The sequence below is a fragment of the Lactobacillus sp. ESL0785 genome (assembly GCF_029395455.1).
In the GTDB taxonomy this organism is placed as follows: domain Bacteria; phylum Bacillota; class Bacilli; order Lactobacillales; family Lactobacillaceae; genus Lactobacillus.
In genome coordinates this window covers 1,268,771-1,383,804 of sequence record NZ_CP113916.1, presented here as the reverse complement: position 1 = coordinate 1,383,804, position 115,034 = coordinate 1,268,771, and the positions used below count along the sequence as shown (strand labels likewise).

The 115,034-nt window shown below is 38.2% G+C and carries 128 protein-coding genes, 2 tRNA genes, 1 other RNA gene, 3 pseudogenes and 1 other annotated feature (2 of these 135 running past the window's edge); of the genes and pseudogenes, 121 read left to right on the top strand and 13 right to left on the bottom strand.

The window, feature by feature from the left end; translation table 11 throughout:
* Together OZY43_RS06655 and OZY43_RS06650 are read left to right on the top strand one after the other, a co-directional pair.
* Positions 1-459: pseudogene (locus OZY43_RS06655) on the top strand (site-specific DNA-methyltransferase) (it extends 1,329 nt beyond the left edge of the window).
* Positions 459-3,107: a DEAD/DEAH box helicase family protein gene (locus tag OZY43_RS06650; RefSeq protein ID WP_277164274.1), complete on the top strand. Its 2,649-nt coding sequence runs from the start codon at positions 459-461 to the stop codon at positions 3,105-3,107. Before OZY43_RS06655 ends, OZY43_RS06650 begins: the two are co-directional and overlap by 1 nt.
* A 447-nt stretch (positions 3,108-3,554) precedes the next feature.
* On the opposite strand, the gene OZY43_RS06645 is transcribed toward OZY43_RS06650, so the two are convergent.
* A complete protein-coding gene (locus OZY43_RS06645; protein ID WP_277164272.1) occupies positions 3,555-4,862 on the bottom strand; it encodes an amino acid permease in 1,308 nt (435 codons plus the stop codon).
* Positions 4,863-5,051: 189 nt separating this feature from the next.
* Here OZY43_RS06645 and rbsK point away from each other — a divergent pair, with 189 nt between their 5' ends.
* From rbsK to alr, 10 genes are all read left to right on the top strand, one after another.
* Positions 5,052-5,966, top strand: a complete 915-nt coding sequence (gene rbsK / locus OZY43_RS06640) for a ribokinase (RefSeq protein WP_277164270.1) — start codon at positions 5,052-5,054, stop codon at positions 5,964-5,966.
* Between the two features lie 590 nt (positions 5,967-6,556).
* The gene (locus tag OZY43_RS06635; protein WP_277164268.1) at positions 6,557-7,216 is read left to right on the top strand and encodes an amino acid ABC transporter permease; all 660 of its coding nucleotides are present in this window, start codon (positions 6,557-6,559) and stop codon (positions 7,214-7,216) included.
* Positions 7,197-7,868: an amino acid ABC transporter permease gene (locus OZY43_RS06630; protein WP_277164265.1), complete on the top strand. Its 672-nt coding sequence runs from the start codon at positions 7,197-7,199 to the stop codon at positions 7,866-7,868. The genes OZY43_RS06635 and OZY43_RS06630 overlap by 20 nt, the downstream gene beginning before the upstream one ends.
* A 9-nt stretch (positions 7,869-7,877) precedes the next feature.
* On the top strand, positions 7,878-8,618 hold the full coding sequence (locus OZY43_RS06625; protein ID WP_277164263.1) for an amino acid ABC transporter ATP-binding protein: 741 nt from the start codon (positions 7,878-7,880) through the stop codon (positions 8,616-8,618).
* A 9-nt stretch (positions 8,619-8,627) separates the two neighbouring features.
* Positions 8,628-9,473 carry a transporter substrate-binding domain-containing protein gene (locus tag OZY43_RS06620; protein WP_277164260.1) on the top strand — a complete coding sequence of 282 codons (846 nt, stop codon included), beginning with the start codon at positions 8,628-8,630 and terminating at the stop codon, positions 9,471-9,473.
* A gap of 115 nt (positions 9,474-9,588) precedes the next feature.
* Positions 9,589-9,837: a type B 50S ribosomal protein L31 gene (locus OZY43_RS06615; RefSeq protein WP_277152563.1), complete on the top strand. Its 249-nt coding sequence runs from the start codon at positions 9,589-9,591 to the stop codon at positions 9,835-9,837.
* A gap of 126 nt (positions 9,838-9,963) precedes the next feature.
* On the top strand, positions 9,964-11,331 hold the full coding sequence (gene murF / locus OZY43_RS06610) for a UDP-N-acetylmuramoyl-tripeptide--D-alanyl-D-alanine ligase (RefSeq protein WP_277164258.1): 1,368 nt from the start codon (positions 9,964-9,966) through the stop codon (positions 11,329-11,331).
* A 10-nt stretch (positions 11,332-11,341) separates the two neighbouring features.
* Positions 11,342-12,847, top strand: a complete 1,506-nt coding sequence (locus tag OZY43_RS06605) for a DEAD/DEAH box helicase (RefSeq protein WP_277164257.1) — start codon at positions 11,342-11,344, stop codon at positions 12,845-12,847.
* 77 nt (positions 12,848-12,924) lie between these two features.
* Positions 12,925-13,278: a holo-ACP synthase gene (gene acpS, locus OZY43_RS06600; protein WP_277164256.1), complete on the top strand. Its 354-nt coding sequence runs from the start codon at positions 12,925-12,927 to the stop codon at positions 13,276-13,278.
* Position 13,279: 1 nt separating this feature from the next.
* The gene (gene alr / locus OZY43_RS06595; protein WP_277164255.1) at positions 13,280-14,407 is read left to right on the top strand and encodes an alanine racemase; all 1,128 of its coding nucleotides are present in this window, start codon (positions 13,280-13,282) and stop codon (positions 14,405-14,407) included.
* Positions 14,408-14,463: 56 nt separating this feature from the next.
* Here the strand turns inward: alr and cbpA are convergent, their stop codons facing one another.
* The gene (gene cbpA, locus OZY43_RS06590; protein ID WP_277164254.1) at positions 14,464-15,177 is read right to left on the bottom strand and encodes a cyclic di-AMP binding protein CbpA; all 714 of its coding nucleotides are present in this window, start codon (positions 15,175-15,177) and stop codon (positions 14,464-14,466) included.
* 216 nt (positions 15,178-15,393) lie between these two features.
* Between cbpA and pth the strand changes: the two genes are divergently transcribed.
* The 8 genes from pth to hslO all read left to right on the top strand — a co-directional run bounded on the left by pth (position 15,394) and on the right by hslO (position 24,990).
* A complete protein-coding gene (gene pth, locus OZY43_RS06585) occupies positions 15,394-15,960 on the top strand; it encodes an aminoacyl-tRNA hydrolase (RefSeq protein WP_277166381.1) in 567 nt (188 codons plus the stop codon).
* Between the two features lies 1 nt (position 15,961).
* Positions 15,962-19,453, top strand: a complete 3,492-nt coding sequence (mfd, locus tag OZY43_RS06580; RefSeq protein ID WP_277164253.1) for a transcription-repair coupling factor — start codon at positions 15,962-15,964, stop codon at positions 19,451-19,453.
* A gap of 12 nt (positions 19,454-19,465) precedes the next feature.
* Positions 19,466-19,708, top strand: a complete 243-nt coding sequence (locus OZY43_RS06575) for an RNA-binding S4 domain-containing protein (RefSeq protein ID WP_277164252.1) — start codon at positions 19,466-19,468, stop codon at positions 19,706-19,708.
* 79 nt (positions 19,709-19,787) lie between these two features.
* Positions 19,788-20,162 (top strand): septum formation initiator family protein, encoded by a 375-nt coding sequence (locus OZY43_RS06570; protein ID WP_277164251.1) that lies wholly within the window; start codon positions 19,788-19,790, stop codon positions 20,160-20,162.
* Entirely contained in the window at positions 20,162-20,527 is a 366-nt protein-coding gene (locus tag OZY43_RS06565; protein WP_277164250.1) for a S1 RNA-binding domain-containing protein, read from the top strand. Before OZY43_RS06570 ends, OZY43_RS06565 begins: the two co-directional genes overlap by 1 nt.
* A 22-nt stretch (positions 20,528-20,549) precedes the next feature.
* On the top strand, positions 20,550-21,788 hold the full coding sequence (tilS, locus tag OZY43_RS06560) for a tRNA lysidine(34) synthetase TilS (RefSeq protein ID WP_277164249.1): 1,239 nt from the start codon (positions 20,550-20,552) through the stop codon (positions 21,786-21,788).
* Positions 21,789-21,861: 73 nt separating this feature from the next.
* Positions 21,862-24,051, top strand: coding sequence for an ATP-dependent zinc metalloprotease FtsH (gene ftsH, locus OZY43_RS06555; protein ID WP_277164248.1), 2,190 nt, complete (start codon positions 21,862-21,864; stop codon positions 24,049-24,051).
* 48 nt (positions 24,052-24,099) lie between these two features.
* Entirely contained in the window at positions 24,100-24,990 is an 891-nt protein-coding gene (gene hslO / locus OZY43_RS06550; protein ID WP_277164247.1) for an Hsp33 family molecular chaperone HslO, read from the top strand.
* 18 nt (positions 24,991-25,008) lie between these two features.
* On the opposite strand, the gene OZY43_RS06545 is transcribed toward hslO, so the two are convergent.
* Complete coding sequence (locus OZY43_RS06545; protein WP_277164246.1) at positions 25,009-25,350, bottom strand: DUF2568 domain-containing protein; 342 nt, start codon at positions 25,348-25,350, stop codon at positions 25,009-25,011.
* A gap of 114 nt (positions 25,351-25,464) precedes the next feature.
* On the opposite strand from OZY43_RS06545, the gene OZY43_RS06540 reads away from it, so the two are divergent.
* The 8 genes from OZY43_RS06540 (at position 25,465) to rpoC (ending at position 39,302) form a co-directional block, all read left to right on the top strand.
* A complete protein-coding gene (locus OZY43_RS06540; protein WP_277164245.1) occupies positions 25,465-26,091 on the top strand; it encodes a histidine phosphatase family protein in 627 nt (208 codons plus the stop codon).
* 95 nt (positions 26,092-26,186) lie between these two features.
* Positions 26,187-27,209, top strand: coding sequence for a tRNA dihydrouridine synthase DusB (gene dusB, locus OZY43_RS06535; protein ID WP_277164244.1), 1,023 nt, complete (start codon positions 26,187-26,189; stop codon positions 27,207-27,209).
* Positions 27,210-27,226: 17 nt separating this feature from the next.
* On the top strand, positions 27,227-28,771 hold the full coding sequence (lysS, locus tag OZY43_RS06530; protein ID WP_277164243.1) for a lysine--tRNA ligase: 1,545 nt from the start codon (positions 27,227-27,229) through the stop codon (positions 28,769-28,771).
* 126 nt (positions 28,772-28,897) lie between these two features.
* Positions 28,898-28,969, top strand: a tRNA-Gly gene (locus tag OZY43_RS06525).
* Positions 28,970-29,012: 43 nt separating this feature from the next.
* Positions 29,013-29,086 (top strand) — tRNA-Pro (locus tag OZY43_RS06520).
* A gap of 196 nt (positions 29,087-29,282) precedes the next feature.
* A complete protein-coding gene (locus tag OZY43_RS06515; RefSeq protein ID WP_277166379.1) occupies positions 29,283-31,763 on the top strand; it encodes an ATP-dependent Clp protease ATP-binding subunit in 2,481 nt (826 codons plus the stop codon).
* A gap of 211 nt (positions 31,764-31,974) precedes the next feature.
* Positions 31,975-35,619: a DNA-directed RNA polymerase subunit beta gene (locus tag OZY43_RS06510; RefSeq protein ID WP_277164242.1), complete on the top strand. Its 3,645-nt coding sequence runs from the start codon at positions 31,975-31,977 to the stop codon at positions 35,617-35,619.
* A 17-nt stretch (positions 35,620-35,636) separates the two neighbouring features.
* Positions 35,637-39,302, top strand: coding sequence for a DNA-directed RNA polymerase subunit beta' (rpoC, locus tag OZY43_RS06505; RefSeq protein ID WP_277164241.1), 3,666 nt, complete (start codon positions 35,637-35,639; stop codon positions 39,300-39,302).
* A 41-nt stretch (positions 39,303-39,343) separates the two neighbouring features.
* On the opposite strand, the gene OZY43_RS06500 is transcribed toward rpoC, so the two are convergent.
* A complete protein-coding gene (locus tag OZY43_RS06500; protein WP_277164240.1) occupies positions 39,344-40,036 on the bottom strand; it encodes an A24 family peptidase in 693 nt (230 codons plus the stop codon).
* A gap of 184 nt (positions 40,037-40,220) precedes the next feature.
* Between OZY43_RS06500 and rpsL the strand changes: the two genes are divergently transcribed.
* The 39 genes from rpsL (at position 40,221) to OZY43_RS06305 (ending at position 63,660) form a co-directional block, all read left to right on the top strand.
* Entirely contained in the window at positions 40,221-40,628 is a 408-nt protein-coding gene (gene rpsL / locus OZY43_RS06495; protein ID WP_277149688.1) for a 30S ribosomal protein S12, read from the top strand.
* A 14-nt stretch (positions 40,629-40,642) separates the two neighbouring features.
* On the top strand, positions 40,643-41,113 hold the full coding sequence (rpsG, locus tag OZY43_RS06490; protein WP_277164239.1) for a 30S ribosomal protein S7: 471 nt from the start codon (positions 40,643-40,645) through the stop codon (positions 41,111-41,113).
* A gap of 35 nt (positions 41,114-41,148) precedes the next feature.
* Positions 41,149-43,242, top strand: coding sequence for an elongation factor G (fusA, locus tag OZY43_RS06485; protein ID WP_277164238.1), 2,094 nt, complete (start codon positions 41,149-41,151; stop codon positions 43,240-43,242).
* 343 nt (positions 43,243-43,585) lie between these two features.
* Positions 43,586-43,894: a 30S ribosomal protein S10 gene (gene rpsJ, locus OZY43_RS06480; RefSeq protein WP_046327486.1), complete on the top strand. Its 309-nt coding sequence runs from the start codon at positions 43,586-43,588 to the stop codon at positions 43,892-43,894.
* Positions 43,895-43,919: 25 nt separating this feature from the next.
* Positions 43,920-44,549 (top strand): 50S ribosomal protein L3, encoded by a 630-nt coding sequence (rplC, locus tag OZY43_RS06475; RefSeq protein WP_277164237.1) that lies wholly within the window; start codon positions 43,920-43,922, stop codon positions 44,547-44,549.
* Between the two features lie 14 nt (positions 44,550-44,563).
* Positions 44,564-45,196 carry a 50S ribosomal protein L4 gene (gene rplD / locus OZY43_RS06470; protein ID WP_277164236.1) on the top strand — a complete coding sequence of 211 codons (633 nt, stop codon included), beginning with the start codon at positions 44,564-44,566 and terminating at the stop codon, positions 45,194-45,196.
* Positions 45,193-45,498 carry a 50S ribosomal protein L23 gene (gene rplW / locus OZY43_RS06465; protein WP_277164235.1) on the top strand — a complete coding sequence of 102 codons (306 nt, stop codon included), beginning with the start codon at positions 45,193-45,195 and terminating at the stop codon, positions 45,496-45,498. Before rplD ends, rplW begins: the two co-directional genes overlap by 4 nt.
* Positions 45,499-45,513: 15 nt before the next feature.
* Positions 45,514-46,350 (top strand): 50S ribosomal protein L2, encoded by an 837-nt coding sequence (rplB, locus tag OZY43_RS06460; protein WP_277164234.1) that lies wholly within the window; start codon positions 45,514-45,516, stop codon positions 46,348-46,350.
* Positions 46,351-46,368: 18 nt separating this feature from the next.
* Positions 46,369-46,653: a 30S ribosomal protein S19 gene (rpsS, locus tag OZY43_RS06455; protein ID WP_277164233.1), complete on the top strand. Its 285-nt coding sequence runs from the start codon at positions 46,369-46,371 to the stop codon at positions 46,651-46,653.
* A gap of 19 nt (positions 46,654-46,672) precedes the next feature.
* Positions 46,673-47,026 carry a 50S ribosomal protein L22 gene (gene rplV / locus OZY43_RS06450; RefSeq protein ID WP_277164232.1) on the top strand — a complete coding sequence of 118 codons (354 nt, stop codon included), beginning with the start codon at positions 46,673-46,675 and terminating at the stop codon, positions 47,024-47,026.
* A 13-nt stretch (positions 47,027-47,039) separates the two neighbouring features.
* Positions 47,040-47,711: a 30S ribosomal protein S3 gene (rpsC, locus tag OZY43_RS06445; RefSeq protein WP_277164231.1), complete on the top strand. Its 672-nt coding sequence runs from the start codon at positions 47,040-47,042 to the stop codon at positions 47,709-47,711.
* Complete coding sequence (gene rplP / locus OZY43_RS06440) at positions 47,711-48,151, top strand: 50S ribosomal protein L16 (protein WP_277164230.1); 441 nt, start codon at positions 47,711-47,713, stop codon at positions 48,149-48,151. Before rpsC ends, rplP begins: the two co-directional genes overlap by 1 nt.
* Complete coding sequence (rpmC, locus tag OZY43_RS06435) at positions 48,141-48,338, top strand: 50S ribosomal protein L29 (protein ID WP_277130580.1); 198 nt, start codon at positions 48,141-48,143, stop codon at positions 48,336-48,338. The genes rplP and rpmC overlap by 11 nt, the downstream gene beginning before the upstream one ends.
* Before the next feature lie 18 nt (positions 48,339-48,356).
* Positions 48,357-48,623 (top strand): 30S ribosomal protein S17, encoded by a 267-nt coding sequence (gene rpsQ / locus OZY43_RS06430; RefSeq protein WP_277130581.1) that lies wholly within the window; start codon positions 48,357-48,359, stop codon positions 48,621-48,623.
* Positions 48,624-48,655: 32 nt separating this feature from the next.
* Positions 48,656-49,024 carry a 50S ribosomal protein L14 gene (rplN, locus tag OZY43_RS06425; RefSeq protein WP_277130582.1) on the top strand — a complete coding sequence of 123 codons (369 nt, stop codon included), beginning with the start codon at positions 48,656-48,658 and terminating at the stop codon, positions 49,022-49,024.
* 17 nt (positions 49,025-49,041) lie between these two features.
* On the top strand, positions 49,042-49,293 hold the full coding sequence (gene rplX, locus OZY43_RS06420) for a 50S ribosomal protein L24 (protein ID WP_277164229.1): 252 nt from the start codon (positions 49,042-49,044) through the stop codon (positions 49,291-49,293).
* A 14-nt stretch (positions 49,294-49,307) separates the two neighbouring features.
* On the top strand, positions 49,308-49,850 hold the full coding sequence (gene rplE / locus OZY43_RS06415; protein WP_277164228.1) for a 50S ribosomal protein L5: 543 nt from the start codon (positions 49,308-49,310) through the stop codon (positions 49,848-49,850).
* A 12-nt stretch (positions 49,851-49,862) separates the two neighbouring features.
* Positions 49,863-50,048 (top strand): type Z 30S ribosomal protein S14, encoded by a 186-nt coding sequence (locus OZY43_RS06410; RefSeq protein WP_046307561.1) that lies wholly within the window; start codon positions 49,863-49,865, stop codon positions 50,046-50,048.
* 22 nt (positions 50,049-50,070) lie between these two features.
* Positions 50,071-50,469 (top strand): 30S ribosomal protein S8, encoded by a 399-nt coding sequence (rpsH, locus tag OZY43_RS06405; RefSeq protein ID WP_277164227.1) that lies wholly within the window; start codon positions 50,071-50,073, stop codon positions 50,467-50,469.
* A 24-nt stretch (positions 50,470-50,493) separates the two neighbouring features.
* Positions 50,494-51,024 (top strand): 50S ribosomal protein L6, encoded by a 531-nt coding sequence (rplF, locus tag OZY43_RS06400; RefSeq protein WP_277164226.1) that lies wholly within the window; start codon positions 50,494-50,496, stop codon positions 51,022-51,024.
* A gap of 25 nt (positions 51,025-51,049) precedes the next feature.
* On the top strand, positions 51,050-51,406 hold the full coding sequence (gene rplR, locus OZY43_RS06395) for a 50S ribosomal protein L18 (RefSeq protein ID WP_277164225.1): 357 nt from the start codon (positions 51,050-51,052) through the stop codon (positions 51,404-51,406).
* A 16-nt stretch (positions 51,407-51,422) separates the two neighbouring features.
* Entirely contained in the window at positions 51,423-51,929 is a 507-nt protein-coding gene (gene rpsE / locus OZY43_RS06390; protein ID WP_277130588.1) for a 30S ribosomal protein S5, read from the top strand.
* Positions 51,930-51,940: 11 nt separating this feature from the next.
* Positions 51,941-52,126, top strand: a complete 186-nt coding sequence (gene rpmD / locus OZY43_RS06385; protein ID WP_277164224.1) for a 50S ribosomal protein L30 — start codon at positions 51,941-51,943, stop codon at positions 52,124-52,126.
* 22 nt (positions 52,127-52,148) lie between these two features.
* The gene (gene rplO, locus OZY43_RS06380; RefSeq protein WP_277164223.1) at positions 52,149-52,589 is read left to right on the top strand and encodes a 50S ribosomal protein L15; all 441 of its coding nucleotides are present in this window, start codon (positions 52,149-52,151) and stop codon (positions 52,587-52,589) included.
* Positions 52,589-53,884, top strand: a complete 1,296-nt coding sequence (secY, locus tag OZY43_RS06375) for a preprotein translocase subunit SecY (RefSeq protein WP_277164222.1) — start codon at positions 52,589-52,591, stop codon at positions 53,882-53,884. The genes rplO and secY overlap by 1 nt, the downstream gene beginning before the upstream one ends.
* An 11-nt stretch (positions 53,885-53,895) precedes the next feature.
* Entirely contained in the window at positions 53,896-54,552 is a 657-nt protein-coding gene (locus tag OZY43_RS06370) for an adenylate kinase (protein WP_277164221.1), read from the top strand.
* 65 nt (positions 54,553-54,617) lie between these two features.
* The gene (gene infA / locus OZY43_RS06365) at positions 54,618-54,839 is read left to right on the top strand and encodes a translation initiation factor IF-1 (protein ID WP_034980408.1); all 222 of its coding nucleotides are present in this window, start codon (positions 54,618-54,620) and stop codon (positions 54,837-54,839) included.
* 14 nt (positions 54,840-54,853) lie between these two features.
* Entirely contained in the window at positions 54,854-54,970 is a 117-nt protein-coding gene (gene rpmJ / locus OZY43_RS06360) for a 50S ribosomal protein L36 (RefSeq protein ID WP_003647815.1), read from the top strand.
* Between the two features lie 23 nt (positions 54,971-54,993).
* A complete protein-coding gene (gene rpsM, locus OZY43_RS06355; RefSeq protein WP_277130593.1) occupies positions 54,994-55,344 on the top strand; it encodes a 30S ribosomal protein S13 in 351 nt (116 codons plus the stop codon).
* 19 nt (positions 55,345-55,363) lie between these two features.
* Complete coding sequence (rpsK, locus tag OZY43_RS06350) at positions 55,364-55,747, top strand: 30S ribosomal protein S11 (protein WP_277130594.1); 384 nt, start codon at positions 55,364-55,366, stop codon at positions 55,745-55,747.
* Positions 55,748-55,792: 45 nt separating this feature from the next.
* On the top strand, positions 55,793-56,731 hold the full coding sequence (locus OZY43_RS06345) for a DNA-directed RNA polymerase subunit alpha (protein WP_277164220.1): 939 nt from the start codon (positions 55,793-55,795) through the stop codon (positions 56,729-56,731).
* Positions 56,732-56,755: 24 nt separating this feature from the next.
* The gene (gene rplQ / locus OZY43_RS06340; protein WP_277164219.1) at positions 56,756-57,139 is read left to right on the top strand and encodes a 50S ribosomal protein L17; all 384 of its coding nucleotides are present in this window, start codon (positions 56,756-56,758) and stop codon (positions 57,137-57,139) included.
* A 178-nt stretch (positions 57,140-57,317) separates the two neighbouring features.
* On the top strand, positions 57,318-58,169 hold the full coding sequence (locus tag OZY43_RS06335; protein ID WP_277164218.1) for an energy-coupling factor ABC transporter ATP-binding protein: 852 nt from the start codon (positions 57,318-57,320) through the stop codon (positions 58,167-58,169).
* Entirely contained in the window at positions 58,145-58,999 is an 855-nt protein-coding gene (locus OZY43_RS06330) for an energy-coupling factor transporter ATPase (RefSeq protein WP_277164217.1), read from the top strand. The genes OZY43_RS06335 and OZY43_RS06330 overlap by 25 nt, the downstream gene beginning before the upstream one ends.
* Positions 58,996-59,793 (top strand): energy-coupling factor transporter transmembrane component T, encoded by a 798-nt coding sequence (locus OZY43_RS06325; RefSeq protein WP_277164216.1) that lies wholly within the window; start codon positions 58,996-58,998, stop codon positions 59,791-59,793. The genes OZY43_RS06330 and OZY43_RS06325 overlap by 4 nt, the downstream gene beginning before the upstream one ends.
* The gene (truA, locus tag OZY43_RS06320) at positions 59,793-60,578 is read left to right on the top strand and encodes a tRNA pseudouridine(38-40) synthase TruA (RefSeq protein WP_277164215.1); all 786 of its coding nucleotides are present in this window, start codon (positions 59,793-59,795) and stop codon (positions 60,576-60,578) included. The genes OZY43_RS06325 and truA overlap by 1 nt, the downstream gene beginning before the upstream one ends.
* 106 nt (positions 60,579-60,684) lie before the next feature.
* Positions 60,685-61,128 carry a 50S ribosomal protein L13 gene (gene rplM / locus OZY43_RS06315; protein WP_277164214.1) on the top strand — a complete coding sequence of 148 codons (444 nt, stop codon included), beginning with the start codon at positions 60,685-60,687 and terminating at the stop codon, positions 61,126-61,128.
* 11 nt (positions 61,129-61,139) lie between these two features.
* Positions 61,140-61,535, top strand: coding sequence for a 30S ribosomal protein S9 (rpsI, locus tag OZY43_RS06310; RefSeq protein WP_277164213.1), 396 nt, complete (start codon positions 61,140-61,142; stop codon positions 61,533-61,535).
* A 154-nt stretch (positions 61,536-61,689) separates the two neighbouring features.
* Positions 61,690-63,660 (top strand): GTP-binding protein, encoded by a 1,971-nt coding sequence (locus tag OZY43_RS06305; protein WP_277164212.1) that lies wholly within the window; start codon positions 61,690-61,692, stop codon positions 63,658-63,660.
* A gap of 69 nt (positions 63,661-63,729) precedes the next feature.
* On the opposite strand, the gene OZY43_RS06300 is transcribed toward OZY43_RS06305, so the two are convergent.
* Positions 63,730-64,614 carry a LysR family transcriptional regulator gene (locus tag OZY43_RS06300; RefSeq protein ID WP_277164211.1) on the bottom strand — a complete coding sequence of 295 codons (885 nt, stop codon included), beginning with the start codon at positions 64,612-64,614 and terminating at the stop codon, positions 63,730-63,732.
* A gap of 138 nt (positions 64,615-64,752) precedes the next feature.
* Here OZY43_RS06300 and OZY43_RS06295 point away from each other — a divergent pair.
* Positions 64,753-65,759 (top strand): annotated as a pseudogene (locus tag OZY43_RS06295) (aldo/keto reductase).
* Entirely contained in the window at positions 65,756-66,343 is a 588-nt protein-coding gene (locus OZY43_RS06290) for a histidine phosphatase family protein (RefSeq protein WP_277164210.1), read from the top strand. Before OZY43_RS06295 ends, OZY43_RS06290 begins: the two are co-directional and overlap by 4 nt.
* Positions 66,344-66,555: 212 nt before the next feature.
* Here the strand turns inward: OZY43_RS06290 and OZY43_RS06285 are convergent, their stop codons facing one another.
* Positions 66,556-67,140, bottom strand: a complete 585-nt coding sequence (locus tag OZY43_RS06285; RefSeq protein ID WP_277164209.1) for a DJ-1 family glyoxalase III — start codon at positions 67,138-67,140, stop codon at positions 66,556-66,558.
* Positions 67,141-67,174: 34 nt separating this feature from the next.
* Entirely contained in the window at positions 67,175-67,834 is a 660-nt protein-coding gene (locus OZY43_RS06280; protein WP_277164208.1) for an HAD hydrolase-like protein, read from the bottom strand.
* Positions 67,835-67,907: 73 nt separating this feature from the next.
* Here OZY43_RS06280 and OZY43_RS06275 point away from each other — a divergent pair, with 73 nt between their 5' ends.
* The 11 genes and pseudogenes from OZY43_RS06275 (at position 67,908) to OZY43_RS06225 (ending at position 76,869) form a co-directional block, all read left to right on the top strand.
* Positions 67,908-68,669 carry a sulfite exporter TauE/SafE family protein gene (locus OZY43_RS06275; RefSeq protein WP_277164207.1) on the top strand — a complete coding sequence of 254 codons (762 nt, stop codon included), beginning with the start codon at positions 67,908-67,910 and terminating at the stop codon, positions 68,667-68,669.
* Between the two features lie 36 nt (positions 68,670-68,705).
* Complete coding sequence (locus OZY43_RS06270; protein WP_277164206.1) at positions 68,706-69,386, top strand: histidine phosphatase family protein; 681 nt, start codon at positions 68,706-68,708, stop codon at positions 69,384-69,386.
* Between the two features lie 59 nt (positions 69,387-69,445).
* Positions 69,446-70,336: a cation diffusion facilitator family transporter gene (locus tag OZY43_RS06265; protein ID WP_277164205.1), complete on the top strand. Its 891-nt coding sequence runs from the start codon at positions 69,446-69,448 to the stop codon at positions 70,334-70,336.
* Between the two features lie 11 nt (positions 70,337-70,347).
* Positions 70,348-70,524, top strand: coding sequence for a hypothetical protein (locus OZY43_RS06260; protein WP_277164204.1), 177 nt, complete (start codon positions 70,348-70,350; stop codon positions 70,522-70,524).
* A gap of 2 nt (positions 70,525-70,526) precedes the next feature.
* Positions 70,527-71,201 carry a 2,3-diphosphoglycerate-dependent phosphoglycerate mutase gene (locus OZY43_RS06255; RefSeq protein WP_277164203.1) on the top strand — a complete coding sequence of 225 codons (675 nt, stop codon included), beginning with the start codon at positions 70,527-70,529 and terminating at the stop codon, positions 71,199-71,201.
* 104 nt (positions 71,202-71,305) lie between these two features.
* Positions 71,306-72,241, top strand: a complete 936-nt coding sequence (locus tag OZY43_RS06250) for an AAA family ATPase (protein WP_277164202.1) — start codon at positions 71,306-71,308, stop codon at positions 72,239-72,241.
* A gap of 131 nt (positions 72,242-72,372) precedes the next feature.
* Entirely contained in the window at positions 72,373-73,203 is an 831-nt protein-coding gene (locus OZY43_RS06245) for a DUF4097 family beta strand repeat-containing protein (RefSeq protein WP_277164201.1), read from the top strand.
* A 112-nt stretch (positions 73,204-73,315) separates the two neighbouring features.
* Positions 73,316-74,482 carry a galactokinase gene (locus OZY43_RS06240; protein ID WP_277164200.1) on the top strand — a complete coding sequence of 389 codons (1,167 nt, stop codon included), beginning with the start codon at positions 73,316-73,318 and terminating at the stop codon, positions 74,480-74,482.
* Positions 74,483-74,503: 21 nt separating this feature from the next.
* The gene (gene galT, locus OZY43_RS06235; RefSeq protein WP_277164199.1) at positions 74,504-75,982 is read left to right on the top strand and encodes a UDP-glucose--hexose-1-phosphate uridylyltransferase; all 1,479 of its coding nucleotides are present in this window, start codon (positions 74,504-74,506) and stop codon (positions 75,980-75,982) included.
* 69 nt (positions 75,983-76,051) lie between these two features.
* A pseudogene (locus tag OZY43_RS06230) lies at positions 76,052-76,228 on the top strand (ABC transporter ATP-binding protein); the annotation flags it as partial.
* 20 nt (positions 76,229-76,248) lie between these two features.
* Positions 76,249-76,869 (top strand): Type 1 glutamine amidotransferase-like domain-containing protein, encoded by a 621-nt coding sequence (locus OZY43_RS06225; RefSeq protein ID WP_277164198.1) that lies wholly within the window; start codon positions 76,249-76,251, stop codon positions 76,867-76,869.
* Positions 76,870-76,910: 41 nt separating this feature from the next.
* On the opposite strand, the gene pepC is transcribed toward OZY43_RS06225, so the two are convergent.
* Together pepC and OZY43_RS06215 are read right to left on the bottom strand one after the other, a co-directional pair.
* Positions 76,911-78,257 (bottom strand): aminopeptidase C, encoded by a 1,347-nt coding sequence (gene pepC, locus OZY43_RS06220; protein WP_277164197.1) that lies wholly within the window; start codon positions 78,255-78,257, stop codon positions 76,911-76,913.
* A 62-nt stretch (positions 78,258-78,319) separates the two neighbouring features.
* Positions 78,320-78,622, bottom strand: a complete 303-nt coding sequence (locus tag OZY43_RS06215; RefSeq protein ID WP_277164196.1) for a hypothetical protein — start codon at positions 78,620-78,622, stop codon at positions 78,320-78,322.
* A 113-nt stretch (positions 78,623-78,735) separates the two neighbouring features.
* Here OZY43_RS06215 and OZY43_RS06210 point away from each other — a divergent pair, with 113 nt between their 5' ends.
* From OZY43_RS06210 to OZY43_RS06190, 5 genes are all read left to right on the top strand, one after another.
* Positions 78,736-79,287, top strand: coding sequence for a dUTP diphosphatase (locus OZY43_RS06210; protein ID WP_277164195.1), 552 nt, complete (start codon positions 78,736-78,738; stop codon positions 79,285-79,287).
* Positions 79,288-80,664 carry a DNA repair protein RadA gene (radA, locus tag OZY43_RS06205; RefSeq protein WP_277164194.1) on the top strand — a complete coding sequence of 459 codons (1,377 nt, stop codon included), beginning with the start codon at positions 79,288-79,290 and terminating at the stop codon, positions 80,662-80,664.
* A 75-nt stretch (positions 80,665-80,739) separates the two neighbouring features.
* Positions 80,740-82,239, top strand: a complete 1,500-nt coding sequence (gene gltX / locus OZY43_RS06200) for a glutamate--tRNA ligase (protein ID WP_277164193.1) — start codon at positions 80,740-80,742, stop codon at positions 82,237-82,239.
* A 159-nt stretch (positions 82,240-82,398) separates the two neighbouring features.
* Positions 82,399-83,802, top strand: a complete 1,404-nt coding sequence (locus OZY43_RS06195) for an APC family permease (protein WP_277164192.1) — start codon at positions 82,399-82,401, stop codon at positions 83,800-83,802.
* 341 nt (positions 83,803-84,143) lie between these two features.
* Positions 84,144-84,752 carry a helix-turn-helix transcriptional regulator gene (locus OZY43_RS06190; RefSeq protein ID WP_277164191.1) on the top strand — a complete coding sequence of 203 codons (609 nt, stop codon included), beginning with the start codon at positions 84,144-84,146 and terminating at the stop codon, positions 84,750-84,752.
* A 99-nt stretch (positions 84,753-84,851) separates the two neighbouring features.
* Here the strand turns inward: OZY43_RS06190 and OZY43_RS06185 are convergent, their stop codons facing one another.
* Entirely contained in the window at positions 84,852-85,226 is a 375-nt protein-coding gene (locus OZY43_RS06185; protein WP_277164190.1) for a hypothetical protein, read from the bottom strand.
* 314 nt (positions 85,227-85,540) lie between these two features.
* Here OZY43_RS06185 and cysS point away from each other — a divergent pair, with 314 nt between their 5' ends.
* From cysS to OZY43_RS06160, 5 genes are all read left to right on the top strand, one after another.
* Positions 85,541-86,968 carry a cysteine--tRNA ligase gene (gene cysS, locus OZY43_RS06180; RefSeq protein WP_277164189.1) on the top strand — a complete coding sequence of 476 codons (1,428 nt, stop codon included), beginning with the start codon at positions 85,541-85,543 and terminating at the stop codon, positions 86,966-86,968.
* Positions 86,961-87,404: a Mini-ribonuclease 3 gene (locus OZY43_RS06175; protein ID WP_277164188.1), complete on the top strand. Its 444-nt coding sequence runs from the start codon at positions 86,961-86,963 to the stop codon at positions 87,402-87,404. Before cysS ends, OZY43_RS06175 begins: the two co-directional genes overlap by 8 nt.
* On the top strand, positions 87,391-88,146 hold the full coding sequence (gene rlmB / locus OZY43_RS06170) for a 23S rRNA (guanosine(2251)-2'-O)-methyltransferase RlmB (protein WP_277164187.1): 756 nt from the start codon (positions 87,391-87,393) through the stop codon (positions 88,144-88,146). Before OZY43_RS06175 ends, rlmB begins: the two co-directional genes overlap by 14 nt.
* Positions 88,147-88,368: 222 nt before the next feature.
* A complete protein-coding gene (locus OZY43_RS06165) occupies positions 88,369-88,932 on the top strand; it encodes a sigma-70 family RNA polymerase sigma factor (RefSeq protein WP_277164186.1) in 564 nt (187 codons plus the stop codon).
* Positions 88,933-89,011: 79 nt separating this feature from the next.
* Complete coding sequence (locus OZY43_RS06160) at positions 89,012-89,227, top strand: hypothetical protein (protein WP_277164185.1); 216 nt, start codon at positions 89,012-89,014, stop codon at positions 89,225-89,227.
* A gap of 101 nt (positions 89,228-89,328) precedes the next feature.
* On the opposite strand, the gene OZY43_RS06155 is transcribed toward OZY43_RS06160, so the two are convergent.
* Positions 89,329-91,065 (bottom strand): 1-deoxy-D-xylulose-5-phosphate synthase, encoded by a 1,737-nt coding sequence (locus OZY43_RS06155; RefSeq protein ID WP_277164184.1) that lies wholly within the window; start codon positions 91,063-91,065, stop codon positions 89,329-89,331.
* Positions 91,066-91,249: 184 nt separating this feature from the next.
* On the opposite strand from OZY43_RS06155, the gene rpmG reads away from it, so the two are divergent.
* The 15 genes from rpmG (at position 91,250) to OZY43_RS06080 (ending at position 102,186) form a co-directional block, all read left to right on the top strand.
* Entirely contained in the window at positions 91,250-91,399 is a 150-nt protein-coding gene (gene rpmG / locus OZY43_RS06150; RefSeq protein ID WP_277130642.1) for a 50S ribosomal protein L33, read from the top strand.
* 7 nt (positions 91,400-91,406) lie between these two features.
* Positions 91,407-91,577, top strand: a complete 171-nt coding sequence (gene secE, locus OZY43_RS06145) for a preprotein translocase subunit SecE (RefSeq protein WP_277164183.1) — start codon at positions 91,407-91,409, stop codon at positions 91,575-91,577.
* 99 nt (positions 91,578-91,676) lie between these two features.
* Complete coding sequence (gene nusG / locus OZY43_RS06140; RefSeq protein WP_277166378.1) at positions 91,677-92,225, top strand: transcription termination/antitermination protein NusG; 549 nt, start codon at positions 91,677-91,679, stop codon at positions 92,223-92,225.
* 125 nt (positions 92,226-92,350) lie between these two features.
* The gene (rplK, locus tag OZY43_RS06135) at positions 92,351-92,776 is read left to right on the top strand and encodes a 50S ribosomal protein L11 (RefSeq protein WP_046307440.1); all 426 of its coding nucleotides are present in this window, start codon (positions 92,351-92,353) and stop codon (positions 92,774-92,776) included.
* Between the two features lie 74 nt (positions 92,777-92,850).
* On the top strand, positions 92,851-93,543 hold the full coding sequence (rplA, locus tag OZY43_RS06130; protein ID WP_277164182.1) for a 50S ribosomal protein L1: 693 nt from the start codon (positions 92,851-92,853) through the stop codon (positions 93,541-93,543).
* Positions 93,544-93,684: 141 nt separating this feature from the next.
* Complete coding sequence (locus OZY43_RS06125) at positions 93,685-94,560, top strand: phosphate ABC transporter substrate-binding protein (protein WP_277164181.1); 876 nt, start codon at positions 93,685-93,687, stop codon at positions 94,558-94,560.
* Positions 94,553-95,545 carry a phosphate ABC transporter permease subunit PstC gene (pstC, locus tag OZY43_RS06120; RefSeq protein ID WP_277164180.1) on the top strand — a complete coding sequence of 331 codons (993 nt, stop codon included), beginning with the start codon at positions 94,553-94,555 and terminating at the stop codon, positions 95,543-95,545. The genes OZY43_RS06125 and pstC overlap by 8 nt, the downstream gene beginning before the upstream one ends.
* Before the next feature lie 3 nt (positions 95,546-95,548).
* Positions 95,549-96,442, top strand: coding sequence for a phosphate ABC transporter permease PstA (gene pstA / locus OZY43_RS06115; RefSeq protein ID WP_277164179.1), 894 nt, complete (start codon positions 95,549-95,551; stop codon positions 96,440-96,442).
* 9 nt (positions 96,443-96,451) lie between these two features.
* The gene (gene pstB, locus OZY43_RS06110; protein WP_277164178.1) at positions 96,452-97,252 is read left to right on the top strand and encodes a phosphate ABC transporter ATP-binding protein PstB; all 801 of its coding nucleotides are present in this window, start codon (positions 96,452-96,454) and stop codon (positions 97,250-97,252) included.
* A gap of 12 nt (positions 97,253-97,264) precedes the next feature.
* Entirely contained in the window at positions 97,265-98,020 is a 756-nt protein-coding gene (gene pstB / locus OZY43_RS06105) for a phosphate ABC transporter ATP-binding protein PstB (RefSeq protein WP_277164177.1), read from the top strand.
* Between the two features lie 13 nt (positions 98,021-98,033).
* A complete protein-coding gene (phoU, locus tag OZY43_RS06100) occupies positions 98,034-98,702 on the top strand; it encodes a phosphate signaling complex protein PhoU (RefSeq protein WP_277164176.1) in 669 nt (222 codons plus the stop codon).
* Positions 98,703-98,734: 32 nt separating this feature from the next.
* Positions 98,735-98,861, top strand: a sequence feature (ribosomal protein L10 leader region).
* 35 nt (positions 98,862-98,896) lie between these two features.
* On the top strand, positions 98,897-99,406 hold the full coding sequence (gene rplJ / locus OZY43_RS06095; RefSeq protein ID WP_277164175.1) for a 50S ribosomal protein L10: 510 nt from the start codon (positions 98,897-98,899) through the stop codon (positions 99,404-99,406).
* A gap of 45 nt (positions 99,407-99,451) precedes the next feature.
* Complete coding sequence (gene rplL / locus OZY43_RS06090; protein ID WP_277164174.1) at positions 99,452-99,814, top strand: 50S ribosomal protein L7/L12; 363 nt, start codon at positions 99,452-99,454, stop codon at positions 99,812-99,814.
* A gap of 277 nt (positions 99,815-100,091) precedes the next feature.
* Positions 100,092-101,072: a C39 family peptidase gene (locus tag OZY43_RS06085; protein WP_277164173.1), complete on the top strand. Its 981-nt coding sequence runs from the start codon at positions 100,092-100,094 to the stop codon at positions 101,070-101,072.
* 46 nt (positions 101,073-101,118) lie between these two features.
* A complete protein-coding gene (locus OZY43_RS06080; protein ID WP_277164172.1) occupies positions 101,119-102,186 on the top strand; it encodes an NlpC/P60 family protein in 1,068 nt (355 codons plus the stop codon).
* Between the two features lie 39 nt (positions 102,187-102,225).
* On the opposite strand, the gene OZY43_RS06075 is transcribed toward OZY43_RS06080, so the two are convergent.
* Entirely contained in the window at positions 102,226-103,260 is a 1,035-nt protein-coding gene (locus OZY43_RS06075) for a C40 family peptidase (protein WP_277164171.1), read from the bottom strand.
* A 118-nt stretch (positions 103,261-103,378) separates the two neighbouring features.
* Between OZY43_RS06075 and OZY43_RS06070 the strand changes: the two genes are divergently transcribed.
* Entirely contained in the window at positions 103,379-104,377 is a 999-nt protein-coding gene (locus tag OZY43_RS06070) for a serine hydrolase (protein WP_277164170.1), read from the top strand.
* A gap of 6 nt (positions 104,378-104,383) precedes the next feature.
* Positions 104,384-104,941: a L,D-transpeptidase gene (locus tag OZY43_RS06065; protein ID WP_277164169.1), complete on the top strand. Its 558-nt coding sequence runs from the start codon at positions 104,384-104,386 to the stop codon at positions 104,939-104,941.
* Between the two features lie 146 nt (positions 104,942-105,087).
* On the opposite strand, the gene OZY43_RS06060 is transcribed toward OZY43_RS06065, so the two are convergent.
* Entirely contained in the window at positions 105,088-105,627 is a 540-nt protein-coding gene (locus tag OZY43_RS06060) for a hypothetical protein (protein WP_277164168.1), read from the bottom strand.
* Between the two features lie 289 nt (positions 105,628-105,916).
* Between OZY43_RS06060 and OZY43_RS06055 the strand changes: the two genes are divergently transcribed.
* The 14 genes from OZY43_RS06055 to OZY43_RS05990 all read left to right on the top strand — a co-directional run.
* A complete protein-coding gene (locus tag OZY43_RS06055) occupies positions 105,917-106,981 on the top strand; it encodes a serine hydrolase domain-containing protein (protein ID WP_277164167.1) in 1,065 nt (354 codons plus the stop codon).
* 38 nt (positions 106,982-107,019) lie between these two features.
* Positions 107,020-107,640 carry a class I SAM-dependent methyltransferase gene (locus OZY43_RS06050; protein WP_277164166.1) on the top strand — a complete coding sequence of 207 codons (621 nt, stop codon included), beginning with the start codon at positions 107,020-107,022 and terminating at the stop codon, positions 107,638-107,640.
* A complete protein-coding gene (gene tadA, locus OZY43_RS06045; protein WP_277164165.1) occupies positions 107,640-108,137 on the top strand; it encodes a tRNA adenosine(34) deaminase TadA in 498 nt (165 codons plus the stop codon). Before OZY43_RS06050 ends, tadA begins: the two co-directional genes overlap by 1 nt.
* Positions 108,138-108,162: 25 nt before the next feature.
* Positions 108,163-108,262: signal recognition particle sRNA small type (gene ffs / locus OZY43_RS06040), an RNA gene on the top strand.
* A 52-nt stretch (positions 108,263-108,314) separates the two neighbouring features.
* A complete protein-coding gene (gene dnaX, locus OZY43_RS06035) occupies positions 108,315-110,111 on the top strand; it encodes a DNA polymerase III subunit gamma/tau (RefSeq protein WP_277164164.1) in 1,797 nt (598 codons plus the stop codon).
* Positions 110,112-110,122: 11 nt separating this feature from the next.
* The gene (locus OZY43_RS06030) at positions 110,123-110,461 is read left to right on the top strand and encodes a YbaB/EbfC family nucleoid-associated protein (protein ID WP_277164163.1); all 339 of its coding nucleotides are present in this window, start codon (positions 110,123-110,125) and stop codon (positions 110,459-110,461) included.
* Positions 110,462-111,061 carry a recombination mediator RecR gene (recR, locus tag OZY43_RS06025; RefSeq protein ID WP_277164162.1) on the top strand — a complete coding sequence of 200 codons (600 nt, stop codon included), beginning with the start codon at positions 110,462-110,464 and terminating at the stop codon, positions 111,059-111,061.
* Complete coding sequence (locus tag OZY43_RS06020) at positions 111,061-111,291, top strand: YaaL family protein (protein WP_277164161.1); 231 nt, start codon at positions 111,061-111,063, stop codon at positions 111,289-111,291. Before recR ends, OZY43_RS06020 begins: the two co-directional genes overlap by 1 nt.
* A gap of 103 nt (positions 111,292-111,394) precedes the next feature.
* Positions 111,395-112,042, top strand: a complete 648-nt coding sequence (gene tmk / locus OZY43_RS06015) for a dTMP kinase (protein ID WP_277164160.1) — start codon at positions 111,395-111,397, stop codon at positions 112,040-112,042.
* Positions 112,043-112,047: 5 nt separating this feature from the next.
* Complete coding sequence (locus OZY43_RS06010; RefSeq protein ID WP_277164159.1) at positions 112,048-112,371, top strand: cyclic-di-AMP receptor; 324 nt, start codon at positions 112,048-112,050, stop codon at positions 112,369-112,371.
* The gene (locus OZY43_RS06005) at positions 112,371-113,231 is read left to right on the top strand and encodes a DNA polymerase III subunit delta (protein ID WP_277164158.1); all 861 of its coding nucleotides are present in this window, start codon (positions 112,371-112,373) and stop codon (positions 113,229-113,231) included. The genes OZY43_RS06010 and OZY43_RS06005 overlap by 1 nt, the downstream gene beginning before the upstream one ends.
* An 11-nt stretch (positions 113,232-113,242) precedes the next feature.
* Entirely contained in the window at positions 113,243-113,584 is a 342-nt protein-coding gene (gene yabA, locus OZY43_RS06000; protein ID WP_277166376.1) for a DNA replication initiation control protein YabA, read from the top strand.
* Positions 113,585-113,596: 12 nt separating this feature from the next.
* Complete coding sequence (gene rsmI, locus OZY43_RS05995; protein ID WP_277164157.1) at positions 113,597-114,451, top strand: 16S rRNA (cytidine(1402)-2'-O)-methyltransferase; 855 nt, start codon at positions 113,597-113,599, stop codon at positions 114,449-114,451.
* A gap of 11 nt (positions 114,452-114,462) precedes the next feature.
* A protein-coding gene (locus tag OZY43_RS05990; protein WP_277164156.1) for an acyl-ACP thioesterase domain-containing protein crosses the window boundary here: on the top strand, positions 114,463-115,034 show its 5' portion. It continues 166 nt past the right edge of the window; only the first 572 of its 738 coding nucleotides appear in the window; its start codon is at positions 114,463-114,465; the stop codon falls past the right edge of the window.

Here is a 115,034-nt window from a genome sequence, read left to right as displayed (position 1 = left end):
CGCCGATTTATAGGAATAGAGCAAATAGTCAAGCAAACGGATATTGAAAAAAATAGGCTCATTGATGCAATAAATGGTAAACAAAGTGGTATTTCTAAGGATGTTAATTGGCAAGGTGGAGGATCATTTGTTTATGCTGAATTAATGGAAAAGAATGGTGGTTACGTTAGAGATGTTAAAGCTTCTAAGACAATTGAAGAAGCTTTAAATGTATTTAAGAGAATGAAGGAAACCACTGATTTTGATTTTCGCGTTGATTTAGATAAATTCGAACAAGAGATTCATAATTTTATTTCTTTGGAAGATGTGAAAAAAGAATTACTACATATTTTAGACAAAAATCAGCTTTACTATAATTATGCTAATATTGATGATTCTGATGTTAGGGACTTAATTAGCGATTCAGATTATCAATTTAATAAGAGTTTTTATTCTTCAAATGAAAGTGGTGAAGAATAATGGCTTCAAAAAAAGATAAAAAAGTTAAGGCACTTCCCTTACTTGAAAAAGCTAAAAACTCAATTAATGGATTAATGTTTGACTTACCAGACTTTGGTTATCTGCAAGATAATCTTAAACATGATTTACGTGGTTATCAAAGGAATGCATTACTGCATTTATACTGGTCACAGGCACAGGAAAATACCAATGATCCTTATAATCAATTAATGTTTAATATGGCTACTGGTTCTGGTAAAACAGACGTAATGGCAGCGGCTATTTTATATCTATTTCATGAACATGGTTTTCAAAATTTTATTTTTGTGTCTAATACTACTGCGGTTGTAAATAAAACTAGAGATAATTTTTTAAATTCAGCTTCTTCTAAGTATTTATTTTCTTCACCTATAATTATTGATGGCGAACATGTAGATATTAAGGATGTCGAATCTTTTCCTGTAGAACAAGAAAGCAATACTATTTATTTAAAGCTTACTACTATTCAAACTTTATCTAATGAATTAAATGATCCTGAAGAAAATGGCTTAACTTATGAAAATTTAGCTAATTTTAAAATAGTTATCCTTGCTGATGAAGCGCATCATTTTAATGTGAATACTAAAAATACTAGCAAAGAAGCAAAAATTGAACGTTCTTGGGAATCTGTATTAGATAAAATTAGAAATTCTAATAAAGCTAATATACAGTTGGAATTCACAGCAACTATTGATATTGATAAACCAGAAGTTTATGAAAAATATAAAAATAAGATTATTTTTAAATATGACCTAGACCAGTTTATGGAAGAAGGCTATTCTAAAAAAGTTTTTAGGCTGCAAGCTAATACTGAAAACAATTCTAAGTTACTTAATGCGGTTTTGTTAAACGAATATCGCAAAAGGATTGCAATCAAATTAGGCATAGCTGATTTTAAACCAGTTATGCTTGTGAAATCGAATCGAATAAGTACTTCCAAGCAAGTGGAAAGAGATTTCTTAAATATGATGGAGGAGTTATCGTCTGAATATTTAAAAAACTTTATTGACGAAAATAAGAAACTTAATTCTAGTAGTGTAGCACTGAGGAATACGTATAATTATTGGTTAACACAGGATTTAACTAAAGCTGTAGCAGAATTTCAACAAGATTTTAATTTACAAACTACAATTAATGTCAATGAAGGTGGACAAAAAGGTCTTCTTTCAGATGAAAGAGATTTTAAAAACCTTAATAGTCTAGAAGATATTAATAACCCATTTAGAATAATTTTTGCAGTTGCTAAATTAACCGAGGGTTGGGATGTTTTAAATTTATATGACATTGTTAGAGTGTCTGAAGCAAAAGAATCTTTGACGATGAATTCCACTAATGCAGAAGCGCAGTTAGTTGGACGAGGAGCAAGATACTACCCATTTATTTATCAGAATAAAAAATCATATACTAGAAGATTTGATAGTGATTCTTTTGAACGACAACTTTTAGAAACTTTGTATTACCATACGATCAATAATTCTAAGTATATAGATAACCTTAATAAATCGTTTGACAAGATGGATTTGATTGTTAATAAGGACAGTGATTACAATATTTATTCGGCGAAAGTTAAAAAGTCATTTGTAAGAACGGATTTTTATCAACAAGGCAATTTATACTACAATCAAGTTAAAAAAGTGCCAGATAGTGATTATAAAACCATTGGTGATTACGGTATTAAGAAATCAACTCTAGATATAGACTATAATTTATCAACTACAGAAAGTAATTTGCATGATAAATTTTATAGTGGGGTTAGTGAGTCAAACATTAGATATGATCTAGTTGCTGATTTTTCGAATTTTAAAGACTATAGGTTGATAAAACGAGCAATGTCTAGAAATAAGTTTTATCGCTTTTCGGTAATGAAAAAATATTTACCAATGATAAAATCAATTAGAGAATTTATGACTTCAAGTAATTGGTTAGGTAACTTAAGAGTACAGGCTAAGGTACCAGATGAATACGATAAAGATTTAACGCAAATAGATAAATTACATGTTCTTGATAAGGCTTTGCAAATTATCCAAAGAAATATCGCTAGAAATTATCAGAAAGAGCGAGGCACTAATAAATTTGTTCCAATAGCTGTTAAAGATGTTGTAAAGGATTACAATAAAGCAATACCTAATTATTCAAATAAGGTAGTATCTGAAATCATAAAACCTAAGAACATGCTTAAAAGAGAATGGTTTCCGTACGATCATGCTATAGCAGATAAACTCGAATTATCGCTTATTAATAGAGTTGGAAGTTGGATAGATGAATTAAAGCAAAAACATAAAAATGTTTATTTCATTAGAAATGAAGAGACCATTGCTAAATGGTCATTACATGAATTTGAAGATAGAGATATAAAGCATTATGAAGGATATATGCCTGACTTCATTCTTGTATTAGACGATGGCAATGTAATGTATCAAGTATATATGGAACCTAAGGGAGATCAATTGTTAGAACGAGATGCTTGGAAGCAAGATCTTCTTGAGAGTATAAAACCAGAAAATATAGAAATTATTGGTGAAACTCGAGATGTACGCTTGTATGGTGTTAAATTTTATACAAAATTTTATACAACTGATGATGGTCGCAATGTATATGAAGAATTGAAACAGAAAAATCTTATTAATTAATTTGGTTTATTAAGGCAAAGAGTTGAGTTAGAAAAAATATAAAAATATATAGATTTTATTTTTATGATATTATATTTTTAATATCTTATTTATATAATTTATGTGACTTGAGTTTAAGTAATATTTTTCTTAAGTTAACTGGCGAAGGAAGGCTTAAACAAATTTAATTAAAAGCCAGAAGGCCCGCTACGAGGAGATCCGGAAAAGTAGTTATGTGGGCAACCGCCGATGAAGAATTTTTTTGAGTTTTATTTGTTGTACGATGTTTTGCATAACAATAATTATATTTTAGTATTAAAGGTTTTTATGAAGTGTTCACGTTGTTGTGTGCGCTTTTTTAGCATATATAAGTAAATTAGGTTGATCAACAAAAGAGAATCACTTTTGTTGTATTTAGCATCATTATTATGATCCTCTTTTTTGCTCGTTTATTTTTATTAAAATATACTACTTTTTAAGTGTGCTTTTCTCTACCCACAGATACACTGGCCAACCAGTTAAAGTTAACAAAATCCCAATAACTGCCAAAACAGGCTGAGTTAGCGTTGTGTTAATCACAATAAACAAGGCGCCGATAATGGCAAGGATTGGCGGCCACGGGAATAGGGGAATCTTGTATGGTCTCATTAATCCTGGCTGCTTTTGGCGCAGAATAAAGACACCAATAAATAATAGAATTGAAAAAATCCACGAAACATAAACTAGCATGTCGGTTAGGCTGTCAAAAGTGCCGGAAAAAATCATAATGGCCGCAATTGCACATTCAAATAGCATGCTGTTAGTCGGAACAATGGTTTTACGATTTAATTTAGCAAAAAAGTTCGCTGCTGGCAATTTATTTTGTTTGCCCAAGATGTAAGGCATTCTGGAACCAACCATGAGGTGACCGTTAATTGAACCAAAGACGGATACTAAAATGCCGATACTGATAATTAATCCACCTAAATTGCCAAATAATCGTTGGGCAGTTAGGAGTGCTGCTCCTTGGTTGCCCACGATTTTAGACCACGGAGTAATTCTGAGGTAGCTCCAATTGAGTAAGGTATAAATGATGGTGACACCAAACACGCCCCAAGTAATCGCCCGGGATAAAGTCTTTGCTGGATTCTTAATTTCTCCAGCTAAATTACCAATACTGAGCCAGCCGTCGTAGGCAAAAAGGACAGCCAGCAGAGCTTGACCAAAGGCGGTGCTGCTAGCGGAGTTAAGGTAAGGCAGTGATGTACCAGTTAATTGGTTATGGCTGCTGCTAAAAATGGCAAAGATAATGATTGCGGCAATTGGCAGTAACTTGATAATTAACGCTAGCTTTTGAACTTCACTACTTAGTTTGGAGCCCAGCCAATTAACCAGCAAGACAACTGCCATAAGGGCAAGTGCCACACCAGTAGTAGAAAAATTGCTAAAACTGGGAATTTGCTTTAATTGTGTTGCGAAGACAATTGCGAGTGCTGCGATATTAGCAGGATAATAAATGATAATTAGTGACCAACCAAAGAGAAAGGCGATTTTCGGTCCGTAGATTTCTTGTAAGTATTTGACCGGTCCACCGTCTTCTGGGAAAATAGCGGCGAGTTCAGCGACACTTAGACCCGCCATTAGGGTAATAAAACCAGCTAGCGGCCAAACAATAATACTCAGCCATGCATTGTGGGTTACTGCCGAAACGCTAGCAATTTTGAAAAAGGCACCGCCACCAATCATGGTTCCCATGACGGTAGCTAATGCTGCGAATAATGTGAGTTGTCTTTTCATAATCAAATCCCTACTAAATTTAAAATAACTTCAACATTATAGGTTAAATTAATGCAAAAAACTAAGATTGTGGTTCATGAATATGGTTACAAATTTATTTAGTACATTTGAAAGCAATTACAAGTATGCTATTATTTTGGTGGAGGCTAATTAGCCAAAAGACTTTGGCAGTTTGTAGAGGAGAGAAAGATGAATAAGGTTACAGTTATCGGCAGTATTAACCTTGATACCAACTTGCGAGTTGCGCGAATGGTTAAGCCAGGGGAAACAATCCATGCAAAAGAACACTATTCTGCTGCTGGCGGTAAGGGTGCTAATCAGGCGGTTGCGGCAGCGCGGTCTGGTTGCACGACCCGCTTTATTGGGGCTGTTGGTGATGATGCACCAGGAACAGAAATGCTGGACCTTCTTAAAGAAGAAGGCATTGATGTTTCAGGAATTGCGACAATTAAGAATGAATCAACAGGTCAAGCTTTTATTTCGGTTGATGATGAAGGACAGAACTCAATTACGATTTATGCTGGTGCTAATTATGCTTTTGGTGCTGATGAAATTATGCAAAAGAGTGCATTGATTACAAACAGTGATTTTGTAATTGCCCAATTTGAAACACCAATTGCGGCAACCATTAAGGGCTTTGAGATTGCTCGTGCGCGTGGAATTAAAACTATTTTGAATCCAGCCCCTGCAATGACTGAAATACCGAATGAGTTGCTCCAATTGACTGATATGATTGCACCAAATGAAACTGAAGCTGAAACAATTACTGGGGTGCACGTTGTTGATGAAGCTAGTGCCAAGCAAGCTGCTGCCAAATTACATGATCTTGGCGTAGCCGCGGTAATTATTACGATTGGTTCCAAGGGTGCCTTTTATGACTTTAATGGTCAAAGCGAGTTAGTGCCTGCCTTTAAGGTTAAGGCCGTTGATACGACCGCTGCCGGTGATACCTTCATCGGTGCGATGTCGAGTTTGTTAAAGCCAGACTTTTCTAATCTGCATGAGGCAATTAAGTTTGCTAACAAGGCGTCATCATTAACGGTGCAGCGTTATGGTGCCCAACCATCAATTCCGTACAAGAAGGAAATCGACCAGGTTAAGTAACTCTTATATAGTAGAAAGTAGATTGAAATAAAAAATACGAAATTAATTTAGATCTATCACGAGTTTATTAGTTAGCCTTGGTCTATTTCTTGGCTGGGAGTTCCCAGCCAAGCGCATCTAAAATCGGTTGATCAAGTGCCCAGATTGTGGTCTTCATGTCCTTGGGCTCAGTCGACTCTTCACGGGTGGTGCCGATTACGACTGCCTTCCAATTTAACTAATTAAATTTATATTTGTTAAAATTAAAGCCATAACTCTTAGAGAGCTGTGGCTTTTTTTGTTCTGGCACAAGGATATACGATTAAGTAAAACTAAACAATTGACAAAAAGTAAGTAAAAGTTTAGCATATAAGATACTTACAGATAATAAGTAAGAAAGGAATTAACATCATGCAAAAATTACAAAACTGTCTCACTGAATGTTCAACTAAAATTAATGGTCACAGTCTGTTTTTGCAGTTAATTTCGCTTTAATAATCGTTAATAGTTGGAAAGCTGCGAATTTAAATGTATTCGCAGTTTTTTAATGAGGACCTGTTAATTTGCGTAATTGACAGGTCCTTTTTTGTTAGGAAGTGAGGGGGAAAGAAATGAGCTGGCAGATTATCTCTCAGAGTTTACCGGTTTTTGGCAAAGCCTTTGGGTTGACTCTTTGGCTATCACTAGTCGGGATTGTGGGCTCAATTATTGTCGGGATTATTAGTAGTTTAGTGCAATACTTTAAGGTGCCGGTGCTATGTCAAATTTTTACAACTTATGTCGAATTAGCACGTAACACGCCGCTGTTAATTCAATTATTTTTCTTATATTATGCGTTTCCCGTTTTAGGTTTGAAAATGTCAGCAGAAACATGTGGCATTATCGGTCTGATTTTTTTAGGTGGGGCTTATATGGCAGAAGGCTTTACCGGTGGGTTTACTGGAGTCAGTACCAGTCAAGTTGATAATGGTAAGGCACTAGGAATGAGTAAGTTGCAGTTAGCCCGCTATGTTGTTTTCCCGCAAGGATTTGCACTCAGTATGCCGGCTTTGACTGCCAACATTATCTTTTTAATTAAGGAAACGTCGATCTTCTCGGTAATTGCAATTCCAGAACTGACTAATACAGCACTAGATTTAATCGGAATGTATTACCGTTCTAACGAATACTTGTTGGTACTAGTTATCGCTTATGCAATTATCTTGATTCCGATTATCTTGTTCCTAAATTATTTGGAAAGGAGAGTTCGTTATGGCACATTCGGCAATTAATGTTTTCTTAGCTGGGGACAATTTTGCTCGGATCTTGCAAGGCTTGTGGACTTCGGTCTGGATTGCAGCAGTTAGCTTAGTACTGGGTTTAATCTTAGGAACTATTTTTGGTGTTTTAAGGACACTACCTAATAAAATTGTCCGCTTTGTTTTACGACTCTACCTTGAATTCTTCCGGATTATGCCAACAATAGTCTTACTATATCTAGTCTACTATATCCTGCCGCGGCAGCTCCATATCAATTGGTCCGCTAGTTGGATGGCTGTTTTGGCATTTGCCTTATGGGTCGCCGCGGAATTTAGTGATATTGTGCGCGGGGCAATTGAATCGGTGCCATTATCGCAGAAGGAATCAGGTTTGGCATTAGGCTTAAGCCGCCTGCAATTATTCCGCTATGTCTTGTTGCCGCAGGCAGTCAAACTGGAATTGCCGGCAACGATTAATTTGGCAACGCGGGTCATCAAGACGACCTCGTTATTGATGACAATTAGTATCATTGACGTGATTGCCGTTGGTCAGCAGATTATTGAGGCTAATAATCAGCAGTATCCTAATGCTGTCTTTTGGATTTATGGCTTGATCTTCATTTTATATTTTGTAATTGATTATCCATTATCAGCTTGGGCCAAGCGTTTGGCTGCAAAAAAGTAGGTGAATTAAATGACAAAAGAAATTTTACGAGTTGAACATTTAAACAAGTTTTACGGTGATCGCCAAGTATTGCATGACATCAACTTTAAGCTAGAAGAAGGTGAGGTTTTGACCTTGCTTGGGCCATCAGGATCAGGTAAAAGCACCTTGCTCAGATGTCTTAATGGACTTGAGCAATTCAATAAAGGTGCGCTTTATTTTAAGGAGCAAAAAATCACCCCAACTGATCAGAATTGGCAAGATTTACGGCAAAAAATCGGGATGGTCTTTCAGAGTTATGACCTGTTCCCTAATTTAACAGTAATGGAAAATATTTTATTGGCGCCAACCAAGGTGCAAAAGCGCCCAGCAGCAGAAGTTAAGGATGAGGCACTGAAGTTGCTAGATCGTGTTGGCTTAGTTAAGTATGTTGATGCTTATCCGCGTGAATTGTCCGGGGGACAAAAGCAGCGGATTGCAATTGTCCGGGCTTTGGCAATGCACCCAGAAGTGATGCTCTTTGATGAAGTTACAGCTTCACTTGATCCAGAAATGGTGCGTGGTATTTTACAAATCATGACAACTTTGGCCAAAAAGGACCACATGACCATGATTATTGTAACGCATGAAATGAACTTTGCAGCTCAAATTGCAGATCAAGTCTTGTTTTTAGAAGACGGTAAGATTATTGAAAATACGCCGGGGGAGCAGTTTTTTACCAAACCACAAACTGACCGGGCGCAAGAATTTTTAACAAGTATGGATTTTTAAGGAGAAACAATGAAGAAGAATAGAACAAGAAATACAATTATTGGTGTAATAGTTGTTGTAATTATTGCAATTGCAGCTTTCTTTGGAATTAAATCATCAAGTAATCATTCGGCAAGTAATAATGATAGCAGTGTAACTGCCATTAAGAAGCGCGGTGTATTGCGTGTGGCAGTTTTTGGCGATTTACCACCATATGGTTGGGTTAATGCTAGTGGTAAGCGCGTTGGTTATGATGTGCGGCTGGCTCGCCAAATGGCCAAAGACATGGGCGTGAAGATTAGATTCATCCAAGTCAATGCTAACAATCGTGTAGACACCTTAAATTCTAATAAAGCTGATCTAGTTTTGGCTAATTTCACGGTTACACCGGAACGTAAACAGGTTGTTGATTATGCCAAACCTTACATGAAGGTTTCTGTTGGGGTAATTTCACCTAAGAATGCACCAATTACTAAGGCTAGTGAGTTGAATGGCAAGAGTTTAATTGTTACTAAGGGAACTACCGCTGAAAACTACTTTACTAAGAAGAGCGGCATTAATTTATTGAAGTTTGACTCTAAGACCCAGCAATTTAATGCAATTAAGAACAAGCGGGCAGCAGCCTTAGCTGATGATAATTCATACCTTTATGCTTGGGTTAAGAAGAACCCAAGCTATACTGTTGGTATTAAAAACATTGGGCCTAATCAATTTATTTCTCCAGCCGTTAAGAAGGGCAATAAATCCTTATTAACTTGGACTAATAAGGAAATTACCAAGTTAAATAGTCAAAAGTTCTTTGTGAATGATTATAATCAAGAATTAAAACCATACTTTGGCAGTGAAGTTAAGCCAAGTGATATTGTTTTAAACTAACCTAAACGCAAAAAAGATTAAGACTTGAATTTTACTCTAAAAAATGTTAAGGTAATTAACGTTAATCGATTAATCTATGGCTTGAAATAAGGTCATGGCAAAAGGAGTAATAAATATGAAACAAGGCATTCATCCAGATTACCAAGAAGTTGTCTTCATGGACTCAGCTACAGGTGCTAAGTTCGTTGCAGGTTCAACTTTGAAGCCAACGGAAACAGTAGAATACGAAGGTAAAACTTATCCATTAATTCGCGTTGAAATCACTTCAGATTCTCACCCATTCTACACAGGCAAGCAAAAGTTTGCTCAAGCAGATGGTCGGATCGAAAAGTTCAACAAGAAGTATGGTATGAACAAGAAGTAATACCTTTGATCTGGTGGAAGCAGTCCCATTGGGGCTGTTTTTTTATGTGAAGCTAAATTGTTATACCAAAAAGAGATTAAGTGTAATAATTGCTGTATGGACTTTCTTTTTTAGGAGCAAAAATAGATGAAAATGCAACTGGCAGAAATTGCCAAAGCAATCAATTCAACTTGTGAGGGCGACGAGCAAACGATTATTACTTCGGTTGCCTTTGACTCAAGGAAAATTACAGCTGGCGGATTATTTGTCCCACTGGCTGGGGAGCGCGACGGACACGATTTCGTGGATAGTGCAATTGCCAATGGTGCTTGTGCAACATTATGGCAAAAGGGTCATGCTAATAAGCCGACTGCGATTGCTGTCTTGGAAGTTGATGATCCACTTTTAAGTATGCAAAAACTAGCTCAATATTACCTTAGGAAGGTTAACCCAACTGTTGTTGGGATTACTGGTTCTAATGGAAAAACAACCACTAAGGATATGACTGCTGCGGTTTTGGCTAAGAGATTTAACGTACACAAGACAGATGCTAATTTTAATAATGAAATTGGTGTGCCAATGACGATCTTGGAAATGAAGCCGAACACTGAAATCTTGGTTTTGGAAATGGGCATGGATCATGCAGGGCAATTGCATCATTTAAGTGAATTAACGCATCCTGATGTAACTGTAATTACGATGATTGGTGAAGCTCACATTGAATTTTTAGGTTCGCGTGAAGGTATTGCTGATGCAAAAATGGAAATTACTGACTTTTTGCGTGAGGACGGGGAGCTTATTTACAACGGTGATGAACCGCTTTTACGTGAGCGCAGTGCCAAAATTAAGCAAGCAAAAGTTACCTTTGGTTTTGCAAAAGATGATACAGTTTATGCGACAGGCTTTAGAAGTTATAAGCACCATGCGACTTTCACAATTAATAGTTCAGACAAGCAATTTTCAATTCCCATGATTGGTAAGCATAATGTTTCTAATGCGATGTCAGCTCTGTGTGTGGGGCAGCATTTTGGCGAAAGTGATGAGGAAATTGCTGCTGCTTTGGCTAACTTTACTCCGACTGCCAACAGAATGGAATGGGAAAAAGGCGATGTTGGCGAAGACATCATGAGCGATGTCTATAATTCAAATCCAACTGCTGTGCGGGCAGTATTGACTAGCTTTGGGCAAATTCAGGTGCCTGAGGGTAGCCGCCGCATTGCAGTTTTAGGTGACATGCTTGAATTGGGCAAGCGGTCTGCTGCTTTACATGCGGGTTTGGCTGATAGTCTTGATCCCCAGGTAATTAACGAAGTGTATTTATTTGGTGCTGAAATGAACAACTTAGCTGCTGCTTTAAAGAGCAAATATGCGCCAGAGAATTTACATTATTATAAAGAAGATCAGATGCCGCAAATGATTGCAGCATTGAAGAATGATATTAAGCCGCACGACATTGTCGTCTTAAAGGGCTCCCACGGGATGCACCTTGAAAAAGTAGTAGAGCGGCTTAGATAAGGAGAATTTAGTGAAATTTTCGGAATTAGGATTAAATGATGAGCTTCTAAAAGCGATTAAGCGTTCAGGATTTGAGGAAGCAACACCAATCCAGGAACAAACAATTCCACTTGCCTTAGCAGGTAAAGATGTAATCGGACAAGCGCAAACTGGTACTGGTAAGACAGCTGCTTTTGCATTGCCGATTTTACAAAATTTAGAAAAGCAACATAAAGCTATTCAAGCGTTAATTATTGAACCAACACGTGAACTTGCTATTCAAACGCAAGAAGAACTTTTCCGTTTAGGTCGTGATGAAAAGGCACGTGTGCAAGTCGTTTATGGCGGGGCTGATATCGGTCGGCAAATTCGTTCAATCAAAAAGCAAGTACCAGCAATTTTGGTTGGAACACCAGGTCGTTTGCTCGATCACTTAAAGCGTAAGACAATCAACTTAGAAGATGTTAAAACCATTGTCCTTGATGAAGCTGATGAAATGCTTGATATGGGCTTTATTCAAGATATTGAGAGTATCTTGAGCTACGTTAAAAATCGCAAGCAAACTTTGCTGTTTAGTGCGACCATGCCGAAGCCAATTTTACGCATTAGCGAAAAGTTCATGAACAATCCAGAGATTGTTCGTATTAAGGCTAAAGAATTAACAGCTGACTTGATTGACCAATATTTTGTCCGTTCAAAAGACTCAGAAAAATTTGACATTATGTGTCGGTTGATTGATGTTGAAAGTCCAGATTTAGCCGTAATCTTCGTTCGAACTAAGCGCCGTGTTGATGAAGTTAATCGGGGTTTGCAAGCACGGGGTTACAATGCTGCTGGGATCCATGGCGACTTATCACAAGCACGGCGAATGAGTGTTTTGAAGCGCTTCCGTGCTGGTAAGTTAGATATTTTGGTAGCAACTGATGTTGCTGCTCGTGGACTTGATATTTCAGGTGTTACGCACGTTTATAACTATGATATTCCCCAAGATCCAGACTCATACGTTCACCGTATTGGCCGTACTGGTCGCGCCGGTCAAAATGGTGTGTCAGTTACTTTTGTTACGCCAAACGAAATTGGCTACATGAGGACAATTGAACAATTAACCAAGAAGAAGATGGAACCACTTCGTCCACCATCAGATGATCAGGCTTTACGCGGTCAATTGAAGATTGCTAAGTCAAAGATTGAAGATTTGATGAAGGAAGATTTAACTAAATATACTCAAGACGCAAATGAATTATTGGAAAATTATTCAGCCTTGGACTTAGTTTCTGCCTTTTTGAAGAACCTCTCAAAAGATTCTTCAAGTGTTGAAGTTAATATTAGTTCAGAAAAGCCATTACCTTACAAGGGTGGTGGACGTCGCAGCAACGGTCGTGGTCGTGGACACTATGGCCACGGTGGTGGCAGTTATCGCGGTGGTCATGGTCGTGGCGGCAATCGTGGTGGTTACCGCGGTCATGGTGATCGTAATCGCGGCGGCCACTCACACCGCAGCGGTCATAACTTTGTAATTAAGAATAAAAAAGATTAATGATTTATTTAAAAATGAGTTGTTCTGTTGGACAACTCATTTTTTGTATTATAATTTTTGAATAAGGGGTACAAAGAATGATTTTTGGTGTAGGAATTGATGCTGTTGAGGTTGAACGGGTAGCCAAGATTGTTGCGAAAGGTGATAATTTTGCCAAAAAAGTATTAACTGCGAAGGAATTTACACAGTATCAGCAACTGCAAGGTAAGAGGCAAGTTGAATATCTTGGTGGTCGCTTTTCAATCAAAGAAGCCTTTTCTAAAGCAATGGGCACGGGGCTAGGCAAAGAAGTCGGCCTTCAGGATGTGGAAACACTGTGGGATAACGTTGGGCATCCTGTAACTACATCAACCAAGTTTAATGGTAAAATCTTTCCAAGTATTACCCATGATAATCATGAAATTATTACATTAGTTGTGTTGGAGAAATAACATGATTCCAGGAATTCATCGACCGGCTGCAGTTCGAGTTGATTTAGGTGCAGTCAAACAAAATATTGAGCAAGAAATAAAGCATTTAGAGCCAGGGCAAAAATTATTTGCAGTTGTTAAGGCAAATGCATATGGTCATGGGGCTGTTCAGGTCGCCAAAACTGCTGTAAGTGCTGGTGCCGCTGGCTTTTGCGTGGCAATTTTGGATGAGGCTCTTGAACTGCGTCGTGCTGGCATTGTTCAACCAATCTTGGTTTTAGGCGTAACACCGGCCAAGTATGCGGCACTAGCAGCAGTTAATGGCGTTTCCTTAACTGTTCCTGACGTAGAGTGGCTTAAAAAAGCGGCAGAGCAGCTAACAGGGACAGGATTACAATTAAAGATCCATTTGGCAATTGATTCTGGTATGGGGCGGATAGGTTTTAGTACAGATGATGAATTTATAGCAGCTAATGACCTACTACTTGATAGTGATACTTTTGTAGTCGAAGGTCTATTTACCCATTTTGCTTCTGCTGATAGCAGTAATGATACGTATTTTAAGAGTCAAGTTGCACGCTTTAACCACTTTCAGTCCTTACTTAAAGTACATCCTAAGTGGATTCATCTGGATAACACAGCAGCAAGTGTTTTTAATAAAAAAATTCATAGTGATTTGGTACGTTTTGGGATTGGAATTTATGGTTTGAATCCATCGTCTAATCCTGCAAGTGCTGATTTAGCAACTGCTATCAAGTTGAAGCCAGCATTATCATTCGAAAGTGAATTAGTGCAGGTACATTTAATTCATCAGGGTCAAGGCGTAGGTTATGGTTCAACTTATGTTGCTGATGGTGATCAATTGATTGGGACGGTACCCGTGGGTTATGCTGACGGTTTTATTCGCAAGTTTCAGGGCTTTAAAATTAAGGTTGGAACTGAATTCTGTCCAATTGTTGGCCGGATTTGTATGGATCAGTTAATGGTTCGCTTGCCGCATAAGATGCCGGTGGGCACTAAGGTGGTGCTGATCTCAAATAATCTAGCCGAACCTAATAATATTAAAGCTGCTGCTGATTATGTTGACACAATTCATTATGAAGTTGCTTGTCTTTTAGATGATCGTTTGCCGCGGATTTATGATAATTAAGTGTATAAAAATACTGCTAGTGGTAAAACTAGCAGTATTTTTTAATCGGTAATAAATTAATTGTCTTGTTGGTCGGAATTATCAATATAAACCCCAGGATTTTCATCGCTCATAATAGTCATTCCAGCCTGAAGGTCTTCAACCTCGGAAACAACGTAGCCTTTATGTTTCAGCTTTTTAACGATAGTTTTAAGTGTATCTTCGGTAATACCGGCAGGTAGAGTAAATAAAACGCGGCGCACAAAGGTACTGTTTGCATCAGTAGTTGAGGCATCAAGGCTCATAACACCGGCAATATTTGAATATTTAGTAATAACCTTGGCCATTTTAACTAAGTTTCCGCGATCGTTATCGGTTAACACTGTGAAAACATATGAACCTGTTTTGATATTCCATGCATTAGATAACATATCTAAAAGGCGCGAGTGAGTTAAAATTCCATAAAACTTTCCGCTTTCATCCAAAACAGAAATATAAGGTAAGTCTTTAATCGTGAAGAAAACTTTAAAAAATGGTGAGTTAACTTTAATGGTTTTAGTGGCATTTTTTAGCAAATAAGTAACAGGTAAATTTAAATCTTTACCCTGTGATTTGTGCCGGTAAATGTGCATCTTATAGATATTACCACGGAAAATGGTACCTGTATCATCAAGAATTGGCACACAGCGAAAGCCAGAATCTTCTAGTATTTTAAGTGCTTCTGCAAGTGTAGCATGTTCGTTGACTGTTGTTAGGTAATCTTTTTTGATAACTAAAGATTTAATAAGCATAGATTGCCTCCGTATATAAAAATAATCTCAATAAGTATAACATAGTTGTTTTCTCGATTAAATAAACATTAAAATAAAATATTAATTAAGCTGAGTTTAGCACCAGTCTGATAAATAAAAAAGCAGGGCGGTTAATGAAAAAGTTTAATCTTTTAGCAAATTTGTCGATGCGGGAGTGTGCTATTATTAATACGATTAAAAATAAGGGGAAATATGATGAAAATTATTGCAGGTCTGGGCAATCCGGGCAAAAAATACGATGGCACCAAGCATAATACGGGATTTATGGCTGTAGATCATTACTTAGCAGAAAATAACCTGACACTTGAAAAGGAAAAATTTGAGGGTAAGTTTACCAAGCAAAAGATTAATGGTGAAGATGTTCTGTTGCTTGAACCACAAACATATATGAATGATTCAGGGCGGTCGATTGCTCAAGTAGCACACTTCTTTAAGGTGGAGCCGCAAGATATTCTGATTATTCATGATGATATGGATATGCCACTGGGGAAAATACGTGTACGTGCAAACGGCAAATCTGGCGGCCATAACGGAATTAGGAGTATCATTCGTGATTTAGGGACCAGTAACTTTAACCGTCTAAAAATCGGTATTCGGCATCCTGCAAAAGTTACTGAAGCTAGTGTCGTTTCGTGGGTGTTGTCGCCGTTTAACAGTGAGCAGCAAGAGTTAATGACAACTGCTTTTGCTACAAGTAGTCAAATTATCACTGACTTTATTGCTGGTAAAAGCAGTCAATATTTAATGAACAAATATAATTAAAATGCGTTTAACAGATTTACTTGAACAAGATCAAGCTTTAACAAATTTTATTTCAAAAACAACTAAATTTAAAAATTCATTGATCACGGGCGCAACTGCCGGTGCTTTTAGTCTGCTGTTAAGACAAATTGTATTTCAGCTAAAGCAGCCGTTGTTATTAATTGAAGAAAATGAAAATAAGGCGCAAAAGTTATTTAGTGAACTGAGTGCAATTATGCCAAACGGTATGGTTCAAAACTTTCCAGTAGACGCGACAATAGCTACCCAAACAGCTGTTAGCTCGCCAGATGAGCTTAGTAGTCGTATCCAAGCATTGAATTTTTTGCTGACAAAAAAAGAAGGGATTGTAATCACAACCCCGCAAAGTCTGCAGTATCAATTGTCGCAACCAGCTGATTTTGCAGCAGCACGACGTGAATTTGCAGCAGGTAAAGAATTTAATTTAGCTGATCTTACTAATTGGTTGGTTCAAGCAGGTTATCTTCGTGAAAATCTGGTTGCCCGACCGGGTGAATTTGCTTTGCGTGGTGACATTTTAGATGTTTATCCACTTGATCGTGAGCAGCCAATTCGGGTAGAATTTTTTGGCGACGAAATTGACACAATTAAGACCTTTGACTTAGCAAGCCAAAGAAGTCAGGAATCATTGGAGCAAGTAACGGTTGTTGCAGCGCAAGATCGGGTATTTATGCCTACTGATTTTGAGCGTGCTGCTCATACGATTAAGCGGGCTATGGCTGATGCACCAGCACCGACAGAAGCAGTTGCAAGTCATTTTAGTCAAATAGTCGATGGTTTGCAGCAGCAGACATTGCCTAAGAACTATGCATTTTTAGTTGATTTTTTAATTGCTAATCCAAGTAGCTTACTGGATTATTTAGCACAAGATGGGGTGATTTTGCTTGATGATTGGCCATTGATTGATCAGGCGGTTAAAACAGTTGATCAGCAAAATGCTGGTTTTATTGATGATGAATTGAAAACTGGGGCGATGCTTCCTGGGCAAGAATTACGGACTGATTTTAAGCAAAATTGGTCAAAAGATAGTCATCATCACGTTTACTTTTCACTTTTTCAACGGAGTCTAGGTCGGATTCGCTTGGGGCAGCTATTTGAGTGGCAAACGCGGGAACCAGAGCAGTTTTTTAGTCAAATGCCACTGATTAAGACAGAGATTGAGTCTTATCAAAAAAAGCAGCAAACCGTGGTATTGCAAGCTGATAATGAAAAAAGAGCACGCCAAATTAGTCAGACAATGGCAGAATTTGGTCTGGATGTGCCAGTTGTCCCTACTGAAGATCTTGTTGAGAAGCAGACACAGATTATTGTTGGTGGGTTTGCCAGTGGGTTTACTCTGCCAAACAGTAATCTAGTTTATCTGACAGAGCATGAATTATTTAATAAGACTACGCACCATAAACGACGCATTCAGACTTTAGAAAATGCACAACGTTTACGTAATTATACTGAACTGAAGCCCGGGGATTACGTGGTCCACGTTAATCACGGGATTGGTCGTTTTGAAGGAATTAAAACTCTAACAAATAACGGGGTTAAGCGTGATTACATTACGATTACTTATCAACATGGCGATCAGTTGTTTGTTCCAGCTGATCAGTTGAGTTTAGTTCAAAAGTATGTGGCTTCAGAAGGTAAGCGCCCCCACATTAATAAGTTAGGTGGTAGTGAATGGGCAAAGACTAAACGCAAAGTTCAGTCGAAGGTTGAGGATATTGCTGATGATCTAATTGAATTGTACGCTAAGCGTGAATCAGAAAAAGGTTTTGCGTTTTCACCTGATGATAGTTTACAAAAGCAGTTTGAGGATGCATTTCCTTATGTGGAAACCCCAGACCAATTGCGGTCAATTAAAGAAATCAAGGCTGATATGGAACAGGCTAAGCCAATGGATCGGTTGCTTGTTGGGGATGTCGGTTTTGGTAAAACGGAAGTGGCTTTGCGAGCTGCTTTTAAGGCTATTCAGGATAATAAGCAGGTGGCTTTTTTGGTGCCAACGACGATTTTAGCGCAGCAGCATTATGAAACAATTCAAGATCGTTTCAAAGATTTCCCCGTTAACTTTGCTTTATTATCTCGGTTTCAGACACCAGCTGAAGCACAAAAAATTGTTGCGGGCTTAAAAGATGGTCAGATCGATTTAGTTGTAGGGACACACCGAATTTTGTCAAAAGATGTTCAATTTAAAGACCTTGGGCTCTTGATTGTTGATGAAGAACAGCGTTTTGGTGTTAAGCATAAAGAAAAGTTAAAAGAATTGAAGGCTAATATTGATGTTTTGACTTTAACTGCAACGCCAATTCCGCGGACACTGCATATGTCAATGGTAGGTGTACGTGATTTATCAGTAATGGAAACACCGCCGTCAAATCGGTATCCAATTCAAACTTATGTGATGGAGCAGATTCCGAGTGTAATTAAGGATGCTTGTTTGCGTGAAATGCAGCGTGGTGGGCAAATCTTCTATCTGCATAATCGCATTAATGATATTGACGATGTTGTTAATCAGTTGCAGAACTTGATTCCAGAGGCGCGGATTGCAAGTGTTCATGGCCGGATGAGTCAAAATCAAATGGAAGATATTCTCTATCGCTTTTTGAATCGTGAGTTTGACATTTTAGTCACTACGACCATCATTGAAACAGGAATAGACATGCCTAATGTTAATACAATGATTGTTGAAAATGCAGATCATTACGGCTTAAGTCAGCTTTATCAGCTGCGTGGTCGGATTGGTCGAAGTGCGCGGCTAGCTTATGCGTATTTTTTGTATCAACCTAATAAAGTATTAACAGAAATCGGTGAAAAACGCTTAGATGCAATTCGTGATTTTACTGAATTAGGTTCAGGTTTTAAAATTGCAATGCGTGATTTGTCGATCCGTGGAGCTGGTAATATGTTAGGAGCACAGCAACACGGCTTTATTGATAGTGTTGGCTATGATTTGTACTCGCAAATGTTAGCTGATGCTGTCAAGGAGCGTAAGGGTAAAAAACAGGTTAAAAAGACAAATGCCGAAGTTGATTTAGGGCTAGAAGCTTATATTCCAGACACTTATATTGGTGATCAAGAAGAAAAAATTGAATTTTATAAAAAAATCAAATCCGCTAATAGTGATGAACTGACGCAAATTGAGGATGAATTGATTGATCGCTTTGGTAATTATCCGGCTTCTGTAGAAAACTTGCTGGCAATGGCTAGCTTAAAATTGGAAGCGGACTTGGCTCAAGTTTTGATGATTGTTAAGACAGGTACCAAAGTTAAAGTTGAGTTTGCACCGCCAGCAAGTCGTGAATTAGAGGGACCAAATATTTTTAAAGCCTTGGAACATGTTAATTTAAAGGCTAAAATAAGTTTATCGTCGCAAAAACGGTTGGTGGCTTTATTGGAATTACCAGAAAAAGAAAATAGCCGGATGTTAACCAATGAATTGCTGACATTCATGACAGCAGCGAGTGCTATTATTCAAAGATAATCGAGGTTAAAAATGAGAATTGATAAATTTTTAAAAGTTTCCCGTTTAGTTAAAAGACGCCCGATTGCCAAAGAAATGGCTGATCAGGGTCGAATTAAGGTCAATGACCGTGTTGTTAAGTCCAGTTATGACGTCAAAATTGGCGATGTAATTGAGGTCGGTTATGGTTCAAGGCAGGTTAAGGCTAAGGTTTGTGAGATTCGGGAAACGACTAAAAAGGCCGAAGCAAGTGAATTATACGAATTAATTGATTAATCACTTTTGTATAGTAATGACTTTTATTGACGTCCTTGTTATAATTAAAATAGTATTGTTTTAGCATAGGGGACAAAAAATGAAGGGACCACGTATTTATAATTCGCTTAGTCCAGAAGAGCGAATGGCACGTTTGCAACGCAAACAAGAAAAAAGAATTAAAGAGATTCACCGTGTGCGGCGGAACAGAATAATTGCTGTATTTGCAATTATTTTTATCTTTTTAGGTGTGCAAATTGTAATTACACACGCACAAACAAATCGGATTAATGAACAGGTACAAACTTCTAAGAGATCGCTTAGCAACATTAATCGAGAGAAAAAATCTTTAACTTCTAAACGGGATAATCTAAAGGATCCAGATTATGTGGCTAAGTTGGTTCGCTTCAAATTTTTATATTCTAAACCTAACGAAACAATTTATAATATTCCAGAAGAAAAAGATAATAATTAATGAAATATCAAGTTGGACAGCGAATAACAGGTGTAATTAATAATATTACTGATCTAGGGATTTTTGTTACATTGCCAGGTAGAAGGTCGGGATTAGTTCACCATAACGATTTTGGCAATAATTGGGAACGTGAACGGCATAATTATCAGCGTGGTCAAAAGCTGCGGGTGGTAGTTGTGCATCATTTTAAAGGCCGCATTGAATTATCCAAAATGCGAGTTAATGATCCGACATTAATTGATCCAACTAATCAATTTTCGTCGACAAAGAAAGAGAATTTCTTAACGGTATTGACGAAGACATCTGAATTGGCACAAGCAGAAATTAAGCAGTTGCACCACGAATTGACTCACTATGCAGATTGATACTTTTTTTAAAGAGAGAAAATTGGCGCTGCAGAATAAGACGTTAGTATTAGCCACTAGTGGTGGTCCAGATTCGATGGCTTTGCTTGATATGCTTAATAATATTCAAGTAAAGTACAATTTACGGCTAGTTGCAGCACATTTGGATCATCGGTTACGGTCAGATTCAGCACAAGAAACGACGTTAATTACTGACTATTGTCAGGATAAGCAAATCGAAATTGTTAATGCCGTTTGGCCCAAACAGTTACATCCTGAAGCTGGGGTGGAAGCAGCAGCACGCGCTTTTCGCTATGACTTTTTATTGCAAGTAATGCATCAAAAACAGGGTGACTACTTACTGACGGCTCATCATTGTGATGACTTGCTTGAAAATATTTTGCTTAAGTTTATTCGCTCAGGCAATCCTAGTGAGATGAATAGTCTGCAGGCTGTGAGTCATTGGGCTGATGTTACTTTATTGCGTCCGTTGATCAGCTTTAGTAAGGCAGATCTGTTGACCTATGACCAGACGCGGCGAATTGCATTTATTGAAGATAAAACTAATAATGAAGATGATGTTCTGCGTAATCGCCTGCGACATCATGTTGTACCGTTATTAAAAGAAGAAAATTCAGTTTTAGGATTAAATGCTTTGCGGTTTAGTAAGCAAATGGCGACGCTAACAGATCTTGCTGCGCGCACTCTTACTCAGTTGCCGCAACCACAAAAAGTTTTAGGTTTTGCTTACCAATTACAGCAGTCGGCGCTTAACTCGCTTTCTGAAAGTGAGCAGATCTATTACTGGCAGAACTTTATTTGGCAAACTTGGCAGGTGCGGACGGGTGCAAACTTGGCGGGATTTAGACTAATCAAGTATCAACGTTACTTTTATCTAATGCCGCAGAATTTACCGCCAAGGCCGAAAGCAGTATTAGTTAAACCAAATCAAGTCTTTGTTTTTGGTGCTCGCCGGCTGCTGGTTACTAGGCAATTACTGCCGGGACAGCAATGTTTGGGGAAGTTTCAACTAGCAAAAACATGCGAATTAATTGCCAAGTCGTTACCACCGGGTGCAAAATTACTACTTAAAAGCGGTTTGCATGTTAAAAGTAAAAAAGAATTTGCTAAAAGTGGCATTCCCGCTATCTTGCGGCCGTATTGTTTGGCGCTTTATAAACATGAAGAGCCTGTTTTTGTTGAACAGGCTTACCGTAATCAACGCCATAATTCTAATGCCGAGCAATATTATATTTATATTGATAATGATAAGAAATTTTAAAATGTTAGAGCATTAGTGAAATTTGTGTTAAACTTTTATTCGTATATTTCTAGAAACTTTGCGGAGGTTTTTTATGAAGAATAACCGGAATCGGCTGTTTTCGAACGCCTTATTCTATATAGTTGCTTTTCTTCTTCTGTTAGGAGGAATCAACTGGGCTTTGGGCGGCTCCGATAATTCTGGCGGCAGTGAAAATATTAGCTATTCAGAATTTGTTAAAGATTTGCGTCAAGGCAAAGTTAAAAACTTTAATGTTCAGCCTGCTAATGGTGTTTATACCGTTTCAGGTAGTTATAAAGATGCACAGGGAAGTAAGAACCAATCTAAAAATAGTTTTGACTTCTTCAGTGGTAATTCGGGTGGTAAAGTCACGCGTTTTTCTACGACAATGTTGCAAAATGATTCAAGTGTCGCCAATGTGCAAGAATTAGCACAAAAGAGCGATACGAAAATGACCACTCAGGGAGAATCACAGTCAGGTAACTGGATTTCTACAATCGTCATGCTGGTACCGACAATTCTCTTTATTGTCATGTTGTGGATGATGATTAGCCAGACTGGTGGTCGTGGCGGCTCTGGTAGCGGCGGCATTATGAACTTTGGCCGTTCGCACGTTAAGCCTGAAGATCCAAAGAAAAATAAAATTCGGTTCTCTGACGTTGCCGGTGAAGAAGAAGAGAAACAGGAATTAGTTGAAGTAGTTGAATTCTTAAAGAATCCGGCTAAGTTTACTAAGTTAGGAGCTAAAATACCGTCAGGTGTATTGCTTGAAGGTCCTCCGGGTACTGGTAAGACCTTATTGGCACGAGCAGTTGCTGGTGAAGCCAATGTTCCGTTTTTCTCAATTTCTGGTTCAGATTTTGTGGAAATGTTTGTCGGTGTTGGTGCTAGCCGTGTGCGGGATTTATTTACAAATGCTAAGAAAAATGCGCCAAGTATTATCTTTATTGATGAAATTGATGCGATTGGTCGCCAGCGTGGTAGTAACGCTGGTGGCGGTGGTAACGATGAGCGTGAGCAGACATTGAACCAATTATTGGTTGAAATGGACGGCTTTGAAGGCAATGAAGGTGTAATCGTAATTGCTGCGACTAACCGTTCTGATGTGCTTGATCCAGCTTTAATGCGTCCTGGTCGATTTGATCGGAAAATATTGGTTGGCTCACCTGATGTTCGTGGTCGTGAAGCAATTTTACGGGTTCATGCTAAGAACATGCCACTCGCTGCAGACGTTGACTTAAAAGAGATTGCTCGGCAAACTCCCGGCTTCGTCGGAGCGGATTTGGCTAATTTACTGAATGAAGCAGCATTGTTAGCAGCACGCCGTAATGGTACAGAAATTACAGCGCAGGATCTTGACGAAGCTGAAGATCGAGTAATTGCCGGACCAGCAAAGAAGAACAGCATGATTTCTAAGAAAGAACGTGAACGCGTCGCTTTCCATGAAGCGGGTCACTCAATTTGTGGCTTGGTCTTAAGTGATTCACGGACTGTGCGTAAGGTTACAATTGTGCCGCATGGTCGGACAGGCGGTTATAACTTGATGTTGCCTAAGGATGACCAATTCTTGTTGACTAAGAAGCAATTAATGGAACAAATTGTCGGCTTAATGGGTGGTCGTGCTGGTGAAGAGGTCGTCGTTGGTGACCAGTCAACTGGTGCTTCAAATGACTTTGAGCAGGCAACGCAAATTGCTCACAGTATGGTGGTTAATTACGGAATGACTGATTCCTTGGGAATGGTTGAACTTGAAAAAGAAGGTCAAACTGATCCTTATGGCTTTAAGTCATACAGTGAGGCAACTTCTGCTAAGATTGATGAAGCTGTTAAGAAATTGCTTGATGAGGCGCATGCTAAAGCAGTTGAAATTGTCAAAAATAACCGGGAAAAACACCGTATTATTGCTGAAGCACTACTTAAGTATGAAACTTTGGATGAAAAGCAGATTATGTCATTGTACACAACGGGTAAAATGCCAGAAAAAATGCCAGAATATCCAAGTGAATCTAAAGCTTTAACTTACGAAGAAGCTAAGGCAGCTGCTGAAAAGAAGGAAAATCATCAGGCAATAACTGCTGATAGTGAAGAAAAGCAAGACGAAGATGCTAAGCATGCTCATGCTGAAGAAGAAGCGCAAACACCTATGAAGAAGAACGAAGAAGTTGAGGAGCATAATCCGGAAAATCCAGAGAAGACTCATGAGGCCGATTCAGATTCTGCAAATAAGGAAAATGATCATTCTTCAGATGATCAACAAGATTAATAATTAATAGGGCCTTTTGACAGGCTCTATTTTTTTAGGAGAATAATAATGAGTGATTATTTAATTAAAGCAATTGATAAAACAAAAAATTTACGCTTATTAACGGTAACGGCACAAGATTTGGTACAAGAAGCACAAACTCGGCATGATACTTGGTCAGCCTCTTCAGCTGTATTGGGACGGACATTAGTGGCTGGGGTACTTTTAGCCGGTGCAGAGTTGACAGATAAAGAAGAATTAACGGTCAGACTTCTTGGTAATGGCCCAGTTGGTCCAACGGTTGTCACTGCGCAATCAGACTTGACCGTTAAGGGATATATCAAAAACCCACACATTGCTTTACCGCCGCGTAAAGATGGCCACATTGATGTTAAAAAAGCAGTTGGTCAAGGCTGGCTTGAAGTAACGAAAGATTTGGGCCTTAAAGAACCTTATACAGGCCAGGTGCCAATTGTTTCAGGCGAAATTGCTGAGGATGTGGCCTACTATCTTACTAAGTCGGAACAAATTCCATCAGCTGTTGGTTTGTCAGTCTTTGTTAATCCCAACAACACGATTGGTGAAGCTGGTGGTTTTATGCTGCAAGCCTTACCAGGAGCAAGTGAAAGTTTGATTACTAAGACAATTAAACATATTGATGATTTACCGGCATTGTCAACCTCGTTTTTAGCGGGTATGACACCAGAGGATTTGGCACGCAAGATTTTGGGAACAGACTGTAAAATATTGGAAAAAGATCCCGTTGCTTATCAATGTGACTGCTCTAAAGAAAAGTATGCGAAAATTTTGGCAACTCTGAAGGTTGATCAACTAATGCAAATGATTAATGAAGATCATGGTGCGGAATTAACTTGCAGCTTTTGCGGTAACAAGTATCACTATACTGAAGCTGAATTAAAAGCAATTTTAGCTAAGAAAAAAGCAAACAAGGAATATTAATTCTGTGTTTGCTTTGAATTAGAGCTGTTCAATTTGGAGTAGGTACATCAAAACTAAATCAATTACAGCAAGTGCCGAATAGATGCTACCAGTGTATTTACCAAAGATGATTATCCAGCAAATGCAGCCGGTAGCGTAAATAATAACTTCTAATATTAGTTTGGCATAACTGGTGAGAGCATGAGATGAATGCGGCGCACCATATCGCGCCCAGACTAAGTAAATAATGATCGCGATTAGGGCAAAAATTATTTTGCTTGAAAAATCTCGCTTAATAAACACACCGCTGAAGATACCAATTATGGTAGCACATTCTAATAAAAACCGACAGCCAATGGTAATTTCCTTAATAAAATTCATCAATTGTCTCCTTAGATATTAATTATTTTAAGGATAGTTAAAAATCAGGGTGCGGTCAATACCAATTTTGATTATAATAAAAGGGTTAAGCAAAGACAAAAAGGAGTGTAACAGATGTTAAATATTTATATCGTGCGCCATGGTGAAACCGATACAAACAAAACCGGAGCTATTAATGGGTCAGCGACTAACCTACCTTTGAATGAAACCGGGATTAAGCAGGTTGAAGCTTTACGTGATAGCTTTGACATTAATAAAATTGACGCTGTATATGCTAGCCCCTTACTTCGTGCTCAACAGACAGCAGAAATTTTAGATCGTGGTCAGCACCAAATTATTACCGATGATCGCTTACAAGAAATGAATTATGGTAATTGGGACGGCAAAGATACGCGGGAGTTGCAGGCTCGGTATCCACAAGTATTTGATGAATTAGGCTATTTTAAGGATAATTATAGTGATTTTTGTACTGGTGAAAGTTATCAGCACTTAGCTGCCCGTTTAATGGACTTTTGGCATGATCTGGTTACTAAACATGAAAATGAAGCTGTCCTATTGGTCTTTCACGGAACAGCTTCACGCTCGATGGTACAAAATATTTTGGGCATTGCAGATATTGCACTAGTTGGTGAGATGCAGAATGCTGGGGTAATTAATTTTACAGTTGATGATCAGAGTAAGAAGGCCTATTTGCGCTATTATAATCGTGTTGCACCTGACAAGTTCTTTCTTGAAAAATAATATCATTGTTCGTTCTTGGGCTTGATTACTAACGTGACAGTTTGCTTGATTAGTCTTTTTTGTTATGATATTAAAGTATTTGAAAGGATGATTTGGTGGATAATAGTTGGAAGATTCGCGATCTTACTATTCCTAATCGCGTTGTGGTCGCACCGATGGCTGGAGTTTCAAATTCGGCTTTTCGGATGATTTGTAAAGAATTCGGCGCTGGAATGGTTGTTTGTGAGATGATTTCTGATCATGGAATCATTTACCGTAATAAAAAAACAATGTCAATGATGAAAGTTGATCCGCGTGAGCACCCGATGAGTATTCAGATTTTTGGGGGAACTGAAGAAACACTACTTGAGGCAGCACAATATATTGATCAGCATACAGATGCTGATATTATTGATATTAATATGGGCTGTCCGGTACCGAAAATCACAAAAACGGATGCTGGTTCTAAGTGGCTGCTTGATGCCAATAAGATTTATCAAATGGTACATGCAGTTGTGCAAAATGTTTCTAAACCAGTGAGCGTTAAAATGCGGATTGGTTGGGATCGCAAGCATATTTTTGCGGTTGAAAATGCTCTGGCTGCACAGGAAGCTGGCGCCAGTATGATTGCGATGCACGGTAGAACACGTAAGCAAATGTATCAAGGCCATGCTGATTGGGAAACTCTGCATGATGTTGCGCAAGTACTTGACGTGCCGTTTGTGGCTAATGGCGATATTACAACGCCAGAATTAGCAGAAAAGGCATTAAAGGAAATTGGTTCAACAGCTGTAATGGTTGGCCGTGCTGCTCTGGGTAATCCGTGGATTTTAAAAGACATGACGCATTATTTAGAAACTGGCGAGCATTTAAAACCGCAGACGGTCCGAGAAAAAGTGGCAACAGCGGAGCACCAATTACAGGCTTTAGTTGATCTTAAGGGTGAAAAAATTGCGGTGCCAGAATTTCGTCAGCAAGCTGCTTATTATTTAAAGGGCGTGCCCCGTTCAGCTAGAACACGTGCTAAAATAAATGAAGTCTGGACAGCACAAGAAGTTTATGACTTGCTTGATAACTTTGTTGATGATTATGAAAAACGTCAGGCACAAAAGACTGCTCGACGGCTTGAAACTATATAGTAATGGAGGAAAAGTAATTGGCAAAAACTGAAATGAATGATCAATTAATCGTTCGGCGCCAAAAGATGGAAGAATTACGTGAAAACGGAATAGAACCATTTGGCATGAGAAAATTTGATCGGCAAGATTTGGCGAAGACGTTAAATGAAAAGTATCACGCTGATGATAAAGATGAATTGAATAATGATATGCCGAAGACTAAGGTAGCTGGCAGAATGCTTGCTAAACGTGGTAAGGGCAAAGTAGGCTTTGCTGACCTTTATGATCGTACTGGCAAAATTCAAATTTACGTTCGTAAAGATATTGTTGGCGAAGATAATTACAAAATTTTTAAAAAGTCTGATATTGGTGACTTTTTAGGAATTGACGGCGAAGTAATGAAGACCGATACTGGTGAATTAACCATTCGGGCAACGCACGTTACCTTTTTGTCAAAAGCTTTGCGGCCGCTGCCTGATAAGTATCATGGTTTAAAGGATGTTGAACAAATTTACCGGCAACGTTACTTAGACCTGATTACTAATCGTGAGAGTTATCAGCGTTTTGTTAACCGGACCAAGATTATCCAAGCAATCCGTGACTTCTTAAATAAGAAAGACTTCTTGGAAGTTGAAACACCAGTTTTGCACAATATTCCTGGTGGTGCAGAAGCGCGCCCATTTATTACGCATCATAATGCTTTGGATATTGACTTATACATGCGGATTGCGCTGGAATTGCCACTTAAGCGGTTGATTGTTGGTGATATGGAACGAGTTTATGAAATTGGTCGGGTTTTTAGAAATGAAGGCTTAGACACGCACCATAACCCTGAATTTACTGAATTGGAAACTTATGCTGCATACTGGGACTTCCACGATGTTATGGATGAAGCAGAAGGAATTATTCGAGCTGCTGCTGAAGTTGTTTCTAAAGATGGGAAGGTTACTTATCAAGGAACAAATATTGATCTAGGTAAGCCATATCGCCGTGTTCACATGGTTGATTTAATTAAAGAAAAGACTGGCGTTGACTTCTGGCAAAAGATGAGTGTTGAAGAAGCAACTAAGATTGCTGAAGATCACGATATTAAGGTAGAAAGTTTTTGGAAAGTTGGTCACATTATTAATGCTTTCTTTGAAAAGTATTGTGAAGAAACCATTGTTGATCCAACCTTTGTCTATGGTCATCCTGTTGAAATTTCACCTTTGGCCAAGAAAAATGCCGAAGATCCGCGTTTTACTGACCGGTTTGAAATTTACATCATGGGCGAAGAATATGGTAATGCCTTTTCAGAATTAAATGATCCAGATGACCAGCGTGAACGGTTTGAAGCCCAAATGGCTGAACGTGAAGCTGGTAATGATGAGGCTGATATGATTGATGAAGACTACCTGCGCGCAATGGAATACGGGATGCCGCCAACAGGTGGACTTGGGATCGGTATTGATCGATTAGTTATGCTGCTGACAGATGCTCCAGCAATTAGGGATGTTTTGCTCTTCCCAACTATGCGTCCAGAAAAGGTTGAGGATATAGATCGTGAAGTACAAGCAGATTTAAAGAAAAAAGCTAAAAAATAATTTGGTCTAATAAGCTGTTAAATCAAGCTTTAATGCTAAATGAGAAATTCTTTTGCAGAATTTCTCATTTTTTTTGCAAAAAAGGTTTGCAAAATTAAAATCGTTTGCTATAATAATATTTGTCTTGCGGAAGTAGTTCAGTGGTAGAACATCACCTTGCCATGGTGGGGGTCGCGGGTTCGAATCCCGTCTTCCGCTCTATAATAAAAGACTCACCGCTTGGTGAGTTTTTTTATTAAAACGGGAAATAGCTCAGCTTGGTAGAGCGCTACGTTCGGGACGTAGAGGTCGCAGGTTCGAATCCTGTTTTCCCGATAAGATAATGACTGTTCGTCTAGCGAACAGTTTTTTTCTGCTCTAATTTAAGTAAAAGAAGGAATATTAGCATGCAAGCTTAGTCTTTGCTATAATGGTTGCAATGTTTTTGACGTGAAATATATTAAGCTAATTAATTGATATTATGAAGACAAAGAATTGAGAAAATTCACGTTATTTTAAAGGTGGTGCTATGATGAAGAACTCTTACAGTAAAAGTGCAAATCAGGTATTAGAAATTGCACGTGAACAAGCACAAAATTTTCATCATCGGCTAATTGGTACTGAGCATGTATTGTTAGCGATGGTAATTGAATCAGATGGCGAAGCCGGCAAGGATTTGCGGGCTTGGGGCGCAACGCCAACTGCTATTCGTGAAGAAATTGAACGTTATACAGGTTATGGTTCTGCTGTTAAAACTAGTTATATGGAAATGTCACCACGTTTAAGTATGGCTTTGGCTTATGCTGGAAGTTTAGCTGAGCGTGATGGTTCTGAAGTTAAAACTAGCCATATTTTATTAGGGTTAATTTCAAGTGAGCAAGTTTTGTCAGCAACGATTTTACGTAATTTGAATATCAATATTCAAAGTTTGCAGGATGATGCTCGACGTAGTTTAGGTCAAAATGAGAATACAGATACTGATAGTGATTGGGTTGGTGCAGGAACAACAGAATTAAATGCCAACCAATCAAAAAGCACAACACCAACACTTGATCAAGTGTCAGTTAACTTGAATGAGCGGGCTGAAAATGGGCAAATTGATCCCGTAATTGGTCGTGACCACGAGATTGCACGAGTAATTGAAATTTTGTCGAGAAGGACAAAAAATAATCCCGTTTTAATTGGTGAACCCGGTGTTGGTAAAACGGCCGTAGCCGAAGCCATTGCAACCGCCATTGTAGCCAAAAAAGTTCCGCACGACTTGCTTAATAAGCGCGTAATTTCTCTTGATCTTGGTGGCTTAGTTGCTGGGACTAAGTACCGTGGTGAATTCGAAGACCGAATGAAGAAAATTATTAAAGAAATTACTAAAGATGGTAAAGTTATTCTTTTTGTTGATGAAATGCATACCTTGATTGGTGCTGGTGGCGCTGAAGGATCAATCGATGCAGCCAATATTTTAAAACCATCTTTGGCTCGCGGCGACATTCAAATGATTGGTGCAACAACTTTTGATGAATATCAGAAGTATGTGGAAAAAGATCAAGCATTAGCTCGCCGCTTTCAACAGATTCGGTTGAATGAACCATCACGTGAAGAATCTTTACAGATTTTAACTGGCTTAAAAGAAAAATACGAAAAGTTCCATCATGTTAAAATAACGCAAGCTGCTTTAGAAGATGCTGTGGACTTGTCCAGACGTTATATTTCTAATCGTTATCTACCTGATAAGGCAATTGATTTAGTTGATGAAGCTAGTGCAGCGGTTAAAATTAGAACTGGTAAGGCACCTGATAATCAGTTACTGCAAGTTGACGAGCAGATTAAAAAGGTGCTTGGTCAAAAAAATCAAGCTGCAGTTAACCAAAATTTTGTTGAAGCTGCTAAATTGCAGGAGCGACAGAATAGTTTGCAGTTGAAGCGCGATCAACTAGCTGAGCGCTTAGAACAACAAGTTGATCGACGAGCTATTGTACAGCCTGAAGATGTAGCACAAGTTGTTTCTAATTGGACGGGAGTTCCCGTAACGCAAATGAACCGGAATGAAACTAAGCAGTTAGCTAATCTTGAACGGAATTTGCACAAACGGATCATTGGCCAGGACAAGGCAGTTTCTGCAGTTAGCCGTGCTGTTCGCCGTAGTCGCAGTGGGATCAAAGATGAAAATCGGCCAATTGGGTCCTTCTTGTTCTTAGGGCCAACTGGTGTTGGCAAGACTGAATTAGCTAAGGCTATTGCCGCAACAATGTTTGGTTCAGAAGATGATTTGATTCGCATTGATATGTCTGAATACATGGATCAGATTGCAAGCAGTAAGTTAATTGGTTCAGCACCAGGCTATGTTGGTTACGATGAGGGCGGTCAATTATCAGAAAAAGTGCGTCGGCATCCTTATTCAGTTATTTTGCTTGATGAAGTTGAAAAGGCTCATCCAGATGTGTTTAACTTGTTGCTGCAAGTTTTAGATGATGGCTTTTTGACGGATTCTAAGGGACGGAAGATAGATTTTCGCAACACAATTATTATCATGACCTCTAACTTAGGGTCACGTTCACTCTTTGAAACTAAGGCTGTTGGCTTTAATGCAGATAATTCAAGTCAAGTTAAGATGCGACGTGAACGAGTTAAGCAAGCATTAAAACAGTTTTTCCGTCCAGAATTTTTAAATCGTATTGATGAAACAATTATTTTTGATGAATTGGGCAAGACTGAATTGCGGCAAATTGTCACGTTATTAACGCAAAAGTTAGTTAAGCGTCTGCAGAAACAGTGGATTACACTTAAGTTATCACGTGCAGCTTTAGATAAGATTGCTCAAGATGGTTATAATCCAGAAATGGGTGCACGACCATTAAGAAGGGCAATTCAAACGGATATTGAAGATGAAATTGCGACAATGCTAGTTAAAGGTGACCTACAAAAAGGTGATTTGTTAAAGATCGGCAGCAGTCACAATCGCTTGAAGTTTGAGGTTGTAAAAAATGCGGTCACAGAACTAGTTGGTATTAATTAAACTAATTGACATATTTAGTGAATTTTGTTACTCTTGAGTATGATTAAAAAGGCTGAAGTTCAGAATTTTGCTGATATATTGTCCAGCAGAATAATAAAAGACAAAAACGACGTGGTTGTTTTTGTCTTTTTTATGCTTAAATTCTCAGCCTTTTGAATTTGTAAACGAAATGTAATATTTGCTTTCTCTATACAGAAAGGATGTTTTCTCCTTGTTAAATGGACACGTAGTGAACTATGGTAAACACCGAACAAGACGTAGTTTTTCACGAATTAAAGAAGTATTAAAACTGCCTAACTTGACCGATGTACAAACCGAATCATATAAGTGGTTTTTGGATGAAGGTATTAAAGAAGTCTTCGATGACATTATGCCGATTAGTGACTTTTCGGGTAAACTTTCATTGGAATATATGGGCTATAAACTGCAAAAGCCTAAGTATACTGTTGATGAAGCACGTGATCACGATGCGACTTATTCAGCACCAATGCACGTTACTTTAAAATTAACTAACCAAAAAACCGGTGAAATTAAGACCCAGGACGTTTTCTTTGGCGATTTGCCATTGATGACAGAATCAGGTTCATTTATTATTAACGGTGCTGAAAGAGTTATCGTTTCACAGTTAGTTAGATCACCAAGTGTTTATTACTCAGGTGATTATGACAAGAATGGTCGGCAAATTTTTGGTACCACGGTTATTCCTAATCGTGGTGCATGGTTGGAATATGAAACTGATGCCAAGAATGTTTCTTATGTTCGAGTAGACCGGACGCGTAAGCTGCCGTTGACTGTTTTAATTAGAGCAATGGGAATTGGCTCAGACAGCGATATTTTAGATATGTTTGGTCAAAGTGATACTTTACAATTCACTTTGGATAAGGATGTTCATAAAAATCCAGCTGATTCACGGGTTGCTGAAGCTTTAAAGGACGTTTATGAAAGATTACGTCCAGGTGAGCCGAAGACTACGGATTCTTCACGTTCATTGCTGTATGCACGTTTCTTCGATCCACGTCGTTATGACTTGGCACCAGTTGGTCGTTATAAGGTCAACAAGAAACTATCATTGAAGAATCGTTTATACGGTCAAACATTGGCAGAAACATTGGCAGACCCAGATACTGGTGAAATTATTGCTAAGAAGGGTACTGTTGTAACTCACGAAGTAATGGATACTTTGGAAAAGTACCTTGATCGTGACGACTTTAAGATGGTTACTTATGAACCATCTAAAGAAGGTGTTTTACCAGATCCAATTAACGTTCAAGAAATCAAAGTTTACTCAAAAGAAAATCCTGAACGCGTTGTGAAGATGATGTCCAACGGACATATTGATAAAAATGCTAAGTATTTAACTCCAGCTGATGTTTTGGCTTCAATTAATTACTTCTTGTTGTTGCAAGATGGTATTGGCAGTATTGATGACATTGACCACTTGGGTAATCGGCGGATTCGTCGGGTTGGTGAATTGCTGCAGAACCAGTTTAGAATTGGTTTAGCCAGAATGGAACGAGTTGTACGTGAAAGAATGTCAATTCAAGATCCTTCAACTGTTACCCCACAACAATTAATCAATATTCGACCAATTGTTGCCAGCATTAAGGAATTCTTTGGCTCCTCACAACTGTCACAGTTTATGGATCAACATAACCCGCTAGGTGAATTAACACATAAGCGGCGGATGTCTGCTTTAGGGCCTGGTGGTTTGACACGTGACCGTGCTGGTTATGAAGTTCGTGACGTGCACTATACGCAATATGGTCGTTTGTGTCCAATTGAGACGCCAGAAGGACCAAACATTGGTTTGATTAACTCGCTAGCAACTTATGCTGTAATTAACAAGTATGGTTTTATTGAAACACCTTACCGTCGCGTTTCTTGGAAGACCCACAAGGTTACTGACAAGATTGATTACTTAACAGCTGATGTTGAAGATAATTACATCATTGCGGGAGCTAATACGCCTCTTAATCCAGATGGTTCATTTAAAGAAGAGTTGATTTTGGCTCGTTCTAAGGAAGATAACGTCGAAGTTAAACCTGATAAGATTGACTACATGGATGTTATTCCTAAGCAGGTTGTTTCTGTTGCTTCTGCATGTATTCCATTTTTGGAAAACGATGATTCTAACCGGGCTTTGATGGGTGCTAACCAGCAACGTCAGGCTGCGCCATTGATTAACCCTCATAGTTCTCTTGTTGGTACTGGAATGGAATATCGTGCTGCTCATGATTCAGGTGCGGCACTGATTGCCAAGGCTGCAGGTAAAGTTGAATATGTTGATGCTAACACGATTAGAATTAGACGTGCCGACAGTACTTTGGATGAATATGTTCTTGAAAAGTACCGTCGTTCTAATAACTCGAAGTCCTACAACCAAACACCAAATGTTAAATTAGGTGATGAGGTTGTTGAAGGTGAAGTTATTGCTAATGGTCCAACAATGGATCATGGTGAACTAGCTTTGGGTCAAAACCCTGTTATTGCTTTCATGACTTGGAACATGTACAACTACGAAGATGCTATTATGCTGTCTGAGCGGTTAGTTAAAGATGACGTTTATACTTCAATCAGTATTGAAGATTACGAATCTGAAGCTCGGGATACGAAGCTTGGTCCAGAGGAAATTACACGTGAGTTGCCAAATGTTGGTGAAGATGCATTAAAGGACCTTGACGGTCAAGGAATTGTTCGCATTGGTGCTGAAGTTCACGATGGTGATATTTTAGTTGGTAAGGTAACGCCTAAGGGTGTAACTGAATTATCAGCTGAAGAAAGATTATTACATGCTATTTTTGGTGAAAAGGCGCGTGAAGTCCGTGATACCTCTTTGCGTGTACCACATGGTGGTGGCGGAATTGTCCGTGATGTAAAAGTTTATACACGTGAAAAGGGCGATGAACTTTCACCAGGTGTTAATACGTTAGTTCGTGTTTACATTGCACAAAAACGTAAGATCCAGGTTGGAGACAAGATGTCTGGTCGTCACGGTAACAAGGGTACGGTTGCGGCAGTTGTTCCACAAGAAGATATGCCATACTTACCAGATGGTACACCAGTTGATATTTGTTTGAACCCAATGGGTGTTCCTTCGCGTATGAACATCGGACAGTTGCTTGAATTACACTTAGGCCGTGCTGCTAATAACTTGGGTATTCACGTTGCTACACCAGTATTTGATGGTGCTAGTGAAGATGATGTTTGGGATACAGTTCATAAAGCTGGTATTGATAAAGACGGTAAGACTGTTCTTTATGATGGCCGTACGGGTGAACCATTCCATAACCGAGTTTCAGTTGGAATTATGCACTATCTGAAGTTGACGCACATGGTTGACGATAAGATTCATGCACGTTCAATTGGGCCTTACTCACTTGTTACCCAGCAGCCTCTTGGTGGTAAAGCACAATTTGGTGGTCAGCGGTTTGGTGAAATGGAAGTTTGGGCTCTTGAAGCTTACGGTGCTGCTTACACGCTGCAAGAAATTTTGACCTATAAGTCAGATGACGTTGTTGGCCGGGTTAAAGCGTATGAAGCAATCGTTAAGGGCGAAAGAATTCCTAAACCAGGTGTTCCTGAATCATTCCGAGTTCTTGTTAAAGAATTACAATCATTAGGATTGGATATTCGGGTTCTGGACATGGATCACAAAGAAATTGAATTACGTGATATGGATGATGATTCAAATGAGCATTTGAACATTGATACATTATCGAAGATGGCTGAAGAACAACAAAAGAAGAAGTTAGCCGAAGAAACTGCTAAGTCTGACGATGAAGAAAAAACAGCTAAAGAGTCTGAAAAGGTAGAGACTGTAGATAAGTCTGACGATGATAACAAGATTTCTAAATAAGTAGGGGGGTTAAACTTTTGATCGACGTAAATAAGTTTGAAAGCATGCAAATTGGTCTTGCATCGCCTAATAAGATTCGCAGCTGGTCATACGGTGAAGTTAAGAAGCCAGAAACAATTAACTACCGTACCTTAAAGCCAGAAAAAGACGGTTTATTTGATGAAAGAATTTTTGGGCCAACTAAAGATTGGGCCTGTGCATGTGGTAAATACAAGGGTGTTCGCTACCGTGGAATCGTTTGTGATCGCTGTGGGGTTGAAGTAACCTCTGCTAAGGTTAGAAGAGAACGGATGGGGCACATTGAATTAGCTGCACCTGTTACTCATATTTGGTACTTTAAAGGTATTCCGTCACGGATGGGCTTAATTCTTGATATGTCACCAAGATTATTGGAAGAAGTAATTTATTTTGCTGCTTACATCGTAATCGATCCTGGTGATACGGATCTTGAATTTAAGCAGTTAATGACAGAAGTTGAATATCGTGAACAAAAAACAAAATATGGTAATCGCTTTGTTGCAAAAATGGGTGCTGAAGCTATTCGTGACTTGCTCCGTAAAGTAGATTTGGCTAAAGAAGTTACCGATTTAAAGAAAGAATTGGAAACAGCGACTGGTCAAAAACGGACGCGGGCAATTAGACGGCTAGATATTTTAGATGCCTTTAAAGATTCTGGTAATAAGCCAGAATGGATGGTTATTGATGCTGTTCCAGTTATCCCACCGGACTTACGGCCAATGGTTCAACTTGAAGGTGGTCGGTTTGCTACTTCTGATTTGAATGATTTGTACCGTCGAGTAATTAATCGGAATAATCGGTTAAAGCGTTTGCTTGATCTTAATGCGCCAAATATTATTGTGCAAAATGAAAAGCGGATGCTGCAAGAAGCTGTAGATGCCTTAATTGATAATGGTCGTCGCGGACGGCCAGTTGTTGGTCCAGGTAACCGGCCACTGAAGTCATTGTCGCACATGCTTAAAGGTAAGCAAGGCCGGTTCCGTCAAAACCTGCTTGGTAAACGTGTTGACTATTCTGGCCGTTCAGTTATTGATGTTTCGCCAAAATTGAAGTTCTATCAATGTGGTGTTCCACGACCAATGGCTTTGGAATTGTTCAAACCATTTGTAATGCACGAGTTAGTTAAGCGAAAGATTGCTTCAAACATTAAGAGTGCTAAGCGGAAGATTGACCGTGAAGATGATGATGTCTGGGATGTACTTGAGGACGTTATTAAGGAAAGAACAGTTCTGTTAAACCGGGCCCCTACTTTGCACCGGTTGAGTATTCAGGCCTTTGAACCAGTGCTGGTTCCAGGTAAGTCCATTCGGTTGCATCCATTAGCTTGTGAAGCTTATAATGCCGACTTTGATGGGGACCAGATGGCGATTCATGTTCCTTTGTCAGATGAAGCTGTTGCTGAATCACGACTGTTAATGCTAGCTGCGCACCATATCTTGGCACCTAAGGATGGTAAGCCAATTGTTACGCCATCACAGGATATTGTTTTGGGTAACTACTGGTTAACGCAAGCTGAACGTGGTCGTGAGGGTGAAGGCATGATCTTCAATTCACCTGCAGAAGCAACTGTTGCTTACAATAATGGTGATATTCATTACCACACAATTATTGGCATGTCTGCTGATTCAATGCCACAAAAGTCTTGGCCTAAGGGTTATGAACATGGAATTTTTATTACCACTTATGGTCGGTTGATTTTTAACCAAATTACGCCAAAAGACTATTTCTACATTAACGAACCAACTGAAGAAAACTTAAATAGTCCTCTAGCTGCTAAGTATTTCTTAGAGCCTGGGGAAGATATTCACGAAAAGATCGACAATGTTGGTGATGAATTAGTTGCAACACCATTTAAGAAATCTTTCCTATCTGATTCCATTGCGACAATTTACAAGTATTACAAGGTACAAAGAACCTCTGAATATCTTGATGATTTGAAGAAATTAGGTTATACAAGTTCAACTACTTCTGGTATTACTATTGGAATGACTGATGTTCCTGAAATTCAAGATAAAGATGAAAAGGTTGCTAAAGCTCACAAGCAAGTTGATGTTGTTTCTAAGCAATTTAGACGAGGCTTGATCACTGAGCAGGAACGACACGATCGGGTTATCAGTATTTGGAATGAGTGTAAGGATCAAGTTCAAAACGAAATTGCACAAATTTATGACCCACGTAACCCAATTACGATCATGGCTGACTCTGGTGCTCGTGGTAACATTTCTAACTTTACGCAGCTAGCCGGAATGCGGGGCTTGATGGCTACGCCTAACGGTGGACTGTTTGAAATTCCAGTTACGTCAAACTTTAAGGAAGGTTTGTCAGTTTTGGAACTGTTCATGTCTACTCACGGTGCCCGTAAGGGAATGACTGATACGGCCTTGAAGACTGCACAGTCAGGTTACTTAACGCGGCGGTTAGTTGATGTTGCTCAAGATGTGATTATTCGTGATGATGATTGTGGTACTGATCGTGGTATTCATGTTCATGCAATCATGGAAGGTGACGAATTAATTGAGCCACTTTATGATCGTTTGCTTGGTCGGTTCACTGCTGAAACTGTTAAGGATCCAAAGACTGGTGAAGCAATCATTGGTCCGGATACCATGATGGATGAAAACTTGGCACATAAAATTTGTGACGCTGGTGTTGTTGATGTTAAGATTCGTTCAATTTTGACTTGTGATACACCGCATGGTGTTTGTCGCAAGTGTTATGGAATGAACTTAGCTACAGGTGAAGAAGTTGAAGTCGGCGAAGCAGTTGGTACTGTTGCTGCTCAATCAATTGGTGAACCTGGTACACAGTTAACCTTGCGGACTTTCCACAACGGTGGTGTTGCTGGTGCTGAAGATATTACTCAGGGTCTTCCTCGTGTGCAAGAATTGTTTGAAGCTCGTAATCCTAAAGGTCGAGCAATTATTTCTGAAGTTGATGGTGTGATTGATTCAATTCAAGAAAACCCAGCTGAGCATACGCGTGAAATTACGGTTAAAGGTAAGATCGATACTAGAAGTTATAGTATCCCTTATACTGCTTCTGTTGCCGTAGCTGAAGGTGACTACGTTAAACGTGGTGATAAGCTGACTTTAGGTTCAGTTGATCCAAAGGAATTGATTCAAGTAACTGATACTTTGACAACTGAAGAATATATCTTAGTTGAAGTTCAAAAAGCCTATAGAATGCAGGGTGTAGATATCTCTGACAAGCACGTCGAAGTCTTAACTCGGCAAATGCTACAAAAAGTTCGGGTTCTTGATCCAGGTGAAACTGATCTCTTGCCTGGTCAAGTAATGGATATCGGTGATTTTAAGGAGCAAAACAAGTCGGCTATAATTTCTGGTGGTATTCCGGCAACTGCTCAAAGTGTTATTTTGGGAATTACGAAGGCTGCCCTTGAAACTAATAGTTTCTTGTCAGCTGCGTCATTCCAGGAAACTACACGTGTTTTGACTGATGCTTCAATTAGAGGCAAGAATGATCCATTATTAGGATTAAAAGAGAATGTTATTATTGGTAAAATTATTCCGGCTGGTACTGGTCTTCCTGTTTACCGGAATATGGAACCTGAAGCTGATGTTAAGAAACCTAAGTCTGTTTACTCAATTGCTGATATTGAGAAAAAGATGAAGGAAGCTGACAAAGCTAAGGAACCACAAAAATAATTTAAAATAAATAGCGTTTCTACGTGAGTAGGGACGCTATTTTATTTGAATAAAAGTTGTATAGTAAGACCCAAAAATAGACAGGGTACAAAAGCGATTGGCTTTGATGCTAACCGCTTTTTTCCTTGATTTACGAAATAGCCAAGAGAAAAAATTGCTCCAAGTAAAAATACTGTATTTGCAAAGTGCGGACTGAAATAGAGAGCTAAAATTAGGTAAATAAGTAGATCACCACTGCCTAATTTTTGTCGGTAAACATAATATGTCAGTATTAAAAGGAGCGGTAAAAATTCAAGATCGTCAAGTAGCTGAAAATGCAAAAGATCAGGGCTCTTAGTCAGTGCAAGAATAATCGCTGGTAGTAGCATGATAAGATAAAATTCATGCTGTTCGTAATCACAAATTGCAGCAAGTAAGATACTAAAAATAATAATCGCAGTGAAAAGATCTTCAATGCTGCTGAAATTAAGTGAACTAAATGCAAGACCACCGATTATTTCGATGATCGGTAGTTTGGTTGGAATTAGGTTGTGGCAATAACGACATTTACCATGCAGCCAAAAATAAGAAATAATTGGTAACTCATCAAGTAGATTGAGTTCAGTATAGCAATTATTGCAGTGTGAGCGGCTAAAAATAAAATCACTTGTTTCCCAGCGATCACAGATAACGGCAGCATGGGATGCAAGACATGAGCCGATTAAAAAGTTAGTTAGTGTATAGATCCAATTCATTTTGTTACCTCATTAGCAAATACGTTAAAAAATTCATTTTGTTTTTTTATTATAGAAAAAGATTGCTTTCTGAAAAAAAGCGAGTACAATAGTCTTTGTATGTTTTGATGATAATTTAGGAGCTAAAAAAGAAACTCCTGGATGTGTGAACAGAATAAACAGTTTTTTTAGGAGGAAAAAGTTAATGCCAACTATTAACCAATTGGTAAGAAAAGGCCGTCACACTAAGACGACTAAATCAAAGTCACCAGCTTTAAGCTATGGCTACAACAGTATGAAGAAAGAATTAGTATTCAACCCAGCTCCACAAATGCGTGGGGTTGCAACTCGTGTTGGTACAATGACACCAAAGAAGCCAAACTCAGCTTTGCGTAAGTATGCTCGTGTTCGTCTTTCTAACTTAATTGAAGTTACTGCCTACATCCCAGGTGAAGGCCACAACTTGCAAGAGCACTCGGTTGTGTTAATCCGTGGTGGTCGTGTAAAGGACCTTCCTGGTGTACGTTACCATATTATTCGTGGTGCCCTTGATACTGCTGGTGTTGACGGCAGAAAACAAGGCCGTTCTAAGTACGGTGCTAAGAAAGATTAAGGAGGAGTTAAATAATGCCTAGAAAAGGACATATAACTAAAAGAGACGTTTTAGCAGATCCAGTTTATAACTCAAAGCTTGTTACTAAGTTAATCAATCACTTGATGGTTGACGGTAAGAGAGCTAAGGCATCTTCAATCCTTTATGATGCTTTCAACATCGTTAAAGATAAGACTGGCAAGGAACCACTTGATGTTTTTGAAGAAGCTATGAATAACATTATGCCAGTTTTGGAAGTTAGAGCTCGCCGGATTGGTGGTTCAAACTACCAAATCCCAGTTGAAGTTCGTCCAGAAAGAAGAACTACTTTGGGTTTAAGATGGCTTGTATCATACGCTCGTTTACGTAATGAACACACGATGGATGAACGTTTAGCTAACGAAATCATCGATGCTTCAAATAACACTGGTTCAGCAGTTAAGAAGCGTGAAGATGTTCACCGTATGGCTGAAGCTAACCGTGCATTTGCACACTACCGCTTCTAATTTGATCAATATATTTTTTAAGGAGATAAAAATTTATGGCTAATAAGCGTGAATTTCCATTAGAAAAGACACGTAATATTGGTATCATGGCCCACATTGATGCGGGTAAGACTACCACTACTGAACGTATCCTTTACTACACTGGTAAAATCCACAAGATTGGTGAAACCCATGAGGGTGACAGCCAGATGGACTGGATGGACGAAGAAAAGGAACGTGGTATTACCATTACTTCAGCCGCTACGACTGCACAATGGAAAGACTACCGGATTAACATCATTGATACACCAGGACACGTTGACTTCACAATCGAGGTTGAACGTTCACTTCGGGTTCTTGATGGTGCCGTAACTGTTCTTGATGCCCAAGCTGGTGTTGAACCACAAACTGAAAATGTTTGGCGTCAAGCTGAAACTTATGGTGTTCCTCGGATTGTTTTTGTTAACAAGATGGACAAGATCGGTGCAGACTTTGATAATTCTGTTAAGTCTTTGCACGAACGTTTGAATGCTAATGCTTTGGCTGTTCAAATGCCAATTGGTTCTGCCGAAACCTTTGAAGGTGTCATTGACTTAATCAACATGGTTGCTGATGTTTATGATGAAGATAAGCTTGGTTCTAAGTGGGATACTGTTCCAGTTCCTGACGAATACAAGGAAGAAGCTGAAAAGCGTCGTAGTGCATTAATCGAACAAGTTGCTGATGTTGATGATAACATTATGGAAAAATACCTTGATGGTAAGGAAATTTCCATTGATGAGTTAAAGGCAGCTATTCGTAAAGCAACTTTGAACTTGGAATTGTTCCCAGTATTTGCCGGTTCAGCATTCAAGAACAAGGGTGTCCAAATGATGCTTGATGGTGTTGTTGATTACTTGCCATCTCCAGTAGACGTTAAGCCATATATTGCTCATGATCCTAAGACTGGTGAAGAAGAAGAATTGGTAGCCGGTGACGATAAGCCATTTTCAGCTTTAGCCTTCAAGATTGCTACTGATCCATTTGTTGGTCGTTTGACTTATATCCGTGTTTACACTGGTTCTCTTGAATCAGGTTCATACGTATTAAACGCTTCTAAGAATAGTCGTGAACGTGTTGGTCGTTTATTGCAAATGCACGCTAACTCAAGAACAGAAATTCCAGAAGTTTTCTCAGGTGATATCGCTGGTGCCATTGGTTTGAAGAACACTACTACTGGTGACTCATTAACTGATCCAGATCATCCATTGATTTTGGAAAGTTTGGAAGTTCCAGATCCAGTTATTCAAGTTTCAATTGAACCTGAATCAAAGGCTGATCGTGATAAGCTTGATGTTGCTTTGCAAAAGCTGACTGAAGAAGATCCAACTTTCAGAGCTGAAACTAATGCTGAAACTGGTCAAACTTTAATTTCCGGAATGGGTGAATTGCACTTGCAAATCATGGTTGAACGGATGAAGCGTGAATTCCACGTAGAAGCTAAAATTGGTGAACCACAAGTTGCTTACCGTGAAACATTTACTAAGCCTGCTAAGGCTCAAGGTAAATTCGTTCGTCAATCTGGTGGTAAGGGTCAATACGGTGACGTTTGGATTGAATTTACACCAAATGACAGAGGTAAAGGCTACGAATTCGAAGATGCCATTGTCGGTGGTGTTGTTCCGCGTGAATTTATCCCTTCAGTAGATGCTGGACTTCAAGAATCAATGAAGAATGGTATTCTTGCAGGTTACCCATTAATTGACGTTAAGGCTAAGCTTTACGATGGTAGTTACCACGAAGTCGACTCATCAGAAGCTGCCTTCAAGGTTGCTGCTTCACTTGCTTTGAGAAATGCAGCTCCTAAGGCTGGTGCTGTAATTCTTGAACCAATTATGAAGGTTCAAGTAATTACTCCAGAAGAATACTTAGGTGATGTAATGGGCTCAATTACTGCTCGTCGTGGTACGATGGACAATATGCAAGACCGTTCAGGTGCTAAAGTATTGAATTCAATGGTTCCACTTGCTGAAATGTTTGGTTATGCAACTACTTTGCGTTCATCAACTCAAGGTCGTGGTACATTTACAATGGTATTTGATCACTACTCAGCAACTCCTAAGTCAATTCAAGAAGAAATTATTAAGAAGCGCGGCGGCAAGACCGAATAATTCTTATTAATTAAAAATATTGCTAAAGTTTCAAACTTTAATCGAGTCATTGGTATAGCCAATGACTCTTTTTTATTGGCAAATTTATTCTTAAAAATTATTTTGGGCAGTAAAAAACCAAAAAAATAAAATAAAAGTGCCTCAAATCCTTGATATTTCAACAAGGAGCAGGTATACTAGTCTTTGTGCATTTAGGACATACTATGTCTTAAAGCATGTATTTGTTGTAAAGCGTTGATGCAAAAGGTTGCGGCACACCAGGCTGCATTGCCACAGAGGTGTTACCGGTAATTTTTGCGGAGGCTAGTCATCTTTTAAAAGAAGACGTTAAGGAGGTAATTCAATGGCAAGTCAATCTATTCGTATTAGACTTAAGTCTTACGAACATGGTATTCTCGATGAATCAGCTGCTAAGATTGTAGCTACTGCTAAGAGAACTGGTGCTGAAATTTCAGGTCCAGTCCCACTACCAACGGAAAGGGTTTTATTCACTGTTCTACGTTCACCACACAAGAACAAGGATTCACGTGAACAATTTGAAATGCGTACGCACAAGCGTTTAATCGACATTTTAAATCCAACACCTAAGACTGTTGATTCTTTAATGAAGCTTGATCTTCCAAGCGGCGTTGACATCGAAATCAAATTATAATTTTTAAAAAGAAAGAGGTGTAATCATGACCAAAGGAATCTTAGGAAGAAAAGTCGGTATGACTCAAGTCTTCACTAAAGATGGTATCCTTGTGCCCGTAACTGTTGTTGAAGCAACTCCTAACGTTGTTATGCAAGTTAAGACTGTTGAATCAGACGGCTACGAAGCAGTTCAATTAGGATACCAAGATAAACGTGAAGTTTTGAGCAACAAACCAGAAAAAGGTCATGCTGCAAAAGCAAAGACTTCGCCTAAGCGCTTCATTCGTGAAATCCGCGGAGTTGAGCTTAAGGACTACGAAGTCGGCTCAGAAGTTACTGTGGACACATTTAAGGAAGGTGACGTTGTAGACGTTACTGGAATTACAAGAGGTCATGGATACCAAGGTAACATCAAGCGTTGGGGCCAATCACGTGGGCCAGAGACTCACGGTTCTAGATACCACAGAATCCCTGGTTCAATGGGTTCCATCATTAACCGTGTACCAAAGGGCAAGCGTTTGCCAGGTCACATGGGAATGAAGAAAGTTACCATTGAAAACTTAGTAATTGAAAAAGTTGTAGCAGATAAGAACGTTTTATTGATTAAAGGCAACGTTCCAGGTGCTAAGAACTCACTAATTACTGTTAAATCTGCTGTTAAGATTAATAAATAGGAAGGAGGACTAGAATGGCTAATTTAAAGGTTATCGATCAAAAAGGTAAAGATGCTGGTGAAGTTACTTTAAATGATGAAGTATTTGGTATTAAACCAAATGAAAGTGTTGTCTTTGACGCAATCATCAGACAAAGAGCTGGGAGACGTCAAGGTACTTCAAAAGTTAAGAATAGATCTGCTGTTCGCGGTGGTGGTAAGAAGCCATGGAAGCAAAAGGGTACTGGACGTGCTCGTCAAGGTTCCATCAGATCTCCACAATGGCGCGGCGGTGGTGTTGTCTTTGGACCAACTCCACGTTCATATGCATATTCAATGCCAAGAAAGCAACGTCGTTTGGCTATCAAGTCAGTTCTTTCCCAAAAATTGATTGATCAAGATTTAATTGTTTTAGACCAGTTGACAATGTCAGCTCCTAAGACTAAAGAATTTAAGTCATTGTTAGACAGTTTAAAGGTTGAAGGTAAAGTATTAGTTGTTTCAGACGACAAGAATGTACAACTTTCAGCTCGGAACTTGACTAATGTTAAGGTTATTCCAATTAACGGCGTAAATGTTGAAGATGTTGTCAATTATGGCAAATTAATCTTGACTAAGGATGCTGTAGAAAAGATTGAAAAGAATGTTGAGGGGGCTTCAAAGAAATGAGTGCACACGATATCATTTTAAGACCTGTCATTACTGAAAAGTCAACGAACTTAATGGATGATAAGAAGTACACTTTCAACGTGCTTTTAACTGCAACCAAGACTCAAGTTCGTAACGCTGTTGAAGAAATTTTTGATGTTAAAGTTAAGAAAGTTAATATCATGAACGTTCGTGGTCAAGATAAACGTGTTGGTCGTTACACTGGTAAGACTGCACGTACCCGTAAAGCAATTGTTACTTTAACTAACGATTCAAATGACATTAAAATTTTCAAAGACGAAAACAAAGAAGAGAATAAGTAATAGGAGGTCAGTCAATTGGCTATTAAGATTTATAAGCCAACCACAAATGGTCGCCGTAATATGACTTCTTCCGACTTTGCTGAGATTACGACGAGCAAGCCAGAACGTACCTTGCTTGAATCACAATCACATACAGCAGGTCGTAACTCATATGGTCATATTACAAGTAGACACCGTGGTGGTGGTCACAAGCAAAAGTACCGTATTATCGATTTTAAACGTAATAAAGATAATGCAAAAGCAGTTGTTAAATCTATCGAATACGATCCAAACAGAACTGCTAATATTGCACTTCTTCACTACACTGACGGTATTAAAGCTTACATTTTGGCACCTAAAGGCTTAAAAGTTGGCGATATTGTTGAATCTGGTGCTAATTCAGATATTAAACCAGGTAATGCTTTACCATTAAAGAACATTCCTACTGGTACTTCAATTCATAACATTGAATTGAAGCCAGGTAAGGGTGGACAGCTTGTAAGAAGTGCTGGTGCTAGTGCTCAAGTTTTGGGCTTCGATGGCAATTACGCCTTAGTTAGATTACAAAGTGGTGAAGTTCGTAAGATCTTGTCAGTTTGTCGTGCTACTGTTGGTGTTGTTGGTAATGAACAACATTCATTAATTCAATTAGGTAAAGCTGGCCGTAGTCGTTGGTTAGGCAGACGTCCACAATCTCGTGGTTCTGTAATGAACCCTAACGATCACCCACATGGTGGTGGTGAAGGTAAGGCTCCAGTTGGTCGTCCACAACCTATGACTCCTTGGGGTAAGAAGAGTCGCGGCGTTAAGACTAGAAATAGTAAGAAAGCTAGCGAGAAGTTAATTATTCGTCACCGTAAGGGTAGTAAGTAATAGAAGGAGGGTTAATTAATGAGCCGTAGTATTAAAAAAGGACCTTTTGCTGATGCATCATTGCTTAAGAAGGTCGAAGCTCAAGAAAACGCAGAAAAGAAGCAAGTTATTAAAACTTGGTCACGTCGTTCAACTATTTTCCCTTCCTTTGTTGGTTTGACTATAGCTGTTTACGATGGTAGAAAACATGTTCCAGTTTATATTACTGAAGACATGGTTGGCCATAAGTTAGGTGAATTTGTTCCAACGAGAACTTTCCGTGGACACAAGACATCTGATGATAAGGCTACTTCAAAAGCTTAAAGAAAGGAGAAACACTTAAATGGCAGAACAAATTAGTTCAGCTAGGGCTGAAGCAAGAACTGTTCGAATTGCTGCAAGAAAAGCTCGTTTAGTCGTTGACTTGATTCGCGGCAAAGACGTTGCTGAAGCATTGGCAATCTTAGAATTTACGCCTAGAGCTGCTTCCCCAATCGTTGAAAAAGTTTTACGTTCAGCTATTGCTAACGCAGAACACAACTATGATCTTGAAAGTGCCAATCTTTATGTATCAGAAGCATATGTAAATGAAGGTGCAACTTTGAAGAGATTCCGGCCACGTGCCAAGGGTATGGCTTCACCTATTAATAAGAGAACAAGCCATATAGTTGTAGTAGTTTCAGAAAAGAACGATTAAGGGAGGTATATTAATGGGTCAAAAGATTAACCCAAATGGTTTCCGTCTCGGCGTTATTCGCGATTGGGAATCTAAATGGTATGCTGACAGAGGATACAAAGAAACTTTAAATGAAGATCTGCGCATCAGAAAATTCATTTCTAAAAAGTTAAAAGATGCCTCTGTTTCTACTGTTGAAATTGAACGTGCAGCAAACAGAATCAACGTTTCAATTAATACTTCAAAACCAGGTATGGTAATTGGTAAAGGTGGTTCTGAAGTTGAAGCTTTAAGAAAAGAATTAAATGCTTTAACTAAGAAACAAGTCCACGTCAATATTGTTGAAATTAAAAAGCCAGATCTTGATGCTAAGTTAGTAGCTGATAGTATTGCTAGCCAGCTTGAAGCTCGTATTGCTTTTAGACGTGCAATTCGTCAAGCTACTCAAAGATCTATGCGTGCTGGTGCCAAAGGAATCAGAGTTCAAACTTCTGGTCGTTTGAATGGTGCTGACATGGCAAGAAGAGAATGGCATACTGAAGGTCGAGTTCCTTTACAAACTTTGAGAGCTGATATTGATTATGCTTGGGTAAATGCCTACACTACTTATGGTGAAATTGGTGTCCAAGTTTGGATCAATCGTGGTGAGGTCTTGCCTTCAAAGAGTAAGAATCCCGCAAAAACAGTGAAGGGAGGAAACAAATAATGCCTTTAGTACCAAAACGAGTAAAACACCGTCGTGAATTCCGTGGTAAGATGCGTGGTGCTGCTAAAGGTGGTAAGACTATTGCCTTTGGTGAATATGGCTTAGAAGCCCTCGAATCTCACTGGATTACTACTCAACAAATTGAAGCTGCTCGTGTTGCGATGACTCGTTACATGAAGCGTGGCGGTAAAGTTTGGATCAGAATTTTCCCACAAAAGTCATACACTGCTAAAGGTGTTGGTGTACGTATGGGTTCTGGTAAAGGTGCACCAGCCGGTTGGGTAGCTGTAGTAAAAAGAGAAAAGATTATGTTTGAAATTGGTGGCGTTGATGAAGCTACTGCTCGTGAAGCTTTACGACTTGCTTCAACTAAGTTACCAATCAAATGTAAGTTTGTGACTAAAAGTTCGGAAGTAGGTGGCAATTCTAATGAAGGCTAAGGATATCAGAACACTAACCACTGATCAAATGTTAGAAAAAGAAAAGCAATATAAAGAAGAACTCTTTAACTTGCGTTTCCAACAAGCAACGGGTCAATTAGAAAATACCGCTCGTCTAAGCAAAGTCCGCAAGAATATCGCTAGAATTAAAACAATTCTTAGTGAAGAAGCATTGAAGAAAGATTAGTGGAAGGGAGTTATTAACTTGAGCGAATCAATCGAAAGAAATCATCGTCACGTATATCAAGGTCGTGTAGTTTCTGATAAGAATGACAAAACTATCACTGTTGTAGTTGATACTTATAAGAATCACCCTGTTTATAAGAAGCGTATTAGATATTCTAAGAAATACTATGCACAAGACGAAAATAATGAAGCTAAAGTTGGCGATACTGTTCGTATCATGGAAACTCGTCCATTATCTCGTACAAAGCGCTTTCGTTTAGTTGAAATTGTTAAGAAATCTGTTTAATTTTGCGGATTTAGTGAGGGGAGGATTATACAGTGATTCAAAATGAATCCCGTTTGAGAGTTGCTGATAACTCTGGTGCCAGAGAGCTTTTAGTTATTAGAGTCTTAGGTGGATCAAAACGTAAGACCGGTAACATTGGTGATATCGTGGTAGCAACTGTTAAACAAGCAACACCAGGTGGCGTTGTCAAAAAAGGTGACGTTGTCAAAGCTGTCATTGTTAGAACAAAATCAGGCGCACGCCGTGAAGATGGTTCATACATTAAGTTTGATGAAAATGCTGGCGTAGTAATTAATGCAGATAAGAGTCCACGTGGTACTCGTATCTTTGGGCCTGTTGCACGTGAGCTACGTGAGCACGACTTTATGAAGATCGTCTCTCTTGCTCCTGAAGTCTTATAATTAAGTGAGGTGCACTGATGTTTGTTAAAACTGGCGACAAAGTAAAAGTTATTACCGGAAAAGATAAAGGCAAAGAAGGTGTAGTTCTTTCTGTTAACGTTAAGAAGAACCGTGTGGTTGTTAAGGGCGTTAATAAGATTAAGAAACACGAAAAGCCTTCACAAAGTAATGCTAATGGTGGTGTAGTTGAATCAGAAGGTTCAATTCACGCATCAAACGTTAAAGTTATTGCTAAAGCTGAAAGTAAAAAAGAAGAAACTAAGAAGTAGAAGGGAGGACACAAATGGCAAGTTATTTAGCTCAAGAATATAAAGAAAAAATTGTTCCTGCATTACAAGAGAAGTTTGATTATGACTCAGTTATGCAAGTACCAAAGATCGAAAAAATCGTTTTGAACATGGGTGTTGGTGACGCAGTTTCCAATGCTAAGAACTTAGATGAAGCAGTTGAAGAATTAACTTTGATTTCTGGTCAAAAGCCATTAGTTACTAAGGCTAAGAAGTCAATCGCTAACTTCCGTTTACGTGAAGGTATGTCTATCGGTGCTAAGGTTACTCTTAGAGGCAATAGAATGTATGATTTCTTATACAAGTTAGTCAATGTTTCACTTCCACGTGTTCGTGACTTCCGTGGTGTTTCAAGTCGTTCATTCGATGGTCGTGGTAACTATACCTTAGGTATTAAGGAACAATTAATTTTCCCAGAAATTGACTTTGATAAAGTTAATCGTACTAGAGGTTTAGATGTTGTTATCGTTACTACTGCCAATACTGATGAAGAAGCTCGTGAGCTTTTAGGTCAGTTTGGTATGCCGTTTGCAAAATAATGGAGGACATTAATGGCTAAAACATCACAAAAAATTAGAAATCATCGTCCTGCTAAATTTTCTTCACGCGAATATACTCGTTGTGAGAGATGTGGTCGTCCACATTCAGTTTATCGTAAATTTGGCTTATGCCGTATTTGCCTGAAGGATTTAGCTCACAAAGGTCAAATCCCAGGTCTTAAAAAGGCTAGTTGGTAATACGGTTAGGAGGATAGCATAAATGGTCATGACAGATCCGATCGCAGATTACTTGACTAGAATTAGAAATGCCAATATGGCAAAGCATAGTTCAGTTGAAATTCCTGCATCAAATATTAAAAAATCTATTTCAGAAATTTTGAAACGCGAAGGTTTCATCCGTGATTACGAAGTTACTGATGACAATAAACAAGGTGTGATCAAGATTTTCTTGAAATACGGTCCAAACGGAGAACGTGTCATTTCAGGCTTAAAGCGGATTTCTAAGCCAGGTCTTAGAAATTATGTTAGTGCTGAAAATTTACCTAAAGTTCTTAATGGTTTAGGTATTGCCGTCGTTTCTACTTCTGCTGGTGTAATTACCGATAAAGAAGCTAGACAAGAAAACGTTGGCGGCGAAGTTATTGCCTACGTTTGGTAATTCTGACAGAAAGGAGAACAATCAATGAGCCGTATAGGTTTAAAAACAATTGAAGTCCCAGACAGTGTCACTGTTACCAAGAAAGGTGACAATATTACTGTTAAAGGCCCAAAGGGTGAATTAACTAGATACTTCGATCCTAAAATTACTTTTAAGCAAGAGGATGGCAAAATTAATTTTTCACGTTCAAGTGAAAATGATAAAGCACTTCATGGTACTGAAAGAGCAAATTTAGCATCAATGGTTGAAGGTGTAGTTACTGGCTACAAGAAGTCTTTGAAGTTAATTGGTGTTGGTTACCGGGCTACTGCACAAGGTGACAAGTTAACTTTAAATGTTGGCTACTCTCATCCAGTAGTAATGACCGCACCTAAAGGTGTTTCTGTTAAAGCTACTTCAGCAACTGATATTGAAGTAGAAGGAATTTCAAAGCAAAATGTTGGACAATTTGCTGCTGAAATTCGCGATGTACGTCCACCAGAACCTTACAAGGGTAAAGGTATTCGTTATGTTGACGAATATGTACGTCGTAAGGAAGGTAAGACAGGTAAATAATAATTAATTTTTTTGAGGTGAAATTGTGATTTCAAAACCAGATAAGAACAAATTGCGCTTAAAGCGTCATAAACGTATTCGTAGCAAGATTTCTGGTACTGCTGAGCGCCCACGCTTAAGTGTTTTCCGTTCAAACAAGAACATCTACGCTCAATTAATTGATGATGTAGAGGGTGTAACGCTAGCAAGTGCCTCAACTTTAGATGATTCTGTTAAAGGTTCAACTAAGGTAGAACAAGCTCAGGCTGTTGGTAAGGCTATTGCTGAAGCAGCTAAAGCTAAGAACATTTCAAACATTGTGTTTGATAGAAGTGGTTATCTATACCACGGCCGTATTTCAGCTTTGGCAGATGCCGCTCGTGAAAACGGATTAGATTTCTAGGGAAGGAGAATAATACATGGCAAACCGCAACGATTCTCGTAATAATCGCAGAAATAAGGACGACATCGAAGATCAGTTAGTAGCAATTAATCGTGTCACCAAGGTTGTCAAGGGTGGTCAACGAATGAGATTTGCTGCCTTAGTAGTTGTTGGCGACAAAAAAGGTCGTGTAGGCTTTGGTACTGGTAAAGCTCAAGAAGTTCCAGAAGCAATCCGTAAGGCCGTTGAAGCTGGTAAAAAGAACATGATCAATGTTCCTAAGGTTGGAACTACCATTCCTCATGAAGTAATTGGTCATTATGGCTCAGGTAGCATTTTATTTAAGCCAGCTCCAGCTGGTTCAGGTATTGCTGCTGGTGGTGCTGTTCGTATCGTTATGGATATGGCTGGTATCGCTGATGTTACTTCTAAGTCACTTGGTTCAAATACGCCAATCAATGTTGTTCGCGCAGCGATCGATGGATTGAAGAAGCTTAGAACTAGTGAAGAAGTTGAAAAGCTTCGTCACGCAGATTTAGATTAGGGAGACTATAAATGACTGAATTAAAAGTTACTTTAATTAGAAGTGTTGCGCACCGTCTACCTAACCAAAAGAAAGTTGTTAAGGCTCTTGGCTTAGGTAGAATCAGCAGTTCAGTTGTTTTACCAGACAACGCTGCTACTCGTGGTGCATTAATGAAAATTGCCCACTTAATTTCTGTTGAAGAAGTTAATAAATAATTATTGAGGAGGTGCCGAATTAATGAAGCTTAATGAATTACATGCGGCTGTTGGCTCACGTTCAACCAGAAAACGTGTTGGACGTGGTACTTCAAGTGGTTATGGTAAGACTTCTGGCCGTGGTCAAAAGGGTCAATTGGCTCGTCAAGGTGGCCACACTCGTTTAGGTTTTGAAGGTGGTCAAATGCCATTATTCAGAACTATGCCTAAGCGTGGTTTTAAGAATGTCAATCGTAAAGAATACGCAATTATTAATTTAGATGACTTGAATAAGTTCGATGATAACAGTGAAGTAACTGTTGCAAGTCTTAAAGACATGGGCTTGATAAAGAAAGAATTATCAGGTGTTAAATTACTTGCTAAAGGTGAGTTGAAAGTTAAGTTAACTGTAAAGGTTAACAAAGTTTCTGCAGCTGCCAAGAAAGCAGTAGAAGCTGCTGGCGGATCTGTTGAGGTGATCTAATGTTTTCGACCTTGAAGAACGCCTTTAAGGATAAAGAAATAAGAAATAAAATTTATTTTACTCTTTTTATCCTGTTGTTGTATCGCATCGGAGCTAATATTACTGTTCCAGGTGTAAATGCAAAAGCGATTACTCAAGTTGCACAGACTGGTTTAGTTCCCATGCTTGATACTGTTTCTGGTGGTGGACTAGATAATTATTCAATTTTTTCACTTGGAGTTTCTCCCTATATTACAGCACAAATTGTTATTCAATTGTTGCAGATGGATATAGTTCCGGTTTTAGTAGAATGGGGAAAACAAGGTGAAGTGGGTCGGCGCAAGACAAATCAAGTTACTAGATGGTTGGCATTAGCTGTTGCTTTTGTACAAAGTATTGGTATTACACTTGGCTTTAATGCGTTAACACAAATGGGACTTGTTAAGTCACAAACGTGGCAGACTTATGTTGAAATTGCTGTTATTATGACAGCTGGAACAATGTTGCTTACCTGGCTTGGTGATGAAATCACTGATAAAGGTCTTGGCAATGGAGTTTCTGTGATTATTTTTGCTGGTATTATTGCTCGACTTCCACGCGGTCTATGGCAGATTTATAAGGAAGATATTATCAATAATAATGCGAGTGATCGTTTACAAGGTATCTTGTTCTTCATCGCGATTATCATTGCCATACTTATCGTAACGCAAATAGTTACATGGGTTGAACAAGCAGATCGTCGTATTCCAATTCAATATACAAAACGAGCAACTGTTAGTGGATCAGAGAGTTTTTTACCATTAAAAGTAAATGTTTCCGGTGTTATTCCAGTAATTTTTGCTAGTTCGTTTATTATCACGCCAGCGACCATTTTAATGGCCTTTCAAAAGTCTCAAGGCGACCAACAATGGTACAAGGTAATGACTAATATCTTTAGCATGCAAACTACGCCTGGAGTAATTATTTATACATTGCTGATTATTTTGTTTACATTTTTCTATGCTTTCGTTCAGGTTAATCCTGAGAAGTTGTCGAAGAATTTGCAAAAACAGGGTGCGTATATCCCAAGTGTTTGGCCTGGTAAAGATACACAAGATTATGTTTCTAAACTATTGATTAGATTGTCAACAGTTGGATCTGTATTTTTAGGCTTGGTTGCTTTATTGCCACAGCTTGCTACTAATTTTTGGGATTTACCAAGTTCAATTGGTTTAGGTGGAACGAGCCTGTTAATTGTTATTGGGGTAGTTCTTGAGTTATCTCGTCAAATTAATGGTTTATTAATGAAACGGGAATATGTTGGATTCATCAGATAGGAAATAGATAAATGATTAACTTAATTCTTTTGGGATTGCCTGGTGCTGGCAAAGGTACAGTATCTGAGCAAATTGTTGATAAATATCACCTAACTCATATTTCAACTGGGGATATGTTTAGGGAAGCAATGGCTAATGAGACCAAAGTTGGTCTTGAAGCTAAAAGTTATATCGATAAGGGTAACTTGGTACCAGATGAAGTTACTGCTAAATTGGTTGAAGAGCGGTTAGCTCAACCCGATATTCACGAAGGCTATATTTTAGATGGCTTTCCACGGACAACTGTGCAAGCAGAATTGCTAGATGGTATTACTGAGCGACTTAGTAAACCTTTAACAAGTGTAATTTCACTTGAAGTTAAGGAAGAAACGTTAGTTAACCGGTTGTCAGCACGCTTTATGTGTAAGAACTGTGGTGCAACTTACAATAAGATTACAAAAATGCCTAAAGAAAAGGATACATGTGATCGTTGTGGTTCCCATGAGTTTTATCAACGTGAGGATGACAAACCAGAAGTAGTTAAGAATCGTTTAGAAGTTAATGAAAAGATGAATACACCTTTGAAAGACTATTACGAAGAAAAGGGTTTGTTGACTGTAATTAATGGTGAACAAAGTCCAGAAAAAGTTTTTGAAGATGTAGATGAGGTATTGAGTAAAAAACAATAATTTGTTTATTTACTATTACGTGTTATAATTTCAAAGTATGACTGTTTAATTGCGGAGGAATTACTTTGGCAAAAGATGATGTCATTGAAGTAAAGGGTAAAGTAGTAGATACTTTACCTAATGCTATGTTTAAAGTTGAATTGGAAAATGGAGCTGTGATTTTAGCACATGTTTCTGGGAAAATTAGGATGCACTATATTCGAATTTTACCTGGTGACCGTGTTACGGTGGAACTTTCTCCTTACGATTTAACAAAAGGTAGAATTACGTATCGGTTTATAAAGTAATAACGGAGGTAGACATGAAGGTTAGACCATCTGTTAAACCAATGTGTGAACATTGTAAGATTATTAAAAGACATGGCCGTGTGATGGTTATTTGTTCTGCAAATCCTAAGCACAAGCAACGTCAAGGTTAAAAATAAAATAGGAGGTGCAATTTATGGCACGTATTGCTGGTGTTGACTTACCAAGAGATAAAAGAATAGTTGTTGCTTTAACATATATTTATGGTATTGGTGAACCAACAGCTCAAAAAATTTGTGCGGATGCTGGTGTTTCTGAAGACATACGTTCAAAAGATTTGACTCCAGATGATCAAGAAAAACTTCGCGCAGAAGTTGATAAATACCGTGTTGAAGGTGACTTGCGTAGACAAGTTAGCATGAATATCAAGCGGTTAATTGATATTGGTTCTTACCGTGGTATGCGTCACCGCCGTGGACTTCCAGTTCGTGGCCAAAATACCAAGAATAATGCCCGTACTCGTAAGGGTAGTAAGAAAAATAAATAATTTATAAGGAGGTTTATTGATGCCTAAAACAGCACGTAAGCGTCGTGTGAAGAAGCACGTTGAAAAAGGCGTTGCTCATATTCATTCTACGTTTAATAATACTTTAGTCATGATTACTGACGTTCAAGGTAATGCAGTTGCTTGGTCTTCAGCCGGTGCATTGGGCTTTAAGGGTAGTCGTAAGTCTACTCCATTTGCAGCTCAAATGGCAGCTGAAGCAGCAGCTAAGAGTGCAATGGACCAAGGAATGAAGCATGTAGAAGTTTCAGTTAAGGGACCTGGTTCTGGTCGTGAATCAGCAATCAGATCTTTACAAGCTACTGGTCTTGAAATTACAGCAATTCGTGATGTTACGCCAGTTCCCCACAATGGTTCTAGACCACCAAAACGTCGTCGTGTATAATTTTGTTCTTAATGAAGGACGTTGCGTTTTGAAAGGGGCCTAGTAATGATTGAATTTGAAAAACCAAATATTACCGTTGTTGACCAAGAGAAGTCTTACGGTAAATTTGTTATTGAACCACTTGAACGAGGCTTTGGTACTACTTTAGGTAACTCATTACGTAGAGTTTTACTTACATCTATTCCAGGTGCAGGACTTGTTTATGTTCAAATTGATGGTGTTTTGCACGAATTTTCAACAGTTCCTGGTGTTAGAGAAGACGTAGCTAAAATGATCCTTAATCTAAAGAAGCTTGAGTTAAAGTCTTTTTCAGATGAACAAAAGCTAATTGAATTAGATATTGAAGGACCAGCTACGGTAACTGCAGATGATTTAAAGGTTGATGCGGATATTCAAATTTTGAATCCTGATCAATATATCTGTACTATTGCCGATGGTGGTCACTTGCATATGCAAATTGCCGTTAAAAACGGTCGTGGATATGTTGCAGCAAGCGACAATAAGAGTGAGGATATGCCAATTGGTGTAATTCCAGTTGATTCTCTTTTCTCACCGATTAAAAAGGTTAATTACCAAGTTGAATCAACTCGTGTCGGTAAAAGAGACGACTTTGATAAACTCACTTTAGAGATTTGGACTGATGGTTCAATCAAACCTAATGACGCCCTTAGTTTTGCTGCTAAAATTTTGGTAGAACACTTTAAAGTGTTTGAAACTGCTGATGCAAGCACAAAATTCGATGATGTTATGGTTGAAAAAGAAGACGATACCGCAGAAAAGAAGCTTGAAATGACAATTGAAGAGCTCGATCTTTCTGTCCGTTCTTATAATTGTCTTAAACGAGCAGGGATTAATACTTTGCAAGAATTGACTGATAAGACAGAAGCAGATATGATGCGGGTACGTAACTTAGGACGTAAATCATTGGAAGAAGTTAAAAACAAATTAGCTGACTTGGGACTTTCACTTCGTCAGGAAGATTAATTAAAAATAAAAGGAGGTAAACTGATGGCATACCGTAAATTAGGTTGGGATAGCTCACAAAGAAAAGCAATGCTGCGTGAAATGACAACTCAATTGTTCATGAAAGAACGCATTGTTACTACTGAAACTCGTGCAAAAGAAATTCGCAAAACTGCTGAAAAGATGATTACTTTAGGTAAGCGTGGCGATTTAGCTGCTAGAAGAAAGGCTGCTGCTTTTGTACGTGATGAAGTTGCTGATATCCATGAAGAAAAAGATGCAGTTGTTGTTAAATCAGCATTGCAAAAGCTTTTTAGTGATATTGCACCTCGTTACCAAGACCGTAATGGTGGTTACACCCGAATTTTGAAGTTAGCCAAAGCTCGTAGAGGCGATGGTGCTCCAATGGTTATTCTTGAATTAGTTTAATTTAGAATAACAAAAACTTAATAGCTATTAAGAATTATCCATGAAAGTGAGAATAAGCGCCAAGATGATGACGAAAGTTTAGTCTAGCTTAGATAATGTGAATTATCCCTCTTCATGGGTGATTTTTTTTGCCTTTTTTTTGGTATAATCAAGACAAGTGGTTTAGGGTGATAGATAGATGGTAAAAGATAGTATTATAAAAATTAGAAATATAACCTTTACATATCCTGATACAAAAATTCCGGCAATTGACAAGATTAGTTTGGATATTCAGCGAGGTTCTTGGACATCAATCATTGGTCACAATGGCAGCGGCAAATCGACAATTATTAGATTGATTAATGGATTATTAGTTCCCGATGACAGTACTAATTCTGAAATTGAAGTTGATGGCGTTGTTCTCAATGATGAAACGGTTTGGAAGATTAGAAATAAAATTGGTGTTGTTTTTCAAAATCCGGATAATCAATTTGTAGGGGCAACTGTTGCAGATGATGTTGCATTTGGCTTGGAAAATAGAGGCGTTCCGCGCTCAGAAATGCTTAAAATAGTTCCTGAAGCGATAAAAGCAGTAGGAATGGCTGACTACACTAATTCGGAACCTGCTAGTCTCTCAGGGGGGCAGAAGCAGCGTGTAGCAATTGCTGGTATTTTAGCCATTAGACCGAAAATTATTGTCTTAGATGAGGCAACTTCAATGCTTGATCCGGAAGGGCGAAACCAAATCTTACAAATTGTTCGGCAAATGAAAGAAAAGTATGATTTGACTGTTATTTCGATTACGCATGATATTGATGAAGCTGATTTAGCTGATCAAGTAGTTGTAATGAATGATGGTAAGCTGATTGAGCAAGGCAGTGCTGAAAAAGTCTTTAGCAAAGTTCAATTACTTAAAAGTTTGGGGTTAGATGTACCCTTTTTTGAACAAGTAAAAGATAGATTGGTTAAAGACGGTGTTGATATTCCACAGGCAGTTAGTTCAGAAAAAGAGTTGATTAAGTTTTTATGTCAATTGAATTCAAGCAAGTAAGCTATACGTATGCGCCAGATTCGCCACTTGAAAAAAAGGGGTTAGATGATGTCAGTTTTAAACTGCAGGATGGCTCATTTGTTGCTATTATTGGTCATACTGGTAGTGGCAAGTCGACGTTAATGCAACATTTTAATGCTCTTTTAAAGCCGACAAGTGGGCAAATCAAAATTGCTGATACGGTGATTACGCCAGAAACAACTAATAAGGGATTAAAGCCTTTGCGCCGCCATGTTAGTCTAGTTTTTCAATTTCCTGAAGCACAATTATTTGAAAATACGGTAATTGATGATATTGCTTTTGGTCCCCGCAATTTTGGTTATAGTCCAGAAGAAGCTAAGAAGGTAGCACAAAAGTGGCTAAAAAAAGTTGGCTTGCCAGCAGAATTAGGTACAAAGTCACCATTTGATTTATCTGGTGGTCAAATGCGGCGTGTGGCGATTGCCGGCGTGTTAGCATATGAGCCAGATATTTTATGTCTGGATGAACCTGCTGCTGGTCTTGACCCGCGTGCACGCAAACAAATGATGGCATTGTTTGCGGAATATCAAAAGGCTGGGCATACTGTTATTTTAGTTACACACAATATGAATGATGTTGCAAATTATGCTGATGATGTATTAGTCATGGAAAAAGGCAGGTTGATTAAGCATGCTAGTCCTAGAGAAATATTTAAAAAACGTGAGTGGGTAAAAGAGCACCATCTAGATGAACCACAATCGTCGTTATTTGCTGCTAAACTAACGAATTTTGCCTTTTTTGAGCCACCGCTTACTCGAGATGAATTAGTTAGAGGTATTGAGCAAAATTTAAGGGATGGTAATGCATGAGCAAAATCTTAATTGGCCGCTATGTTCCTGGAAATTCACTTGTTTATAAAATGGATCCGCGTGGGAAATTACTTGCAACTATTTTATTTATTTTGGTTATTTTTATAGCCAATAATCCGATAACATATTTCTTGCTAATTGTTTTTAGTTTAATTGCCGTAGCTGCAACTAAGTTAAAATTGAAAATATTTTGGGATGGGATTAGACCCTTAATTTGGTTAATCTTTTTTACATCGCTTTTGCAATTATTTTTTACAGTTGGTGGAACTGTGTATTGGCAATGGACTATTTTTTCAATTTCTAGTTATGGAATTGAAAACGCAATTTATATTTTTATTCGCTTTACTGTCATTATTTTAATTTCAACTGTTATGACAGTAACAACAATGCCACTTGAAATTGCTGATGCGATGGAATGGCTATTAACACCACTAAAACTATTAAGAGTTCCAGTTGATAAAATTGCTTTGGTGATGTCTATTGCTTTACGCTTTGTTCCAACACTTTTTGATGAAACTTTTAAAATTATGAATGCTCAGCGTTCACGAGGAGCGGACTTTAATCATGGCGGTTTAATTACCAGAGCTAAAGCAATAACCCCATTATTAATTCCGTTATTTATTAGTTCGCTTGAAACGGCTGTTGATTTGTCAACAGCAATGGAATCACGTGGGTACCAGGGTGATAAGGGTAGGACTCGCTACCGAATCTTAAGTTGGTCGAAGTATGATTGGTTAAATTTGGGTTATTTTGTTATTTTAACCGGATTGTTGTTGATTTTTAGGACACATTAATGATTACAAGATATAAAATGACGCTTGCATATGATGGGCATTTGTTTCATGGCTTTCAGTCACAGCCACATCAAAGAACAGTTCAGGGAACTATTGAGGCGGCGTTAAATAAAATGACTAAGGGCAAAAAGGTTGTGGTTGAAGGATCAGGAAGAACGGATGCTGGCGTACATGCAATTGGTCAGGTAATTCATTTTGATTACCCAGGAAATAAGATTCCACCAGAACGCATGATCTGTGCACTTAATTCAATTATGCCACTAGATATAGTCTTTAAAGAATGCGCAATTGTCGATGAGCAATTTCACGTTCGTTATAGTGCTAAGGGAAAATGGTATCGTTATCGTGTAAGTTTAGATCGTTTTGTTGATCCTTTTAAACGTTTTTATACGGGGCATTATCCTTACCCGGTTGATGAAGTAAAGATGCAAACTGCTGCTCGAGATTTAATTGGTACCCATGATTTTACTAGTTTTGCTGCTAGTGGTGGTCAAATTAAAAATAAAGTGCGAACAATGTACTATGTCAATGTTCAAAAAAACGAAAAAGCAAATGAAATTGTTTTTGATTTTATTTGTTCAGGTTTTTTATATAATATGGTGCGAATTTTAGTTGCGATGCTGCTTGAAATTGGTAATGGCAAACGACCACTTAATGATATTCCCCGGGTAATAAAGGCAAAAGATCGCGAGCAGGTTAGAGAAACTGCTCAGGCAAGTGGATTGTTTCTTTATCATGTTTTTTATGAAGATTTGCCTAAAAAATATCGGCAAGATATTGATTAATATTGACATTTGTTTAAAAAGGACGTATCCTAATACAGTATGTTTGTCCATGATAGGCCCCGGAAACTTATTGTTTTCAAACAACGTATAAACGGAGGAATTTACATTGCGTACTACACAATTAGCAAAACCTAATGAAATTGAACGTAAGTGGTATGTTATTGACGCAACAGATGTATCTTTGGGTCGTCTGTCTACTGCAGTAGCCACTATTTTAAGAGGTAAGAATAAGCCTCAATATACACCAAATGTTGATACTGGTGATAATGTGATCATTATCAATGCTGCTCAACTTAAGTTGACTGGTAAAAAGGCTACTGATAAGATTTATTACCACCACTCTGGTTGGCGTGGCGGCATCAAGGCAGTTCCTGCTGGTGAATTACTGGCTAAAAACCCAGTTAGATTAGTTGAATTGTCAGTTAAAGGTATGCTTCCAAAGAATACTCTTGGTCACCAAGAATTCATGAAGATGCATGTTTATGCTGGTGCTGATCATAAGCACGAAGCACAAAAGCCTGAAAAATTAGACATTAATAAATTAATCTAGGAGGTTAAATAATGGCACAACAAGTTGCATATGCAGGTACTGGTCGTCGTAAGGACGCAGTTGCGCGTGTACGTTTAGTACCAGGCAGTGGTAAGATTACTGTTAACAACAAAGATGTTGATCAATACATTCCATTCCCTAACTTAGTTAAGGATTTAAAGCAACCATTGACTTTGACTGAAACTGATGGTCAATATGATGTTAAAGTTAACGTTAATGGCGGTGGCTTTTCTGGTCAAGCTGGTGCAATCCGTTTAGGTGTTGCACGTGCTCTTCTTGAAGTTGACCCAGATTTCCGTGGTCCTTTGAAGAAGGCTGGATTCTTAACTCGTGATCCAAGAATGGTTGAAAGAAAGAAGCCAGGTTTGAAGAAAGCCCGTAAAGCTTCACAATTCTCAAAACGTTAATTTTTTGGATTTACGTTTATCAAAAAAGATATCCCAATGGGGATATCTTTTTTTGTTTTAGAGTTAAAAGCTAATGTTACACTTACTATATCTTGAGTTAAAATTAATGGTAGTTATGACTAGATAAAATTTAAGTTTGTGAAAGAGGAAGATTATGAAGCAGATAGTTACTGGGATTTTAGCTAATGTTGACGCTGGTAAAACAACGTTAGCTGAAGCCTTGCTTTATCAGTCAGGTGAATTGCGGCATTTAGGGCGAGTAGATAATGGCGATGCCTTTTTAGATTCTGATCAACTTGAAAAGAAACGTGGAATCACTATTTTTGCTCACCAAGCCAACCTACATTATCAGGATTTAGAATTGACGTTGCTTGATACGCCCGGGCATATTGATTTTGTTTCGCAAACTGAGAGTGTATTACGTGTCTTGGATTATGCTATTTTGGTAATTTCAGCTACTGCTGGTGTCCAAAGTCATACAAGGAAACTATGGCACTTATTAAAAGAATATCAAGTGCCAACTTTTATTTTTGTTAATAAGATGGATGCCAGTCATACGCACCCACAAACTATTATTGAGCAACTGAAAAAAGAACTATCTCCTGCTTGTCTTGAATTATCATTAACTGCTGGTCAATTATCAAGTACACTTCAAGAACAAATTGCTGTTCAAGATGATCAAGTTTTAGGCGATTATTTAAGGCAGGGAAAGTTGAACAATGAAACGGTGCGTAAGATGATTCAGCGTCGGCAAATTTTCCCTTGCTTTTTTGGTGCCGCCCTTAAGTTAACCGGAATTAAAGAATTTTTAGCTGGAATCGAATACTGGTCAAAAACTAGAGCAGCTGCAACTTCTGACTTTGGTGCTCGCATTTTTAAAATTTCTCATAATGTAAAAAATGAACGTTTAACATGGCTCAGGGTAATGAGTGGTAGTTTACAGCCTAAGCAGCAGCTTCTTGAGGGACAAAAAGTTAATCAATTGCGCATTTATCAAGGTAAAAAATATCAGGTAACGCAGAAAGTCACTGCCGGCATGGTTTGCGTGATTCCAAATTTAACCGCTACATATCAAGGACAGGGTTTGGGAATAGAAGCAGATGGTCAAAATTTGCATACTCAACCAGTTTTAACTTATGTAGCTAATATTGGTAAATATGATCCGCATGTTTGTTTAAAAGCACTAAAGGAATTGGAAGATGAAGATCCACAGCTTCATGTGGTTTGGAATACAGAAAGTCATGAAATTAGCGTTCGAATTATGGGTGAAGTACAGTTAGAAGTATTGCAGCAATTATTGCAAGAACGTTATCAGCTGAATATCAAATTTGGTACTGGTAAAATTTTATATAAGGAAACGGTAACGGATTCAGTTGAAGGTGCAGGGCACTTTGAACCCTTACGACATTATGCAGAAACTCATGTGATCTTGGAACCTGCTCCAGCAGGTAGTGGCTTAATTATTACAGATGAATGTCCTAGTGAAGTTTTGGCACCTAATTGGCAGAAGCAGGTCATGTTTGATTTGCACAGTAAAGAGCATCTAGGGGTATTAATTGGCGCTCCAATTACAGATATGAAGATTAGGTTTGTCAGTGGCCATTACAATTATAAGCACACTCAAGGTGGTGATTTTCGAAAAGCAACTTGGCGAGCCGTACGTCAAGGCTTGATGCTTCTTCGGGCCAAAGGAAAGTGTCAGTTGCTTGAACCCTGGTATCATTTTCGCTTAGAAATACCAACGCAGCAGGTTGGTCGTGCAATTAGTGATATTCAGCAAATGAAGGGGACTTTTGGTGAACCCGAAGTTGGTGCTAATTCAAATTTGCAGATTTTACAAGGATCAGCTCCAGTCAAGCAAATGCAAGGTTATGTTAAAACTGTCCGCAATTATACGCATGGTCAAGGTAGTGTGGAGTGTACGTTTGACTGTTATCATCCTTGTCAAAATGCAGCAGAGATTATTAAGAGAGCGGCATATTCACCAACCCATGATTTGGCTAATACTCCAGATTCTGTTTTTGTACCTAATGAAATCGCAACGCACGTTCCGTGGAATGAAGTATCAGCATGGGCACATGTGCCATACCAAAATGAATATAAAAATGGCGGTTATCATGCATAAAAATATCCTGCTGACTAACTGCAAAATGAAAGATTTGTTGATTATTTATCAACAGATCTTTTTTATTAATTAATAGTTGTTATGCTGCAAAATAATTTTTAATTGGGTTAAAAATAATTGTGCTGCATGTGAAAGTAGTCTTTCTTTAGACCAAATTAAATTGGCATGAATATTTATCTTTGGATCAAGGGGAATGAAAATCAGGTTAGTCTGAGCCGTATTAACAATGCCATCGAGGCAAAGTACATGCCCAACGCCATGCTTGGCAAGAATAGCGGCATTATTAAGCAGATTATAGTTAGCAACAACTTGAAATTTTAAGTTGCTTTGTCCTAACCAATTAGTTAAAAGTGTTTGACTATTAGGTCGTCCGGGCATGATTACCGGTTTATTAATTAAGTCAGCAACTTTAATTTGACTTTTAGTAGCTAGACTAGAATGGCGATCTGTCAACACGCCCCACCTTGTAATTCCGGGCAATGTTAAAAAATTATACTTAGTTTTGTCGAAAGGTTCTAAGACAAAACCAAAGTCGAATACACCGTTTTGCATTTTGTGGTGAACTTCATTAGCTGCACAGCTGTGTAAAGTAATACTAATTTTAGGTGCAATTCGGTTTAGCTGCTTAATTACATCAGCAATCGTGCCAAGCATGGGTGCTTCTGAACAGCCAATAAAAATACTGCCGGTAACTTCATTGTTTTTACCAATATTAGCAATCGTCTTATTAGTTAAGGTTAAAATTTGGCTAGCTTGATTCGCTAAATATTCACCATCGGCAGTTAATTTAATTGTTTTGTTGCCACGTTCAAATAGATGAGTACCCAATTCTGTTTCAAGTTCATGAATTTGGCGGGAAATAGTTGGTTGCGAAACGTGTAATTTAGCAGCTGCCCGTGAAATATTTTGTTCATTAATGATGGCTAAAAAATAGCGTAAAACTCTAAGTTTCATTATTATCCCTTTTATTTTTAAAATTTTATGCTTATGCTTATTTGTTATAGTAACACATACTGAATAAGTATTAGACATATATTTATAGTAGCTCTTATAATAATGATAGCAAGAGAGCGAATTTATAGAGGAAACAGTATGGAATACGTAAATTTAGGCAAAACAGATATTAAAATTTCTAAACTATGTGTTGGTGGAATGAGTTTTGGTAAAGCCGGCACAATGCATGACTGGACCTTGGGTGAACAAGAAACAGAAAAAATTGTTGCTCATGCATTAGCTCTAGGTATTAATTTTTTGATACAGCTAATAGCTACTCAAAGGGAACGGGTGAAGAATATTTAGGTAAAGCATTAAAAAAACAGACAACAAGGGACAAAGTTGTAATTGCTTCTAAGGTCTATTTCAATCAAGGGCGTTTGTCACATGAAGCCATTAATCGAGAAATTGGTGGCACATTAGAGCGGTTAGGAACAGATTATCTTGATCTGTATTTAATTCACCGTTTTGATTATAATACGCCGATTGAGGAGACAATGTCTGCATTAAATGATTTAGTTAAGGCTGGAAAAGTACGGGCAATTGGTACTTCTGCAATGTACGGCTATCAATTTTACAATATGCAGCTGGTGGCTCGTGATCATGGTTGGACTCAATTTTCAGCAATGGAAGATCATTATAATTTACTTTATCGTGAAGATGAGCATGAATTAATACCTATTTGTAAGCAAATGGGGGTGACGTTAATGCCATATAGTCCATTAGCTGCTGGCCGCTTAGCTCGCCCTGGTTGGGATGCAAATACTTTACGCAGTAAGACTGATCGTGTGGCTCGTGGTAAATATGACCATACGAAAAAATATGATTTACAAATTACTAAGCGCGTTAATGAGTTGGCACAAAAATATGATGTTAAAATGTCGCAGATTGCGCTTGCTTGGTTATGGGCTAAAGGCGTGGCAGCACCAATAATTGGTGCCACTAAAGCCAGTCATTTTGATGATGCAGCGAATGCCCTGGCAGTTAAGTTAACCACAGAAGATATTGCTTACTTAGAAGAACCATATATTCCACACAAAATTGTTGGTGCGATTAATCAAAATCCACCAGAGGGTAAAGTTTTATTAGATGAGGAGCCAAAATGAAAGAATTATATTTAATGCGCCATGGTCAAACGTTGTTTAATCAATTGCACCGAATTCAGGGAGCAAGTGATTCACCATTAACAAAGCAGGGAATTGCCGATGCTCAAGCAGTAGGAGATTATTTTAAGCAAAATAAAATAATCTTTGATCATGCATATTCGTCAACGCAGGAACGGGCGTGTGATACGCTAGAGAAAATTACGTCGCAGCCGTATCAAAGAGTTAAAGGCCTGAAAGAATGGAATTTTGGAGTCTTTGAAGGTCAGAGTGAGCAATTAAATCCACACGATGATAGCAGTCGACATTCTTATGGTGACTTTTTCCTACAATTTGGCGGTGAATCTGACTTGCAAGTGCAAGAACGGATGAATCAAACGTTAACTGCGATTATGGAACAGCCCAATCATCAACGAGTTTTGGCAGTTAGTCATGGTGGTGCCTGCTTTATGTTTTTACAAAAATGGTTATCATACGCAGAAATTAAAGAACGAGTTAATAATTTTCATAATTGTTGTATTTTGAAATTTACTTATGAACATGGCAAATTTACGTTTGTTGAATCAATTAATGTGAATGAGCAATAATATATGAACAACTACTAAAGCAAAATTTTGTACTTGGTGCGTCATGGTCAGACAAGATTTAACAAAATTAGGAATTAGTTAGGTGAGCAAGATATATGATTATTTTATGCAATAGATAATAAAATCATTGCTTCACTAATTTAAAAATACGTCTATTGAAGCGAATTTGCTTTAATAGGCGTATTTTTTAGAATGATAAAATGGCGACTTCGTTATAAACTAGCTTGAATATTGTCAGCTAAGTAATTATAAAGCATGCCCTCTTTAAGTGCTGCAGTATCGATACCTACTGCTTCTGCAATGGCATAAGCAAAGGCCCAAGCAGTTGCAGGTCCGCGACTGGTAAGTACTTTATGTTGCTTGTCAGTTACCGTAATTTGCTCTTTAAAGTGACCAGTTGGAGCATCTTTTTTAGTTTGTTGGTCAAAACCGGGGTAGCAGGTGTAATTGGCATCATTTAAAATACCATAACGAGCCAAAGCAATTGGTGCAGCGCACATTGCTGCATCCCATTGACCGTTTTTGTGCCGTTTAACCATTAATGAACGCAATTTAGCGTTGTCACGCAAGTTTTCAGCGCCAATTTTACCACCAGGGAAGGCAACCAAATCATAATCAAGTAAACTATCGTCAACTACCTTATCACATGTTAGTTTGATGTGGTGGTCACCACTTACCTCAATCTGAGTTAAGCCGACCATATCGGCCGTCACGTTTAAGCGTCGCAAAACATCAATAATGCTTAAACCTTCAACTTCTTCGCATCCGTCAGCGAAGACTACTGCAACTTTTGTCATAATTAACCTCACAATCTTTTTTCTTTATTATATACTAGCTCAGTTTAAGGTAAAATAATAAATCACTAAGTTGGTTAAGATGTAGTGTTGGGTGTGGAGTAATCGGAATTTTTACTTTTTTAGGTGCCAGCCAGAGTGACTGTAAATTGGCATTTTCGGCAGCTTGGATTTCTTCGACTAAGCTGGTACCGATGACGAGGCTGGTAGCTGGATTAAGTTCGGGACGTTCATGAAAAATTGGCATAAAGACATTTTTGCTGGGAAAAGCTGCAGTTAAGTCTTCTTTAAAGTAAATGGTTGAAAAATAATTCAGCAGTTCACTTTCAGCAGTCCGCGTTGTTAGAACACTTTTGGCTTCTTTGGCTACTAAGATTAAATTAAGCTTATTTTGAATTTGATCTAAAACTGGAATCGCGTCTTTAATTAGTTGTTTTTGTTGGGCCATTTTTTGCGTAAAAATAATGTGAGCTTCTGCTAGTTCTGCGGCACAGAAAGTCTGTAAAATTAAATCAATGCGTTCATCCTGCTTCAAAAATTTAACTTGTGCTTGTAAGTTGGTGTATTTGATTCGTTCAGCCGGACCAAACTCACGGTCTAGTGCAAGTAGTGTTTGTCTTAGGGCATTTCTTTCTGCTACTTTTTCGTTCAGTAAACTGCCTTCAGGAATAAAAATTAGGGTTTCAAACTTTGTCACTGTTAATTTACCTTCTTTAATTTGTTACTACTTGCATTATAATAGATAATAGTGCAAAAAAGGGGTTAAATTTATGACGGGAATTTGGAAGCTGATTTTTATTTTTATTGGTGGTATTGCAGGAGGCCTACTGTCCTCGGTTGCTTCAATGGCTTCGCTTGCGTCTTATCCAGTTTTACTAGCGGTTGGTATTCCGCCAGTTTATGCTAATGTAACTAATGATGCTGCGTTAATTTGGACAGGAATCGGCTCGACAATTTCTTCAACTAAGGAATTAAAAGGTCATTGGAAGCAGGTAGGTTTTTATGCGATTTTTACCGTTGTGGGTTCGTTGTTCGGGTGCTTTTTACTGTTATCATTCCCGTCGCGTGTCTTTGAAAAATTAGTGCCATTTTTTATTGCTGGTTCAGGAATTATGGTGATTATTTCTGGCAAACATCATAACTTGGAGCCACACAAAACGCCATTATGGCAAGAACTTTTTTATATTGCTGCACTGCTAGTAATGGGTATCTATACTGGCTACTTTGGTGCTGCTGGTGGAGTAATTGTCTTGGTATTATTAACATATATTACAGATGAAAAATTTATTGTGGTGAATGCCATTAAAAACGTAATTTGTGGTTTGGCTAATTTTGTAGCTTTAATTGTCTTTGCCTTTACTTCACATATTTATTGGTTACAGTCAATTCCACTTGCTATCGGTATGTTTATCGGCGGTTATTTGGGAATGGATATTTTACGTAAGGTTCCAGCTAAGGCTGTACGTGTTTTTATTGCTGCATTAGCATTTATTCAAGCAGGATATTTCTTTTATAAGGCATATATGTTATAGTATAAAACAATTTATCTTAAGAAAGGAGCATGCAATTTGAGTACAGAAGTTTATTTGGTTCGTCACGGTGAGACGATGTTTAACCAGCTGAATAAGGTTCAGGGCTGGTGCGACTCGCCGCTAACTATTAAGGGAATCAATGATTTAAAAAGAACAGCACAAGCTCTAAGACAGGTGCACTTTGATAATATGTATTCCTCTGATTTAAAGCGAGCAATTGATACTGTCCACTTGATGAAGGACGCTAATCAAGTGTCAGAAATTGGTAAAATTAAAAAGTTGCCAGAGTTTCGGGAAGTCTTTTTTGGTTCTTTTGAAGGTGATGATGTTGAAGATACTTGGGAACAGGTTGCTCTAGCAGCTGGTATCGGTCATGAAAACAATGTCAGTAAAATTATCAACCAAGTTGGAATTTATGAGTTTCGGGAAGCGACTAAGAAGGCCGATCCACGCCATTTAGCTGAAAATAAGGATGAATTAGACGCACGGATGGTGCGTGCGGTTAAAGTTTTAGCCACGTTGACTAAACATGAAAACCGTGTTCTTCTAGTGTCACATGGTGATTTTATTAAGACACTAGGAATTAAATATTGGAATCAAAGCGATGGCTTGCACGATATCATTTTTCCAGATAACGGTAGTGTTACTCGTGGTATTCTTCATGATAACGGAAAGTTTGAAATTGTTGATTATAATGTTAGTGCAGAAAAGATGTAGGTCTTACTGGGAGCAGTAAGACTTTTTTGTTACACTAAGTAGCGAGAGGAAAGCAGAAAATGAAAGATCGCACGACTAAGCGTTATTTTTATGTGACGCTATTAAATATTGGTATTACAATCGCTGAATTCGTTGGTGGCTTTGTATCTGGGTCGCTGGCATTGTTATCAGATGCTGTGCATAATTTGAGTGATGTGGGGGCAATTATTATTTCGTTTGTAGCTCACTTAATCAGTCAACGCAGCCGCAATCGGTATAAAACTTTTGGTTATGAGCGTGCAGAAACATTAGCGGCTTTTGCTAATGGCTTGATTTTAATTTTGATTAGTTTGGCATTATTTGTTGAAGCAATTGAGCGTTTTTGGCAGCCTAGTCAAGTTAAAGGTGGAATTATGTTGGTTGTAGCTGTTATCGGTCTAGCAGCTAACTTTATTTCGATGTTGGCGATGCAGAGGGATGCCCATAATAATTTAAATGTACGGTCAACTTTTATACATATGCTTAGCGATGCTTTATCAAGCATTGCAGTTGTGATTGGGGCAGTGCTAATTTATTTTTGGCAGATAACTTGGGTAGATCCGTTGATGACGATACTTGTTTCTGTCTTTGTTTTGCGTGAAGCATACCAAATCACGAAAAAAGCAGCTAATATTTTAATGGAATCTAATCCAGATATTGATTTGGATCAAGTTAATCAAATTGTCCTGTCTTTTCCAGCTATCAAAAATATTCATCATGTTCATTTATGGCGTTATAGTGACGACTATATTATGCTTGATGCTCATGTCAATGTTGATGCGCGACTTACTGCCGGAGAGTTTGAACAATTAACACAGCAGATTGGTCAAAAATTGCAGCAATTAGGGATAAATCATATTAATTTTCAAGCTGAATGTGAACGCGGCAAAAATGATGATATGATTGTACCGGGACATGATCATGAAAATTAGAGGAATTTAAGATGAGAGTTAGTATTTTTACGGCAATTATTGTTTTAATTGTTGGTTTGTATGATTTGGCATATGCCTTTAATCGCCGGCAGCAAGCACATCATGGTGGAATTAAAGCCTTTATGATTCTAGGAGTTATTTTTACAATTGGAGGGCTGGTTTTGTTAATTATGCATTGGATGCGATAAGAATGGTCAAGCTAGTATTAGTTAGACACGGTGAAAGTACAGCTAACTCAGCAAATGTTTATACGGGATGGAATGATGTCCCGCTAACAGAAAAAGGCCAGCAGCAGGCACGTCATGCTGGTGAATTGATTAAGTGCATCTCAGATTTTTATCCCACACATATTCATACATCAGTTCTGTCAAGAGCAATTGTCACAGCTAATATTATCGCTGATGTAGGCCATTTTTTAGCGGTTCCGATTACCAAAACTTGGCGGCTAAATGAGCGTCATTATGGTAAACTGCGGGGAATTAATAAGGATTTGTCCCGACAAATTTTTGGTAAAGAGCAGGTTCTTGAATGGCGGCGAGGTTTTTATTCGGTGCCACCAGAGGGAAAGCCGGTTAATGATCGACGATATGCTAGTTTTGATTTACACTGCTTGCCGCTTGCTGAAAGCCTGTTTCAGACGCAGCAGCGACTACTCCCTTATTATCATAATGAAGTTGCTAGTAGGCTGATTAAGGGCGAAGATCAACTAATCGTTGCTCATGGTTCAAGCTTGCGGGCTTTAATTAAAAAGCTAGAACAAATTAATAATCATGATATTGTAAAATTAGAGGTTCCCAATGCAGAACCGATTATTTATACGTTTGATCAACAGCTACGGATTAGTAATAAAAAAATTTTGCGTTAATTTTTAGAATTGCTTTTAGTTCGGACTAAGGAATTTACCAGATGTATGTTAAAATTTATTACGATACTATTTAAATTTTACATTATTAGTTTGGAGTAAAAGGTATGCGTAAAATATTTTTGTTACGAGGCGCACCCGGCTCCGGTAAATCTTCATTTATTGCTCGTCATCACTTACAACCATACACGATTAGTCGTGATCAGATTAGATTATTATTGGCGAACTTAACCTATTATTATGAAGAAGAAACCGATTATTTGCATCAAGTGATTCCACGTTATGCAAATGAGCAGACAGAGCGGCTAGTTGATTACCTTGTTGAAGAAAAAATGAAACGCGGTGAAACTGTAATTGTTGACAGTACTCATGTTGTTTCAGAAAGTATAGAACATTATAAGTTGTGGGTTGATCGTTATCGCTACGAATTATTCGTTGTAGATCTGATGTACCATAAGAATTTGCATAATTTGCTAAATCGTAATGAAGTGCGGCGCCAGTATGATTGGGTTAAGCCTGATGTTGTGCGAGAAATGTATTTAACTTATAAGGATAATTGGCGCGTGCCTGAATGGGCGCATGTGATTAATCCCAGTCAAATGGCAAAAGCATTATCGCAAAAGGAAAGCAATTTAGATCATTTTGCGCACGTGATTGCGATTCCTGATCAAGTTAAGGAGGAAGATTTTCCTCATGTGCATATTTCGAATTTTTATTTTTCTTTTAATAATCGATTTACAGAAAAGTATGGCACTTATCGTAATGTGATCACGATTGGTAAGACAGAAGAGGAGATCGTTGATAAATTTTATTTACCATATTTTGTGTTTAAGTTTCACCATAAGCATTTCTTAATTTCGGCTTATCCGATTAGAAACGAATTGCTAGATCCGATTAAAAAAGTTAAAGGTATTTGGACATATTCAACCGGATTAGTTAATTTGGCGGACTTTGTTATGAAAGTACCACAAAGTAGACCACAACATGTACATCAATTTAATTTGAGTAAATTGCAAGCTGATCGATTGCTTCATATTTGGTAAAACTACTAGACGTTACACTTAAGGTGTGACGTCTTTTTTTGTGAAAAAACAATTAGTTAATTGACTTAAAAACGTTATGATTATAGTGTATTATAATACTAGTAATCTATTAGAAAGAGAAAGTTGTAAAAATGAAGAAAAATAAAAAAGTAATAATTACATTAGTAATTTGCTTAATTGTGGTACTGATAGGAGGCATTACTTATGTTGGGTATCAAGCAAGTAATTCAAGTGCCGTAAATAATCAGCCAACAAAAACCAGAATAGTTTATCCGCAAAAATTCACTAAAGTCAAAGTAGATGTTGATGTAGCTGATGTGAGTATTCAGCAAGGTAATAAATATCAAGTCAAGATTATTGATAATCGGAAAAACAGGATTAATGTGCAGGTTAAGAATGATGAATTAGTGGTTAGCCAGCACGAACAGTCACACAACCATTTATTTGGCATTGGCAAGATAACGATTAATGGGAAACAGCTCATCGCTAAATATCGGATTGAAATAACAGTTCCACGCAAAAATTCACTTACTAAAATTGCTGCGCAAACAAGTACAAGTGACTTTGAGTTAAATAATTTACAGTTGCAAAAGTTAGCTGTTGATTCTGATACTGGTGATATTGACCTTAAAAAGATAAAGTCAGAAAGCAACAATTTGTCGACTGATACTGGGGATATTGAGATTGCTGCTAGTCAGATTGCTAATGTTGCTAGCGATGCTGATACTGGGGATGTGGATATTTCTACATCGCGTTTATTAGGTAATAATTCATTTTCATTAGATACCGGGGATTTTACTTTGGATAATGCTAACAAAAAGATGACGTATCATTTGTCAGTTGACACTGGCGATATTGAGTATTTTGGTAAGGATATTGATGATCATCTTACTAAAAAAGCTGCTCACAGTAAGACAGTACTTAAAGTTAAGTCCTCAACTGGTGATATTACGATTGAGTAATTGGGCACCTTTGGATTTTTTTAATTTGAATTTGCCGGAATCATAAAAAATAGTACAATTTAAGTATAAATATTTATGATAGCGCTTTTTTATGAAGATGGATATAAATAAAATGAAAAAAGAAGAATTAAAAGCAAAGTTTACAAAAATATATCATGAAGATCCTAGTGGGTATTATTTTTCACCAGGTAGAATTAATTTGATTGGCGAGCACACTGACTATAATGGCGGTCATGTGTTTCCGTGTGCAATTACTTTGGGAATTTATGGTGCTGTTAGTTCCCGTAATGATCAAAAGTTTCGTTTTTACTCTAGTAATTTTGCAAAATTAGGGATAATTGAAGTTGGACTTGCTGACTTACAGTTTGTTAAGTCAGATTCATGGACTAATTATGCTAAGGGAATGCTGTACTTTTTACTGGCTAAAAATGCCCAAATTTCACATGGCTTAAATATTTATATTGATGGCAATATTCCTGATGGTGCGGGACTATCCTCATCAGCCGCTCTAGAAATGTTAATTGGTGTGATATTGAACGATCAGTTTAAACTTAATTTTAGTGCGCTTGATCTTGTTAAGATGGGTGTAGCAACTGAAAATAACTTTATTGGTGTAAATTCCGGAATTATGGACCAATTTGCAGTGGCGATGAGTAAGAAAGATCAGGCAATTTTGCTTGATACTAATACTTTGGCATACAATATGGTGCCACTTAATCTTCAAGATAATGTAATTGTCATTATGAACACTAATAAGCGTCGTGAACTAGCCGATTCCAAATATAATGAGCGCCGAAGTGAGTGCGAGCATGCACTCCGCAATTTACAAAAAGAATTAAAGATTAATTCTTTGGGTGAACTTGACAGTAGAACTTTGGATCAGTATAGCTCACTCTTATCTTCGGAAACGCTTCTTAAGAGAGCGCGTCATGCTGTTTGGGAAAATGAGCGGACATTGCTCGCCGAGCAAGCTTTGCAAAAAAGTGATCTGGCACAGTTTGGTCGGTTAATTAATGCTTCACACGTGTCTTTACAAAATGATTATCAGGTTACAGGCAAAGAATTGGATACTTTGGTTCATGCGGCATGGCAGCAGACAGGAGTCTTAGGTGCAAGAATGACAGGAGCTGGTTTTGGCGGTTGTGCAATCGCACTTGTTAATAAGAAACATGTAGCAGCTTTTGAGCAAAATGTTGGTGCTAAGTATGAGCGAGTAATTGGTTATAAGCCGTCATTTTATCTTGCGGAAACATCCGATGGTGCTAAGGTCTTAAACTAATTTAGTGGTAGGGATGTAAAAATGACACAAACAAATTTAGTTGAGCAATTTGTTACACAAGTAATTGCTGCAAGTGATGATACAGAACTGGATCGGATTTATTTAACTAATCAAGTATTGGCATTAGTAGGAGATGAGGCACGTTCTGCGGTAACAACGAGTACGGTCTTAATTGACTTAAAGGATGAATTGGTTGCTGCTGCTGTTAAAAATGGTAATTGTGGACCTACTCTCAATGAGCAAGATATTTTAGGTGCGCAATTGATGAATTTACTGGTGCCATGTCCCAGTATTGTTAATCGACAATTTTGGCAGACATATCAAGAAAAGCCAGAAGAAGCAATTGCTGATTTTTATCAGTTAAGTAAGACTAGTGATTATATTAAGACAAGGGCAATTGCCAAAAACATTTATTTTGTCACACCCAGTAACTACGGTGATTTAGAAATTACAATTAATTTGTCTAAGCCGGAAAAGGATCCGCGGGCAATTGCGGCAGCTAAGAAAGTAAAAGCAACTGGATATCCTTTGTGTCAATTGTGTATGGAAAATGAGGGCTATTTGGGACGTAATAATTATCCTGCCCGCAGTAACCATCGGATTATTCGATTTAAGATTGGCGATGAGAAGTGGGGCTTTCAATATTCACCTTATGCGTATTTTAATGAGCATTGCATTTTTCTTTCTTCTAAGCACGAGGGAATGAAAATCTCGGAAAAAACATTTATTCGGCTACTGAATATTATTGAACAATTTCCGGGATATTTTGCTGGTAGTAATGCTGATCTGCCAATCGTTGGTGGGTCGATACTTACACATGAGCATTACCAAGGTGGGCGTCATAATTTTGCAATGATGAAGGCCAAGGTAATAACAAAACTTAATTTTGCCGGCTTTGCTGATGTAGAAGCTGGAATTGTAAAGTGGCCCATGTCGGTAATTCGTTTACGCAGCCAAAACAAAAAACAATTAGTTGCTCTGGCAAATAAAATTTTGCAGGCGTGGCGACAGTATAGTGACGAGGAAGTTGGGGTGCGAGCCTTTACGAATAATACGCCACACCATACAATTACGCCAATTGCCTGCACGCATGGTGACCAGTTGGAGCTCAACTTAGTATTACGCGATAACCAAACCTCAAGTAAATATCCTGACGGTATTTTTCATCCTCATCAAGATGTTCAGCACATTAAGAAGGAAAATATTGGCCTCATTGAAGTGATGGGATTGGCGATTTTGCCGCCGCGGCTTGAGCCAGAGTTGCAAGAAGTGCGTAAGTTTCTGCTGGACGAAGAGAATAATATTGCGACGATGCATTTACCATGGGCTGAGCAGATTGCGGCACAAAATAAGATTACAGCAGCCAATGTTGATGCAATCTTGCAATTAGAGTTAGGCAAAGTTTTTGCTAGGGTGCTTGCTGACGCGGGTGTCTTTAAACAGACTCAAGTTGGCCACGAGGCTTTTATGCGTTTTGCTGAGAGTGTTGGTTTGAATTGAAAATTATTAAGTAAACGTTGAATAAGTTCAACGTTTTTTAATACATAAAAATGACCACTTAGTCATCATGAACAGCCGATTTTATTACTGGATGAAATTAATGCTTCACTTGATCGGGCAACGTCCAATAAAATTCACTAGTATTTACTTGATTCAAACTTGACTTTTGTTGAGGTTATCCATCATTATGAAAAAGACGAATTAAAACAATATGATCAGGTAATCGATCTTAGTGATTACCAATAAATTTGTGAGGGCACTTAATAATGGTGAAATTATTTTTGGTATCAATGCTAAACAATGTTTGTGATTTGTTACCTAAATTTGCCGGCGATCTACATGGTAAGAGAGTCGCATATATTCCAACAGCGAGCAATGTTGAAAGAGGGCATCAGACAATGGTGCGTTCAGAAACTAAATTGTTAGTAAATCGTTTAGGCATGCAAGTTAATGTTTTAGACGTGGCGACTGCTTCTACTGCGGCAATAAAGGCTGGTTTACAGGCTGCAGATGTGATTTATATTTCTGGTGGGAATACCTTTTACTTGTTGCAGGAATTAAGAAGAACAGGTGCGGACCAGCTGCTTGTTAATGAAGTTAATGCAGGCAAACTATATATTGGTGAATCAGCTGGCGCAGCCATTGCAGCCCCAGATATTGGCTATCTTAGTTTAATGGACAGTACCAAGAAGGCCCCCGATTTACCGAATTATCATGCCCTGAAGTTAGTTGATTTTTATGTTTTACCACATTATTTAAGTTTTCCATTTAAGCGCAAGTCGCAACAAATTTTTGCAAAGTATTCTACCAAACTGCCATTGAAGACAATTAGTAATCATGGGGTAGTGATGGTTAATAACGATATAGTTACAATTACTGAAAAATAAAAAAGCGTTACTGAAAAGTAATGCTTTTTTGCTTACATTATTTATTTAAAAGCTAAAGCCCCCATTGGATCCCAAGGCAATAATTGAATTGGTTTCTTGCTACCTTCATCAAAAGCCTTTTTAAGGTCATCAGGTAAAAACTTCTTGTTGATAACAGCTTGGTAAACAAAAGAATCAAACCAAGAATCGCTCATAACGAAGTAACCTTTAAAACCAGGTTTAACTCCCCATGAATTTTCAATCTTCCACTTGGTTGGCTTACCATTTACAAGGTCAACACCAGTAATGACCATGGCGTGATCCATCATGCTTTCACCAGAATCAAGCATGTCGGCTTTGGACATTGAAAAATCAACATCAAACAATTCGTCACGCTTGTAAATATTGGTGTCCAACAAGCCGAGTTGCCGTTCAGAATCCTTACCAACATTGGAGCCAAACCAGACAACTTCGCCCGCCTTTAATTGTTTAATGATTAATTCTTTCATTTCCGCAATCTTCAAGTTCAGGTGACGGACTTGGCGACCACCGACAACATTGCCAAGGTATTCAACGGAGAAAACCTTGTGGTATGGTTTATCACTGGTTGGTGAATTAATAGTTGAAACATGGTCTTCGAGGTTCATGCCGACATATTTGTCAAAGAATTCCTTTGGTGTAATAGCAGCATCACGGTGATAATTACCATCATCGTCTTTATATTCAAAGTCAAACTTGGTAGGTGGCACACCGAGTGAAACAGCTAAAATGCGGAAAACATCGTTTAACATTTCATTTTTGCGGTTTTCAACGTCAGCGTTTGATTTACCGTCATTAACTAGTTCGCGTAATTCTAATCCGTCTTTACGCAATAAAGTATTTAGGGTGTCGTTTAATGCACTTGAATTTGTAGCATTGGCAGTTTCTGGATAAACTGTCTTAGGCACGATACCGTACTTTTGGATAAGGCCGCAAAGCATGTCCCATTGACCACCGTCTTGTTGTGGGGTAGCAAATAAGAATGCCACTTTGCGATCGCCCAGTGGCTGTTCAGCTGTGGCAATAACGTTTTCGAAGAACCAGTTAGATTTTTCGAACTTATCCCAGAAATTAGTAAAGTTTTGGGATAATTCAAAGTCCTTGACCTTATATTCCTTTTGAAGTGGGTGGCGCATGGTATTCAAAGCTGAGAACATCCAGCAGCGACCTGATTGCTTTTGATCAGCTGGCTTACCTGTGTCAATTTCAATTGAGAAAGTTGGGTCGAGGTCAATTTTAGTTTGGGTATTTTGACTAGCCTTGTAAATGCCATTTTCTTGTGCAGCATGACTGGCAATGTTGATACCAGCATGCTTAGCAAGGTCTTGGGTATAGTTATTAATAGCATCGGTTGTGATTTCTTTTGTCATAAAATTAGCTCCTCCTTGATAATTTGTTTAACTCATATTTTAGCCTATAACAGCGGTAACGTCTATGACTCAATTGGCTTGTGGTACCAAATTTTGTTAAATTCGGGATGTTGACTGAAATAGTCAATCACTAGTGGGTCAAGTGGCCAAATTGGCAAGTGTGATTCATGAGCAATTTTTAAGGCGATGGGCATTTGCTCTGCTAAAATTTGCTTACTGTTTGCACTTGGATTAATAAAAAAGTGGTTCATGACCCAGACAGTGCCATCCTTGCGCTCAATTTTATCCATTGTCCAGCTACAAGTTAAAATATTATTATCATCATAAAACTTGAAAAATTGGTGGGGATCAGTTGCATTAAACATAATTAGTTCCTTATAAAATAAATTTATCTTTTTTCGTATTTATTATAGAAGATTTTAATTAAAGCCTGCAATCTATTGTAAAATAGTTTTGCAGAGTTTAAAGGGAGTAGATAATGAATAAAACACGGGGTTTTGAGATTGTATCGAGTTATGAAAATAAAAATATTAATTTGCCGCGGCGGCAAACGATTGCCAGCGCTGGCTATGATATAGAAGCAGCTAAGGATATGATTATTCCAAGTATTTGGCGGCTAAATTTTGTCCGGATTTTTCGCTTAATTAGAAATGGTCATCACTTGTATGAACTTGATTACCAACTAGCAGATCAGATTTTGCAGCCATTATTAATTCCAACGGGAATTAAAGCCTACATGCCTAATGATGAGGTATTGTTATTGGCTAACCGATCATCTAATACTTTTAAGCGTAATTTGAGTCTGCCGAATGGCATCGGAGTAATTGACTCTGATTATTACAATAATCCCAATAACGAGGGCGAAATTTTTATGCAGGTCATTAATTATGGTGTGCGGCCGCTGCAAATTCACAAAGGTGATCGGATTGGACAGGGAATTTTTGTGCGATACTTAAAGACGGACAATGATTTGCCTGTTGGGCGGCAACGCACTAATGGTTTTGGCTCAACCAATGAGAAAGGAATTTAAATGGCAAAAATTAAGACTAAGTATAAATGTCGCTCATGTGGCTATATTTCGGCTAGTTACTTGGGTCGCTGTCCCAATTGTGGTGCTTGGAACCAATTTGAAAAAGAAACTGAGCAAGTGGCGGCACGATCAAGCAAAGCGAGTCCTAGCAGGTTAATTAAGAAAACTGGTGTTAATGAACCAGTTAAGTTGAATAGTGTTAAGGCAGAAAAGGAGGAACGAATTCAGACTGATTCTGCGGAATTAAATCGTGTGCTTGGCGGCGGAATTGTTCCCGGGTCACTGGTATTAATTGGGGGCGATCCGGGGATTGGTAAATCGACCTTGATGTTGCAAATTATGAGTAATCTGGCTAAAGATTACAAGGTGCTATACGTTTCAGGAGAAGAATCGGCTAATCAGATTAAATTGCGTGCTAATCGGCTGGGGTTAGGAGCAAGTAACATGTTGCTTTTTCCTGAAACTGATATGGAAGATATTCGTACGCAAATTAATGAAGTACAGCCCGATTTTGTCGTAATTGATTCAATTCAAACGATGAATGAACCAAGTTTAGATTCCATGACCGGTTCGGCTTCGCAGGTGCGCGAAGTTACTAGTGAATTAATGAAAATCGCGAAGATGGATGCGATTACGGTCTTTGTCATTGGTCATGTGACTAAGGAGGGGACGATTGCTGGCCCTAAAATTTTAGAGCATATGGTGGATACGGTACTTTATTTTGAAGGTGATGAGCATCATGCTTATCGAATTCTGCATTCTGTCAAAAACCGGTTCGGTGCAGCCAATGAAATTGGAATGTTCGAAATGGTTAATGAAGGTTTACAGGAAGTGACTAATCCATCAGCGATTTTTTTAGATGAACGATTACCTAAGTCAACGGGTTCAGCAGTAGTTGTTTCACTTGAAGGAACAAGACCGTTATTAGCAGAAATTCAAGCGCTAGTAACTCCAACGGCATTTGGTTATGCTAAAAGGACAACTTCTGGGATTGATTACAACCGCGCTGCTTTGTTACTTGCAGTTTTGGAAAAGCGTGGCAATTTAATGCTGCAAAACCAAGATGTCTATTTGACAGCAACTGGTGGTATTCGGTTGAATGAGCCGGCAGTTGACTTGGCAGTAGTGATGGCAATTGCATCAAGCTATAAAAATCAAGAAATTTTGCCAACAGATTGTTTTGTTGGTGAAGTTGGTTTAACTGGCGAGGTGCGCCGTGTCAATAAGATTGAGGTACGCATTAAGGAAGCAGCTAAAGTCGGCTTTAAGCGGATTTTTATTCCGCGGCATAATATGCAGGCTAGTTTAAAAAATTTAGGGATTGAAGTAATTCCGGTTGCAAGTATTCCTCAGGCTTTAAAATTGGTTTTGGGCTAGGAAAGATTGAACTTTTTTGCTATTACGGGTAAACTAAAATTGTTTGAATTTACTATTTTGAAAGAGGCATGAATTTTGGCAAAACAAAAAATTCGTGTAAGATATGCCCCAAGTCCAACGGGACACTTACACATTGGTAACGCACGGACCGCACTTTTTAATTATTTGTTTGCGCGGCATACTAAGGGAACGCTAGTTTTACGAATTGAAGACACTGACTTGAAGCGTAATGTCAAAGGTGGTGCTCGTTCCCAAATGGAGAACTTGCACTGGCTGGGCATTGATTGGGACGAAGGCCCAGATAAGGGCGGCGACTATGGTCCTTATCGTCAGTCAGAGCGTAAAGATATTTATAATAAGTACATTAAGCAGTTAATTGATGAAGGCAAAGCTTATTACTCATACAAAACTGAGGAAGAGCTGGAAGAACAACGTGAAGAACAACGGGCAATGGGCATTGCACCGCATTATACTTATGAGTATGAGGGCATGACTGCTGATGAAATCAAGCAAGCTCAAGCTGATGCCGAAGCTAAAGGCTTAACTCCAGTTGTCCGGATTCACATTCCAGAAATGGTTACTTATGCTTGGGATGATATCGTTAAAGGTCACTTAAGCTTTGAATCTGATACAATTGGCGGCGACTTCGTTATTCAAAAGCGCGACGGAATGCCAACTTACAACTTTGCGGTTGTTATTGATGACCACTTGATGGAGATTACACACGTTCTGCGTGGGGATGACCATATTTCTAATACGCCTAAGCAATTAGCGGTTTATCAAGCACTTGGCTGGGAACCACCGAAGTTCGGCCATATGACTTTGATTATCAGTGCTGATACGGGTAAGAAATTATCTAAGCGTGATGAATCAGTTTTGCAATTTATTGAGCAATATCGTGATCTTGGTTACTTACCTGAGGCAATGTTCAACTTTATTACTTTGCTTGGTTGGTCACCGGGTGGCGAAAATGAAATCTTTAACCAACGTGAATTGATCAAGCAATTTGATCCAGAACGGCTGTCAAAATCACCAGCTACTTTTGATCAAAAGAAGTTGGAGTGGATTAACAACCAATATATCAAAAAGGCAGATCGTGACACCTTGCTGGATCTTGCGTTGAACAATTTACAAGAAGCAGGTTTAGTTGAGGCAGACCCAACACCAGAGAAGATGGAATGGGTTCGGCAACTGGTTAACATTTATTCAGTGCAAATGTCTTACACCAAGCAAATTGTTGATTTGGCTAAAATTTTCTTCGCTGCACCTAAGGATTTAAGTGATGAAGAAATTGCTGAAATTCGCAAAGATGAAGCACGTCCAGTAATTGAAGAATTTAAGAAGCAAATTAATTTAATTCCTCGCTTTACAGCACCACAAATTATGAATGCAGTGCAGGCAACACGGCGTGAAACTGGAATTAAAGGTAGACGCTTGTTTATGCCAATCCGGATTGCGACAACTAGATCAATGGTTGGTCCTGGAGTGGGTGAAGCCATGGAACTATTAGGCAAGAATAGAGTGCTGGAGCACCTTGATTTGACCTTAAAGCAAATGAGCGAAAACGGTTTATAGGTAATAATTTTTTAATAAAAAAGCTGACATACTTTAAAAGTAAATCAGCTTTTTTTGTATGTGCTTATCATAATCACTATAAAATTTTATATTTTACTAGATTTAATTTTAATAATTTAATATAATATTAACAATATACTGAAGAAATGGGGTAAAATAATGAATAAGCGCAAGCAAGCGAGCGATAAATTAGGGTTTATGGCGATCGTATTTTTAACAATTAATTTAATTATTGGGTCGGGTATCTTTTTGACACCTGGTACGGTAGTTAGACAGGTGGGCAGTAAGTCACTACTCGTTTACCTATTAGCTGCAATTTTCGCAGCTGTATTGGCACTGCCATTTGCATCAGCATCAAAATATGTTAATAAATCTGGCTCTTCCTATGCTTACGCTAAGGCCGCATTTGGTAATAAATTTGGTTTTTATATTGGGGTTACCTGCTATTTTGCTAATGATGCCGTGTGGTGCACAAGCTCGGTCGGGATCGTGAAGGCAATTATTGCGATTTTGGGTGGCAATCCCAATCGCTTTATGACAATTACCATTGGATTATTGTTATTAATGTTATTAAATTTAATCGTTAATTTATTCGGACAAAGAATAACGAAATATGTTATGAATTTATCAACAATTTGTAAAACTTTATCATTAGTTGTTTTAATTGTAGCTGGAGCTATTATTTTAATGACTGCTGGTGGCCATTATGATTTGAGCGCGGTTGACCGAATTCGCGAAGGTGGTAAAGTTATTGTTCCGACAGTGACGATTAGTACATTTATGATGGCAGTTATTTCGGCACTGTATGCCTTTTCGGGCTTTGAGGCAGTAGCTTCTGGTGCTGAGGATATGGAAGAACCTGAAAAAAACTTGCCACGAGCCATTCCCTTGGCTGTAATTTTGATTGCTTTTATATATATTGGCGTTTTGGCAGTGGCAATGCTGCTTAATCCGAACGCACTGATGAAAACAGATCAGGTAGTAGCATTAGCAACAATTTTTGCTAATCCGGTGTTAAACAATATCATTTTGGCGGGGGCATTAATCTCAATGCTGGGCATTAATTTTGCTTATAGCTTTAGTGCACCACGTTTTTTAGAAGCGATGGCACGCGAGCATCAATTATCAACGAAGTTGACTAAGAGAACAAAGCGTAACTTCCCAATTAGGACGTTTTTTATTTCGGCAGCAATCATGACTTTGATTCCAATGGCTTTTCAATATGAATTGACGAATTTAGTTACTTTGGGATCAATTGTTAGATTTTTGGAGTTTGCGGTAGTGCCGATTTCGGTTATTCAGTTTTATCGCGGACATACCAAAGAAAGAGTTTTGCCAGCTAATAAGAATTTCTTGACTGATGTTGTGGCACCCGTCTTTTCGGTGCTGATTGTGATTTTTATGTTAGTTGAATATAATTGGCGGGTTCAATTCGGTACAATTGTCAATGGTCAAGTGGTTGGTATTAATTGGTATGCAATTTTAGCAGTGGCCTTTGGTTTTGTGATTTTGCCATTATTGATGTATTTAATTTCTCGAAAAGAATGGCAAGAATTGGAATAGATTGTAATGTTATTAACACACGATTTCGATATTTTATCGGGGTCGTGTGTTTTGTTTGGCTTGCTTTTAGAATATGTATCGATCATAAAATGTTAAATGAATCAACAGGAATAGCATCAGCTGAAGAAGTTAGAAAAATAGTTTTTGGCAAAGTAAATGATGAAAGTTAAGTGGGAATCTATTCCTTAAACAATATAAGCTGCCAATTTGTATTTTTAGATTCTGTTCAATAGCAGAACTTTTTAATTGCCAAAACCTTGCTAGACCAGCATGCAAAGAAATTTTGCTTGAATTTCATTTAATTGTTAAGCAAAATTAATTATGTAGTGGAGGAGCAAGCGATGAAATTTGGTGAACATTTAAAACAAGCACGGCTAGACAAAAAATTAACGCAAGAACAAGTCGCGCAAGAATTTGCAATTACCAGACAGACACTTTCAAATTGGGAAAATGAAAAGTCCTACCCCGATATCAATAGTTTGATTAAGTTAAGTGATTATTATCAGCTTTCACTTGATGAATTATTGAAGGAAGATACGGGGATGCGGGAAACACTGCAAAAGCGAGAAGTTGTTAGTAATTTGAAGCAGGTCAAGAAGAAATTGATAATTGCTGTTATTGTGTTGGGCATAAGTATAGGGATAATGATTATTAAGAGTATAAATTCTATTATAAAAATTTCATCTTGGGTAGGCTACTTAATGCTTTGTTTTGCCTTGATAGATATTAATAATTTTGATGAGTCACAATCCTTAGGTCTGGAATATGGCTGGCAAAAATTTTTGACTAGTAAAAAAGGTAAATATATCGAAATCGCACTAGGAATTGTTCTAAGTCTGATTGGTGCAGGATTATTTTATATAGGTCAAGATGTAGGTGGCAGTGCTTTGCTAGGATTAGGAACTGGATTTTTAGTGGGAATTTGGATATATCGTCATCGTAAACATTAGACTATTGCTAAAGTGATTGATGATGCAGCAAGACCAAGTTGTTTGCTTAAAAGAAAGCAATAAAAAACGTATTATCTGGTGAAGATAATACGCTTTTTATTATTTTGCTGTTGTTCTATCAGCCATTGGCGACATCAGCAATTGCATTAGGCAGCAATCTATGAAAAATAGCTCGGAACTCCAATCCGAAAAATTAATGACTATTGAGAATAATGCTAGTCCTAGTGCAAAAAGTTCAAGTTTTTGTTCAAATTTCTGATTTTTAGTCATATCAGCTTTTTTGATGGTTTTTCCAGCTGTTAGACGCTTGGAAAAAGATATGCCCAAGAATAAAAGACCAATTATTAAGTAGATAATAATACTAATTGAATCGGTGTTTGGCCGATCAATGTAATAATAAACTCCAGCAATGATTACTTGTAAAACTGCGATTAACCGCATTATTTGTTTTTTAGTCAATTTAATTTCAAACATTAGGTACTTACCTCACTTTTTGCTAGTTATACTATATAATTTTAGTATTGATAAGGATATTATATAATAAAATAATGTGATTGAAGCAAAAAAATATTGTTTTATTATTAAATGATAATAGGAGTGCAAAAAATGTTTAAAAAATCGAAGAATGAATTTAATCTACTAGAATTTTTGCAACAACAGCAATTGCCTAACGTTAATGAACAAACTATTATTGAACAAGGAATTGTAACTGTTTGTACTTGAAGGTTAGCAAGTTAGCCGTATTCTGCTAAAATGGGAATAGCTATTTACAGAAAAGAGGCTGAGCCGTGAAAATTTATAATACTTTGACAAAAAGAAAAGAAGAATTTAAGCCATTAGTTGAAGGACAAATCTCGATGTATGTCTGTGGGCCGACGGTTTATAATTACATCCACATTGGTAATGCCCGCAGCGTGATTGCCTTTGATACAATTCGGCGTTACTTTGAATATCGCGGATACAAGGTGAATTATGTCTCTAACTTCACGGATGTTGACGATAAAATGATTAATGAAGCGCAAGCTGAAGGCATTACAGTGTCAGAACTAGCTGAGCGTTATATTAAGTTTTACCTTGAAGATACGGCGGCGTTAAATGTGGAACCGGCAACTAAGCACCCCAGAGCAACTCATGAAATTCCTGAAATTATCGAATTTATTGAACAATTAATCAAAAATGGTTATGCTTATGAAGCTGCTGGTGATGTTTATTACCGGGCTAAAAAGTTCAAGCATTATGGTGAATTAAGCAGTCAAAATATTGCGGAACTTGAGGAAGGCGCATCCGAGCATGTTAACGATGAAGAGCAGCAGCGTAAGGAAGACCCAATTGACTTTGCCTTGTGGAAGAAGCAAAAGCAACCTGATGAAATTGCGTGGCAAGCGCCATGGGGATTAGGGCGTCCAGGTTGGCATATTGAATGTTCGGTGATGTCAACCAAGTATTTGGGTAAGACGATTGATATTCATGGCGGCGGTCAAGATTTAGAATTTCCGCATCATGAAAATGAAATTGCGCAGAGTGAGGCAGCTACTGGACAGAAGTTTGTTCATTATTGGATGCATAATGGTTTTGTGACGGTAGGCAGTGACCAAGAGAAGATGTCTAAGTCATTGCATAACTTTGTGACGGTTCATGATTTGTTAAAAACGGTTGATCCACAAGTATTGCGCTTTTTCATGGCAAGCGTGCAGTATCGTAAGCAGATAAATTATTCGCAAGAAAATTTACAGCAGGCAGAGATTATTTTACAACGGTTTAAGAATACGTTAACTAATCTTGATTACCGCTTAAATGATGCTACTGCAAGTAAAGTGGCAGCAGACTTACAGCGGACGTTAAAGCACACACAGGTTAAATTTGAACAAGCGATGGATGATGACTTTAACGTGCAGAATGCTTTGGCAGCAATTTATGATTTATTGTCGGTACTTAACGCTAATCTGAATGCGGCTCAAGTAGACAAGAAGACGTTGCAGCAGGCAAAAGATTATTTAATTAAGTGGCTCGGTATTTTTGGTATTGATACGATTAAATTAACGACGGCTAAGCAGGCTGGAGATGATGATGCGCAGATTGCTGAATTAGTCAAGGCACGCGACCAAGCACGGCAGAATAAAGATTGGGCTAGGAGCGATGAGCTGCGCGATCAATTAAAGAATATGGGCATTACAATTCAAGATACGCCGCAAGGAACAAGGTGGACACGTGACTAAAATCAAACAATTAACAGAAACAAAAATTAATCCTGCTACGCTTAGTGGACAAACATTGGCGTATTTAGGGGATGCTGTTTACGAACTATTTATTAGACGGCATTTAATTAAAGGCGGCATTGTAAAACCGCAGGTATTGCAGCGTGAAGCAACACATTATGTGTCGGCTAAAGCACAAGCTGCATTGATTACTAAAATGCAGGATGAACAGATGCTTACTGAGGATGAGTTAGCGACTTTTCGGCGTGGCCGCAATGCTAAGACCCATACTAAAGCTAAGAATACCAGTTTAGCCACGTATCAGTTGTCAACTGGCTTTGAAGCCGTTTGGGGTTACTTAGATTTATTGGGGCAAAAAGATCGTGTGCGTGAATTGACGAACTGGTGTATTCAAGCAGTAGAGGAAGGTGGCATTGATAATTATGACTTCAACTGATAAAGATTTTGTCTTTGGTAGACATGCGGGCTTAGATTATTTAAAAACGCAGGATGCTGATCATATTAATAAGGTCTTTTTACAGCAAGGTGTGCAAGAAAGTCTTGCTAATCAAGTGTATGGTTTAGCTAAAAAGAAGGGTATTATTGTTCAAACTGTTCCTAAAAGCAAACTGGATCGTTTAGTGCAAGGCGGCAATCACCAAGGTTTGGTATTGACGGTTGCCAGTTTTGAATATGCTGAACTAGACCAGCTCCTTGATCAATTTGATGAGCAAGGTAAGGAGCCATTTTTGTTAATGCTGGATTCAATTGAGGATCCTCATAATTTGGGGTCGATTTTACGGTCAGCTGATGCGACTGGCGTTGACGCGGTTATTATTCCCAAGCGCCACGCCACAGGCTTAACCTCAGTGGTAGCGAAGACATCAACAGGAGCAATTGATTATGTTCCTGTTGCCCGCGTTAATAATCTAGTACAGACAAGTCAATTATTGAAAAAGCGCGGTTACTGGTTGTTTGGAACAGATATGCAGGGGACAGATTATCGTAAGTGGGATGCTAAAGGCAAAACAGTGCTGGTAATTGGTAATGAAGGTAAGGGAATTGCTCGCTTATTAAAAGAGCAAATGGACCAAATGCTAACACTGCCCATGGTGGGCCATGTCCAGTCGCTTAATGCGAGTGTGGCTACTGGGGTGCTGCTCTACCAAATGTTAAACAGTCGTAATTCAATTAAATAAAACTTTAAAATCATTTGGCTAATTGCTGAATGATTTTTGTATGCAAAAAAATAAACTATTTTTTTAGTAAATTAGTTGGATTAAACAAAAAATTAATTTTGTTTTATTGGTATTAGGCAATTGAGTTTCACTGGCATTTCTGAACATTAGTTCGATATTTTGCAATTAAAAAAATAAGTATTCTTCTTAAAGATTAAAAAAACCGCTTTAAGGAGGAAAACAATGCAGTTAACGGAAAAGATTGAAAAAGAATTAATTGAGCAGATTAAGCTAGGAAATGATGAAGCATTACGGCAATTATGCTGCTATTATCAACCCTTGATTAACAATCTTGAACGGCAATACTTTATTCGTTCTTATGATCGTCAAGATTGGCAGCAAGATGCAATGATTATCTGTTATGAAACAGCCTTAAATTATGACTCTGCAAGAGGGAAATTTGGTAGTTATTTTAAAACGCGGTTAACTAATCATATTAAAACATTATTGCGTTATGAGATGGCATATCGTAGACGGGCATTAGCACAGTCGATTTCACTAGAAGCGGCAGTTGAAAGTGGTTTAAGTTCATTACATCAGCCGTTAACACAGGCTATTGAAATTCCTTTAAGTGAAAAGTTTGCAGAATTATTAACCCAATTGTCGGATTTAGAAATTAAGGCTTTACTAATTATTTTGGGTAAATGGTCTCAAGAAGAAGCGTTAAAGAAGCTAAAAATAGAGCAAATAACATTAATTCGTGCTCGTTCACGATTAATGCAAAAGATGCGTCAGGCCTTGCTTTAAGTAACAGCTTTATTAGAAGATTATGTGTAAATGATGTATAATTTACTTTGTAGAATAAATTTTTTAGGAGGTAATTAAGATGGCAGAAGTTGAAAAGACTGCATTGTTAGACCGTCACATGAAGGAAGTATTTGACTGGAGTGATTCTGATATTCCGGTTAGAGATGCCCTTTGGGATTATTTTATGGAAAAGAATGGTAGAGATACCATGAAAACAGAAGCAGACATGCTTCCATTTTTGAAAGACACTGATGATAAAATCGAATCCTTCGTAAACGAAAATCTTAAGAAGTAAATCCGACTATGATAATGTTCTACGCCCGGTGGTCACGCTGAATGTTTGACCACTAGAAAAGCAGCTGCTCTTATGAACAGCTGCTTTTTTAATGGTTTTTATTAATTTAGTTTTTGCAAATCAGCAATAATCTGCGTAGCGGTCGGGTGATTGGCTTGATAGTTAGTTTCTAAGGGTAATTGGTCAGTATAAATGCGGTTTTGGCCGTAATTTAAGACGGTAATTTTTTGCTTACTAAGATAAGAAGCAATTTTTTGACCTAAACCGCCATCTAAGAGGTCATCTTCAAGAGTTACAATTGTCTTGTGCGTTTGTGCTAATTGGTCAAGTGTTTGTTCGTCTAGAATATTGGCCGAGAGTGGATTGACCAAAGTAGCATTAATTTGGTCGGCAACTTGTTTACCTAGTTGGTAAAAATCACCCAGAGCAATGATTGCTACGTCTTTGCCAGACTTAACTTGGTAATGAATTTGGATGTAATCAGTTGAATTAGGAGTGTTACCTTCAGTAACAGGTTTACTTGGCAGCTTAATAGCAATGGGATGCTGCCGCTGCTTAAGTGCCCACTTGAGCATTGCTTTTTCTTCAGCTAAAGTTGTTGGAGCTAAATAAGTCCAGTTGGGCAAGTTGGAGATTAACACTTGGTCAAACATTCCAAGGTGAGTTTTGGATTGGGGAGTAATGCCGTTATTGCCAACTAGCATTACAACGGGAAGGTCATTGGCGGCAACGTCATGTGAGAGCTGATCAAATGCCCGCTGCAAGAAACTGGCATTTTCAAATAAAACTGGAACAGCACCTTCTTTGGCAAAACCAGCTGCAAAGGCAACAGATTCTTGTTCAGCGATGCCAACATCGGTGTAATGCTCGGGAAAATTGAGTTTGAGTTCATCAAGGCCAAAACTACCAGGGATGGCAGCATCAATCGCCATGATTTTTTTGCCAGCGTTAATTTCTTCTTTAATGGTTGAAATAGCAACTGAATTAGCTGTCGGTACAGTAGTTGGCTGCTGATGACCAGTAAGTTCTGCTGCTGATACCCAATGATATTTTTCTTCGTCTTTAAGAGCTGGTTCGTAGCCTTTACCTTTCAAGGTATTGATATGCAATAAGACAGGGTGGTCAACATCCTTAATTGCTTTAAAAGCAGCAATCATCTCAAAGAGATCATTACCGTCAGCTACATAGCGGTAATCAAAGCCCATTGCAATAAATGGATTAGTTGCAGTTTCACCATTGGTGGCACGTAATTTATCTAAGGCAGTAACTAAGCCGCCAACATTTTTATCAATTGACCATTGATTATCGTTAACGACGACGACAAGGTTGTGTTTTTCAATTGCGGCATTGTTGAGTCCCTCATAAGCAAGACCGCCAGTTAATGCCCCGTCACCGATTAAAGCCATAATATTTTCGTGTTTGCCTAATAAGTCGCGGGCTTTAGCCATTCCGGTTGCTAGGGCAATGGAAGTTGATGTGTGACCAATAGCGTAGTAGTCATAAGGACTTTCGTTAGGGTCAGTGTAAGGAGAAACATCGTCATAATGTTCTGGATCAAGCCAAGCTTGCGCACGTCCTGTGAGCATTTTGTGCGGATAAGTTTGATGAGAGACGTCCCAAATAATTTTGTCTTCAGGTGCGTCAAATACATAGTGGTAGGCAATGGTCATTTCAACAATTCCTAAGTCTGGTCCTAAGTGGCCACCAGTTACGGCGTCTTTTTCAATGATTAAGGTGCGAATTTCACTAGCTAATTGTTTCATCTGCTCTAGGTTAAGCTTTTTGAGATCTGCTGGCCCAGCAATTTTATTTAGTAAATAATCTGGATGTTTATTCATGTTTTCCTCCTAGTAGACAAATATAAGTTGGAATAATTATAATGTTTTTTTAACAATTATAAAATACTTTATTTTGGACAAGAGAAACAAGTTAAAGGTCTTGTTTGAAAATAGATAATAATTGGTAAATTGATTGCTCATGAGGCGTTTTTTTGCTAGAATGTAATAGTTTGGAAGTGAGATTATGGCAGTGAAAAAAGCATCTTTGGCCTGCAGCGTTTGCGGCTCGCGTAACTACTCGATCACGGCAAGTAAAAATCGCACTCAACGGCTTGAACTAAAAAAGTTTTGTAAGCATTGCGGTAAAATGACTGTGCATAAGGAAACGAGGTAGAAGTTTAATGATTAAGTTTTTTAAGAGCGTTGTTCAAGAGATGAAATTAGTTACTTGGCCAACTGCTAAACAAAATCGACACGATACAATGACGGTAATCGTAACTTCAATCTTGTTTGCAGCATATTTAGGTCTACTTGACTTAGCATTTAGTAGTTTGACCCAGATAGTGATGTAATAGAAATAATTTTCTATCCGTGGTATAATAATAACAAGTTAAAAGAACCTCTGGTGGAGGTTTTTTTGTTTGCCAAAAAATAAAGGAGAAGTTGAACTAATGGTTGAAACGACGAAGAAGCAATGGTACGTATTGCATACTTATTCTGGTTATGAAGACAAGGTTAAGTCGGACTTATTGTCACGTGCACAAAGTATGGGAATGCAAGATTATATCTTCCGCGTAATGGTGCCTGAACAAGAGAAAATTGAAACGGTTCATGACAAGAAGAAGGAAGTCGAAGAAAAGATTTTCCCTGGTTACGTGTTGGTAGAAATGGTTATGACCGATGAAAGTTGGTTTGTTGTCAGAAATACGCCTAACGTTACTGGATTTGTCGGTTCACATGGTGGTGGTTCTAAGCCGTCACCACTTTTAGATGAAGAAGTTAATCGCTTGTTACGTCAACAAGGTGAACCTGCTAAACGGCCACAAATTGACTTTGAAGTTGGTGAAACTGTTACGATTATTGATGGTGCGTTTAACGGAGTCGAGGGTAAAATTACAGAAATTCAACCTGATAAGTATAAGTTGTTTGTTTCTGTGGATATGTTTGGTCGGGCAACAACGACAGAACTTGATTATGATCAAGTTAAAAAGCTCGATTAACTACTGTTAATTATTGCAATTAAACCCAATCGATGATAAGATACTAACGTACTTTTATTATTGTGGGAGGAAAAGTAGGTAACTTTTCCATTTTAACCACACACGGAATCAAGGAGGTTTTGACCGTGGCAAAGAAAGTTATTAACGTTGTCAAATTACAAATTCCAGCTGGTGCTGCAACACCCGCACCTCCAGTTGGTCCAGCTTTAGGTCAAGCAGGAATCAACATTGTTGGTTTTACTAAGGACTTTAATGCTAGAACTGCTGATCAAAAGGGCATGATTATTCCTGTAGTCATCACTGTTTATGAAGATCGTTCATTCGAATTCATTACTAAGACTCCACCAGCTCCAGTATTGCTTAAGCAAGCTGCGAAGATTGATAAGGCTTCTGGTGAACCTAATACCAAGAAGGTTGGTAAGGTAACTAAGGACCAAGTTAAGGAAATCGCTGAAACTAAGATGAAGGACCTTAACGCTGCTGATGTCGAAGCTGCTATGCGGATGATCGAAGGTACTGCTAGAAGCATGGGTATCGAAGTCGAAGACTAATCCTGTTATTTATAACAATTTAGGTGGGAGAGCTCGGTGGGGCTTGTTTGACCACATATTAAGGAGGAAATCACATGCCAAAGCATGGTAAAAAATATTTAGAAGCTGCTAAAAAAGTAGATTCAAAGAAATTATATTCAGTTGCTGAAGCTATGAAGTTGGTTAAAGAAACTTCATACGCTGGCTTTGATGCTTCAGTTGAAGTTTCATACGACTTGAGTGTTGATCCTAAGCAAGCTGACCAACAAATTCGTGGTTCATTAGTATTGCCTAATGGTACTGGTAAAACTCAAAAGGTTGTTGTCTTTGCTGAAGGCCCACAAGCTGAACAAGCTAAGGCTGCTGGTGCTGATGAAGTTGGTTCAGATGACTTAGTAGAAAAAGTTCAAAATGGTTATTTGGACTTTGACGTTGTTGTTGCAACACCAATGATGATGGCTAAGGTTGGACGTTTAGGTCGGATTTTAGGGCCTAAAGGTTTAATGCCTAACCCTAAGACTGGCACAGTTACAATGGACATCGAAAAGGCTGTTAAGAACGTTAAAGCTGGTCAAGTTGAATACCGGGTTGACCGTCAAGCTGCTATTCATGCAGCTATTGGTAAAGTTTCATTTACTGATGAACAATTGGTAGAAAACTTTGATGCTTTACGTGATGTTATCTTGCGTGCACGTCCAGCAGCAGCTAAGGGTCAATACATTAAGAGTGTTGCTGTTGCAGCAACCTTTGGCCCAGGGATCAAACTTGATCCATTAAACTTGGACTAATTAATTTAGATTAATTAAAAAGCAACTTACTTTAATTGAGTAAGTTGCTTTTTTTGTATATTTTAAAGAGGTTATAATTTGGTCTGCTATGAATTCTTTGTTAAACTGTAACAAAATCTAGTTTATATATTGAGGAAGCATATGCATAAATTGAAATTGGGCAAATCGCTAATTCTTTTTTTAGCATTGCCACTTTTTTTGGTTGGCTGTAGTAAAGATCACACCAAAATAACAATTGTTGGGTCAAGTGCCTTGCAGCCATTGATTGAACAAGCAGGTAATGATTATCACTTAGTCCATCTTGATAGCAACATTATTGTTCAAGGTGGTGGTTCAGGTACTGGTCTCAGTCAAGTGCAAGCCGGTGCCGTTCAGGTAGGAACTTCCGATGTCTTTGCGGATACGCAAAAGGGAATTGACGCAAATAAATTGCACGATTTTCAAGTTGCTGTTGTTGGGATTGTACCAATTGTTAACAAGAATGTTGGCGTGTCCAATTTGTCGCCTAAGCAATTAATGGCAATTTTTACTGGTAAAATCACAAACTGGCGTCAAGTTGGCGGTAAAAATTTGCACGTTATTGTAATTAACCGTTCTCGTGGCAGTGGTACTAGAACAACTTTTGAAAGCTTGATTTTAAAGGGCAAGGAAGCTGTTAACTCGCAAGAGCAAGATTCTAACGGTACTGTTAAAAAGATTGTCAGTACAACGCCGGGAACAATTTCATATATTTCTTTTCCTTATGCAAATGATCCTAATATTCAAAAATTAAGTGTGGATCATGTGCAGCCAACGAATCGAAATATTCCGACGAATAAGTGGCCACTATGGTCTTATGAGCATATGTACACTAAGGGCAAGCCGGATAAAGAAACGTCTGCGTTTATTACTTATATCTTGAGTAAAAAAGTACAGCGCGAATTGGTACCTAAGATCGGTTATTTAAGCATTAATGAAATGAAAGTTACTCGCGATAGTCATAATCGGATTGCAAAAGTAGGTGGTGCGTATGAGTAAACACGAACAGGACTTGCAAAAAGTTGTCGATCAGGCAATTGCCCAGCAGAAAGTACCACATGTAAAGTTTAAAAAGATTGACCCAGAAAGTGTTGATCTTGCTCGCTTAACTAGTCAATCTAAAGAAACGCGGCAAGAGCGTTGGGGTAAAGGATTGACCTTTTTAGCAATTGTGGTTATTGCCATTTTAATTGTGGCAATTATTGGGTTCGTTGGCGTGCATGGCTTAGCAACTTTTGTTAATAATAAAGTAAACATTTTTCATTTTTTGTTTACTAGTAGTTGGAATCCTAGTGCTGGCAAAGATCATGTTGGCGCCGCAGCAATGCTTGTAACTTCTTTTGCGGTAACTTTACTGGCTGCATTGTTGGCAACTCCATTTGCCATTGCTATTGCTTTGTTTATGACAGAGTATGAATCTGGTAAGCAAACACGCTTGTTACAATCTGTCATGGAATTATTAGTCGGTATACCTTCAGTTGTTTATGGCTTCTTAGGCTTAACTGTGATTGTCCCCGTAATTCGCACTATCTTTGGAGGAACGGGGTTTGGTATTTTGGCTGCGACCTTGATTTTATTTATCATGGTTTTGCCAACGATTACTTCGCTAACGGTTGATGCTTTTAAGGTAGTTCCTAAGGACTTGCGGCAGTCTTCTGCAGCTTTGGGGGCAACGCGCTGGCAGACAATTTATCATGTTGTATTGCGTGCGGCCCGTCCGCGAATTTTGACAGCAATTATTTTTGGGATGGCGCGCGCCTTTGGTGAGGCGTTAGCTGTCCAAATGGTGATTGGTAACGCAGTTTTAATGCCATATAATTTAGTAAGTCCAGCAGCAACATTAACCAGTCAATTAACTAGTCAAATGGGCAATACAGTTATGGGCACGCTGCCTAATAATGCTTTATGGTCATTGGCTTTATTGTTATTAATTATGTCACTAGTGTTTAACTTCTTGGTTCGCCTAATTGGAAAGAAGAGGTAGCTGATGAATTCAAAAAAAGTTGATCGAATTGCGACAGGTGTAATTTACTTGTTAGTTGCAATCGTCATTTTGATATTAGTTGGTATTTTAGGCAATATTTTAATTGCTGGTGTACCACATTTGTCATGGCACTTTTTAACATCAATATCCTCATCATTTGAAGCTGGCGGCGGTATTCGTGACCAATTATTTAATTCACTTTATTTATTAGTTTTAACGCTGGTAATTTCACTGCCAATTGCATTAGGAGCGGCTATTTATTTAGCTGAATATGCACAAGATACTTGGGTAACGCGCCTGATTAGAACAACAATTGAAATCTTGAGTTCACTACCATCAATTGTTGTCGGGCTGTTTGGCTATCTCTTGTTTGTAGTTCAGTTTGGTTTAGGCTTTTCAATTATTGCTGGTGCTTTGGCACTAACCTTTTTCAATTTGCCAATATTAACGAGCAATATTGAACAGGCAATTAACGGCGTTCCGCAAACGCAGCGTGAGGCAGGTTGGGCACTAGGATTGTCAAATTGGAAAACTATTCGCGGGATTGTTTTACCTGCAGCATTACCGGGAATTATTACCGGAGTTATTTTAAGTGCTGGACGAGTTTTTGGAGAAGCTGCCGCACTAATATATACAGCTGGACAAAGTGGCTCAACAGTCGATTATTCTAATTGGAATATGTTTAGTCCAACTAGCTTTTTGAATGTGATGCGCCCAGCAGAAACTTTGGCAGTGCATATTTGGAAGGTAAACACTGAAGGAATTATTCCTGACGTAAATCTTGTTTCAGCGGCAACATCGGCTTTGCTCGTAATTGTGGTAATTATCTTTAATTTTGGCGCTCGCTTTTTGGGTAATTGGCTCTACAAGCATTTAACTGCTGCAAAAGTAAAATAAGGAATTCATATGGAAAATTGGCAAACGCAAAAAAAATATATTAAGACTTTTAATAATGAGGAGTGTGCCCTCTATACGCATAATTTAAGTGTCTTTTATGGTGATGCAGTGCAAAAACTGTTTGATGTTAGTCTGGGCTTTAAAAAGAACACCATTACAGCTTTGATTGGTGCTTCAGGTTCAGGCAAATCTACTTTTTTGCGTTCGTTAAATAGGTTGAATGACCGTGTTGCTAGAGTTGACGGCAACATCATGTTTCATGAACTTGATATTAATCAGAAAAAAATCAACGTTTACGAATTGCGCAAGGCGATTGGTATGGTCTTCCAGAAGCCTAATCCCTTCCCGAAGTCAATTAAGGAAAATATTACCTATGCATTAAAGGCAAATGGTGAGCAAGATAAGACAAAATTAAAGCAAATTGTTGAGGAAAGCTTGCGAGCTGCTGCTTTGTGGGATGAGGTCAAGGATAAGCTAGACCAAAGTGCCTTGGCGTTATCAGGGGGGCAGCAGCAACGCTTATGTATTGCTCGTGCAATCGCCTTAAAACCAGAAGTATTATTGCTCGACGAGCCAGCTAGTGCGCTAGATCCTGTATCAACAGCAAAACTTGAAGATACGCTCAAACAATTGCGCAGTAAGTATACGATGATTATGGTGACGCACAATATGCAGCAGGCTTCAAGAATTAGTGACTATACCGCATTTTTTCATTTAGGTCATGCGCTTGAATATGATACAACTACCAATGTTTTCACTAATCCGCAGGGGAAAATTACTGAACAGTATATTCAGGGCAGTTTTGGCTAAAGGAGCATAACGATGAAGAATATCATGGAAGTCAAAAATGTCAGATTAAATTATGGTGATTATGAAGCTCTGCATGGTATTAGTCTGGCATTTCCAGAGCAAAAATTAACAGCATTAATTGGGCCTTCGGGATGTGGAAAGTCAACGTTATTGCGCTGTCTTAACCGCATGAATGACGATATTGACAATATCAAAATTACGGGTGATATTCTGCTTGACGGGCAGGATATTTATCGGCCGCACCTTGATTTAGTTAAACTACGTAAAAATGTCGGGATGGTGTTTCAGCAGCCGACGCCGTTCCCATTTTCTGTTTTTGATAATGTAGCTTATGGCTTAAAAGTTGCGGGTGTTAAGGATAAAGAATTAATTGAGCAGCGAGTTGAAGAGAGTCTGAAACAAGCAGCAATTTGGGAGGAAACCAAAGATAGTTTGGGTCGCAATGCGCAGGATTTTTCAGGCGGTCAGCAGCAGCGAATTTGTATTGCGCGGGCATTAGCGGTAAGACCAGCCGTGGTTCTGCTTGATGAGCCAACGTCTGCTCTAGACCCAATTTCTAGTTCGGAAATTGAAGAAACGCTAATGGGTCTTAAGACTAAGTATACATTTATTATGGTGACGCATAATCTGCAGCAGGCGAGTCGGGTTGCGGATCAAGTTGCGTTTTTGATGAATGGTGATTTAATTGAATCAGGTTCAACTGAAGAAATGTTTTTGGCACCTAAAAAAGAAATCACAAGTAATTACCTAAATGGCCGGTTTGGTTAAAAGTGAGGAATATATGCACGAGATATTTTTAGATGAATTAAAAAAACTGAATACGCAATTTATGGAAATGGGTGTTCTAGTTAACGATCAAATTGACCAAGGAACGCGCTCTTTTGTTGCTCATGATAAAACAACAGCCCAAAAGATGATTAAAGAAGCTGATATTGTACCCCAAGAGACAATTAGAATTGAAAAAAAGGCATTGGATCTAATAGCACTTCAGCAACCAGTTGCCACCGATTTTCGGATAGTAATCAGTATTTTGAAAGCTGCTACTGACTTAGAACGAATTGGCGAAAATGCGATTAGCTTGGCAGTCGAAACTGTCAGAGTAAAGGGTAACCCGCGAATCCCAGAAGTTGAAAAGATTATTTCACAAATGACTCATGAAGTCCGTAAAATGCTAATCGAAGTCTTAACAGCTTATGTTCAAGAAGATGAAAAGACAGCACGTTCAATGGTGGTTCGGCGTGAAGCTATTACTGCCAATTACCAAAAGGCACGCAAAGATATTATTGACGGGATTGAAAAAGATCCTAATGCGGCAGTTGCTTCTGCCAGTTATTTTGTAATTATTAGGTTGCTCAAACGAATTAGCGACCACATTGTTAATCTGGCTAGTTGGGTTATTTATAAAATTACTGGTGAGCTGTTTGAACTAGCGGACCTAAAAGCAGAATAAATGCTTGCGTAAATTAATTAGGCCTGCTATACTTAACAAAGTAAATTCTACCTAAGACTCGGGTGGCGTGATGCCTTAATTTCCCGCCGAGGCCAGAAGATAATGAAGATTTTTGTAAAACTCCATGTCTTTGTGGCATGGAGTTTTTAAGGCCTTATAGGATTTATTAATGAATTTTATGGAGGTGAATTAGATTGAGTAAAGCTGCTATTGCTGCAAAGGAAAAGCTGGTTGATGCTTTTGCCGAAGAACTTAAAGCTGCAAAGGCTATCTTGGTAATTGATTACCTTGGTTTGACTGTTGAAGAAGTTACTGACATGCGTAAGGAACTTCGTGATAACGATGTTAAGATGAAGGTTATTAAGAACACTTACCTAAGACGTGCTGCTGCTAAAGCTGGTATTGAAGGCTTAGATGATACTTTTGTTGGTCCAACTGCTGTTGTTTACACTGATAATGCTGATGATATTACTGAACCTGCACGGATTGTTTCTAAGTACGAAGATAACTTTGAAGTTCTGAACATTAAAGGTGGTATGCTTGAAGGTAAATTGACTTCTAAGGAAGAAATCAAGGAACTTGCTGCTATCCCTGGACGCGAAGGCTTACTGTCAATGCTTGTTTCTGTATTACAAGCTCCAGTTCGCGATTTCGCTTGTGTTGTTAAAGCTGTTGCTGATTCAAAAGACGAAGCTGCAGAATAAAATTATAATTATATCTAATACTGATTTTTCGGAGGATACTTAAATATGGCTTTAGATACTGATAAGATTATTGAAGACTTAAAAGGTGCTTCAATTCTTGAATTAAACGACCTTGTAAAGGCTATTGAAGATGAATTTGATGTTACTGCTGCTGCACCAGTTGCTGCTGCAGGTGCTGGCGATGCTGCCGCTGCTAAGTCAACTTACGATGTTGAATTGACTGAAGCAGGTCAAGAAAAAGTTAAGGTTATTAAGGCTGTTCGCGACATTACTGGTCTTGGCCTTAAGGACTCAAAGGACATGGTTGATGGTGCTCCTAAGAACGTTAAGGAAGGCGTTTCTGAAGACGAAGCTAACGACATTAAGTCTAAGCTTGAAGAAGTTGGCGCTACTGTAACCCTTAAATAGTTACAGTCCAACTGGACAAGCTCATAAGAAACCGCATAAGCTCAACATTTAGAGCTTGTGCGGTTTTTGTTTTGGCTTAAATTCGATCTTATTTATTAAGCCCAGTATTAATTTTAAAAAATACGAAAAATCTTATGTTGTTTAATCTGTGAAGATTATCTTGCTAGATAAATGTTTAGTAATAACTAATAAAGTTATTTTAAAAAAGCGATGTTGTAATCGTATTCTTTAAAATGTTATACTACTCCAGTAATAATTATATTTTGAAGGAGGGAACATGAATAAAAGGTTCTTTATTACTTTAGTTGTGACATTTTTAACAGTGAGTTTTATGGGACTGAATACGGTTAAAGTTGCTGCTGCAGAGCAGACAATCAACCAATCTTCTGCTACTAATACACCAGTTAAAGTTCAAGATTCGAACCAACAACCTGAACAGGCGAATAAAATAGAGCCACAAAAACCTAATAAGGTTAAGTCGACAACGGTTACTGACAATGATAAACTTACTAAGCCAATAGTACAGAAACAAGGCTGGATTAATAAGAGTAATAAGAAGTACTATTATAAAAATAATCGGAAGGTTAAAGGCTTAGTTAGGCTGGGTAAAAATTATTATCTGTTTAACAAAAAGGGTGTTATGCTTACCGGCATGAGAAAAAAACCTAAGTCTACCTCTTACGGTTACTATAAGGCTAATGGTAAGCGCAGTGAAAAGTCACTAGCTACTAAGAAAGCTTATTATTGGATTAAAAAAGGTAAAATTACTGGGATTAAGAATAATGCAAAAGTTATTTGTCAACGCCCAGAATTACCAACTGGTTGTGAAATGACGGCAGTAGCAATGATGTTAAATTTTGCTGGTAAAAAAGTTTCTAAATTTACAGTTGCCAAAAAGACACCGCGCAGCAGTAATCCTGATAAAGGTTTTATTGGTTCACCATATAAAGAATATCCTGGTGGCTATTGGGTTACACCTAAGGGAATAAAGGGCGTTGTAAAACATTATTTAGGTAAGGCCAAAGTAATGACTAGGAGTAGTTTGCAGGCAATAAAGAATAAGTTGCTGCATTCTCACTTAGTAGTTGCTTGGGTTAAAGGCATTGATAACTTTTCTAATCACGCCTTGGCTTTAACGGGCTATCACAATGGCCGGATCTATTACAATGATCCGTGGACAGGTAGTAAGGCCTCTATTAGTGAAAGTAGCTTTGTTGGGCATTGGTCTGGTGATGGTTATCGTGCCTTGAGCTATTAATTCGCGTTGATTTATTAGTTGATATTTATTTTGAAGGGAAAAGAATATGAAACATTACAAACAATTGTTTGCTGGCTTTGCCACAGCAATGATTCTAACAGGAACGACTTCTGGGACAGTTTTAGCGGCTGACACCACTGCCGCAGAACCGACTTCTAGCACACAAGCACCCGCTAATAATCCAGATGGTACTGCAACTAATGGTACAAATGGGAATACGACAGCTGATAGTAATTCAGCACCTGTTAAACCAGCTAAACCAGCCAAGACAACGACTACTTTTAAGGGATTAAGTACTAAGTATAAATGGACTGCTGGAGATAAAATTAGTGACCAAGTTGTCTTGAATAGTGCAGAAAAACGTCCAGTTTATCTGCAAAAGTGGAATGGTAAAAAGTATGTTAATGAGAAAAAATACCGTACAGATGCTAAGGGTAATTTTAAAGTAACTTATCCAGCAGCTTGGTACCACCATTTGCATACAACTTGGCGGTTGTATGCACCTGCAACTAATGATGCTACTGCAGCTAAGAGTAAGAAAATCGGTATTTCAACGGTACGGCGTTACCAAATTCCTAAGGGTTACCGTCAATTGCATATGAAGAGTTTGCATCTTAAGGGTTATTACACTAGTCCATTAGATAAAAGCTTGAACTATGCTTCAACTAGAAGTGATTATGTTAAAGCATTTATTAAGCGTGGTTACCAATATAAGAATGCTGGTACTGCTTGGATTGATTTTACTTCTAAGACTCCGGGAACATCCGTTGACTGTTCAGGATTAATCATGCAATGTATGTATGCAACTGGAATTGATCCATCACCAGCTAATCCAAGATGGCATTCAACTCACGAATGGGGTTGCCGTTCATTTGTTCAAAGTAAGACTTTGCAAACAGTTAGCTTGAACCACTTAAAACGTGGTGACATTATTTTCTATGGTCGACCAAAGCCAGATGTTTACCATGTTGGTATTTACTTAGGCAATAACAAGGCTTTGCATTCATGGCCTAATTGGGGAGTAACAGTAACTGCCGCAAACTTCCAACATTATTATTATGCTAAGCGAATTTTCCCAGTAACGCATACTAAGTCTGTTCACGAAAAAAATTAATTTAGTAAAAAAGCACTTCAATTGAAGTGCTTTTTGTTTTTAAATAATTCTTCTAACAATACCATCGGGATAATGGACTATTTTTGATTGGGTAGAACGAGAATTCCAAAATGCATCGTGTAAACTCGAAACGTCAACACCGCCAGTAGTTGTGTAGGGACTATCGTGCAGGAAAAGTCCCTTGCCTAGATAAAGTCCAACGTGTGCTAAGTGACCGTCAGATCGATCATCAAAGAAAATCAAGTCACCACGCTTTTTATGTTTGTAACTGACACCATGACCATTGTTACATTGACTAAATGTCGTTGAGCCTAAATGGTGACCAATACTTGAGTAGAGATAATTTACAAAGCTGGAACAATCATAGTGGCGCGTATTTTCGTTATAAACAGAATGACCAATCATCTTTTCGCCTTTGGTAATGGCATGTTCTAACTGGCGATTATTGCCTTTTAAGGCATTTAGATTGAACCTTAATTTTGTCCCTTGAAGCCAATAATTTTGGTGATTAAAGTTGAACCGATAATAAGTAATGTTTATGTTAGTATGCGCAATCATATTGGCATGCACCCATTTGTTTTTAAGGCGTAGCTTATTGGTGGTGGTGATTTTGCGAGCGCCATTAGTGTAAGCGGGCTTGTTATACAAGGCTGCATTAGCGTTAACCTTCATCTTGTAATTTAATTTACTTTTAGTGATTAAATATTGATTGAACGCATTTTTGTTTAACCAGCCATGTTTTGTTTTAACAAAAATACCTTTGGTAGTTTTGGCAACTTTAGAATAGTTAATTCGTTTATTATAGTAGCCTTTAGTTACTTTGCCTTTTTGGTTTAGTTTTTTACTGAAACCATAATGAGTTTGAAAGATAACGCCTGAACCTTTTTGCTGATAAATAGCAGGTTTGTGCTTGGCAGCTGCTGGAGTAGTTTGCTGGTTATTATTTTGTACTGTTTGACTTGGAGGATTTGGCACTGCTTCTTGAGTAGCAGCCGTGACTTTAACATTGGCGCTATGGATGCAGGCTGTACTAATTAATAGAGCAATCAAAAAATGCTTGACTTTAATTGACATCTTGGGGTCCTTTCTTAAAAATACAATACACAGTTAATATTTTATATTATAATAGAGTGCGTGAATAATTATTTTTTAAATTAATATTAATGAATAGCTATGTGGGAGGCTGTTAAATTTGAAAACTAGGCGTTGCTTTGCGGGGATTACTGTGATTTTTTGTTTATTGATTAGTGCAGTTATTCCCGTTAAAGCTACCAGTACGGGATTAACTGATGAAAGTGCAATGACGCTACACCAAAAGAAAAAGCAGGTGTACAGTCATTATCAAGCGAAAACCGTTGGTCAGAATGACAGACAAATAATTGCTAAGAAACCCAAGACTAAGGCGAAAGCATACATAGTACTTAATCGCAAAACTGGTGCGATTTTAGTGCAGAAGAATGCTAATAAGCAATGTTTAGTAGCATCAACTGGAAAGTTAATGACGATTTATTTAGCTAGGCGTAAGTTGGCTAATCACCCACATGATTGGCAAAAGCGGCTTAGATTTTCTAAGTCACTGATTAAAATGGGGACTGATCCAAACTTTGATGGTTTTCATGTGAAAAAGGGCCACACGTATACTGTTAAGCAGGTGTTTGAATCGGCAATTATTGATTCCGATGATAATTCAGCGATCCGGCTGGGACAATGGGTAGCCGGGTCAAACCGTAAGTTTATTAAAATGATGAACAAGCAGGCTAAATTGTGGCATGTGAAGGCTAAGTTTACGTCAGCTTCGGGACTGGAAAACGATGACTTAGCACGCTATGGTTACTATGTTAAAGGTGGCCGTACTTCGGGGAATTTGTTGTCGGCTAAGAGTTTAGCAGTTATTGCTTATCACGTGGCTCATGACTATCCTAGTTCAATGAAATATTTTGCAACTGAGTCAATGATGGTTGCAGGGCAGAACTTGGTCAATCAAAATCGGATGCTCCCAGGCAAAAAATACTATCATAAAACATTTAAAGTTGATGGCATGAAGACTGGATGGACGCCGCGTGCTGGCTTTTGCTTTGTCGGCACCTGCGAAAAAGGTGCTGGTTTGATTACAGTTACATTGCACGATAATAACGAGTTTTCTGATACAGTTAAGTTAATGCGCTTTACTTATCAGAATTTAAATAATTAGGAAAAAATGATGATTAAAAAAGTTGGCTTATTAGTTATTGGCTTAATCGCTAGTGAAATTACTTTATTAAGTAGTCCGTTACCAGTCAATGCCAGTGATGAAGTGCCCCAAGCAGCAATGCGTGAACCGATTAGTTATACAAAGTCTTCTGAAATTAAACCGTACCCTAAGCATATAAGTGCTAAAAAGGACCGCATTGTTGTTCCGGTTAAAAAGCAGCGGGCATATTTAAAACGGGGTAAAAAGACACGTTATGAATTTTATGTTTCAACGGGTGCCCATAATTCAACGCCGCGGGGTCATTACCGCATAAATACTTATCGCGCACTGTGGTTTTATTCAGCTAGTGAAAAGATGGGTGCCAGATATGCGGTTGGCTTTTTGCAAGGCGGACTCTACTTATTCCATGAAAATCCACGCAATGTTCACCAGCGAACAATTAAGTCAGTAGCCCAAAAGTTGGGTAAAAAGCCTAGTTCACATGGTTGTGTTCACTTGAGTACTAGTGATGCCCGGTGGTTTTACCATCAGGCACCAACAGGGTTACGTGTTATTATTAAGTAAAATTTATAACTATCTGCTTCTTTTCTTTGCGGGAAGAACAGCTTGAAAAAAATTTCTAGTCCTAAATATATTTGCTAGTCATAAGGAAGATCAAAATAATAAGCACCACAATTATTAATTGTGGTGCTATTTGTGTGGAGATTAAATTAATTATAATAATTAAATACTTGATAATGTATATCTTTTAAATCTTGAGCTAGCTTAGGAGTACGATAGGCATGATGATCAACTAGAGGCTTATTACCGCTGGCACTGGTTAGGACAGAGTTATTATCAAGATCGGTAACATTATAGCTGGCACCGACTTTTTGGTCCCAACTTAAGATATTTAACCAGATCACGCCGTTGATGGTATCCTGACTATCTGCGTAAACCCAGCGGGCTGTCTTTTCCTGGTATTTGGAGTCTGCTTTCAACGAATTATGCTTAACATAAGCGTGCAATTTTGTATAACCGACTTCTTTCTTGCCAACATAGAATTTGGCTGTTGTTTTGGTAAAAATTTCTTTATTGACTTTTTTGGTATAAGTATCATAGTAGTACCAAGATCCCCGCATATTTTTAGGGTAAGATATAATTGGCGCTGAATTAAGATCGGCAGCTGCAGCGGTTTTAGTCGTAATTAGATTATTGGCTCCGATGGCTAACAGCACAGTAGCCAATAAATAAGCGTGTTTGCAATTCATAATATTCTCCTATTATTGATATACCTTAATTATAATTCCTAATATGGATCATGAAAAGATGCAATCTTGTGTTTAAGAAAGTAAGAATTATTTTCGTGAATTTGTTTTTGTTGATCTAGTGTATTTGATATAAACTTTATCTATTTTGAATTATAATAGATAGATATCACAAATATGCTGATGGGATTTTTTGATTGAAAATATTTTTTAAGAAAAGGTGATTATAATCAAAAAGCGACTTTGGAAAATAATTTTAACGCTAATAATCTTTACTTTAGGTGGTTCAGCTATGATACCGGCTGCTCAACCTGAGATAGTTCAGGCGGCGACTAAAGCCGAAATGCGCAAATTCGTTCGCAAAACAATGTCTAAGTATCATGTTCGCGGCTCAGTTGTTGTTGTCCAAGACGGCAAGCCGCAGCAAATTAGTTATGGGTATGCTTTGTATGGTGCTCAAATTGGTAATGGCAATGCCCAAATTGTTTATCCAACTGGTTCTTTACAAAAAGTGGTTACTGGTGCCATGATTATGCAAATAATGAATCAGAAAAAAAGAACTAGTAGCAGCTTTGACCAAAATACCAAGATTTCACGTTGGTATCCAAAGTTAGTGAATGCAAAGAAAATTTCATTAGGCAACTTGTTGACCCATACTTCTGGTATTAAGGCAACGAATACAGAAATTTGGCGTTATCATACCTATTCTGAAAATGCAGCTGTTAATTGGGTTGTTAATAATGCTAATAATTATGCTGCTGGTGAGGTTAATTCATATCATTATAATAATACGAATTATATTTTGCTGGCTGGCATTATTCGGAAAGAAACTGGCAAGTCTTATCAAGCTAACTTGAAGGAACGGATTGTTAACAAATTAGGTTTAAAAAATACTTTTGTTTCTTCAAATATTCCTAAGAATAAGTTGATTGCTTCTTCTTATTACTCTAATGGTGATTATAATTATCGGCATCCGGTTTTAGTAACCAAAGCTTTTGCTTCACAACTTTTGGGTGCCGGAAATTTATTTACTACGCCTAAAGAGTATTATGAAATTCAAAATGGTTTGCTTAATGGTCAGATTTTAACTACTAATGAGTACCATTATTTAACACACCTAGATAGTAAGGTGACTGGCTATTCTGGAGGGCTGCACATTAAAAAGGGTGGTAAGTTAAAAGTTGCTTACGGCAATTTGCACGGCACACACTATGCTACTTGGGTTCAACTGACTGCCAATAATCAGAATGGGATTGTAATGTTTTTGAATCAGACTAATGATAATGCTGCCTCTGAAAAGAAAGTCGGCTATCAGATTTTGCAACGAATTAAGAAGCATACTTTTGTAAAGGGTTAATTAATATTAACAACGATTAATTTAGAAATGAGTAGATAATGGCTAACAAAAAACAAGAAATGTATTTTGCCGCGCAACCGACCGCTGATCATGATGAGCATGTTGTGGATTATCATGTTAACGGTGTTGATTTAAAATTTAATACAGATGCTGGTGTTTTTTCAAAAATGCGGGTCGATTACGGTTCTGGCGTTTTAATCAAGAAAATGGTGGATATTTCTTTTCCAGCTGAAAATATTTTAGACGTTGGTGCTGGGTATGGCCCAATTGGGTTATTTGCAGCAAAATTTTGGCCGCAGCAAACAGTCGACTTAGTTGATGTTAATGAACGTGGGTTAGAATTAGCACGAAGAAATGCAGCCTTAAATCAAATTGAAAATGTGCATATTTATCAATCAGATAGATATAGTTCGCTTGCTGCAACTAAGAAATTCGGCTTAATTGTTACTAATCCTCCGATTAGAGCTGGCAAAAAAGTAGTTTCTGGAATTTTAGTAGGCGCTGAAGAGCATTTGGTTAACGGTGGCGTTTTATTGGTTGTGATTCAAAAGAAGCAGGGTGAACCGAGTGCACGAAAATTACTTAAGGCAACTTTTGGCAATTGTACAATTTTAACTCGTGACAAGGGTTATTACATTTTACAGGCAGTGAAGAACTAATGACGTTTTCAAGTGAAGAAAAGAAAAAGTATATGCAACTAGCCTTTGTGCAAGCAAAAAAAGCTGCTTCCTTAGGTGAAGTGCCAATTGGCGCTGTCTTAGTTGATCCTGCAGGGCAAGTGATTGGAACGGGTTATAACCGGCGCGAATTAGATCAAGACGGGACGCAACACGCAGAAATGATGGCGATTAGACAAGGCTGTGCTGAACTTCATAGTTGGCGGTTAATTGACTGCAGCTTATTTGTAACCTTAGAACCATGTTCAATGTGTGCCGGTGCGATTATTAATTCTCGGATTAAAAATGTTTTTTATGGTGCACTTGATCCTAAAGCTGGGGCTGCTGGTAGCGTCGTTGACTTATTCGCAGTTGCTAAATTTAATCATCATCCACATGTGATTCGTGGTTTGTATCGTGAAGAAGCTAGTCAGATGTTAAAAGATTTTTTTCGTAAAATTCGCCGTCAGCAAAAATTAGCGAAAAATTCAGCAAAGTAGTGGAAAAAATAAGCTAAATACGGTATGATATTTATTGGGCAATGTTTGACCTCTGAAGCGTGTCAGGACCGGAAGGTAGCAGCACTAAGGTTGCTCAGGCATGTGCCTTTTATTAGATATTGATAAACTCTTAACTCTTCTGAAGAGTTAAGAGTTTTTTACTAGAGAAAGATAATCATGGCTTATCAAGCGTTATACCGCAAATGGCGACCACGCACCTTTGATAGTGTTGTCGGTCAAGAAGATATTACGAATACTTTGAAAAATGCGATTAAGCGCGGCACAGTTTCGCATGCTTTTTTGTTTGCTGGTCCACGCGGGACCGGTAAGACTTCGTGTGCCAAAATTTTTGCGAAGGCCTTGAATTGTACTAACCTGCAAGATGGTGAACCTTGCAATGAGTGCGCTAATTGTTTAGCTGCCGATAAAGGAGTAATGCCTGATATCATGGAAATTGATGCCGCTTCTAATAACGGTGTTGATGAAATACGCGAGATTCGGGACAAGGTTAAATATGCGCCGACACAGGGCAAATACAAGGTTTATATTATTGACGAAGTCCATATGTTATCAATGGGTGCTTTCAATGCTTTACTAAAAACCTTGGAAGAGCCGCCAGAACATGTTGTCTTTATTTTGGCAACAACGGAATTACAGAAGGTACCAGCAACAATTATTTCGCGGACGCAACGCTATAATTTTAAGCGCATTGCTCAAGTAGACCTTGAACAGCGAATGAAGTATATTCTGGATCAAGAGCAAATTAAGTATGATGATAAGGCATTAGCAGTAATTGCCCAAGTAGCTGATGGCGGGATGCGGGATGCACTCAGTATTTTGGATCAATTGCTTAGTTATGAAAAAGAAACCGTCAATTATGAGGATGCGTTACAAATTACGGGTTTTGCTGCTAAAGAAAAGATTGAAGCGATTTTGCTGGCGCTTTTAGAGCGGGATGCCAGTAAGGCATTGACTTTAGCACAGACAGAATTACAAAATGGTGCTAGTTCTAAGAATATCTTAGATGAGCTGATTGATATGGCAACTAATGCTTTAATGATTGTTAAAGCTGATGGTGTTAATCAGAGTAACTTTTTAAGTAGTGATTTTATTAAAAAGATTGCGAATGTTCCAGCCCAACGTTATTTTCATTTAATTGCGGCAGCTAATACCGCACTAAATGATTTGCGTTACACCAATCAGCAGCAGATTCCGTTGGAAGTTTTCTTAGTTGCTAGTACAAATGATGTGCTGCCCCAAGCGGCTGCAACAGTTGGCGCACCAGCTAATAAGGCTAATGATGGTGGGACAGATCTGCAGGCTGAAATTACAGCTTTGAAGAAGCAGGTCGTTGATTTAACCGAACAGTTTTCTAAGTTAGCGCAAATGCCAGCTAACTATAATAGTGACCAAATTTATCATATTGACAGTCCTAGTTCTAAGCCGCAGTCTAAGGTGCAGCATGCGGCTCCAGCTAAACCTAAGAAAAAGAAAGCAGCAAAGAATACTGCTCGTGCTAATGAACAAAACCGTCAGCAAGTCTATCATGTACTTGAAAATGCAACTAAAAAAGATTTGCAGGCAATTAAGGATGTTTGGCCGGATTTACAATCAGTCTTGGCGGTTTCACAGCGAGCATTGCTTGACGTGTTGGAACCTGTGGCAGCAAGTCCTGATCAAGTAGTGATGAAGTGCAAATATACCTTATGGTTTGAAAAAGCTAGTTCAGATGATGACCTTTTGACCAAGCTGACAGGTGAAATTGCAAAATTTACGCAGCATGATTATGAGATTGTGCTAGTGCCGGATGAGGATTGGCTTAAAGTACGACAAGATTTTATTAAGACACATGGTAAAGAACTGGTTAAAAAGCAAAGCACAGTTGCCAAAGAACCACTTGCAACTGAAGAAAATAATGAAGTTGTGACGAAGGCCAAAGATTTATTTGGTGATGCAGTCAATATTAAAGATTAAAGGAGAAAACAATGAGTAGAAAACCTAATTTTGGTGCAATGGGCGGCATGGGTGGAATGAACATGCAGCAAATGATGAAACAAGCTAAAAAGATGCAGGAACAGATGATGCAAGAGCAGCAAAATATTACCATGCAGGAATTTGTGGGTAAATCCGCTGATGACTTGGTAGTTGCAACTTTTAGCGGTGATCGTAAGTTAAAAGATTTGACAATTAATAAGGAAGCAATTGATCCAGATGATCCAGATATGCTGCAAGATTTAATTATTGATGCTGTAAATAAGGGCTTAGCAGAGATTGATCAGGCAACACAGGCAAGTTTAGGAAAATATACGAAGGGTATGATTTAATTGCAGTATCCAGCACCAATTGCGCATTTAATTGAATCCTATATGAAATTACCGGGAATTGGTGAAAAAACAGCGACCCGCCTTGCTTTTTATACATTGGACATGCCGGATGATGATGTTTATGATTTTGGTGCAGCGCTTAAAGAAGTTAAGGAAAAACTGCATCGTTGTTCAATTTGCGGTAACATTACTGAGCAAGATCCGTGTATTGTGTGTACGAATTCTGAACGTGACCAATCGACAATCATGGTGGTTGAACAGCCTAAAGATGTTATGGCATTTGAAGAAATGGGCGAGTATTCTGGCTTGTACCATGTTTTACACGGGGTTTTGTCACCGATGGATGGTATTGGGCCAGAAGAGATTAATATTAAGTCTTTGATTGTCCGCTTGCAGAAGCAGGATAGTGTTAAAGAAGTAATTTTAGCCTTAAACTCAACGCCTGAAGGTGAATCAACGGCAATGTATATCAGTAAGTTGATTAAACCAGCTGGTATCAAAGTAACGCGCTTAGCTGCAGGTCTGGCGGTTGGCAGCGATATTGAGTATGCAAATTCGATTACCTTAAAACGGGCAGTGCAAGGGAGAACATCGATCTAATGGCACGGAATAAAGTTAAGCAAATGGGCGATGACATGTTAGTCACTGTTATTGAAAAATTACAGGATGAGATTGCAGTACAAAAGAGTTTGGATCCGACAACCTTAGATATGTCGGAAGATAATGTTATTGCCAGTAAAATTTTGCAGGCTAAATATTCATTCTTATATAATGAAGCGCGTCATCGACATACAAGATTTAGTGGTTATACTAATGCAATTTCTGAATAAAAAGCTTACGGTTGTAGGCTTTTTTATTTTTACTAAAATAAAAAAGTGCTGGGGGTGTTCAGGTAACGATAACTTCTGTAGAATAGAAGTAAGGAGAGTTTTTATGGGAAGTTACTTCATTAGTTTTGAAGGTCCTGATGGGGCCGGTAAAAGCACAGTTATTGCGCAGGTTGCTGCTAAAATCGCACCAAAATTAGCAACACAATATCTTGTGACGCGCGAACCTGGTGGCTCAAAAATTGCGGAGCAGATTCGCCAGTTTATTTTGGATCCAAAAAATGACAAGTTGACAGCTAAAACTGAAGCGTTGCTTTATGCCGCTTCTAGAAGTCAACATATGGCGGAAACGATTATTCCGGCGTTGGCAGCTGGCAAGGTTGTTTTTTCTGATCGGTTTGTTGATAGTTCATTAGCTTATCAAGGCATGGGTCGTAATTTAGGAATTGCGGCGGTTAAACAGATTAATGATTTTGCCACTAGTGGTATTGCCCCTGATTTGACGCTCTTTTTAGATGTGCGACCAGAAGTTGGCCTCGCTAGAATTGCTAAAGATCGCTCTGGTCAAGAGGATCGCTTAGAACAAGAAAAATTAACTTTTCATCAACGAGTTTATCAAGGTTACCAGCAGGTTAATGAGCAAGATCATGAGCGAATTCAGGTGGTTGATGCTGAACGTTCGCTTGATCAGGTTGTTGCCGATTGTGTTAAAATTATCGCAAACCATTTACCACCAGAATTGCTAAAGGACTGATTTAGATGAAGTTAATAATTGCAATTGTTCAAAGAGAGGATGCTAGTCGGTTACAGCACGCCTTTATTCGGGAAAATATTCGGGCAACTAAGTTGGCGACAACCGGTGGCTTTCTTAGTCAAGGCAACACTACCTTTATTGTCGGAATCGATAATGAACATGTGCAGGAAGTATTGCGGCTGATTAAGACAGAATCCAAATCACGTGAGGAATATATGAATCCGAATATGGTTATGACCGGTTTTGATATAAGTAGCCAACCCATTAAGATTACGGTTGGTGGCGCAACTTGCTTTGTGTTGCCTGTGGAAGAGTTTAAGCAATTTTAATGACAATCGATATTACAAAAAAGGGCGCTAAAGAAGCAGCCTTTTTAGCGCGGGCATTTACGCGCAAACAATTGGCACATAGTTATTTGTTTGTTGCTGGTGATGAGGAACAAGCAGTGAATACTGCTTATTGGCTTGCTTGCTTATTTAATTGTACAGGTGAAAAACGTCCTGATGGCACATGTCAAAATTGCCGGCAAATTATCTCGGGTAATCATCCCGATGTTTTACTTGTGACAACAGAGGGTAAGCAAAGCTTGGGCATTGATCAAATTCGACCGCTAAAAGAAGAACTAGCTAAGAGCCCAGTGCAAAGCAGTTGTCGGTTTTTCATTATTAATGAGGCACAAAAACTAACTTTATCTGCAGCTAATGCTTTGCTCAACTTATTAGAGGAACCAGTTGCTCCGGTAGTGACGGTTTTAATTACCAATAATGCAGATCAAATTTTGCCGACAGTTCGTTCAAGAACGCAAATTATTAATTTTAACAACGCTGAGCAAGTTGATGACAAGACGTCCCTGTTAATTCAAAATGGCTTTACTAATGATGAAATAGCAGAGCTAAATGATACGCGTAATTTAGACCAATTGGTTAAATATTTTTATCAAGAAATGCTGGAAGATAATTCCTTAGCAGTAGTTAGTGCGCATAAGTTGGCAGAATTAGCTAAGAGCAAGGTAAGTCAGAATTATGTTTTATTATTATTAAAAATGAAAGCGCAAGCAGAATTAAGCAATGATAATCAGGTAGTTGGAGCTAAGATGCTGAAAGATTTAGTGCAAATTGACAAAATGCGGTTTAGCAATGTTAGTTTTCGCAATTTATTGGATTATCTTGCTCTGCAATGGAAACGGTAGGTGGTTTGATGGTGGATTCATATTCAAAATTACAACAGCTCCATGATTCAATGGTTAAAATGACTAAGACAATTGAAAGCCTGGAAAATGATATCTTAGATACATTAAAAGAAAATACCGAGCTTAAAGTTGAAAATCAGTTATTACGTGAAAAAATGGATAAGATGACGAGTGCAAATACGCATAATAGTGCGATTAAGACGCAGAGTGGGCTTGAATCACTGCGGCAAATATATAATTCGGGTTATCACATTTGTAATATGTATTATGGATCGCACCGTGACCCAAGTTCAGATTGCATGTTTTGCTTAGACATTCTTGATAATTTTGGTGAAAAAAAGAAAGTACATTAAAGGACGGATAATATGCAGCGGCAAAGTAGTTATGCTCAAGATCAGGGCAAGCTTTATTTAGTACCAACACCGATTGGTAATTTAGAAGATATTACAATTCGGGCACAGAAGATTTTAACTAATGCAGACTATATTGCAGCTGAAGATACACGTACCAGTGGGATTTTATTAGAAAAAATTGGTGTTCATAATCGGATGCTGTCTTTTCATAAATATAATTCTAAAGAGCGCGCACCTGAATTAGTAAAATTGATGCAGGAGGGGGCTGTAATTGCTGAAATCAGTGATGCGGGGATGCCTGTGATTTCTGATCCAGGTTATATTTTAGTGCAGGAGTGCATTAAACATGATATTCCAGTTGTGCCACTTCCGGGACCATCGGCGTTTACAACGGCTTTGATTGCATCGGGGTTTGATGCGCAACCATTTACTTACTATGGTTTTTTACCGCGCAAGGTAAGTGAACAGAAGCCGTACTTTGAACAGATGAATATTGCTCATGCAACGTCGATTTTTTATGAAGCACCGCATAGATTGGTTAAAACCTTAAAAAATATGAGTACAGTTTTGGCAGCAGATAGGCAAATTGTTGCCGCACGAGAATTAACTAAAATTCACGAAGAATTTATTCGGGGAACAGTTAGTGAATTATTTGATTATTTTACTGTGAATACACCTCGAGGTGAATTCGTAATGTTGGTGTCACCAAGTACAGCAACACCGAAGCAATTAACTTGGCCAGAGCTGATTAAGCTAGTTGATGAGCTAGTTGCTAAAGGCGAAACTAAAAAGTCGGCAATTAAGGAAGTGGCTAAAAATAATAATGTGTCTAAAAATGAACTTTATGATCAGTACCATCAAAAATAGGAGGGCATTAAATGAAGTATAGTGAACAAAAGCACATTGAATTTTATGAATGTGATGAAAACCAACATTTGAAATTGCCAGCAATGGTTGATTTGATGATGAGTGTATCAGAACATCAACTTAGCAAGGGAGATGCGAGTACTAATGCCTTGACTGCACGTGGTTTGGGCTGGGTGGTTACCCAATATCATATTGAGGTGACAAATTTGCCGCAGCCTAATGATCAGATAACAGTGACAACAAATGCTGTTGGTTATAATCGTTTTTTGGAATATCGTGATTTTACTTTTAGCGATAATCAAGGTAACGAACTAATTAAGGTTAAGAGTGAATGGGTACTGTTTGATTTGAAAAAGCGTAAAATGGTAGCTACTGATGAAAAAATGATGACCGAACTAGGGATACCACTACTTAAAAAATTACCACGTTTCCCTCGTTTGCGGCCACAAAAAGAATATCAAACCAAGCAGCAGTATCGTGTTCGCTATGATGACCTTGATACTAATCACCATATGACGAACGGTCATTATTTTAGCTGGTTTATTGATACTTTACCGCGAGAATTTTTGCAACAGCACTTAGT

Bases quoted from the DNA above. Each gene is read 5' to 3' on its own strand.
- OZY43_RS06650 (WP_277164274.1), top strand. From the start codon at position 459: ATGGCTTCAAAAAAAGATAAAAAAGTTAAGGCACTTCCCTTACTTGAA.
- OZY43_RS06645 (WP_277164272.1), bottom strand. From the start codon at position 4,862: ATGAAAAGACAACTCACATTATTCGCAGCATTAGCTACCGTCATGGGA.
- rbsK (WP_277164270.1), top strand. From the start codon at position 5,052: ATGAATAAGGTTACAGTTATCGGCAGTATTAACCTTGATACCAACTTG.
- OZY43_RS06635 (WP_277164268.1), top strand. From the start codon at position 6,557: ATGAGCTGGCAGATTATCTCTCAGAGTTTACCGGTTTTTGGCAAAGCC.
- OZY43_RS06630 (WP_277164265.1), top strand. From the start codon at position 7,197: ATGGCACATTCGGCAATTAATGTTTTCTTAGCTGGGGACAATTTTGCT.
- OZY43_RS06625 (WP_277164263.1), top strand. From the start codon at position 7,878: ATGACAAAAGAAATTTTACGAGTTGAACATTTAAACAAGTTTTACGGT.
- OZY43_RS06620 (WP_277164260.1), top strand. From the start codon at position 8,628: ATGAAGAAGAATAGAACAAGAAATACAATTATTGGTGTAATAGTTGTT.
- OZY43_RS06615 (WP_277152563.1), top strand. From the start codon at position 9,589: ATGAAACAAGGCATTCATCCAGATTACCAAGAAGTTGTCTTCATGGAC.
- murF (WP_277164258.1), top strand. From the start codon at position 9,964: ATGAAAATGCAACTGGCAGAAATTGCCAAAGCAATCAATTCAACTTGT.
- acpS (WP_277164256.1), top strand. From the start codon at position 12,925: ATGATTTTTGGTGTAGGAATTGATGCTGTTGAGGTTGAACGGGTAGCC.
- alr (WP_277164255.1), top strand. From the start codon at position 13,280: ATGATTCCAGGAATTCATCGACCGGCTGCAGTTCGAGTTGATTTAGGT.
- cbpA (WP_277164254.1), bottom strand. From the start codon at position 15,177: ATGCTTATTAAATCTTTAGTTATCAAAAAAGATTACCTAACAACAGTC.
- pth (WP_277166381.1), top strand. From the start codon at position 15,394: ATGAAAATTATTGCAGGTCTGGGCAATCCGGGCAAAAAATACGATGGC.
- mfd (WP_277164253.1), top strand. From the start codon at position 15,962: ATGCGTTTAACAGATTTACTTGAACAAGATCAAGCTTTAACAAATTTT.
- OZY43_RS06575 (WP_277164252.1), top strand. From the start codon at position 19,466: ATGAGAATTGATAAATTTTTAAAAGTTTCCCGTTTAGTTAAAAGACGC.
- OZY43_RS06570 (WP_277164251.1), top strand. From the start codon at position 19,788: ATGAAGGGACCACGTATTTATAATTCGCTTAGTCCAGAAGAGCGAATG.
- OZY43_RS06565 (WP_277164250.1), top strand. From the start codon at position 20,162: ATGAAATATCAAGTTGGACAGCGAATAACAGGTGTAATTAATAATATT.
- ftsH (WP_277164248.1), top strand. From the start codon at position 21,862: ATGAAGAATAACCGGAATCGGCTGTTTTCGAACGCCTTATTCTATATA.
- hslO (WP_277164247.1), top strand. From the start codon at position 24,100: ATGAGTGATTATTTAATTAAAGCAATTGATAAAACAAAAAATTTACGC.
- OZY43_RS06545 (WP_277164246.1), bottom strand. From the start codon at position 25,350: ATGAATTTTATTAAGGAAATTACCATTGGCTGTCGGTTTTTATTAGAA.
- OZY43_RS06540 (WP_277164245.1), top strand. From the start codon at position 25,465: ATGTTAAATATTTATATCGTGCGCCATGGTGAAACCGATACAAACAAA.
- OZY43_RS06515 (WP_277166379.1), top strand. From the start codon at position 29,283: ATGAAGAACTCTTACAGTAAAAGTGCAAATCAGGTATTAGAAATTGCA.
- OZY43_RS06500 (WP_277164240.1), bottom strand. From the start codon at position 40,036: ATGAATTGGATCTATACACTAACTAACTTTTTAATCGGCTCATGTCTT.
- rpsL (WP_277149688.1), top strand. From the start codon at position 40,221: ATGCCAACTATTAACCAATTGGTAAGAAAAGGCCGTCACACTAAGACG.
- rpsG (WP_277164239.1), top strand. From the start codon at position 40,643: ATGCCTAGAAAAGGACATATAACTAAAAGAGACGTTTTAGCAGATCCA.
- fusA (WP_277164238.1), top strand. From the start codon at position 41,149: ATGGCTAATAAGCGTGAATTTCCATTAGAAAAGACACGTAATATTGGT.
- rpsJ (WP_046327486.1), top strand. From the start codon at position 43,586: ATGGCAAGTCAATCTATTCGTATTAGACTTAAGTCTTACGAACATGGT.
- rplC (WP_277164237.1), top strand. From the start codon at position 43,920: ATGACCAAAGGAATCTTAGGAAGAAAAGTCGGTATGACTCAAGTCTTC.
- rplD (WP_277164236.1), top strand. From the start codon at position 44,564: ATGGCTAATTTAAAGGTTATCGATCAAAAAGGTAAAGATGCTGGTGAA.
- rplW (WP_277164235.1), top strand. From the start codon at position 45,193: ATGAGTGCACACGATATCATTTTAAGACCTGTCATTACTGAAAAGTCA.
- rpsS (WP_277164233.1), top strand. From the start codon at position 46,369: ATGAGCCGTAGTATTAAAAAAGGACCTTTTGCTGATGCATCATTGCTT.
- rplV (WP_277164232.1), top strand. From the start codon at position 46,673: ATGGCAGAACAAATTAGTTCAGCTAGGGCTGAAGCAAGAACTGTTCGA.
- rpsC (WP_277164231.1), top strand. From the start codon at position 47,040: ATGGGTCAAAAGATTAACCCAAATGGTTTCCGTCTCGGCGTTATTCGC.
- rplP (WP_277164230.1), top strand. From the start codon at position 47,711: ATGCCTTTAGTACCAAAACGAGTAAAACACCGTCGTGAATTCCGTGGT.
- rpmC (WP_277130580.1), top strand. From the start codon at position 48,141: ATGAAGGCTAAGGATATCAGAACACTAACCACTGATCAAATGTTAGAA.
- rplX (WP_277164229.1), top strand. From the start codon at position 49,042: ATGTTTGTTAAAACTGGCGACAAAGTAAAAGTTATTACCGGAAAAGAT.
- rplE (WP_277164228.1), top strand. From the start codon at position 49,308: ATGGCAAGTTATTTAGCTCAAGAATATAAAGAAAAAATTGTTCCTGCA.
- OZY43_RS06410 (WP_046307561.1), top strand. From the start codon at position 49,863: ATGGCTAAAACATCACAAAAAATTAGAAATCATCGTCCTGCTAAATTT.
- rpsH (WP_277164227.1), top strand. From the start codon at position 50,071: ATGGTCATGACAGATCCGATCGCAGATTACTTGACTAGAATTAGAAAT.
- rplF (WP_277164226.1), top strand. From the start codon at position 50,494: ATGAGCCGTATAGGTTTAAAAACAATTGAAGTCCCAGACAGTGTCACT.
- rpsE (WP_277130588.1), top strand. From the start codon at position 51,423: ATGGCAAACCGCAACGATTCTCGTAATAATCGCAGAAATAAGGACGAC.
- rpmD (WP_277164224.1), top strand. From the start codon at position 51,941: ATGACTGAATTAAAAGTTACTTTAATTAGAAGTGTTGCGCACCGTCTA.
- rplO (WP_277164223.1), top strand. From the start codon at position 52,149: ATGAAGCTTAATGAATTACATGCGGCTGTTGGCTCACGTTCAACCAGA.
- secY (WP_277164222.1), top strand. From the start codon at position 52,589: ATGTTTTCGACCTTGAAGAACGCCTTTAAGGATAAAGAAATAAGAAAT.
- OZY43_RS06370 (WP_277164221.1), top strand. From the start codon at position 53,896: ATGATTAACTTAATTCTTTTGGGATTGCCTGGTGCTGGCAAAGGTACA.
- rpmJ (WP_003647815.1), top strand. From the start codon at position 54,854: ATGAAGGTTAGACCATCTGTTAAACCAATGTGTGAACATTGTAAGATT.
- rpsM (WP_277130593.1), top strand. From the start codon at position 54,994: ATGGCACGTATTGCTGGTGTTGACTTACCAAGAGATAAAAGAATAGTT.
- rpsK (WP_277130594.1), top strand. From the start codon at position 55,364: ATGCCTAAAACAGCACGTAAGCGTCGTGTGAAGAAGCACGTTGAAAAA.
- OZY43_RS06345 (WP_277164220.1), top strand. From the start codon at position 55,793: ATGATTGAATTTGAAAAACCAAATATTACCGTTGTTGACCAAGAGAAG.
- rplQ (WP_277164219.1), top strand. From the start codon at position 56,756: ATGGCATACCGTAAATTAGGTTGGGATAGCTCACAAAGAAAAGCAATG.
- OZY43_RS06335 (WP_277164218.1), top strand. From the start codon at position 57,318: ATGGTAAAAGATAGTATTATAAAAATTAGAAATATAACCTTTACATAT.
- OZY43_RS06330 (WP_277164217.1), top strand. From the start codon at position 58,145: ATGTCAATTGAATTCAAGCAAGTAAGCTATACGTATGCGCCAGATTCG.
- OZY43_RS06325 (WP_277164216.1), top strand. From the start codon at position 58,996: ATGAGCAAAATCTTAATTGGCCGCTATGTTCCTGGAAATTCACTTGTT.
- truA (WP_277164215.1), top strand. From the start codon at position 59,793: ATGATTACAAGATATAAAATGACGCTTGCATATGATGGGCATTTGTTT.
- rpsI (WP_277164213.1), top strand. From the start codon at position 61,140: ATGGCACAACAAGTTGCATATGCAGGTACTGGTCGTCGTAAGGACGCA.
- OZY43_RS06305 (WP_277164212.1), top strand. From the start codon at position 61,690: ATGAAGCAGATAGTTACTGGGATTTTAGCTAATGTTGACGCTGGTAAA.
- OZY43_RS06300 (WP_277164211.1), bottom strand. From the start codon at position 64,614: ATGAAACTTAGAGTTTTACGCTATTTTTTAGCCATCATTAATGAACAA.
- OZY43_RS06290 (WP_277164210.1), top strand. From the start codon at position 65,756: ATGAAAGAATTATATTTAATGCGCCATGGTCAAACGTTGTTTAATCAA.
- OZY43_RS06285 (WP_277164209.1), bottom strand. From the start codon at position 67,140: ATGACAAAAGTTGCAGTAGTCTTCGCTGACGGATGCGAAGAAGTTGAA.
- OZY43_RS06275 (WP_277164207.1), top strand. From the start codon at position 67,908: ATGACGGGAATTTGGAAGCTGATTTTTATTTTTATTGGTGGTATTGCA.
- OZY43_RS06265 (WP_277164205.1), top strand. From the start codon at position 69,446: ATGAAAGATCGCACGACTAAGCGTTATTTTTATGTGACGCTATTAAAT.
- OZY43_RS06260 (WP_277164204.1), top strand. From the start codon at position 70,348: ATGAGAGTTAGTATTTTTACGGCAATTATTGTTTTAATTGTTGGTTTG.
- OZY43_RS06255 (WP_277164203.1), top strand. From the start codon at position 70,527: ATGGTCAAGCTAGTATTAGTTAGACACGGTGAAAGTACAGCTAACTCA.
- OZY43_RS06250 (WP_277164202.1), top strand. From the start codon at position 71,306: ATGCGTAAAATATTTTTGTTACGAGGCGCACCCGGCTCCGGTAAATCT.
- OZY43_RS06245 (WP_277164201.1), top strand. From the start codon at position 72,373: ATGAAGAAAAATAAAAAAGTAATAATTACATTAGTAATTTGCTTAATT.
- OZY43_RS06240 (WP_277164200.1), top strand. From the start codon at position 73,316: ATGAAAAAAGAAGAATTAAAAGCAAAGTTTACAAAAATATATCATGAA.
- galT (WP_277164199.1), top strand. From the start codon at position 74,504: ATGACACAAACAAATTTAGTTGAGCAATTTGTTACACAAGTAATTGCT.
- OZY43_RS06225 (WP_277164198.1), top strand. From the start codon at position 76,249: ATGGTGAAATTATTTTTGGTATCAATGCTAAACAATGTTTGTGATTTG.
- pepC (WP_277164197.1), bottom strand. From the start codon at position 78,257: ATGACAAAAGAAATCACAACCGATGCTATTAATAACTATACCCAAGAC.
- OZY43_RS06215 (WP_277164196.1), bottom strand. From the start codon at position 78,622: ATGTTTAATGCAACTGATCCCCACCAATTTTTCAAGTTTTATGATGAT.
- OZY43_RS06210 (WP_277164195.1), top strand. From the start codon at position 78,736: ATGAATAAAACACGGGGTTTTGAGATTGTATCGAGTTATGAAAATAAA.
- radA (WP_277164194.1), top strand. From the start codon at position 79,288: ATGGCAAAAATTAAGACTAAGTATAAATGTCGCTCATGTGGCTATATT.
- OZY43_RS06195 (WP_277164192.1), top strand. From the start codon at position 82,399: ATGAATAAGCGCAAGCAAGCGAGCGATAAATTAGGGTTTATGGCGATC.
- OZY43_RS06190 (WP_277164191.1), top strand. From the start codon at position 84,144: ATGAAATTTGGTGAACATTTAAAACAAGCACGGCTAGACAAAAAATTA.
- OZY43_RS06185 (WP_277164190.1), bottom strand. From the start codon at position 85,226: ATGTTTGAAATTAAATTGACTAAAAAACAAATAATGCGGTTAATCGCA.
- rlmB (WP_277164187.1), top strand. From the start codon at position 87,391: ATGACTTCAACTGATAAAGATTTTGTCTTTGGTAGACATGCGGGCTTA.
- OZY43_RS06165 (WP_277164186.1), top strand. From the start codon at position 88,369: ATGCAGTTAACGGAAAAGATTGAAAAAGAATTAATTGAGCAGATTAAG.
- OZY43_RS06160 (WP_277164185.1), top strand. From the start codon at position 89,012: ATGGCAGAAGTTGAAAAGACTGCATTGTTAGACCGTCACATGAAGGAA.
- OZY43_RS06155 (WP_277164184.1), bottom strand. From the start codon at position 91,065: ATGAATAAACATCCAGATTATTTACTAAATAAAATTGCTGGGCCAGCA.
- rpmG (WP_277130642.1), top strand. From the start codon at position 91,250: ATGGCAGTGAAAAAAGCATCTTTGGCCTGCAGCGTTTGCGGCTCGCGT.
- secE (WP_277164183.1), top strand. From the start codon at position 91,407: ATGATTAAGTTTTTTAAGAGCGTTGTTCAAGAGATGAAATTAGTTACT.
- nusG (WP_277166378.1), top strand. From the start codon at position 91,677: ATGGTTGAAACGACGAAGAAGCAATGGTACGTATTGCATACTTATTCT.
- rplA (WP_277164182.1), top strand. From the start codon at position 92,851: ATGCCAAAGCATGGTAAAAAATATTTAGAAGCTGCTAAAAAAGTAGAT.
- OZY43_RS06125 (WP_277164181.1), top strand. From the start codon at position 93,685: ATGCATAAATTGAAATTGGGCAAATCGCTAATTCTTTTTTTAGCATTG.
- pstC (WP_277164180.1), top strand. From the start codon at position 94,553: ATGAGTAAACACGAACAGGACTTGCAAAAAGTTGTCGATCAGGCAATT.
- pstA (WP_277164179.1), top strand. From the start codon at position 95,549: ATGAATTCAAAAAAAGTTGATCGAATTGCGACAGGTGTAATTTACTTG.
- pstB (WP_277164178.1), top strand. From the start codon at position 96,452: ATGGAAAATTGGCAAACGCAAAAAAAATATATTAAGACTTTTAATAAT.
- pstB (WP_277164177.1), top strand. From the start codon at position 97,265: ATGAAGAATATCATGGAAGTCAAAAATGTCAGATTAAATTATGGTGAT.
- phoU (WP_277164176.1), top strand. From the start codon at position 98,034: ATGCACGAGATATTTTTAGATGAATTAAAAAAACTGAATACGCAATTT.
- rplL (WP_277164174.1), top strand. From the start codon at position 99,452: ATGGCTTTAGATACTGATAAGATTATTGAAGACTTAAAAGGTGCTTCA.
- OZY43_RS06085 (WP_277164173.1), top strand. From the start codon at position 100,092: ATGAATAAAAGGTTCTTTATTACTTTAGTTGTGACATTTTTAACAGTG.
- OZY43_RS06080 (WP_277164172.1), top strand. From the start codon at position 101,119: ATGAAACATTACAAACAATTGTTTGCTGGCTTTGCCACAGCAATGATT.
- OZY43_RS06075 (WP_277164171.1), bottom strand. From the start codon at position 103,260: ATGTCAATTAAAGTCAAGCATTTTTTGATTGCTCTATTAATTAGTACA.
- OZY43_RS06065 (WP_277164169.1), top strand. From the start codon at position 104,384: ATGATGATTAAAAAAGTTGGCTTATTAGTTATTGGCTTAATCGCTAGT.
- OZY43_RS06060 (WP_277164168.1), bottom strand. From the start codon at position 105,627: ATGAATTGCAAACACGCTTATTTATTGGCTACTGTGCTGTTAGCCATC.
- OZY43_RS06055 (WP_277164167.1), top strand. From the start codon at position 105,917: ATGATACCGGCTGCTCAACCTGAGATAGTTCAGGCGGCGACTAAAGCC.
- OZY43_RS06050 (WP_277164166.1), top strand. From the start codon at position 107,020: ATGGCTAACAAAAAACAAGAAATGTATTTTGCCGCGCAACCGACCGCT.
- tadA (WP_277164165.1), top strand. From the start codon at position 107,640: ATGACGTTTTCAAGTGAAGAAAAGAAAAAGTATATGCAACTAGCCTTT.
- dnaX (WP_277164164.1), top strand. From the start codon at position 108,315: ATGGCTTATCAAGCGTTATACCGCAAATGGCGACCACGCACCTTTGAT.
- OZY43_RS06030 (WP_277164163.1), top strand. From the start codon at position 110,123: ATGAGTAGAAAACCTAATTTTGGTGCAATGGGCGGCATGGGTGGAATG.
- OZY43_RS06020 (WP_277164161.1), top strand. From the start codon at position 111,061: ATGGCACGGAATAAAGTTAAGCAAATGGGCGATGACATGTTAGTCACT.
- tmk (WP_277164160.1), top strand. From the start codon at position 111,395: ATGGGAAGTTACTTCATTAGTTTTGAAGGTCCTGATGGGGCCGGTAAA.
- OZY43_RS06010 (WP_277164159.1), top strand. From the start codon at position 112,048: ATGAAGTTAATAATTGCAATTGTTCAAAGAGAGGATGCTAGTCGGTTA.
- OZY43_RS06005 (WP_277164158.1), top strand. From the start codon at position 112,371: ATGACAATCGATATTACAAAAAAGGGCGCTAAAGAAGCAGCCTTTTTA.
- rsmI (WP_277164157.1), top strand. From the start codon at position 113,597: ATGCAGCGGCAAAGTAGTTATGCTCAAGATCAGGGCAAGCTTTATTTA.